The 106,630-nt window shown below is 74.2% G+C and carries 70 protein-coding genes and 3 pseudogenes; 42 read left to right on the top strand and 31 right to left on the bottom strand.

What is annotated here, in order from left to right:
* Window positions 1–358 precede the first annotated feature (358 nt).
* Both ABT263_RS18075 and ABT263_RS18070 read right to left on the bottom strand, forming a co-directional pair.
* Window positions 359–757: pseudogene (locus ABT263_RS18075) on the bottom strand (DUF2267 domain-containing protein); the annotation flags it as partial.
* A gap of 322 nt (window positions 758–1,079) precedes the next feature.
* Window positions 1,080–1,517: an Hsp20/alpha crystallin family protein gene (locus ABT263_RS18070; protein WP_352291365.1), complete on the bottom strand. Its 438-nt coding sequence runs from the start codon at window positions 1,515–1,517 to the stop codon at window positions 1,080–1,082.
* A 1,067-nt stretch (window positions 1,518–2,584) separates the two neighbouring features.
* On the opposite strand from ABT263_RS18070, the gene ABT263_RS18065 reads away from it, so the two are divergent.
* A complete protein-coding gene (locus tag ABT263_RS18065) occupies window positions 2,585–2,866 on the top strand; it encodes a helix-turn-helix domain-containing protein (protein WP_329492399.1) in 282 nt (93 codons plus the stop codon).
* 485 nt (window positions 2,867–3,351) lie between these two features.
* A complete protein-coding gene (locus ABT263_RS18060) occupies window positions 3,352–3,741 on the top strand; it encodes an STAS domain-containing protein (RefSeq protein ID WP_352291364.1) in 390 nt (129 codons plus the stop codon).
* 170 nt (window positions 3,742–3,911) lie between these two features.
* Here ABT263_RS18060 and ABT263_RS18055 read toward each other — a convergent pair whose 3' ends face one another.
* Together ABT263_RS18055 and ABT263_RS18050 are read right to left on the bottom strand one after the other, a co-directional pair.
* Window positions 3,912–5,450: a DEAD/DEAH box helicase gene (locus tag ABT263_RS18055; RefSeq protein WP_352291363.1), complete on the bottom strand. Its 1,539-nt coding sequence runs from the start codon at window positions 5,448–5,450 to the stop codon at window positions 3,912–3,914.
* A 374-nt stretch (window positions 5,451–5,824) separates the two neighbouring features.
* Entirely contained in the window at window positions 5,825–6,028 is a 204-nt protein-coding gene (locus tag ABT263_RS18050) for a cold-shock protein (RefSeq protein WP_030918248.1), read from the bottom strand.
* An 836-nt stretch (window positions 6,029–6,864) separates the two neighbouring features.
* Between ABT263_RS18050 and ABT263_RS18045 the strand changes: the two genes are divergently transcribed.
* Both ABT263_RS18045 and ABT263_RS18040 read left to right on the top strand, forming a co-directional pair.
* Window positions 6,865–7,530, top strand: coding sequence for a hypothetical protein (locus ABT263_RS18045; RefSeq protein ID WP_352291362.1), 666 nt, complete (start codon window positions 6,865–6,867; stop codon window positions 7,528–7,530).
* Between the two features lie 409 nt (window positions 7,531–7,939).
* Window positions 7,940–8,359 carry a hypothetical protein gene (locus ABT263_RS18040; RefSeq protein WP_352291361.1) on the top strand — a complete coding sequence of 140 codons (420 nt, stop codon included), beginning with the start codon at window positions 7,940–7,942 and terminating at the stop codon, window positions 8,357–8,359.
* A gap of 163 nt (window positions 8,360–8,522) precedes the next feature.
* On the opposite strand, the gene ABT263_RS18035 is transcribed toward ABT263_RS18040, so the two are convergent.
* Both ABT263_RS18035 and ABT263_RS18030 read right to left on the bottom strand, forming a co-directional pair.
* Window positions 8,523–9,062: a CinA family protein gene (locus tag ABT263_RS18035; RefSeq protein WP_352291360.1), complete on the bottom strand. Its 540-nt coding sequence runs from the start codon at window positions 9,060–9,062 to the stop codon at window positions 8,523–8,525.
* Between the two features lie 20 nt (window positions 9,063–9,082).
* Window positions 9,083–10,549, bottom strand: a complete 1,467-nt coding sequence (locus tag ABT263_RS18030) for an aminotransferase class I/II-fold pyridoxal phosphate-dependent enzyme (protein WP_352291359.1) — start codon at window positions 10,547–10,549, stop codon at window positions 9,083–9,085.
* A gap of 204 nt (window positions 10,550–10,753) precedes the next feature.
* On the opposite strand from ABT263_RS18030, the gene ABT263_RS18025 reads away from it, so the two are divergent.
* Window positions 10,754–11,086: a hypothetical protein gene (locus ABT263_RS18025; protein WP_352291358.1), complete on the top strand. Its 333-nt coding sequence runs from the start codon at window positions 10,754–10,756 to the stop codon at window positions 11,084–11,086.
* Between the two features lie 73 nt (window positions 11,087–11,159).
* On the opposite strand, the gene ABT263_RS18020 is transcribed toward ABT263_RS18025, so the two are convergent.
* Entirely contained in the window at window positions 11,160–11,330 is a 171-nt protein-coding gene (locus tag ABT263_RS18020; RefSeq protein WP_329485246.1) for a hydrophobic protein, read from the bottom strand.
* 209 nt (window positions 11,331–11,539) lie between these two features.
* Between ABT263_RS18020 and ABT263_RS18015 the strand changes: the two genes are divergently transcribed.
* The 3 genes and pseudogenes from ABT263_RS18015 (at window position 11,540) to ABT263_RS18005 (ending at window position 12,547) form a co-directional block, all read left to right on the top strand.
* The gene (locus ABT263_RS18015) at window positions 11,540–11,779 is read left to right on the top strand and encodes a hypothetical protein (protein ID WP_352291357.1); all 240 of its coding nucleotides are present in this window, start codon (window positions 11,540–11,542) and stop codon (window positions 11,777–11,779) included.
* A 58-nt stretch (window positions 11,780–11,837) separates the two neighbouring features.
* Window positions 11,838–11,972 (top strand): annotated as a pseudogene (locus ABT263_RS18010) (glutathione-dependent formaldehyde dehydrogenase); the annotation flags it as partial.
* 100 nt (window positions 11,973–12,072) lie between these two features.
* A pseudogene (locus ABT263_RS18005) lies at window positions 12,073–12,547 on the top strand (MSMEG_6728 family protein).
* Between the two features lie 175 nt (window positions 12,548–12,722).
* Here the strand turns inward: ABT263_RS18005 and ABT263_RS18000 are convergent.
* Window positions 12,723–13,283, bottom strand: coding sequence for a TetR/AcrR family transcriptional regulator (locus tag ABT263_RS18000; protein WP_352291356.1), 561 nt, complete (start codon window positions 13,281–13,283; stop codon window positions 12,723–12,725).
* 116 nt (window positions 13,284–13,399) lie between these two features.
* On the opposite strand from ABT263_RS18000, the gene ABT263_RS17995 reads away from it, so the two are divergent.
* From ABT263_RS17995 to ABT263_RS17980, 4 genes are all read left to right on the top strand, one after another.
* Window positions 13,400–14,086 (top strand): SDR family oxidoreductase, encoded by a 687-nt coding sequence (locus ABT263_RS17995; RefSeq protein ID WP_352291355.1) that lies wholly within the window; start codon window positions 13,400–13,402, stop codon window positions 14,084–14,086.
* 57 nt (window positions 14,087–14,143) lie between these two features.
* Window positions 14,144–14,365 (top strand): hypothetical protein, encoded by a 222-nt coding sequence (locus ABT263_RS17990; RefSeq protein WP_352291354.1) that lies wholly within the window; start codon window positions 14,144–14,146, stop codon window positions 14,363–14,365.
* A 197-nt stretch (window positions 14,366–14,562) separates the two neighbouring features.
* Window positions 14,563–15,567, top strand: coding sequence for an NADP-dependent oxidoreductase (locus ABT263_RS17985; RefSeq protein WP_352291353.1), 1,005 nt, complete (start codon window positions 14,563–14,565; stop codon window positions 15,565–15,567).
* Window positions 15,568–15,901: 334 nt separating this feature from the next.
* On the top strand, window positions 15,902–16,357 hold the full coding sequence (locus ABT263_RS17980) for an imine reductase family protein (protein WP_352291352.1): 456 nt from the start codon (window positions 15,902–15,904) through the stop codon (window positions 16,355–16,357).
* 147 nt (window positions 16,358–16,504) lie between these two features.
* Here ABT263_RS17980 and ABT263_RS17975 read toward each other — a convergent pair whose 3' ends face one another.
* Together ABT263_RS17975 and ABT263_RS17970 are read right to left on the bottom strand one after the other, a co-directional pair.
* Window positions 16,505–16,831: a nuclear transport factor 2 family protein gene (locus tag ABT263_RS17975; protein WP_352291351.1), complete on the bottom strand. Its 327-nt coding sequence runs from the start codon at window positions 16,829–16,831 to the stop codon at window positions 16,505–16,507.
* Between the two features lie 31 nt (window positions 16,832–16,862).
* Window positions 16,863–18,047, bottom strand: a complete 1,185-nt coding sequence (locus ABT263_RS17970; protein WP_352291350.1) for a M20 metallopeptidase family protein — start codon at window positions 18,045–18,047, stop codon at window positions 16,863–16,865.
* Window positions 18,048–18,197: 150 nt separating this feature from the next.
* On the opposite strand from ABT263_RS17970, the gene ABT263_RS17965 reads away from it, so the two are divergent.
* Window positions 18,198–19,244 (top strand): Lrp/AsnC family transcriptional regulator, encoded by a 1,047-nt coding sequence (locus ABT263_RS17965; protein WP_352291349.1) that lies wholly within the window; start codon window positions 18,198–18,200, stop codon window positions 19,242–19,244.
* A gap of 294 nt (window positions 19,245–19,538) precedes the next feature.
* Here the strand turns inward: ABT263_RS17965 and ABT263_RS17960 are convergent, their stop codons facing one another.
* Window positions 19,539–19,916, bottom strand: a complete 378-nt coding sequence (locus ABT263_RS17960; RefSeq protein WP_329491764.1) for a hypothetical protein — start codon at window positions 19,914–19,916, stop codon at window positions 19,539–19,541.
* A 290-nt stretch (window positions 19,917–20,206) separates the two neighbouring features.
* Between ABT263_RS17960 and ABT263_RS17955 the strand changes: the two genes are divergently transcribed.
* From ABT263_RS17955 to ABT263_RS17915, 9 genes are all read left to right on the top strand, one after another.
* On the top strand, window positions 20,207–21,211 hold the full coding sequence (locus ABT263_RS17955) for a helix-turn-helix domain-containing protein (RefSeq protein ID WP_352291348.1): 1,005 nt from the start codon (window positions 20,207–20,209) through the stop codon (window positions 21,209–21,211).
* Between the two features lie 402 nt (window positions 21,212–21,613).
* Window positions 21,614–22,327: an NPCBM/NEW2 domain-containing protein gene (locus ABT263_RS17950; protein ID WP_352291347.1), complete on the top strand. Its 714-nt coding sequence runs from the start codon at window positions 21,614–21,616 to the stop codon at window positions 22,325–22,327.
* Window positions 22,328–22,612: 285 nt separating this feature from the next.
* Window positions 22,613–22,963 carry a hypothetical protein gene (locus ABT263_RS17945; protein WP_352291346.1) on the top strand — a complete coding sequence of 117 codons (351 nt, stop codon included), beginning with the start codon at window positions 22,613–22,615 and terminating at the stop codon, window positions 22,961–22,963.
* Between the two features lie 253 nt (window positions 22,964–23,216).
* Window positions 23,217–24,071: a methyltransferase domain-containing protein gene (locus ABT263_RS17940; RefSeq protein WP_352291367.1), complete on the top strand. Its 855-nt coding sequence runs from the start codon at window positions 23,217–23,219 to the stop codon at window positions 24,069–24,071.
* Window positions 24,072–24,382: 311 nt separating this feature from the next.
* Window positions 24,383–24,958, top strand: coding sequence for a hypothetical protein (locus ABT263_RS17935; RefSeq protein WP_352291345.1), 576 nt, complete (start codon window positions 24,383–24,385; stop codon window positions 24,956–24,958).
* A 191-nt stretch (window positions 24,959–25,149) separates the two neighbouring features.
* Window positions 25,150–25,443, top strand: a complete 294-nt coding sequence (locus ABT263_RS17930; RefSeq protein WP_352291344.1) for a DUF1330 domain-containing protein — start codon at window positions 25,150–25,152, stop codon at window positions 25,441–25,443.
* 1,186 nt (window positions 25,444–26,629) lie between these two features.
* Complete coding sequence (locus ABT263_RS17925; protein WP_352291343.1) at window positions 26,630–26,779, top strand: hypothetical protein; 150 nt, start codon at window positions 26,630–26,632, stop codon at window positions 26,777–26,779.
* Between the two features lie 26 nt (window positions 26,780–26,805).
* The gene (locus tag ABT263_RS17920) at window positions 26,806–27,054 is read left to right on the top strand and encodes a hypothetical protein (RefSeq protein ID WP_352291342.1); all 249 of its coding nucleotides are present in this window, start codon (window positions 26,806–26,808) and stop codon (window positions 27,052–27,054) included.
* A gap of 187 nt (window positions 27,055–27,241) precedes the next feature.
* Entirely contained in the window at window positions 27,242–27,799 is a 558-nt protein-coding gene (locus tag ABT263_RS17915; RefSeq protein ID WP_352291341.1) for a hemerythrin domain-containing protein, read from the top strand.
* Window positions 27,800–28,012: 213 nt separating this feature from the next.
* On the opposite strand, the gene ABT263_RS17910 is transcribed toward ABT263_RS17915, so the two are convergent.
* The 7 genes from ABT263_RS17910 to ABT263_RS17880 all read right to left on the bottom strand — a co-directional run bounded on the left by ABT263_RS17910 (window position 28,013) and on the right by ABT263_RS17880 (window position 33,751).
* Entirely contained in the window at window positions 28,013–28,702 is a 690-nt protein-coding gene (locus ABT263_RS17910) for a DUF6766 family protein (protein WP_352291340.1), read from the bottom strand.
* Window positions 28,703–29,201: 499 nt separating this feature from the next.
* The gene (locus tag ABT263_RS17905) at window positions 29,202–29,666 is read right to left on the bottom strand and encodes a DUF5709 domain-containing protein (protein WP_352291366.1); all 465 of its coding nucleotides are present in this window, start codon (window positions 29,664–29,666) and stop codon (window positions 29,202–29,204) included.
* Between the two features lie 286 nt (window positions 29,667–29,952).
* Window positions 29,953–30,156, bottom strand: a complete 204-nt coding sequence (locus tag ABT263_RS17900) for a hypothetical protein (RefSeq protein ID WP_352291339.1) — start codon at window positions 30,154–30,156, stop codon at window positions 29,953–29,955.
* A gap of 47 nt (window positions 30,157–30,203) precedes the next feature.
* Window positions 30,204–30,428, bottom strand: a complete 225-nt coding sequence (locus tag ABT263_RS17895) for a hypothetical protein (RefSeq protein ID WP_352291338.1) — start codon at window positions 30,426–30,428, stop codon at window positions 30,204–30,206.
* A 717-nt stretch (window positions 30,429–31,145) separates the two neighbouring features.
* Entirely contained in the window at window positions 31,146–32,159 is a 1,014-nt protein-coding gene (locus ABT263_RS17890; protein ID WP_352291337.1) for an NAD(P)/FAD-dependent oxidoreductase, read from the bottom strand.
* On the bottom strand, window positions 32,156–32,677 hold the full coding sequence (locus ABT263_RS17885; protein WP_352291336.1) for an isoprenylcysteine carboxyl methyltransferase family protein: 522 nt from the start codon (window positions 32,675–32,677) through the stop codon (window positions 32,156–32,158). Before ABT263_RS17885 ends, ABT263_RS17890 begins: the two co-directional genes overlap by 4 nt.
* Window positions 32,678–32,683: 6 nt before the next feature.
* On the bottom strand, window positions 32,684–33,751 hold the full coding sequence (locus ABT263_RS17880; protein ID WP_352291335.1) for a type III polyketide synthase: 1,068 nt from the start codon (window positions 33,749–33,751) through the stop codon (window positions 32,684–32,686).
* Between the two features lie 79 nt (window positions 33,752–33,830).
* Here ABT263_RS17880 and ABT263_RS17875 point away from each other — a divergent pair, with 79 nt between their 5' ends.
* On the top strand, window positions 33,831–34,715 hold the full coding sequence (locus tag ABT263_RS17875) for a UbiA family prenyltransferase (protein WP_352291334.1): 885 nt from the start codon (window positions 33,831–33,833) through the stop codon (window positions 34,713–34,715).
* Between the two features lie 1,285 nt (window positions 34,716–36,000).
* Here ABT263_RS17875 and ABT263_RS17870 read toward each other — a convergent pair.
* Window positions 36,001–36,714 carry a hypothetical protein gene (locus ABT263_RS17870; protein ID WP_352291333.1) on the bottom strand — a complete coding sequence of 238 codons (714 nt, stop codon included), beginning with the start codon at window positions 36,712–36,714 and terminating at the stop codon, window positions 36,001–36,003.
* 395 nt (window positions 36,715–37,109) lie between these two features.
* Here ABT263_RS17870 and ABT263_RS17865 point away from each other — a divergent pair, with 395 nt between their 5' ends.
* Entirely contained in the window at window positions 37,110–37,499 is a 390-nt protein-coding gene (locus ABT263_RS17865; RefSeq protein ID WP_352291332.1) for a hypothetical protein, read from the top strand.
* A 491-nt stretch (window positions 37,500–37,990) separates the two neighbouring features.
* Here ABT263_RS17865 and ABT263_RS17860 read toward each other — a convergent pair whose 3' ends face one another.
* Complete coding sequence (locus tag ABT263_RS17860) at window positions 37,991–39,976, bottom strand: APC family permease (RefSeq protein ID WP_352291331.1); 1,986 nt, start codon at window positions 39,974–39,976, stop codon at window positions 37,991–37,993.
* Between the two features lie 418 nt (window positions 39,977–40,394).
* Between ABT263_RS17860 and ABT263_RS17855 the strand changes: the two genes are divergently transcribed.
* On the top strand, window positions 40,395–40,655 hold the full coding sequence (locus tag ABT263_RS17855; RefSeq protein ID WP_329491812.1) for a GlsB/YeaQ/YmgE family stress response membrane protein: 261 nt from the start codon (window positions 40,395–40,397) through the stop codon (window positions 40,653–40,655).
* A gap of 228 nt (window positions 40,656–40,883) precedes the next feature.
* On the opposite strand, the gene ABT263_RS17850 is transcribed toward ABT263_RS17855, so the two are convergent.
* From ABT263_RS17850 to ABT263_RS17840, 3 genes are all read right to left on the bottom strand, one after another.
* On the bottom strand, window positions 40,884–41,105 hold the full coding sequence (locus ABT263_RS17850) for a hypothetical protein (RefSeq protein WP_352291330.1): 222 nt from the start codon (window positions 41,103–41,105) through the stop codon (window positions 40,884–40,886).
* Between the two features lie 147 nt (window positions 41,106–41,252).
* A complete protein-coding gene (locus tag ABT263_RS17845) occupies window positions 41,253–41,432 on the bottom strand; it encodes a hypothetical protein (protein ID WP_352291329.1) in 180 nt (59 codons plus the stop codon).
* Window positions 41,429–41,905, bottom strand: a complete 477-nt coding sequence (locus tag ABT263_RS17840) for a hypothetical protein (protein WP_352291328.1) — start codon at window positions 41,903–41,905, stop codon at window positions 41,429–41,431. Before ABT263_RS17840 ends, ABT263_RS17845 begins: the two co-directional genes overlap by 4 nt.
* Before the next feature lie 56 nt (window positions 41,906–41,961).
* On the opposite strand from ABT263_RS17840, the gene ABT263_RS17835 reads away from it, so the two are divergent.
* Entirely contained in the window at window positions 41,962–42,891 is a 930-nt protein-coding gene (locus ABT263_RS17835; protein ID WP_352291327.1) for a helix-turn-helix transcriptional regulator, read from the top strand.
* 125 nt (window positions 42,892–43,016) lie between these two features.
* On the opposite strand, the gene ABT263_RS17830 is transcribed toward ABT263_RS17835, so the two are convergent.
* Entirely contained in the window at window positions 43,017–43,982 is a 966-nt protein-coding gene (locus ABT263_RS17830; protein WP_352291326.1) for a hypothetical protein, read from the bottom strand.
* A gap of 1,151 nt (window positions 43,983–45,133) precedes the next feature.
* Here ABT263_RS17830 and ABT263_RS17825 point away from each other — a divergent pair.
* From ABT263_RS17825 to ABT263_RS17800, 6 genes are all read left to right on the top strand, one after another.
* Complete coding sequence (locus ABT263_RS17825; protein ID WP_352291325.1) at window positions 45,134–46,342, top strand: cytochrome P450; 1,209 nt, start codon at window positions 45,134–45,136, stop codon at window positions 46,340–46,342.
* 104 nt (window positions 46,343–46,446) lie between these two features.
* The gene (locus ABT263_RS17820) at window positions 46,447–47,793 is read left to right on the top strand and encodes a serine hydrolase domain-containing protein (protein ID WP_352291324.1); all 1,347 of its coding nucleotides are present in this window, start codon (window positions 46,447–46,449) and stop codon (window positions 47,791–47,793) included.
* Between the two features lie 147 nt (window positions 47,794–47,940).
* Window positions 47,941–65,142 carry a non-ribosomal peptide synthetase gene (locus ABT263_RS17815; protein ID WP_352291323.1) on the top strand — a complete coding sequence of 5,734 codons (17,202 nt, stop codon included), beginning with the start codon at window positions 47,941–47,943 and terminating at the stop codon, window positions 65,140–65,142.
* Between the two features lie 13 nt (window positions 65,143–65,155).
* Complete coding sequence (locus ABT263_RS17810; protein ID WP_352291322.1) at window positions 65,156–85,201, top strand: non-ribosomal peptide synthase/polyketide synthase; 20,046 nt, start codon at window positions 65,156–65,158, stop codon at window positions 85,199–85,201.
* Window positions 85,202–85,293: 92 nt separating this feature from the next.
* The gene (locus tag ABT263_RS17805; RefSeq protein ID WP_352291321.1) at window positions 85,294–85,497 is read left to right on the top strand and encodes an MbtH family protein; all 204 of its coding nucleotides are present in this window, start codon (window positions 85,294–85,296) and stop codon (window positions 85,495–85,497) included.
* A 112-nt stretch (window positions 85,498–85,609) separates the two neighbouring features.
* Window positions 85,610–86,122 (top strand): GNAT family N-acetyltransferase, encoded by a 513-nt coding sequence (locus tag ABT263_RS17800; protein ID WP_352291320.1) that lies wholly within the window; start codon window positions 85,610–85,612, stop codon window positions 86,120–86,122.
* Window positions 86,123–86,247: 125 nt separating this feature from the next.
* Here the strand turns inward: ABT263_RS17800 and ABT263_RS17795 are convergent, their stop codons facing one another.
* Genes ABT263_RS17795 through ABT263_RS17780 form a run of 4 tightly spaced genes read right to left on the bottom strand, consistent with a single transcriptional unit; the run spans window position 86,248 to window position 88,343 of the window.
* On the bottom strand, window positions 86,248–86,748 hold the full coding sequence (locus ABT263_RS17795; RefSeq protein WP_352291319.1) for a GNAT family N-acetyltransferase: 501 nt from the start codon (window positions 86,746–86,748) through the stop codon (window positions 86,248–86,250).
* Window positions 86,745–87,164, bottom strand: a complete 420-nt coding sequence (locus tag ABT263_RS17790; RefSeq protein WP_352291318.1) for an arsenate reductase ArsC — start codon at window positions 87,162–87,164, stop codon at window positions 86,745–86,747. Before ABT263_RS17790 ends, ABT263_RS17795 begins: the two co-directional genes overlap by 4 nt.
* A 37-nt stretch (window positions 87,165–87,201) precedes the next feature.
* A complete protein-coding gene (locus ABT263_RS17785) occupies window positions 87,202–87,954 on the bottom strand; it encodes an aquaporin (protein WP_352291317.1) in 753 nt (250 codons plus the stop codon).
* Window positions 87,951–88,343: an ArsR/SmtB family transcription factor gene (locus tag ABT263_RS17780; protein ID WP_352291316.1), complete on the bottom strand. Its 393-nt coding sequence runs from the start codon at window positions 88,341–88,343 to the stop codon at window positions 87,951–87,953. Before ABT263_RS17780 ends, ABT263_RS17785 begins: the two co-directional genes overlap by 4 nt.
* 87 nt (window positions 88,344–88,430) lie before the next feature.
* On the opposite strand from ABT263_RS17780, the gene ABT263_RS17775 reads away from it, so the two are divergent.
* The 8 genes from ABT263_RS17775 (at window position 88,431) to ABT263_RS17740 (ending at window position 100,585) form a co-directional block, all read left to right on the top strand.
* The gene (locus ABT263_RS17775; RefSeq protein ID WP_352291315.1) at window positions 88,431–88,940 is read left to right on the top strand and encodes an ArsI/CadI family heavy metal resistance metalloenzyme; all 510 of its coding nucleotides are present in this window, start codon (window positions 88,431–88,433) and stop codon (window positions 88,938–88,940) included.
* A gap of 1,524 nt (window positions 88,941–90,464) precedes the next feature.
* Window positions 90,465–91,421 (top strand): TauD/TfdA dioxygenase family protein, encoded by a 957-nt coding sequence (locus ABT263_RS17770; protein WP_352291314.1) that lies wholly within the window; start codon window positions 90,465–90,467, stop codon window positions 91,419–91,421.
* 100 nt (window positions 91,422–91,521) lie between these two features.
* The gene (locus tag ABT263_RS17765; protein WP_352291313.1) at window positions 91,522–92,796 is read left to right on the top strand and encodes an ROK family transcriptional regulator; all 1,275 of its coding nucleotides are present in this window, start codon (window positions 91,522–91,524) and stop codon (window positions 92,794–92,796) included.
* A gap of 155 nt (window positions 92,797–92,951) precedes the next feature.
* Window positions 92,952–94,538 (top strand): ABC transporter substrate-binding protein, encoded by a 1,587-nt coding sequence (locus ABT263_RS17760; protein WP_352291312.1) that lies wholly within the window; start codon window positions 92,952–92,954, stop codon window positions 94,536–94,538.
* A gap of 3 nt (window positions 94,539–94,541) precedes the next feature.
* A complete protein-coding gene (locus ABT263_RS17755) occupies window positions 94,542–95,486 on the top strand; it encodes an ABC transporter permease (protein ID WP_352291311.1) in 945 nt (314 codons plus the stop codon).
* A gap of 4 nt (window positions 95,487–95,490) precedes the next feature.
* The gene (locus ABT263_RS17750; protein ID WP_352291310.1) at window positions 95,491–96,348 is read left to right on the top strand and encodes an ABC transporter permease; all 858 of its coding nucleotides are present in this window, start codon (window positions 95,491–95,493) and stop codon (window positions 96,346–96,348) included.
* Window positions 96,345–98,165 carry a dipeptide ABC transporter ATP-binding protein gene (locus ABT263_RS17745; protein ID WP_352291309.1) on the top strand — a complete coding sequence of 607 codons (1,821 nt, stop codon included), beginning with the start codon at window positions 96,345–96,347 and terminating at the stop codon, window positions 98,163–98,165. Before ABT263_RS17750 ends, ABT263_RS17745 begins: the two co-directional genes overlap by 4 nt.
* Window positions 98,162–100,585: an arylsulfatase gene (locus ABT263_RS17740; RefSeq protein WP_352291308.1), complete on the top strand. Its 2,424-nt coding sequence runs from the start codon at window positions 98,162–98,164 to the stop codon at window positions 100,583–100,585. The genes ABT263_RS17745 and ABT263_RS17740 overlap by 4 nt, the downstream gene beginning before the upstream one ends.
* Window positions 100,586–100,748: 163 nt before the next feature.
* Here the strand turns inward: ABT263_RS17740 and ABT263_RS17735 are convergent, their stop codons facing one another.
* The 3 genes from ABT263_RS17735 to ABT263_RS17725 are packed head-to-tail and all read right to left on the bottom strand — an operon-like array spanning window position 100,749 to window position 103,980.
* Complete coding sequence (locus ABT263_RS17735) at window positions 100,749–101,360, bottom strand: hypothetical protein (RefSeq protein WP_352291307.1); 612 nt, start codon at window positions 101,358–101,360, stop codon at window positions 100,749–100,751.
* A 35-nt stretch (window positions 101,361–101,395) separates the two neighbouring features.
* A complete protein-coding gene (locus ABT263_RS17730) occupies window positions 101,396–103,315 on the bottom strand; it encodes a hypothetical protein (protein ID WP_352291306.1) in 1,920 nt (639 codons plus the stop codon).
* Complete coding sequence (locus ABT263_RS17725) at window positions 103,312–103,980, bottom strand: sensor domain-containing protein (RefSeq protein WP_352291305.1); 669 nt, start codon at window positions 103,978–103,980, stop codon at window positions 103,312–103,314. The genes ABT263_RS17730 and ABT263_RS17725 overlap by 4 nt, the downstream gene beginning before the upstream one ends.
* Window positions 103,981–105,759: 1,779 nt before the next feature.
* On the opposite strand from ABT263_RS17725, the gene ABT263_RS17720 reads away from it, so the two are divergent.
* Both ABT263_RS17720 and ABT263_RS17715 read left to right on the top strand, forming a co-directional pair.
* Entirely contained in the window at window positions 105,760–106,197 is a 438-nt protein-coding gene (locus ABT263_RS17720) for a transposase (RefSeq protein ID WP_352291304.1), read from the top strand.
* A 56-nt stretch (window positions 106,198–106,253) separates the two neighbouring features.
* The gene (locus tag ABT263_RS17715; protein ID WP_352291303.1) at window positions 106,254–106,583 is read left to right on the top strand and encodes a hypothetical protein; all 330 of its coding nucleotides are present in this window, start codon (window positions 106,254–106,256) and stop codon (window positions 106,581–106,583) included.
* Window positions 106,584–106,630: the final 47 nt, after the last annotated feature.

Below are 106,630 nucleotides of genomic sequence, written 5' to 3'. Positions count from 1 at the left end.
CGTGCCCCGGGCCCGCGGGCCCGGGGCACGGCCATGGCCGGTGTTGGACGGTCGGCTTCAGCGCGGCGCGGTGATGGTGCGGGGTGTCGGGCCGCGGTGGCCGGTCGCGCGTTGCCGAACAGGAGCGCTGACGACGACAGGGGCCACCAGTGGCCGGGGAGGGGGAGCTCGCCGGTCGTCGCGTTGCAGGCCTCGACGGGGAAGGCGTCGGCGAGGCGTGCACCGCTCCTCGCCGGCGAGTCGTGCGCCGAGGACGCCCTGGCCGTGGTCAGGGCGCGTTCGGCCCTCGGGCTGTTCTGGTGGCGGCCGTGGATGCGGTCGCGGTCGAGGCGGGTGTGCCGGGTCGTGGCCGGGGCGGCCCTGCTGCGGGGTCGGGGCGGCCGAAGAGGAGGTCGTAACCCGGGGGGAGTTGGAGCAGGAGGCGGTGGGTGAGGTCGTCGCCCGCGGCGTCGGCGACGACGCTGAGGACGGCGCTGACGTCCCAGGCGGCGGTCGCCTCGCTCGCGCCGGGGATCCAGGCGGCGGTGGCCCGTACGAACCGTTCCGCGTCCAGGGGCTGGGCGGCCTGTAGGGGGTTGAGGAGGACCAGGGCGAAGGTCTCCGGGAGCCGGGCCGCCAGCTCGGCCCGGTCGCGGCCGGCGACGTGGGCACCGAGCAGGGCCAGGACCACGCGGGCGGCCTGATCGGCCTCGCGGGGTGTGGGGTACTCGCCGCGTTCTCGGACCTGGGCCAGGAACGCCTCGGGTCGAAGAGTCATCGTGGTTGCCTCTCCGGATGCGTGGGTGGGCGGTTGGGCCTGGGCGCGGGTTGCTGCCGTTCGCGGGCCCGGCGGCGGTGGGGTCGGGGTCCGCCGGTCAGGCGCCGTCCCAGGCCGGTGGGCCGCAGGATCCGGGTGACCGGGTACTGGGGCCGCGTAGCGCCGGGTGGTGGCCGGTGCTGTCGGCACGGTTGCGGGCGGCGCCGTGGGTCGGCGACCACCCGGGGCCGGCCCTTCCCCGCTGACGCCCGGGCGGGCGCCGGAGGGGGTGCCGCCCTGCGCGGCCCGGGGGTGCAGGGCGCAGGGCGGCAGGCTCAGGAGGTCAGGCGCGGATCTGCCTGGGGGCCGGACCCTGGGCGGTGACGGAGATCTTGCGGGGCTTGGCCTTCTCCGCGACCGGGATGCGCAGGGTCAGCACGCCCGCGTCGTAGTCGGCGCTGATGCCCTCCGGGTCCAGGGTGTCGGAGAGCATCAGCTGGCGGGAGAACACGCCCAGCGGCCGCTCCGAGAGCTCCATGCGCGCGCCCTCGGCCTCCGGGCGCGGGCGCCGCTCCGCCTTGACGGTCAGCATGTTCCGCTCCACGTCGATGTCGATCGCCGCCGGGTCCACCCCGGGAAGGTCGAACGCGATCACGTACTCGTCGTCGGCCCGGTAGGCGTCCAGCGGCATCGGGGCGGGCCTGCTCCAGGTCCCGCTCTGGGTGACGAGCTGCTGGGTCAGACGGTCCAGCTCGCGGAAGGGGTCGGTGCGCATCAACATCGCGAAACACCTCCAGTGGTCCAGGCAACCAAGTGCCAATGCGCTTCACCTGACACCGTTGTAGCATGTCATCCATTCGATGACAACCGCTGATGTCTCCGAAAGGGTGACGCCAGGAGGGAGCGGTCGCGCCGGATGCGGGCCGCCGCCGGTCCCGGCCGGTGTGGGCTCCGGGTGCGGACCGCCGGCCCCGGCCCTCGCGCGGGGAGAAGACTGCCTCCTCGGTACGCACCGGAAAATCTATGCCCGCTGAAGTAGACATTGCCTGGCGTCGTGGTTACTGTTTCTCCCGTAGACGCGGTCAAGCAGTACCCGCCAGACACGAACTGGCGGGCAGCAGTACGCAAGTTCGCAGGTCGGCGCGGTTGCAGGGTCCTGAAGCCAGGGATGTGCGGTAAGGCAACAGGACCGGCGGCCGCTCCGGGCGGCCCGCAGGTATCAGGGGCCGCCACCCAGCGTTACCGCAGTTCAGCAAGTGCATGACCCGAAGGTGAAGTTGAGTTGGGCAGTACCAGCAGTCGCAGGACGCGGTATCCCAGCAAAGGCGCCAGGACTGCGGGCGCGCGTGCTGGGAGGTCCGGGCAGTGGGGTTCCAAGCCGAGCAGGTGAGCACGACGGGCGACGGGGCTGGCTGCCGGACCGGGCGGACCATCAGGACCGCCGCGGCAGTAGTTGGCAGTACAGCAGTAACCGCAGTTCGCAGGGACAGAACCCGGGTAGTGCAGAGGATGAACGGAGGGACGTAGCGCCATCAGGATCGCCCGGCCCGTGAGGCAATGCACCGGGCGGAATCCGAGGACCCCGAGGCAAGGACGGTGGTTTCCGGTCACGCATACGCGATCCCCGCACGCCCCCTCAGCCGGGGCGAGGCGGACTCAAGGAACCCGGCCATAGGGCCGGAAGATGGTGTAAAACCCTTCGGGGCCCCGGGAGCCTCAACGGCCCCGGGGCCCCTCAGCGCGTCCCCGGACACAACAAGAAGAGGTGCAGTGACCACGGCAACCATCCGACCGCATACCCCCGACACCCCCGACCGTCTCGACGACGACGACTACCCCGCCTACACGATGGGCCGCGCCGCCGAGATGACCGGCACTACACCCGGCTTCCTACGCTCCCTCGGCGACCAGGGCCTCATCACCCCCCTGCGCTCCGAAGGCGGCCACCGACGCTACTCCCGCTACCAGCTGCGCATCGCGATGCGCGCGCGTGACCTCGTAGACCAGGGCACCGCCATCGACGCAGCCTGCCGCATCGTCATCCTGGAAGACCAGCTCGAAGAAGCCCTGCGTATCAACGACGAGCTCCGCCGCTCCCAGCAGGGCCAGGCCCCCGACGCCGATACCTGACCGTCTGCCCCGCCCGGCCGACGAGACCGGCCCGCGGTGGGCGACAAGCGCTCACCGCAGGCCGCCCGGCCGCCCGTCTGAGACTAACGCCGCCGGCCGTCGATCCTGGATCGCGGAGCGTGCTCTCCTGCGCGGGCCGGCCGCAGACCCCGCCTCACCCGTGCGAGCTGTCCGTGACCACCGGGTACGACGGTTTCGTCGTCATTCCCGAGCCCACGCCCCGACAGGCCCATCCACCCCCGTCGCGCCAGGGTCAGGACGCCTGCCCGGCGGCGATGACCGGCCCACTTCCGCCGACCGGACCGCGCCTGTCTCCCGGCCGGCTCTGCCCGGGACCCGCCCGTAGGCGGTTCGCCCACGCGGGTGGTCCGCCGGGCCCCCGGCCACTACGGTGTGATGTGCCCCCGCACGCGGGCCGTCAGGTCAGATTCCCGCTTCGCGGGCGCACCCCGGGCCGCCGAGAGCGGGGCCGCAAGGAGTGAACGGTGACCGTCTCCGAGGAGAGTCGACCTCCTGCCCTCGATGTCCGCCTGAGGCCGGACGCGGGCGACGTGGTGCTCGACGCAGCGGGCGACCTCGACCAGACCACCGGTCCACTGCTGAGCGCCGCCGTGGAGAGCGTCCTGGACGCGCCGGCCGTTCCCGGGAAGCTGGTGGTCGACATGTCCCGGGTCGCGTTCTGCGACTCCGGGGGCCTCAACGCCCTCATCCGCGCCCACCTGCGCGCCCGCGAAGCGGGGTCGGAGCTTCACCTGCTGCGTCCGACCGCACCCGTCGCGGCTCTGCTGCGTCGTACCGGCGTGGACCAGGTCCTGCTCGTGGGCGCGGACCCTGCGGCGGCCTTCACCCAGGAGAGCATGCCCGGGTTCGCGTGAGGTCGCACCGCCGCGGAGCAGCGCCCCGCGGGGAGAAGGCCGCCGGTGGCCGGGGCAGCGGGGACGCGGGTAGCCCGAGGCTGCTGAGCCCGGTGGGACTTCGTGTCGGCGGGCATGCCCGGCGTGGCGAACGGGGCCCGGTGCGCTGTGAGCACCGGGCCCGGCGGGAGCTACGCGGCGAGGGCCACGCGCCCGGGCGCGCGGCGGCGGCCGGAGGTGCCCCGGTTGTCGCGGCCCGCGGCAGACCGGGTGTCGCCGGAGCCGCCTGCGGGGCGGCCGCGGCGGCCACGGCTGGTGGACGCGCTGCGGCGGGGGCGTTCGGCGACGGGGTCGGCGATCACGGTGGGGATGCCGGTGGGCACGCGGGCGCCGGTGATGCGGGACAGTTCCTCGTCGCCGGCGGCGACCCGGGTGGTGACGGGGGTGATGGCGGCCGTGGTCATCATCCGGGCCATCTCGCGGCGCTGGTTGGGGAGCACCAGCGTCACGACGGTGCCGGACTCGCCGGCCCGGGCGGTGCGCCCGCCCCGGTGGAGGTAGTCCTTGTGGTCGTTCGGCGGGTCCAGGTTGACGACGAGGTCCAGGCCGTCGACGTGGATGCCCCGGGCGGCGACGTTGGTCGCGATCAGGGCGGTGACCTGGCCGGTGCGGAACTGCTCCAGGGTGCGGGTGCGCTGGGGCTGGGACTTGCCGCCGTGCAGGGCCGCGGCCTTCACGCCGTTGGCGAGCAGCTCGTCGACCAGGCGGTCCGCGCCGTGCTTGGTGTCGATGAACATGATCACCCCGCCGTCACGCGAGGCGATGTGGGCGATCGTGGCGTTCTTGTCGAAGCTCTGGACGTGCAGCACGTGGTGCTCCATGGTGCTGACCGCTCCGGCGGACGGGTCCACCGAGTGGGTGACCGGGTCCTTGAGGAAGCGGCGTACCAGGCGGTCGACGTTGCGGTCCAGGGTGGCGGAGAAGAGCATCGTCTGGCAGCCCTCGGCGACCTGCTCAAGGAGCTCGGTGACCTGCGGCAGGAAGCCCATGTCGGCCATCTGGTCGGCCTCGTCGAGCACGGTGATGCCGACGCCGTCGAGCTGGCAGTCGCCGCGCTGGATCAGGTCCTTGAGCCGCCCGGGGGTGGCTACCACGACCTCGGCGCCGCGGTTCAGTGTCTGGGCCTGGCGGCCGATCGACATCCCGCCGACCACGGTCGCCATCCGCAGGCGCACCGCGTGGGCGTAGGGGGTGAGGGCGTCGGTGACCTGCTGGGCGAGTTCGCGGGTGGGGACCAGGACCAGGGCCAGCGGGCGGCGCGGCTCGGCTTTGCGCCCGGCGGTGCGGGCCAGGACGGCGAGGCCGAAGGCGATGGTCTTGCCGGAGCCGGTGCGGCCTCGTCCGAGGACGTCGCGGCCGGCCAGCGAGTTCGGGAGCGTCGCGGCCTGGATCGGGAACGGCGCGGTGACGCCCTGGCGGGTGAGGACCGACAGCAGCGCCTTCGGCATGTCCAGCGCGTCGAACGCTTCGACGGCCGGCAGCGCCGGGGTGGTGCTGACCGGCATCGCGAACTCGCCCTGCGGGGACGAGCCCTGACGGGAGCCCCGGCCGCCGGAGGAGTACCGGCCGCCGGCGGGCCGGTCGCCGTAGAAGGAGCTGCCGCCGGAGCGGGAGCCCGTGGAGGAGCGGGAGTTGGCGTTCTGGTACGAGGAGCGACTGGAGCGGTTCATGTGGGAGACCTTCCTCAGGGCGGCACGTCACGAGGAAGGCTCCGTGGCGCGGAGGCGCCGGCGGAGACCGCAAGGGAACGGGCCGAAAGTGTGACGGGCGGAGCGTGGACGGTAGAACCGTGCGGCACGTCACCTACGGTCGGCGCTCACCGCGAAGGGGGCGGGAGCGAAGAACCTCGAACCGTGAGATCTCACGGCAGGGCGCCGATCCGGACGCGGCGCTGGGCGTCTCGCGCGGGGATGGCCGCCGGTGGCGGAGCCAGGGGCCTGAACGGCCTTGGGATGCGCGTCGTGGCGCAATGCCGAGGGGCCCGCACCGGGCATCAAGTACGCGGTGCGGGCCCCTCGCTACCAGGCGGGTGCCGTGGCAGAAACTACAGCGGACGAATGTTCTCGGCCTGCGGGCCCTTCTGGCCCTGCGTGACGTCGAACTCGACCTTCTGGCCCTCGAGCAGCTCGCGGAAGCCGTTGGCGTTGATGTTCGAGTAGTGGGCGAAGACGTCGGGGCCGCCACCCTCCTGCTCGATGAAGCCGAAGCCCTTTTCCGCGTTGAACCACTTCACAGTGCCATTAGCCATAAAGAAATCTCCTTCAAGGGGCTGTCCGAAGCACGCACCGTGCGTGCTTCGAGTCGCCGCGATGAGCACCCACCCGGGGAAGAACCGGGAAACAAAAATGCGCCTGCGATACATCAGCAGGCGCACACAAAGTTCATGGGAACCACTACTGCAACTAAGAGCGACTCTAGCAGGTCACGGCCTCCCGTGGTGGATTTCTTCACCTCCGGTTGTGCGACAGCCTTCCTCGGGGCCCGCCGGACCCGAGCTCGCCGGATCACCAACGCCCTTCTATGGAAGGCCAGTTGACAAAGCATCGGCACCCCCGTCGGCACCGGTGTCCCCCGGGAGAATGTGTCCCGCTACTGGCGGGCACCCTGGTTCCTCCGGCAGCGCCGTAAACGTGACGTACCCCGCCCACCTTGCAATCCAAGGCGCCGGGCGGCGTACACGGCATTCCGTCCCCCGAAATCGAATGCGCCGGAATAGCCTCGTGCCCGCGCTTTCCGGTGCGTACCGCGGAACGCGGACCAGACACCGGTGCGCTCGCCACCGGAGGGGCGGCTGGCTGACGTGCCGCACGGCGGCCACGGCTTCGACTGCGACGAGCCGACGGAGGAGTCCCTGCGGGGCCGTTGAGCGGGCGGGGGCGTGACCGGGCATCGGGGGGCTGAGGTCGGCAGGGCCTCTCCCGGAGCGTTGCGCCGTGCCGATTGGCAGGGTTCAACGCCCCGGGAGGGCGGCCCCGTTCATGCCGATCGGCACATGTGCGGGAGGGGGTGGCGAGGCGAGGGTTAGGGGCATCAGGACGGCGGCCGACGGGGCCGCCTGGAGGAGGGAAGCCCACCATGTTCCGTATGCGTAGCCGTGCCCGCGTCAGCGCCCGTGTCGTCCGGGGTGCCGCCGCTGCCGGGCTGGCCCTTGCCGGGCTCGCGGGGATCGCTCCGGCGTCGGCCACCGGTACCACCGGCCCCGCTGCGGGCCCGTCCGTGCCGCAGGACGGGCGGCCCGGTCGTCCTGCGAGCGTCAGTGGTACGGCCCGTATCTGGTACGCGATCACTCCGGACGACGAGATCCGGTTCACCCTCGATGCCTGGGCGGAGCCGTACACCCGCCCCTTGCCGGGTACCCAGGCGTCCGAGGGGCTGCCCACCGACGCCCGGGGCACCATCCGCTACTCCCACCGGAGGGCTGCCACCGGGGAGGTCTACAGCGCCGAGGCGGAGGTGGACTGCCTGAGCACCGGCGGCCCGGTCGCCACGCTGACGGCTGTCGTCACCAGGTCGGACGTGGGCAACACCGGCGAGCGGATAGGCCTGAGCGTCTACCAGGGCACCGGGCACGGCGACGGTCGGCTCGGGTTCTCCTGGGGCGTGGCGAACATGGACACGGGGGCCGACGGGAAGCCGTACCAGCCGGTGGTCGGCACCTGTATGGCGCCGGCGCCGTTCGCCCCGGTCCTGCGGGGTGGCTTCACCGTCCACCACACCGAGTTGGAGGCACCGAAGCCGGCCGGACGGTAGCCGGGCGGCCCGCCCCGGAGATGGTCAGGCGGACCAGACGAGGAGGCCGTGCCGGTAGCGGGCGGCGGCGGTGATCGGGACACGGGATCCAGGCCGACCCGAACAGGGCGTAGCGGGCGCCGCGTGTCCCGTGGTCGAGTGCGTCGGCGGGAGACGCGCCAGGGCCACCGTGACCTCGCGGGCGGTAGGGGTGCCGAGCGGCTCCTCGGGTGGGCAAGGAGGCCTGCTCGGGCGAAACGGCGCCGCGGCCCCTCCGACGTCCGGGGCGCGGCTCACCTGGACGGGTGCGCTGGGCTGGCCACGGCGTGTGACTCGGCAGCAGCCTGCGGTTATGGAGCAAGCAACGGCACAGCGAACCGATGCCCCCGGCCGCCCAGACGGCGGGGAGCCCGGGAGTGGGCGGCGGCGAGTGGCCCTACGGGTCGACGAAGGCCTCCTGGTCCTGGCGGCGGCCGTCCTCGACGACGGGGTGCCGCTCTTCGACCGGCGGTCCGGCGATGCGGCCGCGGAGGTGGCGCGTCGTCTGCGGTCCGCAGTCGGCCGGCCGTCGCAGACGCCGGACCGCCAGCACCTGGCCGTGGCTGTCGAGAACGCGCTGCGCGACCGTTCCGGCAGGCCGCGGAGTGTCGTGGAGGCGGCGACGGTGGAGGAAGCGGTCGCGTGTCTGCGGAGTGTGGAATCGGCGCTGGCGGGCGAGGCGCTCGGTCGGGCCTGCCGACGTCTGTGGGAGGCCCTGTACCTGTGCATCCCCTTGACGACGATCCTCTCCCGGCCCGCGTGGCCGCCCGCCGCGGGCTTCGAGCTGGCTGACGCGCCTCCGCTCGGGTGAGACGCGCCCGCCGGTCCGGGCACGGTCCGGGCACGGCGGGAAGCGCTCCACGGGTAGAGGGGGAGCGGCCCGTCCACGGCCCAGGGGGAAGACAGCCCTCGCCGACGCGGAGACTCTTCCCCGACTGCGCCACGCCTGTGCGCCCGAACTGTGTCCGTGCTGATCAGTCGGGTCGCAGCAGGTCGTGGAGGAGCTGCAGGGCGGCGAGGACCGCGTCGTTCTGGATGTCGTTGCGGTGCCCGGAGCGCGGCTCGGGCTGGGTGGTGATCGTGGCGTGCGGGGCGGCGACGGCCACGAAGACCGTGCCCACCGGTTGGCCGTCCTGCGGGGCGGGGCCGGCGACGCCGGTGGTGGCCAGGCCGTAGGTGGCCCGGGTGAGGGCGCGCACGCCCTGTGCCATCTGGGCGGCCACCTCGGGATGGACGGCTCCGACCTCGCCGACCAGGGCGGCATCGACGTGCAGCAGCCCGGTCTTGAGGTCGGTGGCGTAGGCGACGACTCCGCCGAGGAACGTCGAGCCGGAGCCGGGCGCGTCCGACAGCGCCATGGCGAGGCGGCCGCCGGTGAGGGATTCGGCCGCCGCGACGCTGTGGTCGGCGGCGGCCAGCGCGGAGGTGATCTGTCGGACCAGGACGCCGGCCGGGTCGAGCCCGCGGGAGCCGTCCTGGCCGCCGTGTCCGGTGCGGCCTGTGTCGGGGGGCATGGGGATCTCTCAGGCAAGGATCAGGTCTCGACCACGACGCGCAGGGACGCGAGTTCGGGGTCGGCGCTGTCGGGGACGAGCATGCCCGCGTCGACGCCGCTGCGCAGGTAGTCGATCACGTCGTCGTTGAGGCGTTCGCCCGGGAGGGCGGCGGGGATGCCCGGCGGGTAGGGGGTGAGCATCTCGGCGGTGATTCGGCCGGACGCCTTCTCGATGGGTACTTGTTCGGTGGGGCCGAAGAACGCGTCGCGAGGCAGCATGACCTGCTCCAGGCGCAGGTCCCCGGGGGCGGGAATGTGGATTCGGGGCGCCGGCCGCAGATCCGGGGCGCTCTCGGCCAGTTCGGTCAGTGCGCGGATGAGGGTGTCGGCGGTCGTGGTGTCGTCGGCGTGGGTGAGTTGGGCGCTGACGCGGCGGTGGTCGCAGACGTGCAGGGTGATCTGGTGGTGGGAGCGCAGCCAGTCGGCGGCGCGGTAGCCGGTGGTGCCGAGTGCGGAGATGTCGACGATGACCTGGAGCGGGTCGAGGTCGGCGGCGAGGCCCGGTGCGCAGAAGTCGTCGCGGCCGTGGACGTGCAGACCCTCCAGGGCTTCGATCCGGGCGCGGGTCGTGTCGGCCAGGTCGAGGGTGCGGTCGTAGAGGGCGCGGCCGTGCTGGACCATCTGGCGGCGCCAGCCGTCGAGAGCGGCGTAGATCAGGGTGGAGGGGCTGGTGGTGCCGAGCAGGTCCTCGCGCTGCTTGAGGACGGCCGGGTCGATCAGGTCGCCCTGCAGGTGGAAGACGGAACTCTGCTCCAGGGCCGATCCCATCTTGTGGACGGAGGTGACGCACACGTCCGCCCCCGCGTCCATCGCCCAGCGCGGCAGCCGGGGGTGGAAGGGCAGGTGCGCGCCCCAGGCCTCGTCGACGATCAGCGGTTTGCCGCGGTCATGGCACACCCTGGCGACCGCCTCCAGGTCGGCGCATGTCCCGTAGGGGGTGGGCGAGGTCACCAGGGCGCCGCGGGCGTCCGGGTGTTCGTCGAACACCGCCTTGAAGGACCCGGCGGTCGGGGGGTGCGCGAGGTGCAGGTCCGCGTCCCACTGGGGATCGACCCACAGCGGCCGGATCCCGGCGACGATGAGTCCGGCGACGACGGACTTGTGCACGTCCCGGCCCACCAGCAGCGTCTCGTGGGGACCGGCGACGGCGAGCATCGCGGCCTTCACCGACAAGGAGCTGCCGCAGGTGGAGAAGAACGTGTGGTCGGCACCGACGGCCTCCGCCATCAGTTCCTGGGCGTGCTGGAGGATGCCTCGCGTATCGAGGCGGTCGTCCAGGCCGCCCGTGGCCAGGACGTCCGCGCGGAAGACGCCCGTGCCCAGGGTCTCCAGTACGCGGGGGTCGGCGCCGCGGCCCTGCTTGTGGCCGGGCGGGGTGAAGGCGGTCAGCGGGTTGGCGTGGAATGCCGCGAGGCCTTCGAGTACCGGTGCCTGGGACTGGTCCATGCCGCGCGTCTTCCCACCGGTCGGGGCAGGAAACGGGGTGGCGCCGGAGCCGGCGCAGGTCCACGGGACGGACGCGGGCCGGGCGGCGTCCGCACCCGGGTGCCGGGGGTGCGCGCACCCTCCGCTCCCCCCACCGGGCGACGGGGCTGGTCCGGATGCCACCGTGGGGGTGCGACGGACCGTCCCTGCGGCCAGGTTGAGGAGATGGACATCGTCACCGTGCTGGAGCCGGACACCCCGACCAACATTCGGCTCCTGGAAGCGGACTTCGCCCCGGCCGATCCGCAGGGCCCGGTGCGCCGCGCACACGCCGCCCCGGCGGAGGCCTCGGGCGTCTGCGGCCCCCTCACCCTGTGCGGCCTGGACACCGGCGAGATGACCCTCGCCCCGCACCGACCCACCGACCCCGACCAGCCCTGGCGCCAGGCGCGCTGGAACACCTGCTACACGTGCCGGACAGCCGAGCAGAGCGCCGGGCCGGCCGCTCAGGACCGTCGTGACGACGGCTCCCGTCCGGCGGGAACGACGGCCGGCTGACGGGGCCGCACGCACGGCGGCGGGGCGCCCGCTTCACGCGTGCGCCCCGCCGAGCCTGATCTGCGGATGTGACCTACCAGCGGTACCAGCGGTGGCGCCGGCCCGAGGAGTGCGTGCCACGGGCCACGAAACCCACCAGCCACAGCACGAGTACGGCAATCGCCACCCACCAGAGAATCTTGAGTGCGAACCCGGCGCCGAAGAGCAGCAGGGCCAGCAGGAGAACGAGAAGAAGGGGAACCATCGGAACCTCCGCAGTCGGTGTCGAGCAACCGGTTGCCCCGGGGTCGCACGCATATTCACCCGAATCCTTCCGGCAAGCCGGGGTAGAGGGGCCCGTTTGGCGCAGGGGGCCCCACCGTTTCGGCGCCTCCCGGGCCCGGCGGGCTGCCGCGGTGCCCGTTTGGCGCAGGACCGCCCGGGCAGGCGCGCGGTACCCGAAGAGGAGGAGCCATGGACGACATCCCCCAGGGCGGCTCCGGCGGAGTGCCCGGTCACCACCACGACGACCCCGGCCACCCCGGGACTCCCGACAGCCCCGCGACCCCGGACGGTCCGTCGGACGGCCGCGGCCGGGAGGCGAAGACCGTCCGCGCCGGCCAGCCGGTCGCCGAACAGCGGATCGACCGGAAGGCCGATCGGCAGGAGAGCGGCGATCGGGAGCAGTCCACGAGCGACCGACCCGACGAGTGATTGCACCCCTGGCCAGGGGCACAGTGAAAGCTGTCAGCCGGCGCACGGCCAGCGGGACATGAGGACCGAAGAGGGACCCGACCCGATCCCGTGAGCAAGGACCGACCGACGTCATCGTCAGGGCACCACCAGCGGACTGTGCGGATCCGACCTGCACCTGTACGAGGTGCTCCGGCCGTTTCCGGCGACCGGGCCGCCGGCGCTTCGGTGGGCCCCAACCGGGCCACTGACCCGGCCGGCCGGGGCGCCCGCGTTGCCGCGCGCGCCCCGGAGGGGCCCGGCACGATGGAGGGGTGCAGACCTTCCTGCCCTACCCGGACTTCGCTGAGTCCGCCGCGGTGCTGGACCCGAGGCGGCTCGGCAAGCAGCGGGTGGAGGCCCCTCCAGGTGCTTCGCGGGCTGACCGTCCCCGGGTACGGCTGGCGCCACCATCCGGCCGTCGGGATGTGGGCCGGGTACGAGGAGGCGCTCGTCCGGTACGGGTTGGAGATGTGCCGGGCCTGGACCGCCGAGGGGCGCCGGGACACCTGTGCGGACAGCCTCCGGGACGGCCTGCCGGAGCGCGCCGGGTCGCCCGCCGTGCGCTCGCAGGCGGAGCTGGCGGGTGCGGGAGAACTCCCTCCGTGGCTGGGAGCCGCGGAGTTCCACGCCAGCCACCGGTCCGCGCTGCTCCGCAAGGACCCGGCCTTCTACCGGGCCCGCTTCCCGGACGAACCGGACGACCTGTCCTACGTATGGCCCGCATCCGACCGTGCGCGCCGGGTGTGAGGCGGGCCACCGCCCGCCGCGCAGCGGCCGGCCTGGGGTTGCGCGCCGAGACATGGCCGCTTCGGCGTCGCGGCACGAGCTGGTGTCGTCCGATCGGGGCGGTTCTCGGTCGCGTCGCCTGGGCCCGCGAGCGCTGGGTTGTCGAGCACCGCGCCGACCAGCCCGGCTGTGCGGATCAGCTGGTTGCCGTCAGGGCTGCGCGCGCGGTGGTGAGGATCTGCTCGGAGAGCGGGGAGCCCTTGGTGGCGCGGGCCAGGACGAGTGCGCCGACCATCGTGCAGAGCTGGGCGATGCCGTCCTGGTCCTCGGTGGCGAGCCACTCGGCGAAGTCGCTCACTCCTTCGGTGTAGGCGCGGTGGGCGTCGCGGGCGCCGGGTTCGCGCGCCATGTCGGCGGCCAGTGCGGCGGTGGGGCAGCCCTCTGCCACGTCGTCGCGGTGCTCCGTGGAGAGGTAAATGTCGACGAGGGCTCGCCGGGCGGCCTCACGCTGCCCAGCGTGCTGCTCGAGTCCGGCACCGCGGCGCTGGGTGAGCTCCTCGAACGCGTGGGTGGTGGCTTCGTCGATGAGGGCCTCCTTGGAGGCGAACTGCTTGTAGAAGGCGCCGTGGGTCAATCCGGCCGCCTTCATGAGGTCGGCGACGCTGACGTGCGTGCCCTGCTCGCGGAAGAGCCGTGAGGCGGTCTCCACGACCCGCTTGCGGTTCTCCTGCGCCTGCGCCTGCGATACGCGGCCCATCGGGCACCTCCATTTGGATGTCGACTGGCATCTATCCTAGCCGCAGGTTAGATTGGATGCGTAATCTAATTGGGGGCGGCCCGAACGGTCGGGCCGCCGCGACGCTGGGAGCGCACATGGAACTGAAGGACGCGGTCGCCGTGGTCACCGGAGCCAATCGGGGACTGGGCCGCCATCTTGCCGCGCAGCTCGTGGAGCGCGGAGCGAAGGTGTACGCGGCGGCCCGCCGCCCCGAGACGGTGGACCTGCCGGGTGTCGTCCCGCTGCGGCTGGACGTGACGGACGAGGAGTCGATCCGGGCCGCTGCCCGCGTCGCGTCCGACGCGACGCTGCTGGTGAACAACGCGGGCATCTCCACCGCCACGCCGCTGATCGCGGGCGGCCTGGACGCGGTGCGTCTGGAGATGGAGACGAACTACTTCGGCCCGCTCGCGGTGACACGGGCTTTCGCCCCGGTCATCGAGGCCAACGGCGGCGGCGCCGTGCTCAACGTCCTGTCCGTGCTGTCGTGGCTGCATCCGGCGGCCCTGGGGTCCTACGCGGCGGCGAAGGCCGCGGCGTGGGCACTGACCGGCGCGGCCCGGGAGGAACTGGCCCCGCGCGGCATCACCGTCTCCGCGCTGCACGTCGGATACATGGACACCGACATGGCCGCAGGGATTCCCGCCGACCAGAAGGCCGAGCCCGCCGAGGTCGCCGCCCAGGCCCTGCACGGCATCGAGACGGGCCTGCCCGAGATCCTCGCCGACGAGAGCACCCGGTACGTCAAGCAGGGCCTGGCCGCCTCGCCGAACGCGGCGTGAAGCGCACCCGTCGCACCCTCCCTTCCTCCCCTGTTGATCCTTGAGCAAGGACACCTGATGCGTTACACGACTTCTGGACGCCGGACGGGTCTGCGCGTGTCCGAGTACGCGCTCGGCACGGCGAACTTCGGCCACCGGCTGGAGCGCCGGCGCGCCCGCCTGTCCAAGGTCAGCGCGGTGCCGCTCGGCGTTCCCCACGAGGCGATCGCCGCCTCCCCGGGCGGCATCCAGGGCGGCGACCCCAACCGCGTCATCGCCCCCCTCGCACTGGTGGCCTGACACCCGAGGGCGGCGGCGACCGGAGCGTCGCCGCCGCCCCGGGCCCGGGGCGGACGCCGAGCCGGTGAGCGCAGAGCGCCGCATCGGCGACGGGCCCCGGAAGACCGAAACAAGCACCACAGAGTGTCCCGTTACTGGGAGAAGCCCAGCATGGACCAGAGATCCCGTCCCCTCCCGGACGAGAAGCGGAGACGACGATGAAGGCCTTCCTGATCGAGCGGTACGGCGACAAGGCCGGCCCCCACGCCGGTGAGATGCCCGACCCCCGGGTGGGCGCCGACGACGTCCTGGTCCGGATCCACGCGGCGAGCGTCAACCCGCTCGACGTCAAGCTCCGCGACGGGGCCTTCAAGGCGATCCTGCCCTACCGTCTCCCTCTCGTCCTGGGCAACGACCTCGCGGGGGTGGTGGTCCAGGTGGGATCGTCCGTCACCCGGTTCACGGTGGGCGACGAGGTCTACGCGCGGCCCGACAAGGACCGCATCGGCACGTTCGCCGAACTCATCGCCGTCCACCAGGACGACCTCGCCCCCAAACCGGCCGCACTCACCATGGTGGAGGCCGCCTCCCTTCCCCTGGTCGCCCTGACCGCCTGGCAGGCACTGGTGGAACGGGCACACGTGCGGCCGGGCCAGAAGGTCCTCGTCCACGCCGGCTCCGGCGGGGTGGGCACCATCGCCGTCCAGCTGGCCAAACACCTGGGCGCGCAGGTGGCCTCCACCGCGAGCACCGCCAAGGCCGACCTGGTGAAGGAGCTGGGCGCCGACATCGTCGTCGACTACAGGAAGCAGGACTTCGCGTCCGTCCTCGACGGCTACGACGTCGTCCTGGACACCCTCGGCGGTGAGACGCTGGAGAAGTCGCTGCGGGTGCTCAAGCCCGGCGGGACGGTCATCAGCGTCGCAGGCCCTCCGGACGCCGCGTTCGCCCGCGAGCTGGGCGCGAACGCGGCCCTGCGGCTCGTGATGAGCGCGCTGAGCTTCAGGACCCGGCGCCGCGCCCGGCGCCGCGGCGTGACGTACTCGTTCCTGTTCATGAAGGCCGGCGGCGACCAGCTGCGCGAACTCACCGCGCTCATCGACGCCGGAAAGATCCGCCCGGTGGTCGACCGTGTCTTCCCCTTCGACCGGACCGGGGAGGCGATGGAGTACGTCGAGAAGGGCCGCGCGAAGGCCGGCAAGGTCGTCGTCACGATGACCTGACCGAAACAGTCCTCCCGCCGGCAGACCGGCGGAGCCCCCCTCGGCTGCCGGGAGACGAGTGTCGTCCTGGCGCGGACAGCGGGGCTTCGGGGCCGGCGACGCGGCAGTGTGGGCAACGCAGATGGGAGCGAGTGGCCTTGAGCCGCCCGTCGAGCGTGCGGTTGTCGGTCGTGAGCCGGCGGACCCGCTGCTTGAGCGTGGTGTTCTCGGAGGTGATCCGCTGGATGGCCTCTCAGGGCCCGACCGCTTGGGGCACCTTCGTCGACGGCCGCCTCGTCAAAGTCAGTTGATGACGCCGGCGTCGCGGGCGAGGAGAACGGCTTGGACGCGCTTGGTGACGCGGCGGTGGGAGTCGACACTGGGCACGCTCGGCACCGTCACCTACCTGGGGGCGGACCATGGGCTCGCGGCTCTGTACGACGTGGCCGGCCTGGCCATGATGTGGAGCGTCCTGAACGCGTGGCTCCAGGGCACGGCCATGCTCAGGACGGCCGGCGTCGACGCCGCGCCGTACGCGCCGTTCGCACAGCAGATCGCCGCCGGGGTGGCCGAATGGCTGCCCGGATACGCGGAGCAGATCGACGCCGGCTCGTTCCCGGCCGAGGTGTCCGCCCTGGAGACCGACGCACGGGCGATGGAGCACCTGATCGAGGAGAGCGAGGCGGTGGGGGTGAACGCCGAACTGCCGAAGTTGCTCAAGGAGATGGCCGACCGCGCGATCGCCGCCGGACACGGCGCGGAGCAGTATCCCGTACTGATCGAGGAGTTCGGCAAACGCCGCAACGGCTGACCGGCCCGGCACCGGGATCGGGCCGACCTGCCGTCGCTGCTCCTCCGGCGGCGATGCCGGGCTCCTGGGCCGTTCGGCCGACCCGGCCGCTCAGCGGGGCTCAGGGGAAGTCAAGCGCCGTCGCACATCACCGCACGCCCAGGCGGCTCAGCTGAGGAACTCGACGCGGTCGATGAGGCCTTCGCGGACCCGGTAGGCCACCAGGACGCGGACCGGCTCGTCGGACAGGCCGTGGGCGACTTCGTGGTCGACCACCCAGTCGCCCTCGGTGAGCCGTCCCACGATCTCCGCCCGGCAGCGGCCCGCGGCGAACTGCCGGGTGTAGGTGTCGCGCAGGGCCCGGCGGCCCTCCAACCGGCTGCCGTCCCGCCGGAGAACGAGGACGTCCTCGGCGTAGGTGGCGACGAAGGCGTCGATGTCGTGGTCGTTGTAGGCGGTGAGCTGCTGCTCGACCACGTCGCGCGGTTCGTTCATGTGCTTGATCTCTTCTTCCTCGGGCAGGGGTTCAGGCCGCCAGACGGCGGGTGGCGAGTTCGGCGTAGAGCGCCGCTCCGTCGGGGAGCACCGCGTCGTCGAACTCGGCGTAGGGAGAGTGGTTGAGCGGCAGGGTGTCGGGATCGCTCCCCTTCGGGGCGGCGCCGAGCCACGCGAACGATCCCGGAACGGCGTCGAGTACCCGGGAGAAGTCTTCCGACCCGGTCATCGGGTTGGCCATCGTCCGGAAGCGTTCCTCGCCGAAGACCTCCCGGACGGTGTCCCCGAGGAAATCGGTCTCGGCCCCGTCGTTCACCGTCACCGGGTACCCGGGAAGGTACTCGATCTCGGCCCGCAGGCCGTGGGCGGCCGCGACGGCCCGCACCAGCTCCACCACGGTGTCGGTGACCTTGGCCCGCGTCTCGGCGGAGAAGGTGCGCACGGTCGCCTCGAAGTAGGCGGTCTCGGGGATGATGTTGCGCTGGGTACCGGCCCGGAGGAGTCCGACGGTGAGCACCACCGGATCGAACACGTCGAAGCGGCGGGTCACCATGGTCTGCAGGGCGGTGACCGTCTCGCAGGCCGCCGGGACGGGGTCCTTGGCCCGGTGAGGTACCGAGCCGTGCCCGCCCGCACCGTGGAGGGTGACGTTCAGCGCATCGGAGGCGGCAAGGATCGGCCCGCGCCGGGAGCTGAACTCCCCGTGCGGCATGGTCGACGCCACGTGCAGGGCGTATGCGGCGACCGGGCGCGTGCCCGCCGCGTCCAGAACGCCCTCGGCCAGCATGGCTCCGGCGCCGTCCCAGCCCTCCTCGCCGGGCTGGAACATGAAGACCACGTCGCCGTGGAGCCGCTCCCGCCGTGCGGCGAGCAGGTGTGCGGCGCCCGTGAGCATGGCGGTGTGCAGATCGTGTCCGCAGGCGTGCATGGCACCGTTGTCGGACGCGAACGGCAGCGGGGCCTTCTCGATGACCGGCAGTCCGTCCATGTCGGCGCGCAGGAGCACCGCCGGCCCCGGTAGCCCGCCGCGCAGCACCGCGGTGACCGAACTCAGCGCGGAGCCCTGACGTACTTCCAGCGGCAGTCCCTCGAGAGCCCGCAGCACCCGCTCCTGGGTGCGCGGGAGGTCAAGGCCCAGCTCGGGGAACCGGTGGAGGTCGTGGCGGAGCCGGACCAGGTCGGGAGCCAGAGCCAGGGCGTCGTCGTGTAGGGACACAGGTACCTCCATCGGGCCCGCGCGGGGCGGGAACTTGTGCGGAGCGATCTTGTTCCGCGATTCTGGAGCCCGCAGCGGGGGATTCCCGCGATTTCGCAGGATCACGCCACGAAGAGGCCCTTCGATGAACGAACCAACCGGCAGTCGACGGTGACCGGCTCCGAGGTGACGGTGGACGAGTTGGATCTCGCCCTGGTGAACGCGATGCAGCTGCGGCCCCGGGCACCCTGGTCGCTGCTCGGCCAGACCCTCGGGATCAGCCCGGTCACCGCCGCGCGCCGCTGGCGACGGCTCTCGGAGGCCGGGATCGCCTGGGTGACCGCCTACGGCCTGCCCCACCCCGAGGACCCTGGCTGCGTCGCGTACCTCGACATCGACTGCGCTCCCGACCGGATCCGGCAGATCGCCGACGAGCTGGCCGAGGACCCGCACGTGATGAGCGTCGAACACCTCTCCCAGGGCTGCGACCTCGTCATCGCCGCGGCCTTCACCGACCTGGCGACGGTCTCCCGGTACACCGCCGAACGGTTGGGCAGGCTCCCGGGGATCACCGCCGTCCGCACCCACCTGGCGACCGGCTTCTACGCCGAGGGGATCCGCTGGCGACTGGACTCACTGGACCCCGCCCAGCGCCTGGAACTCCACGACGACCACTCGACGGGCTACGGGATGTCCTCCCCAGTACGGGCCGAAATCCGCCACGAAGACCGGGAGTTGCTCATCAGGCTGGGCGCCGACGGCCGCCTCGGCCAAGCCGAGCTGGCCGCCGCCACCGGGCTCAGCCCGTCCACGCTGCGCCGCCGCCTCGACCGGCTGGCCGCCTCCGACGCGATCCGCTTCCGCTGCGAGATCGCCGCCGGAGACGCCGGCCGACCGGTCCTGGCGACCTTCCGGGCCGACATCCCTCCGGACCGGCTCGACGAGGTCGGTCCCCAACTCGCCAGGCTCCCCGAGATCCGGCTGTGCGTAGCCGTCACCGGCCGGCACAACCTCATCCTCTCCGTCTGGCAGCGCTCCCTCGCCGACGTCCAGCGACTGGAAGCCGCACTCGCCCGCAGGTTCCCCGACCTGCGAGTGGCCGAGCGCCGCGTGTCACTGCGCACCGTGAAGAGGATGGGACGGATCCTGGGCCCGGACGGCCGCGCCGTTCGCGCCGTTCCGATGGACATCTGGCGAGACCCGATCCCGGTCTACTAGCGGTGGTCCACCCGGAGGTGCCGACCCCGCGAGACGGTCGCGGAGGCCTCGCCGCCACCGGCCGGCCGACCCGCCTGCGGGTCCCGCGGTACGCAGTCGGGCGGGAAACCAACAGAAGTGTTCGCCCGACATACCCGCCGGACGGAAGGATTCCACTGCGGCCAAGCAGGGGCCCGGCTGGCGCGGGCGGCCGACCGGCAGCCGATCCACGCCCGGGGGGGGCGCCCGCGGGCGCGTGACCGGCCCCGCACCCCCGGTGCCCCCGCCCGGGCCGGCCGCTGCGTCCGGTCTGGGTCAGCAGCGAACGGTGGAGCCGCCGTTGCTCAGGTTGGCGTCGTAGATCCAGCCGCTACCGGCCGGGCCCCGGACGTAGGTCCAGGTGTTTCCGTAGTCGTTGACGGAGTAGCAGTCGTAGTCCACCCGGACGCCCTGGGAGTACGAGCCGACCAGGGTGCACGCTCCGTACGGGCCGGTCCGCACCGGAGCACTGCTCGCCGAGATCGTGCCCGAACCCGGGTCCAGGTTGCTGTGCGGCCAGTTCGCGTTGCCGCAGGTGACGGCAGCGAGGTCGGACGACGACGGCGCCGCGGCCGCCGACACGGCCGGGAACGAGAGCGAGGCCACGGCCGTCAGCCCGACGGCGAGTGCGGTCTTTCGGAGACGGGATGTCATGAAACGAACTCCTCGTGAGCGGGTCGCCGAGCCGGCCGGCCCGGCGAGCCCTCACCCTTGCCGCCGCGGTCACGGCCGGGCAAGGTTCCCGAGGTGTCCGGGACTGTCCGGGACTGTCCTGGACGGTCCGGGACTGTCCGGGGAACGGTCGGACATGCCGGACTCGGTCTGACCAGCCGAACCTCCCGGACCGCAGGACAACGGCGCCGGCCGCACCGCCGCCCTCGTCCTGGCCAACAACGTCTTGAATCAACGTGGTTGGCCGCGGACCGCTCCGCCAGGATCGGGGCATGAGTTCCCAACCCTTGCCACCGAATCCCTCCCTGGCGCGGGATACGGCCGAGTTCGTCGCGTGCCTTCGACAGCTTCGGCAACGGTCCGGGCTGACCTACAGGGCGCTGGAACGCCGCGCTGCCGAGGTCGGGGCCGTGCTCCCGCGCAGCACGATCGCCGAGGCGCTCCGCCACGACCTGCTGCCGCGACCGGAACTGCTCGACGCCTTCGTCCGGGCGTGCGGACTCGGTGAGGACCCAGCCGTGTGGCTCGAGGCACGCGAGCGGCTGGCACACGAGGCCACCCACCCGGGGCCCGGCGTCCCCGCCGAGGCCGGCCCACCCGCCCCGCAGACGCTGCCCGGCGCCCCGCGGACCGCACCGCCCGCGCCCTCCCGCCGGCGGCTGCCGCGCAGCGCTACTCCGATCGTGGTGGTCCTGGCGCTGGCGGCCGCCGTGGCGGGCGGGGCGGCCTTCCTCCACGACCGTGCGCACCGCCCGGCCTCGCCCGCTCCCTCCTCCGGCGCCCAGGAACGGGCACCGGTCGCGGCGGGCGCGTATCTGATCCGGCCGGTGGGCTCCGGACTCTGCCTGGGGGAGTCGACCACGCACGAAAGCGGTGGGGAGGTAGGGCAGTTCGCGTGCCCGGGCAACGTGCCCACCTACGTCTTCGAGCCGGCCGGCGGCGGCCAGTACACGATCCGCTCCCTCCATCCGGTGATGGGTCACGGCTGCCTGGGAGTGGAGGCCGCACTCCTCGCCGACGGCGCCCGTCTGATGAACGACTACTGCGGCCGGCGGGGGACCGCGGAACGGTTCCGGCTGCGCGCGTCGCCGGGAGGCGCCGGCAGCTACCTCATCCAGCTGGTCCACAGCAACGCCTGCGTGACCATCCCGGGCGATATCGGCACCCCGGGCGTCCTCGCACGCCAGCTCCCCTGCGCAGACCCTCCCGCCGGGCAGAGCTTCACCCTGGAGCCCGTGCCGGCCCCGACCGCCATTCCGGACATCAGAACCAACTGATCACTCGCGTCGGCCGGTGCAGCCGGCCTGGTCCGCCGCCTTCGGTGATCGCGGCCGGCCCCGTGCCCACCACGGACGGGGCGAGGCACTCGACGCCCTCCGCAGCGCCCGGAGAGCGCGGCGAGCCGATCGCCGACCCGGTGACGGCGCGGCCGGCCTTCGGGTCGAGCCCGCCGGGCCGGGGCCGGGGAGAAGGCAGAGGTGGTGCCGCTGGTTCTCACCCCCGGATCGACTACGCCCTGGCCTCGCGTGTTACGCGGCACTCCGGACAGCGCGGCCCCCTGCTTCCCGCAGGCCCTCTGTTGTGCGGGCTCGGGATCGGCGAATATCGTTCCTGATATTCCGTCAGTCGGCGCAGGGGAGCGAACGCCCGTGCGGTGACGCCGTTTGAAGGAGCCGGCAGTGACTGCTGAACCGTCGCCGGGCGGTGTCCCGCCGGTGCCCCCGGGCCCGCCGCCGGGTGCCGGAGGCGGACCCGCGCCCGCGTCCGGCCGCCGCCTCGGCGAGATCGCGGCGCTCGTCTCGGCCGGCACCGCCCTCGCCGGTCTCCTCCTCGGCTTCCTCGGACTTCCCGCCGTGGTGAACTCACCCACCGCCAGCACCGTCACCGAGACCGTACGCGCCACGGTGACCGTGACCGTGACCGCGACCCCGGCAGGCCCCTCCACGCCCATCACCGCTCCGGCCCCGAGCGGCAGCGGCCAGCCGCCGCCCACCACACCCGGGCGGGTCTCCCTCGTGGACGACCTGCTGCCCGTCGACCATGAACAGGGCAACTACGACCGCGGACCGCAGAACGTCAACGGCACGCTGTACCCCACCGTGCTCTCCAGCACCTGCGCCACCGCCACCTGGCAACTGGACCGCCAGTACACCACCCTGACCACGTCATACGGCCTGGCCGACAGCTCGTCCTCCGGCAAGACCGTGAGGATGTACATCGAGCTGGACGGCGCCCGGAAACTGGAACGAGATGTGCCGGTCGGCTCGACGACGCCCGTGACTTTGAACGTCCAGGGCGTCTTCCGCGTCACCCTTGGCTCCACCTACTGCTACACCTTCGGTTCGAACAACGTGGGCGCGTGGATCGAACCCGTCGTCACCAAGGCCCCCTGAGTCCGCCCTTGGTCTGTGGCCGGTCTGGGGGTTCACGCCTGCGGCGTTCCGGCCTGTCTCGGTACGCGTCTGTCCGGCGAAGCCGTCCGCGGACCGCCGGACGGCGGCCCGGTGTGCCTCTGCCCGACGGCCCGGACGGCGGCCGGCTGGTACGGGCCCTGGCAGGCCGGCCTCGGGGTGTCGTCCGACGGCGGGAGTTCCGGTATCAGGTCGTCCCGGGGGCTCGGGCAGCCACATTGGGTTGCCCGCATGGTGACTTGCTCTCCGGCCCCTGGCCCGGTTCCCGTGGGCGTGCTCGCGCTCGTCGCGGTGCTTGGTGCGCAGCAGTCGGCCGGGGCCGGGGAGGACCGGACGGTGAGCGCGGCGCCGGACGCCGGTCGGCGCGCGGAGCTGCGGCGGGCGGTGAGCCGCGGCGGACGGCGGAGCGCGGCGAACGAGATCAGGTTCGGGGGCGGGGTGATGACGGTGCTGCCGCTTCCGGGCGAGGAGCAGGCGCCTGCCTGGAGCGGGGCGCGGGGGCGCGGTCGGCGACGGCGCGCTGAAAAGCGTGCCTGTCCGGGACATCCCCTTTGCCGCTTCTATGCCGACATCACCTGGGGCGAGCGGCGGCTGCGGGTCTCGGCGCGATCATCGTGAACGGCTACGGCGGTGGCGGGCAGTGGAGTCCGCTGTGGACGGAGCCACCCGCCTCGATGTCGGCGAGCCTGCGGTGCGGGGACACGGCACGGCGGTCCTTGGCACACGGTGGACCATCGGACGGAAGCCGAGCGCGTGTGTCCCCCTGCTCGGACTGCGGCATCACGGGATGTCCAGGAAATCGGAGGCGGCGCTGCCCACGGGTCCCATAGCATCGGCCCGCACCGACCCGTCGAGTATCACCAAGGACTTTGTGAATCACTCCGATCTCCACGCCAAGGCCCCCTCGCTCGCGGCCGGCATGGCCGCTGCCGATCACAGCCCGGACATCCAGCTGTCCCAGACTCGCCACCGCGCCGCGCTCGTGGCGAGCTGGCAGATCGCGCCCGGCTCAACGGTCCTCGAACTGGGCTGCGGCCAGGGCGACATGACCGTCGTGCTCGCGGAGGCGGTGGGGCCCGAAGGGCGCGTGACGGCCGTCGACGTGGCCGACCCCTCCTACGGGGCGCCGGTCACGCTCGGAGAATCGGCGGCCCGGATCGCGGCGGGCCCTCTCGGGCCGCGCATCGAATTCGGCTTCGGCACGGACGTCCTCGACCCGTCGGTCGACTTCCCCGGAAGTACCTTCGACCACGTTGTGTTCGCGCATTGCTCCTGGTACTTCGCATCGCTCGGACAGTTGCGGAACACACTGGCCCGGGTACGGCCGTGGGCGCGGCGACTGTGTTTCGCCGAGTGGGACTTGACGCCTGCGTCCGGCGACCAGCTGGCGCACCTCCTCGCCGTGCTGATCCAGGGGCAGACCGAGGCCGCGGGGTCTCATGGCCAGGGCAACGTTTGCACGCCCTTCTCCCGTGAGGCGCTGCTGAGGCTCCTGCACGAGGCCGGCTGGACGGCCGACGGCAGCGGCCCGGTCGACACCGGAGAGCTTCAGGACGGCGACTGGGAGATAGCCGCCTGCCTCGACCTCGCCGCGACGGAGGAGCGTCTGGCCGCGCTGCCCGAGCCGGTGCGCCAGCTCGTCCTGAGCCAGGCCGACGTTCTCCGGGCCATCGCCAAGCCGCGCGGCAACCGCGCGCTCGCCGCGTACTCGGTCACCGCGCGCTGACCTACGACCCCGGCAACCGGCCGGTCAGCGGTCGGTGAGATCGGTCAACTGCCGCCCTTCTTCTTCCAGGCCCGGGGGTGCGGGCGGTGTGTGCCGAGCCCTCGGAGGGGCCGAGTTGTCCTGGACCCTCGCCGCATTGGCCGCCGTCTCGCCCGCCACGGTCCGCCAGGACGTCGCGGCACAGGTCAACGAAGTCGCGCAGGCGCTCCACGCGAACCTCCACCCGGTGAAGGAACGCGGCGTGCGAGCCGTGCGGCCATGCCCCTACCCTCGGGCGGGTGACGGCTACGAGACATGGCATGCTGCCTCCCGTGATCGACACCGCCGATAGCGCCGCCTCGGGCGGGACCTGGTCGTTCGCCACCGCGCGAGAGCCGGCCGAGTTCCCCGCGGCCGGAGTCGAAGGAGTGCCCGGCGTGGAGCACGCCGCCGACGGCCGCCGCACCCTGTGCGGGATCCGCGGCCGATACCTGACGTTCTTCCTCCGCCACTTCCAGCCACAGGGCCTGGCCTCGTGCCGCAAGTGCCGGACGCTGGCCGAGGCAGCGCCCACCCAGCCGTGCGGGCAGGAACGCCTGCACGACCTGCTCCTCCGACAGGCCGACGACGCACCGCTTCGCTCGGACCTGCTCGCCGCGCTGCGCGAAGGCGCGCGGATCGCGATGTGGATCACCGGCCCGGCGAAGGACCTCACCCGATTCCACTCACGGATCGACCGGATGACGCAGGAGGCCGGCCCGGCCGCCGAGGCACTCGCGGCGGCGGCGGGCACCTCCATCACCCTGGCCCGTGTCGAGGACGCCGACCACCAGTATCTCGTCGTCCTGCCGCCCGGTGGCCGCGCTCGCATCGCGCGCGGGAAGGCGGCTGCCTCTCCTGACGCCTGACCCAACCCTCCCCGGCCCCACCGGCTCCTCGCCACACCGCTTCGCCGCGCAGATCGCGCGCGCCGTCCGCCTTCCCGGGCTCGACTGAGACGAAAGCGACTCGCGGTGGCCGGCAGGCCGGCAGGCCGGCCGGCCGCTCGTCCAAGACCAACCCGTCCATCGAATGCACTCATCCCCGCACTGGAGGTTCCATGCCCAAGGGCTACTGGGTCAGCGTCTACCGCACCATTTCGGACCCTGCGAAGCTGGCTGCCTACAACGAGCTGGCCGGTCCGGCCGTCCGGGCCGGGGGCGGACGGCTCCTCGCCCGTGACGGTCGGGTCGTGGCACACGAGGCCGGAATCGCTGCGCGCACCATCCTGATCGAGTTCGACAGCTTCGAGCAGGCCGTCGCGGCCCGCGAGAGCGTGGCCTACCAGGAGGCGCTGGCCGCCCTCGGCGACGGCGTCGAGCGCGACTTCCGCATCGTCGAAGGCATCGACTGACCGACCGTGGTCCGGTCGGATCCTCACCGACACAGCGGGGTCCCGGGGTATACCGGCCCGCTCCCGTGAACGGTGTCACCAGCTGGTTCCGACACGGCTTCGGGCCGCCTGGCCGGGACCGGCGGCAAGGGCGTGGCGGCGCGGGATGTCGCGGTCGGCGGTGTGGACGGCGGCCCGGCCCGCGGTGAGGACTCGGCCTGGGCCGGGGTGATGCCCCGGAGAGGACCGCCATCGCCAGCTCCAGGTCGAAGGCCGCCGATCCACACCCTGCACCGTGGCATCCGACCGGTCCCCTGAGGGATGGGCGCCCAGCATCTCTGACAGACCCTGAGAGGGTCTTCCCCCCGTGGCGGCCGGGGGGCGGCTCCATGTCCTGGCGCAGCGGCCAAGCGGCAGGATCCCTTCATGACTTCACGGCGAACAAGTACTCGGATCCTGGCGGGCGCGGCTGTCCTCGGCAGCGTGTCCGCGCTCGCGGTACCGGTCTCGGCGGCGGCCGACTTCCCCAGGGAGGAGCCGTCGTCGAGGTCGGGCAAGCGGCAGACCTCACGGCGGAGGAAGTGGCCGGAGAACTCCGGGGCGAGATCGATTCCACCCAGGTCCGCTACGGCGTGACCGCCTACCGGGTTACCTACCGCACCACCGACGGCGCGGGTTCCCCCACGACCGCGAGCCAGCTCGTCGTCCTGCCCGGGAGTGGGGCGCGTGACCTGCCCGTCGTCTCCTGGCTGCACGGCACCACCGTCTACCGCAAGGACGTCGCCTCGGAGAATCCCGAGTCGAACGACCGGCTCGTCGCCCTGCTGTTGGCCTCGACCGGACGAGCCGTTTCGGCGCCCGACTACGTCGGCCTCGGCTCGGGTGAGGGCTTACACCCCCACGGCGACCCCCGGGCCACCGTCGCGGCCTCGGTGGACGGCCTGCGTGCGGCCCACACCGTCGCCCACCGCAACGGCCGGGAACTGCAGCGCAACGTCCAGGTCAGCGGCTTCTCGCAAGGCGGCCCCGCGACCATGCTGGTGGGCCGCGCGCTCCAACAGAAGGACACGGACCGCTACTTCCGGCTGGGGCCCTCGCCCCGGTCAGCGGCCCCTACAACCTCTCCGCCTTCGAGGCCGCCGCAGCCGACGACAGGATCAGGAACGCCGGCCTCTACCTGGCCTACTTCGCCACCGCCTGGAACAGGATGTACGGCCTCTACCCCACACCCGGCGATGCCTTCAAGCCCCCCTACGCCGGTGACGTGGAGGACCTCTTCGACGGCGACCACACCACCGAGGACATCGCCCACGCCCTCCCGGCGACCTCCGAGGCCCTGTTCCCGAGGCCTTCCTGAACAGGATCCGCAAGCCCGACGGTGTCGTGAGCGAGAAGCTGCGCCCGATGGACAACACCTGCGACTGGCGACCGAACGTGGCGGTGGAGATCTTCTACAGCCGGGGCGACCGAGACGTCGACCCCAGTCACTCGACCTACTGCGCGGACCAGTTGAGGAAGCACGGCGCCGCCCCCCGGCTGACCGATGTCGGCGGCGTCGACCACAACGGATCGGTGCTGCAAGCCCTGCCCCGGCTCATCAGGTTCTTTGACGAGACGGCCAAGACAAGCTGAAATCCGCCACCCACCACGACACCGGCCCGTCGCCCGCTCGGACCGGACCGGACCGGACCGGACCGGGGGAGTTTGCGGCCGCCCGATCCGGTGAGGAGCGGGCCACCGGCGAAGGCCCGCGAGGGAGCGGGAACGCCCTCCGGCTGGGCGCGGACCGACTCGCCCGCGGACGACGAGAGGCAGGACAATGGGACACGGCGGAAACGTGATCGAGGAACTGATGGCGGACCACCGCGAGGTGGAGGACATGTTCGGCCGCATCCGGGCCATGAGCGGCGGCGGCCAGGCACTGCGGGACGTGATCGACCAGGTCACCGTCGAGCTGGTGCGGCACTCGGTCGCGGAGGAGCAGTACCTCTACCCCGCGGTCCGCGAGCACCTCGACGGCGGCGACGCCCTCGCGGACAGGGAGATCGAGGACCACCGCCAGGTCGAGGACCTCCTCAAGCAGCTGGAGGACCTGCGCACCGACGATCCCACGGTGGGCTCGGTGCTCCGGCAGCTGATGGACGAGGTGTCCGCCCACGTCGAGGACGAGGAGACCAACCTCTTCCCGATGCTGCGCACGGCCTGTACCCCGGAGCAGCTGGACGACCTCGGTGACAAGGTCCGCCGGGCGAAGGCCATGGCTCCGACCCGCCCGCATCCGGCGGCCCCGGACAGCCCGATGGCCGGCAAGCTCCTCGGCCCCGGTGTCGGCCTCGTGGACCGGGCCCGGGACTTCGTGACCGGCCGCGGCAAGTAGGCCCTGACCGCGCCGACCGAACCCCGGCGGTTCCCTGTCGCGCCTTGCCCGACCGGGCACACGCCCCGCTCGGTCGGGCAGGGCGTGACGGGGTCATGCCCCCGCCCGCACTCGTGTACCTCCGCGCGCCCGGCGGATCCCACCGGCTGGAGCGTCTCCGTGGCGTCCTCCGCCCGGCCCGGACCGGAGCCGCCGGTGGGCCGCCGGTGGGCATCAGCCTTCGACGCCGGTGGAGGTGTGGGCCGCGCCGACCGGCTTCGACTCGGGTGATCCGCGGCGCAGGTAGACGGAGAGGATCGCCATGGAGGCGACCGCGAGGAGTTCGGACTGCCAGTTCTGCAGGGTGCGGTTCCAGAAGTCCGCGGACAGCACGTAGTCCCACCAGGTGAACGGCGCCTGGAGGTCGCGCAGCCGCCCGGCGTTGAACGAGGCCGTACCGGTGATCGACTGGGCGAACCAGGAGCCGACGAAGAACAGCGCCATCACCGTGCCGAGGGAGCGCGAGTACAGGGTGCGGCGCAGTCCGGCCGCGCGGGCCCAGGAGGGCGAGTCGGCGGTGGCGTGAGCGCCGACCTTCTGTTCGCGGTCGGACTCGGTACCGGGCCGGTCCAGGCTCTTGGACTCCGGGGACCCCCGTTGCAGCAGCCAGACGGTGCCGAAGATGTACAGGAAGAACTGCAGGTACTCCGACTGCCAGTTCTCGGTGACGTCCACCGCGAAGTCGGAGCCGGTCAGATAGCCGGCGACACCGACGGGCTGGAGATCGGCCGCGACGAGCTCGTTGTTCACCTCCGCCAGCCCCGCGGCGGCCTGCCCGACCAGGGTGAGCAGGAAGGCGGCACCGAGGGCCAGGGTGAGGCTGTTGTCGCGCAGGAATCGCCCCGCGCGGTCCGTGCGGCTCATCGGTGCAGCGCCCCGATCGTCGTGAAGTAGACCAGACCGCCGACGACGATCAGCACGCACAGGGCGAACAGGCTGCGCACCGGTCTCACGCTCCCTTGACCGCGCACTTGTAGGGCTTGCGGGGCTGCGGGTCGCACCCCGCGGCGGTGATCTTCCATCCGTCCGGGAAGGCGGACAGGAAGAGGGTGTCGCTGTCCAGCACGGCGCGGGCCTGCCGGCCGTAGACGTCGACTCATCGAGAAGCGCGGCACCGCCTCCGGCGGCTACCGCGACACCCTCTGACCCGGACCACGCCTCCAGCCGCCCCCGCCGCACCCACGGATGTGGCGGGGGCGGTCGGCTGGTCGAGGTCATGTGCGAGCGGGGGCGAACCCGGAGGGACCGGGCAGCAGGTGCTGCTCGGTCCCTCACCGCTGACCGTCCCCATGGCCAGCCCCCAGTCGCCGGGATCCAGGGCCCGGAACTGAGGGTGTCCGCCTGGGGCGGGCTCAAGCGATGGTCAGGGCTCCTCGTCCGGGACGATGTGGACGGCGGCTTCCTCGGCAGACGCGGCGCCTCCGTCGACACCGACATCCGTCGCGAAGGTACTCGGTCCGGTGGCCCGGGGGCGCAGCCGGCCCGCGCGGGCGGCACCTACCTCCTCGTCGCGAGGCTCTTCGCTCGTGTCGGCGGTCTCGTCGGTGCCGTCTGCGGGGTCCTGGGCGGGGACGGCCAGCGTTGGGTCCGGGACCTCCTCGGCCAGCCGCTGGTCCAGGCTCTCGCCTTCGTTCTGCTCCGCCGCCGTGGTGCCCTGGTGTTCGACGGCGAGCGGCCGTTCCGGCGGGGACCAGCCCTCCTCGTAGGGACCGGCGGCCCGGTCGAGCAGGGTGTCCTCCGGGTCCAGGAGGCCTGCGTCGTCGCCGACCTCGGTTGTGGCATCGGGCTGGTAGACGTCGTCACCCCTGGCGTCGTCCGTTGCGGTCATCATGTCCGTCCTTTCGTGGGGCTCGGGCTGTGCTTGCCGGGCGCCTGTCCCGGGGGCCCGGATCGGTCCCCGGTTCCCGGCGGGTCCCGCTGCCGCTTCCCGACCCGCCGCTCCTGGCCGCTTCCTACTGCCGGGCCGTCGGTGCGGGTGCCGGCGGTGGACCGTGGTCCTTCCGGCGGTGTCCGGGTGCCAGCCCGGCGGGCTGGCACCTTCGCACACTTGGTGGCGCCAACCCTCACCGCTCAGGTGGGGCCACCGGACTTCCCTTCCGGTCAGGACCGGAAGGTCAGCGGCTCGACTCCTCCGGGGCCGGTTTGTCGTCGGGGCCCAGGTGGCGGGTGGGCGTCGGGTCGGCCGTGGTGGCGTCTCCCTGCCGCTCGTCCAGGTCCTGTGCTTCGTCCTGTGTGCTTTCGTCGCCCTGCGCGGCAGTCGGGCCGTCCGGTTCGCGCTCCGGGTCGTGCTCCTGCTTCGCGTCGCGCTCGGTGCTCATCGGATTCCGGTCCTTTCGTAGGATGGTCGGCGCCTTCTGCGGCCCGCTCAGGGCGCCACCGCGTCCGCGGCCGGCGCGGCGGGCGGCTCGTCCTCGGACCCCTGCCCTTCGGGGCGGCCCTGCGGGCGGTCGTTCGTCTTGGCGCCCGGCCCCGCCACCCGGCCCGCGTCCTCACTCTCCAGCGCGCGCCGGATGCGCTCGGCGGCGGAGCCGACCGCCTCGTCGACGTCGCCCTCGCCGCTCACCGAGGTGTTCTTCGCCTGCTCGCCCATGTCGCCGTTCCCTCTCCGCTGTGTCCGCGCCCCGGTCCGTCCCGGGGCGGTGATCGTCTACGGGTGCGGCTGCCCAGGCCGCACCGCCTCACACCTGCGGACATCGGCGCGTAGGCCCGTCCGGCGGCTCACCGGAGGCCGAGGGGGCCGGTGATCATGCGGCCACGGCTCGGCCCGCTGCCCGTACTCCTCCAGCGCGGCGTCGACGCGGCCGGTGACCACGGACGCGGGGCGCGCGGCGCGCGGACGGTGTCGGTCAGCACCCGCTCGACACCGCGTCCGAGCACCCGCCGGGCCTGGCCGAGCCGCTGTCCGGCGCCGGCGCGATGCACCGGCCGGGGCCGGCGGCGGCCCGGTCGGTGGCGAGCGCCTCATCCCCCCGGACCCGGCTCGCCCGGGCGTGCGCGGCGCGCGGATCCAGGACGCGAAAGTACGCCACCAGGGAGGAGTACGACCAGGGCGTCTGGTCGGCGAGGGTGGGCAGGACGGCTGTGACGTCCCACCGGGCGCTCTGGGTGGCTGCCTCCGTGATCCAGGCGGCCGCGGCCGGCTCCGACCGCCGGCGGACCCCGGCAGGGCCGGCCGACCCCGGCTGCCAGGGGGAGGATGCGGACAGACCCGGAACTGGCTGCCCGGGGGTGCTCGTGCGCAGCGCGTTCGGGGCCACGAGGTGAGGGAACCGACTCGCCGGCACCATCACCACGGACGTCATCACCGTCAGGTGAGGCGGTTGACCAGGGCGGTGAAGAGCGCGGGGGCGCGGGTGGCCAGGGGGACGATCCGTGGGGCCAGGAGCGGGTTGACGCGGGCGCGGACCAGTGCTCCGGTGAGCAGGCGGTGGTCGCGGGTGGCGCGGCGCCAGGCCCGCTCGTAGTCCAGCGGCCGGCCGGCGCGTACGCAGCGCACCAGGTGGGCCGCGCCGGTGAGGGCGAGCGAGATGCCCTCGCCGGTGAGCGCGTCGATGTAGCCGGCGGCGTCCCCGACCAGCAGGACGCGTCCCGCCACCCTGGCCCGTACCCGCCGGCGCATCGGTCCGGCGCCGCGCACGGCCGAGCCGCGGTGGGCGGTGAGGCGGTGAAGGAGTGCGGGGAACGCGGGCAGCAGTGCGTCGAACGGCAGTCGCTCGCCGGTCAGGACGGCGACGCCGATCCGGTCCGGGCCGAGCGGGGTGACGTAGGCCTCGCCGAGTGCGGACCAGTGGACCTCCACGCAGTCGGTCCAGGGCGCCACCGCGAAGTGCCGTCGCAGTCCGTAGCGCGGGGGTCGCGGGTCGGGGCGTTCCAGGCCCAACTGCCGGCGCAGGGGCGAGTGCAGGCCGTCCGCGGCGGCCAGGTAGCGGGCGGTGAGTCCGGCGGCGGTGATGCTGTCGCGGTCCTGGTGGACGGAGGTGACCTTACCCGCCAGCACCGGCACGCCGAGTTCGGCGGCCCGGCGGGACAGCGCGGCGTGCAGGACGGTGCGCCGCACGCCCATCCCCGCCTCGTGGCGGAACCTGCCCTCCGCGCGGTGGCGGTCGTCCAGGTAGCGGATGCCGCGGATCGGGTGGCCGACCACCGGCACGTCCAGGGCGGCCAGGGCGCGGACGGCCCCGGGCATCAGTCCCTCGCCGCACGCCTTGTCGATCGGGGCGGGACGTGGTTCGAGGACCACCACGTCGAGCCCGGCCAGGGCGGCGTGGATCGCGGTGGCGAGGCCGGCGGGGCCGCCGCCGGCGACGAGGAGGTCGATCACGTCGACGCCGTGGCGCAGCCGGCCAGGGCGGCGTTCTCGCAGCGCAGCCGGGTGGCGAGCAGGGGGAGGTTGAGCAGGGTGAAGGCGGTCGCGGTGAGCCAGGCGCCGTGGACGAGGGGCAGGGCGGCGCCTTCGGCGACGACGGCGAGGTAGTTCGGGTGGCTGAACAGCCGGTAGGGGCCGGTGCTGACCAGCGGTAGGTGGGGCACCACGATGACCCGGGTGTTCCAGCGCGGCCCCAGGGAGTGGATGCACCACCAGCGCAGCGCCTGGGCGGCGAGTACGAGGATCAGCATGGGCAGGCCCAGGGCCGGCAGGAAGGGACGGTGCGCGAGGTGGACCTCGGCCAGACAGCCGGCCAGCAGTGCGGTGTGGAGCAGGACCATGACGGGGTAGTGGCCGGAGCCGTGTTCGACACCGCCGCGTGCCCGGCTCCAGGCGGCGTTGCGGCGCGCGACGGCGAGTTCGGCCAGGCGCTCGACGGCGACCAGGAGGACCAGCAGCGTGTACAGGGGCATCCGGGCCTACCAGCGCAGGAGGACGAGTTCGGAGCAGAAGCCCGGTCCCATGGCGAGGAGCAGACCGGGGCCGCCGGGGGGTGGTGGCGGGTCGTGGGCGAGGGTGTCGCGCAGGATGTGCAGGACGGAGGCGGAGGACAGGTTGCCGGCCTCGGCCAGTGAACGCCGCGTCAGTTCCAGCGCGCGGGCGTCGAGCCCGAGGCTCTCCTGCAAGGCGTCCAGGACCTTGGGTCCGCCCGGGTGGGCGACCCAACCGGTGACGTCCGGCGGCTTCAGGTCGTGTTCGGCGAGGAAGGACCGGACGTCCTCGCCGACGTGCAGGCGCACCAGTTCGGGCAGTTCGGCGCCGAGGACGATGGTGAAGCCGCTGTCTCCGATGTCCCAGCCCAGCGCGCGCTCGGTGCCCGGGTACAGGCGGCTGCGGGTCGCCGCCACCCGCGGCCCCGCGAAGTCCCCGGACCGCGGGTGGTGGCGTCCGACGGCCACCAGGGCGGCAGCGCCGTCGCCGAACAGGGCACCGGCCACCATGTTCGGCACGGAGGTGTCGGCGCGCTGCAAGGTGAGCGAGCACAGCTCGACCGAGAGCAGGACCGCGACGTGCCCGGGATGGCCCTGGAGGTAGTCGTGCAACCGGGCCAGGCCCGCGGCGCCGCCCACGCAGCCCAGCCCGAAGATCGGCACCCGCTTCACGTCCGGCCGCAGGCCCACCCGCCCGGCCAGCCGGGCCTCCAGCGAGGGCGCGGCGATACCCGTCACCGAGGTGGAGACCACCAGGTCCACCTCCTCGGGCGCCAGACCGGCCGCCGCCAGGGCACCGCTCAGGGCTTCCTCCGCCAGCCGCAGCCCCACGTCGATGAACAGGTCGTTGGCCCGCCCGAAGCCGCCCAACTCGCGGTAACGCTCCAGCGGCAGAGCCAGGTGGCGGGTGCCGACCGCGGCGGTGGCGTGCAGCCGTTGAAGGACGCCGCGCTGGGCGTCGGACGCCGCGCACATCGCCGTCAGGGCCTCGGTGATCTCGCCCTGCTCGTACCGGTGCGGCGCGAGCACGCCGTGGACAGCCGCGATTGTGGTCACCGGCTCACCCTAGACGTGATCTGATACTTCATCATGAAATGACCGCCAGTCGGCGATTTGCCCGATCTAGCATGAGGACGTGCACACCACCGGAGTCCGGCCCGAGGCAACCCCGACCGTTCAACCGCAGTCCAGGAGGGGCGCAGCGGCCCGGGGGCTGCTGGCCGCCTCCCACGCCGCCCCCGCGCTGGCCGTCACCGCCGTCGTCACCGCTCTCGCCGTGGCCTGGGGGCGGGGCACCGGGGGAAGCGCGCTGGTGGCCTCGGCGGTCCTGACCGGGCAGCTGTCGGTGGGCTGGTGCAACGACCGGATCGATCTTCACCGCGATCTCGCCACCGGCCGCACCGACAAGCCGCTGGTGGCCGGCGTCGTTCGCCCGCGGAGCGTGGCCGCCGCCGCCGGGGGCGCACTCGCGCTGTGCGTCCCGCTCTCGCTGGCGAGCGGACTGGCGGCGGGCGCCGCCCACCTCGTCGGGGTCGCGGCGGCCTGGTCCTACAACCTGGGCGTCAAGCGCACGGCGCTGTCGTGGCTGCCCTACGCCGGGGCCTTCGCGCTGCTGCCCGCCTTCGTCACCCTCGCGCTGCCCGGCCACCCGTGGCCCCCGGCGTGGGTGACGGCGGCCGGCGCCCTGCTCGGCACGGGCGCTCACCTCACCAACGCGCTTCCCGACATCCCCGGCGACCTGGCCACCGGTGTGCGTGGTCTGCCCCACCGCCTCGGCCCGCACCTCACCCGCGCCCTGGCCGCGACCCTGCTGCTGGCCGGGGCGGCCGCCCTCGTCCTGGGACCGCCCGGGCCCCTCACCACCACCGACCGGGCCTGCCTCGCCGCCACCGGCACGCTCGCACTCACGGTCGCCCTCCCCACCCGCGACCCGCGCAGCCGCCTGCCCTTCCTCGCCAGCCTCGCGCTGGCCGCCCTGGACATCGCCCTGCTCCTGCTGCGCGGCACCCCTCTCACCTGACCGCGGCACGCGCGGCCTCGTCACACCGCACCGCCTCGCTCACCGGCCGATCCTCCGGGGGTACCGCGGCGCCGGGGCGGTGACCGGTGCGCGGGCCGGGAAGGACGGATCGGGCCATTCGGGCCGTGTCGGGGCCTGGGCCGTCGCGCAGGTCGCCACAGGTGGCCGGGAGCGGGACGGGCGAGCGGGCCGGGTACGCGAGTTGCCGCCGCCCACGGCCGCCTTCACGACGAGCGCAGGACACCGGCGCGGGTGGACCCGCTCTCCGCGATCGGCCGAGGAGGCGCTGTGGCCAGGTCACCAGGGACTCCGTGCCCGGGCGGACGGTCCGCAGTAGTCGTCTGCCGTCGTCGCCATCGATCTCACGGACCCGCGCGCGTTCGGCGGCGTGATCATTCTGACGGCCCCGTGCCGCTCAGCGGCTCCCAGGAGTTACCGGGTTCGGGCCACCTGAGCAGGGCCTACGGGGGCTGGATGGTGCGGCCCGGCGCATCGTCGGCGGTGATCGGCACTCATTTCACAGCGCTTGGCTCGCACGGCGGAGATGCTGAGTATGGCGCTGGGTGAGCCGACGTCGGGCGATGGCCGCTTGCGGCAGACAGCTCCTGCCGCGCGCGGGCCGCAACCCGGCGATGACGAAGATCACGGCGAGAAGCAAAGGCGCTGACAGAAGGACGAGGACGGGCATCATCGGACTCCTCACACAAGTGGTCGAGCACGTATCGGGTCTGTGCACGAGAGACAGCCACGGTCGCCGTGCGCTCGTACGGCGGCGGCAGGGTTCAGGCCTGCACTGTCCGCGCTCGATGGCGGCCAGGACGGCCCACTGCATCGGCTGATCCGGCAGCGACGCGGAGAGTGGCACAAGGAGCCGGCCTGGCCGGCGTCGAGCCCGGAAGGGGTGGCGCGATCAGCCGAGTCATGACAGTCATAGCCGCCTCCGCGCGCTGGTCCGGTGTGGTGTGGAGATCACTTGCCCGCTGAGAGGGCGCCCAATCCCGGTCGTGAGACGCGGCGTTCGGTGCGCCGTGGCCGGCTCCCGCAGCAGACGCACCCCGCGCACGCACACCCGGGCCGGGCGCGACTCGGCACGACGAGGCCGGTGGGCCGCTCCCACAGACGTCCGCTCGCTCCGCGCGGCCGTACGAAGGGCGGGGCAGTAGGCGACCTTCGCACCACTGCGGCCGGACGCGCGGGGCGCGTTCGGGGCCGGTCGGAACGAATCCGACCGGCCCCGGAAGATCCACCACCCCAGCGGCGTTCGCCACCCGGCAGGTGCGCGGGGTCAGCCCGTCGGCAGCGCCTGGAACAGGCCGCGGCCCGCACGCTGTGCCCGGCCGGCCTTGACGAGCCGTTCCAGGGTCGTGCGGACGTTGTCGTCCGTGCTGCCGGGGCTGAGGGTCGCGGAGACCTCGCCCGCCCGCACCGGCTTGCCGGCCGCGGCGAGGGCGTTCAGGACATCGTCGGCGATCCCGCGGGATCGCTTCGGCGCCGTCGGGGCTGCCGGAGCCGGCGAGGCCGACTTCTTCGCCGGGGTCTTCTTCGCGATCCGTGCCTTGGGCTTGCTCTCGGCCGGGCCGGCGCCGGCTTCGGCGGCCGCAGGGGTGGTCCCGCGGGGCTTGCGTGCGGCTCGCTTGGCGGGCGCTGCCTGGGTGGCGGGCGCCCGGCGTCGGGTTGCCTTCTTCGGTTCCGGTTCGTCGGCTGCGGGGAGCGGCCCCGCGGCGGCCCCGGCCGGCTCCGGCTCCGCTGCCGCCGGAGCGTCTTCGGCGGACACGGGTGGGGGAGTGGCAGGCTCGGCTGTCGTGCCGACGGAGGGCCGCAGGGCCGCGTCGGCTGCGAGCAGGCCGTCGAGGGCGACCCGCAGCGAGGTGACGTACGCGGCGACTCGCTCCAACTCGCTTTCGAGCGCGGCTTTCTGCTCCTCGAGCTGGGAGAGCTGGCCTTCGACGAGCGTGATGGCGGCTGCGACGCCGGAGTTCGTTTCGACGGAAGGTGCCAAGGGGTGACCTCACTCACATGTGGGAACGGCGACCGCCGTACGGATGATCGCCTTCATGACGCGCCTGCCCGCTCTGCACCCGGGCAACCCTGCAGGGAGCCGGGGACAGCAGCGAACCTCACGGGCTGTTCGAACATCCGTCGAAGGTGGCACTCACGTGCCCGATCGGATCCCGAAGGGTCCTCGAAGAGTTCGGCCTTCACGACACCGCGCTCCCCGAACCACCGCGGCTGCGCCATGCCCGGGACCAGCTCACCACCCGGCCCCACCGTCCGGGTGTCCTCCACCCTCCACCTGGACGGTGATCGTGCCCGGCCCGGCTCCCGCCTCGGATAGCGTTCTCCTACACGGGGTGCCCTAACGGATGTGGCGCCCCCTACGGAGGTAGCCAGCGTATGAGTTCCAAGCGCAGCCAGAATCCAGCCCTGCCCACTCTCGACGACGCCTACCGGCTCGCGTCGGTCAAGGACACCGAGGAGTCCGAGCGCGACGTGGCCGCACGGCTGGCCACCACCGAGCTGCGCCGCGTCTCCCACCCCGGCCGGGTCACCTGGGATCCCACCGATCAGGCCGAGCCCGTACCGGCTCCGCCGACGGTGGTCGACGGCGACGGGGACCTGTGGCTGAGGGACCGGGGAACTGGCACCTGGACCATGCCCGAATTCGACCCGAAGACATTCCCGGCCCGCTGTGGCGAGGTCCTGACGTGGAGCGAGCTCTCCTGTGAGTACGGCCCACTGACCGCACTGGCCGACGACCGCCACGTCGGCGGCCGCCGCCGCTGACCGTGCGGCCCTCCGGGTCGACCGCGCCCCGGAAGGACACCGACCCGGCCCCGACCGTGGCCCTTCTCCCCGATCCGGAGCGGATCTGGCCACACCGTCCGGCGGGTTGTCCAGGCGGTGTGCCCGCGCTTCGAGGTGCCGCATGAGCCTGTGGGCAGGCGAACCACCGCCCCGGGACGCCTGACCGGTGATGCCCTGGGAGCAGCCCCGCAGCAGTGGTCGAGGCGGAGCGCACCTGCTGGTGTCTCCGCCCGCGCTTGCGCGGAATACGACACGTCGGGAACACCCCTCTGCCGTCGGCAGAGCGGACAGCGAAGGGCCGCCACCGATTCGGTGGCGGCCCTTCGCCGGTGTGACGGTGAGGGCTTGTTCGGGCGAAGGGAGAGCCCGTGCGGACTCGGCACTCCGGCTGGGCCGGTGGCCGCCGCCGCCGGAGCAGCCGGGGAGCGCCTGGGAGGTGCCGGCTCGGGGCGGGTGCCCGGGCTTCGGGGTCAGCCGCCGACGTGGATGCCGGGTCGACGGGCGGGGTCGGGTTCGTGTTTGCGGATGATCTCCCGGGTGACGGGGGCCGTGTCGCCGCGGCCGAGGAGGAAGTAGCGGAACATGTGCTTGAGGGGGCTGCCTTCGGCCCAGGCGAAGTAGCAGTGCGGTCGGACGCCGGTGGAATCGCGCAGAGCGAGCAGGATCGCGGCGATGGCGTTGGGCGCGGCGGGGGCTTCGGTGCGCAGGACGCGGTAGCCGTCGACCTCCACGCCGTGGACGGTGAGGGTTTCGCTGAAGTCGGAGGGGTCGACGACGTCGATCTCCAGGAACAGCACGTCGGCGGGGCCGGGCACCGGGTTGATGCCGCGCTGCTCGCGCTCCTTGTCCTCGTACTCCGCGCGGTCGCCGGCCTGGCGGCGGTTGGCGATGATGTTGATGGCCTGGTCGTGGGCGAGGGTGTCGGTGACGAACCGGCGGGCCGCCGGGTCGAGGACGATGCGGTCCGCCCGCAGCTCGGTGGTCCGCGAGACGCGGGAGATCAGCGAGACGGTGATGATGCCGAGGATGAACAGGCCGGAGATGGCGATGCCGTCGGGCTTGTCGACGATGTTGGACACCAGGGCGTAGAACAGCACCGCGGTGAGGAGGGCGAAGCCCGCGGTGGCGGCACGGCGGCGCCGGCGCAGGGCGGAGACGGTGACGGCGAACGCGCCGGAGACCATCATGGCGAGGATGCCGGTGGCGTAGGCGCCGGCCTGCGCGTTGACGTCCGCGTCGAAGGCGATCGTGATGAGGATGCACAGCGCCGTGTAGACGAGGACGACCGGGCGTACCGCGCGTCCCCACTCGGGAGCCATCCCGTAGTCGGGCAGGTAACGGGGGACGATGTTGACCAGGCCCGCCATGGCGGAGGCACCGGCGAACCACAGGATCAGGATGGTGCTGACGTCGTAGACGGTGCCGAACGCCTCGCCGACCTTCTCGTGGGCCAGCCACGCCAGCGCGCGTCCGCCGGCCGCGCCGCCGGGCTCGAACTCCTTGTGGGGGATGAGGACCGTGGTGACGAAACTCGCGGCCAGCAGGTAGACGCTCATGACGACCGCGGCGGTGGTCAGCAACTTGCGGGCGTTGCGGATGCGTGCCTCAAGCCGCTCGGCTGCGTTCGCGCCCTCGGCGGCCACCAGGGGCATCATGCTCACGCCCGTCTCGAAACCGGACAGGCCCAGCACCAGCAGCGGAAACGCCAGCAGCGCCGGTTCGGCCAGGCCGCTGAAACCGCCGCCGCCTTCGGCCAGCGCGTCCGTCCACGCCGACCAGGCCCCCGGCGTGGTGAACACGTCCACCAGGCCGACGGTGACGGTCACCGCGTTGAGGACGAGGAAGACCGCGACGAGGGGAATGGCGACGGTGACCGCCTCACTGAACCCGAGCAGGAAGACCCCGCCCAGCAGGAGCAGCAACCCGATGGTGAGGGCGACCTCGTGGCCGTGCAGGGCATCGGACAGGTAGGGGTTCTCCACCAAGTGCACGGAGGCATCCGCCGACGACAGCGTGATGGTGATGATCCACGACGTGGCGACGAAACCGAGCAGCACCAGAACGAACAGTTTGCCCCGCCAGAACGGCAGCAGGTCCTCCAGCATCGCCACCGACCCCGCGCCGTTGGGGCTCTCCCGCGCGACCCGCCGGTACATCGGTAGCATCCCCACCAGCGTCAGCAGCACGATCAGCAACGTCGCCAACGGCGAGACCGCTCCAGCGGCCAGCGCGGCGATGGCCGGCACGTAGGCGAGGCTGGAGAAGTAGTCCACCCCGGTCAGGCACATCACCTTCCACCACGCCTGCGGCTCGGTGTGCCCCTCGGCGGCCGCCGGACCCACCGGCTGCACCCGGTGGCGCAGCAGCCACCGCCCGACGCCTCCGGTCGGCTGCGCCCGCGGAGCAGCGCTCTCCACCACTTCCGGAACGGCCAGATCGGCCGGACCCTCCTTCATTCCCCCATCACCCTTCGATGCTCAGCACACCGCGGCAGTCGCCGTGGCCAGGTGAGTATGCGCTACCCGGCAACCGTCCCGAACGGGGGGGCAGGCCGGGACGCGCCGCACCGGGAGCCTCCTTCCCCGCCGCTGCCGGCCCACCCCCGCGAGAAGCGAGCCTCCTGCCGACCCGCGCCGCCTGGACGGGGCCCCGGGTCGGCCACGGACCGGGCAGCGAGGGCCGCGATGGAGGAAGGGAAGGCCGGCGCCGGCCGCCGGCGGGTCGGCCGGCGACCCCGAGCGGTGGGACACCTCGGCCGCCCAGGCCGGGTGGACGGGGTGGGAGACCCGTCAGGAACGGGTGTGCGGCGGCCCTGACGGGGAAGGCGGGGCGCATCACCGGACGGTCATGCCGTACGCGCACAAGGAGAAGATCATGTCGTTCATCTGGGCCGTTGTCGCGGGTCTCATCATCGGCGTACTGGCCAAGCTGGTCATCCCCGGCCGCCAGCCGATTCCCCTGTGGCTCACCGTCATCCTGGGTGTCGTGGGCGGTCTCATCGGCAACGCGCTCGCCGGCGCCTTCGGTGTCGCGGACACCGGCGGCATCGACTGGATCCGTCACATCTTCCAGATCGCGGCCGCCGCCGTCCTCATCATGGTCGTCACACCCCTGTGGGGCCGCCGACACGCCTGACCGGCGCCCGCCGCTCGTGGTGCCCCGTCGCCTTGTTCGGTCGGCGGGGCACTCGCATGCGCCGGAGCCGGGTGGTCGGTCGGGCAGGCCCCCGACGCCGGTTGGCCGGTGCCGGCGGCTGCCGCTCCGGGACAGCAGCCGGTGGGCGTGACCCGGATCCTGCGGCCGGTGCTCAGGTCACCGCGGTAGTCCTGGCCGGGCGGCTCCCCGCCTCGTGGCAGCACGATGTCAACTCGTCACGGGCTCCAGTCGCAGCCGCCGGATCGGCCAAGGGGGTGGCTCGGCCGCGCCGAACCAGACCCGCACGTCCACCCCGGTGCGAACGGGCAGGAGGGGGAAGTCGTTCTCGGCGTGCTCGGTGCGGTGCAGCGCATGGCGCCGGTCCAGGTGCCGGGCGGCGTACGCGTCGAAGGCCGCCGCGTCCGACGGCCGGCAGAGCGTCGCGACCACCTCGCGGGTGGACGGCTCCGGGGCGAACCCCGGGCCGCGCAGCAGCGAGGACGTCGTCGCTGTCGACCATGGTGGCGTTGGCCGCGTCGCGGTGCTCGCGCCAGATCGTGCCGGTGTAGAACGCCTCCAGCGCGTGCCGGCGGTGCGTCATGTCGGGGAACGCGCGAAACCAGACGAAGCGGTCCGGGTCGTCGAGGTCGCGGAACCGGCCCCCATCGTGATGCCGGCCGCCTGCTGGCCGGTCACGAACTCGCGCTCGAACAGTTCGATCAGCGTCTCCCGGGCGCCGGGACGCAGGGTGTACTGCCGGAGTTCGACGATGCTCATACGCCGGCCGGCCCGGTGCGGGTGAAGTCCATGATCCAGTTGAGCTCGCGGGTGAGCCCGCCGTCGCCGGAGAACTGCTGCTCCCAGCGGGCGGCGTCCGGGCCGAGGCGGTACCAGGTGAAGTGCACCCGGATCGGGCGGCCGTCGTGGGTGTCGTCGCCGTGGAAGTCACCGCGGTCGCCCGTGAACGCGCCGACCACCGGGGGATCCAGCCGGCCCGTCCGGCTGTCGGACCAGTAGATCAACCACAGTTTCGTCCCGTGGTCGAACAGCCGCAGGGTCACGCCCTGGCGGCCGAGGGTGGGGAAGGTGATCTCGTCGATGTTCCCGGCGCCCCCGAACAACGGCTGGATCACCGAGTGGCCCGGGAACTCCTCCCAGGTGCCGGCGCCCGCGCCCGCGCCGCCGAGCGGGGTGGTGAGGCGCCGGTTGGCCACGTGCCAGGAGCCGTGCAAGAAGTCGAAGTCGTTCATGCGCCGCAGGTTAGGGGCACTCCACTGACATCCGCTGTCAGTGGATAATGGGGAGCATGCGTGCGAGCCGGCTGGTCACCCTTCTCCTGCTGCTCCAGAACCGGGGCCGGATGACGGCCCAGCAGCTGGCCGAGGAACTGGAGGTCTCCGTCCGTACCGTCTACCGCGACGTCGAGGCGCTCGGGGCCGCCGGCATACCCCTGTACGGCGACGCCGGGCACGCGGGCGGCTACCGGCTGGTCGAGGGCTACCGAACCCGCCTCACCGGGCTGACCGCGGACGAGGCGCAGGCCGCCTTCCTCGCCGCACTCCCCGGCACCGCCGCCGAGCTCGGCCTCGGCGAGGCACTCACCAGCGCCCAGCTCAAGCTGCGGGCCGCCCTTCCCGCCGAGTTGCGCGAGCACGCCGGGCGGATCCAGGAACGCTTCCTGCTCGACGCCCCGGGCTGGTACGGCGACGCCGACCGCACGCCCCACCTGGCCGCGATCGCCGCCGCGGTGTGGGCCCGGCGGGCGGTGATCCTGCGGTACCGGCGCTGGCGGGCACCGCAGGAGATCGAGCGGCGAGTGCGGCCGTACGGACTCGTGCTCAAGGCCGGCCGCTGGTACCTGGTCGCAAGCGGGCCGGCCGGAATCCGCACCTACCGGGTCGACCAGATCGTTCGGCTCCGCCCCCTGGAGGAGGAGTTCGTCGTCCCGGACGGGTTCGACCTGGCCGTGCACTGGAACACCTACCTCGCCGACTTCCGAGCGCGGCTGCACACCGGGGAGGCTCTGGTTCGGCTCACCCCGGAGGGAGCCCGCCGGCTCGGCGTGACACCAGCAGGTGAGGGATGGACGGAAGCCCGGGTGCCCATCGAGTCCATCGACCACGCCCACGGAGAGTTCCTCCGGCTGGGCACCGACGTCGAGGTCTTGGCACCGGCCGAACTCCGCGACCGCATCGCCGAGACGGTACGGACCCTGGCCACCCGCTACGGGGGATGACTCCGGACGGAGGAATCCCCCGGGGGTACTGCTGTCGGCGGTGTCGTGCGAGCTGCTGGGTGAGGCGTACGAGGAGGGCGGACCGGGCCCGGCCGATCGCTTCGGCCGGGCCCTCCCCCTGTGTGTCAGGCCTTTCTGCGCGCCGTCCTGTAGAGCTCGGCGGTCAAGGCGGCCACCTCCTCCTGCGAGACGCCCTTGCCACCCTTCATCGCCTGCGCCAACTCGACGACGTTGGCGCCTCCCAGCGTGGAGTAGTCGGACCAGGCGCAGACCGGGAACTGGAACTCCGCGGGACCGCCCTTCGGGGCGTCGGCGTTCTTGTCAGGGGTGACTTTCACGTCCTGGCACTTCATGAGCGCGCCCTCGAAACCGTCGGGCTTCACGGCCCTGGGTTCTCCGAGGCGCTCCAGCTTGAGACCACGCGCTTTGCCGTCACCCTTCAAGCCCTTCTTGGTGACGTTGGCGAAATAGTTGTCCAGCGCCGTGGCGGGGTCGGGGATGTCGCCGTAGAGGCCATCGAAGATCAGGCGCTTGCCCCCCACCCTCGCCGGATCGCCGGGGTCAGTGCTTGCCGCGTTGTAGATCCCGGACACCGCCTGCGCGTTGTTCACACCGACGCCGGCCGCCTCCTTCTTCTGCTCGGCGTTCAACTCTCCGGGCGCACTGGCCGGGCCCGATTTCTTATAGGCATCGACCGACTCCGGAGCCACGAGCGTGTAGCCCTTGCTGTCCGCGGTGACGTCACCGTGGCCCGCGCCCGCGCCCGCGCCCCCGCCGTCGTCGCCGACCACGACGTACGCGCCTCCCGCGATCACCGCGAGGGCGACGACCACTCCGGCGATGATCAGGCCCGTCCTCTTCCCCGCGGCCGGCTTCGGCGGCGGGTAGCCACCCGGTGCGCCGCCGTACGGGAACTGCTGTACGAAGGGGTGCGGTTGCTGGGGCGGGCCCCAGCCCTGCTGGCCGAGCGGCTGCGGCCCGGAGGCCGCCGCCGGTCCGAACCCTCCGGGTTGGCCGGGTGGCTGGGGGCCGTAGGGGCCGGGCTGGTGGTGTGGCGGGGGGCCGTAGGGGCCGGGCTGGTCGTCACTCATGTGCACCGTCCCCGGTGGTAGGGGTCCACGGCCGCCGAGCAACCTGCCGAGCGGCGGTTTTCGACCCGGAGGCGGCGCAGAAGCTGTTCCAGGCGCGTGCGGCGTGGGCCGTGCCGGCCGGATTTCCCTTGCCGGACGCCAGTCCCCGGACCTTGGACCAGGGGAGTTCTTGGTGGCCCCCCTTCGCCTTCTGTGCGGATCCGTCGATGGCGAGGCGGAGACCGATATCGGACGTCACGCTGAACTCACCCTCCTTCTTCGATATGTCCACCATGTGGTGCAACCGCTTTTGCGCGATTGCTCACTGGGCCTGCTGCAGAGATCCTGATGTCCGGATGCCCTCCGCCGAGCCGGGACGGAGAGGTGAACGCTGCCGCGAGCCGGACGCCCTGATGGTGGTGGGCCGAACCGCCCGGGCAACAGGCCAAGCCACCGGCCATTGGTGACCGGCGGTCGAACGGCCCCCTGACCGTGCCGTTCCGGCGGCCGCCCGCTCCCGTCCGGCGGGGCCCCTCAGTGAGGTTCCGTTCTCCCGCTCGTGCGGCTGGGTGCTACGCCAAGGGCGCGAGTCCGATCGACGACTGCCCGCACCGCCGGTCGAGCCGTCCGCGCGGGAGGCGGAGCCGAAGACGGCGCAGACCTGGTTGAGGGCGCGCTGACGGGGCAGACGGGGGCGACGAAGGGCGGATCGGTGTCCTGCCCGAGACGCACCTGAGAATTCCTTCCGGTTCGACCTCGGGGGGTTGCCATGGTGTGACTCACCGTGAAGACTATGGCGGGTTCGCCGTGGGGGGCCGATCGGCTCGGGGCGTGCTGGTGCTGTGCAGCCGTTGCACAGAGGAGAAGGGTGAGGGGAATGCGATGTCAGGCTGGTTCGCCGTGCGGGTCGGGGCGTGCGATGACAGCCGACCGCTGAGGCGCGCCGGGCTGCGACGGGCGTCTCGGTCGCCCCGCTTCGCCCGGACGCCGGAACCCCGGTAGGGGGTCGGCCAGATCCCGCCGTCCGGGCCGTTCCCAGCGGCGTGCCCGGGGGGAGCTGTGCCCCGCCGGGCGCCGCGGTGCGGCCCGATGGCGCATGTCCGCTGGGCCCGACCCGGCGTATCCCGTTCCAGACCCTGTGATGCTCGCGAGTCCCGACCCAAGGAGAACTGGTGATTGCTCGTCAGTTAGGCAGCCCGGAATTACTGTTGGAGGAGATATCCAACCGCTGGTCGGACGATCGCGAGGCCGGAGCGGTTCGGTACGAGGAGAGTCAGGGCCTGTGGCAGGTCCTGGACTACGCGACGGTCGCCGCTGTGCTCGCCGATCCGCTGACCTACTCCTCGGATCTCTCCTCCCTCGCCCCCACTCAGGAGGACTTCGAGGTCTTCCGGCAGGGCAACTTCGTTGGCATGGACCCGCCGCACCACCGAAGACTGCGCGCGCTGGTGAGCCAGGCGTTCACCCCGCGGGTCGTCCTGGGGCTGGCGCCGCGGATCGAGGCGCTGTGCGCGCGACTGCTGGACGCCGTCGCGGACCAGGACCGGTTCGACCTGGTCGAGGCGTTGGCGTATCCGCTGCCCATCATCGTCATCGCGGAACTGCTCGGTGTGCCGGCCGACGAGCACCGGCTCTTCCAGGACTGGGCGAGCGTCCTGTTCAGCGGAGACCAGCTCGGCGAAGCACCCGACATGGCGGACCTGTCACGGGCGTTGGAGGCCATCGCCCCCACCGTCCGTGAGATGAACGGGTACATGCTGGAGCACATCCGTGCCCGCCGTGCGCACCCGGGGGACGACCTCACCAGCAGGCTGATCGCCGCCGAGGTGGACGGCGTCCGCCTGGAGGACCAGCAGATGGTCGGGTTCGTCGCCCTGCTGCTGGTCGCCGGGCACGTCACCACGACCGCGCTGCTGGGCAACGCCGTGCTGACCTTCGACCGGCATCCCGGCACGGACGCCGCGCTGCGCGCCGACCCCGGGCTGCTCCCGTCGGCCATCGAGGAGGTGCTGCGCTGGCTGCCCCCGTTCGCCGAGTTGGGTCGCCGCGTGGCCCGGCCCGTGGTGCTCGGCGGTCACGAGCTTCCGGCCGACTCCATGCTGATCGCCCATCTCGGTGCCGCCAACCGCGACCCGGCCCGCTTCCACGCCCCCGACGTCTTCGATGTGACCCGCCACCCCAATCCTCACCTGACCTTCGGCCACGGCATCCACTTCTGTTTCGGTGCGCCGCTGGCCCGGTTGGAGGCGGTGATCGCTCTGCGCCTGCTGCAGGAACGATTCCGCTCCGTGGCGGTCCCCTCCTACGAGGACATCGTGTACCAGAACCCGGCCGTGATCCTCGGCGTGCGGCACCTGCCCGTCGAGGTCGTCAGGCCGTAGGCCGGACCCGCCCGCACCCCCGCCCGTACCCCGGTCGGCCCGCGCTCACCCGCGGCCGACTGTTCGGACCTGCACATGAGAGCCATCAACGGGAGTCCCTTCTCATGGTGTACAACACTGCCCCGGCCCGCAGACGCGCGCCGTTCCCGGAGCGACGGGAGCTGCAGCACCGACTCGACACCCTCGCCCGCCTGCACCGGGTGCCCGGTGCCCAACTGGTGCTGGACACCGGCTCGGAGGCCGTCTCCGTGCACACCGGTACGGCCGACGCCGGCACCGGCGCCCCCTTCGCCGAGGACACCGCCGTCCCGCTGGGGTCCCTCACCAAGCCCTACACGGCCGCGCTCGTGCTGCTCCTCGCCGAGGACGGCGACCTCGACCCGGACGACCCGGTCGCCGAGTACCTCCCCGAGCTCCGCGAGCTGCCGCACGTGACGGTCCGTCACTTACTGAGCCACACCGGCGGTCTGTCCACCGGGCCCGACTCCGACGCGGCGGCGCGGACCACCGCGGCGCACTACCTGTCGTCGGTGTGCACCGCCCAGGGCGCGCTGTTCCCGCCCGGGACCGACTTCTCCTACTCCAACGCCGGGTACGTCGCCGCCGGGCGGCTGGTGGAGACGGTGACCGGCATGCCGTGGAACGAGGCGGTGGACGCCCTGCTCCTCGAACCCCTGGGCACCGTGCCCGCGTTCCTGGGTCCGTCCGCCCCCGCCCGCCCCGTCGCGGCCGGTCACGCCCTCAACACCGCGACGGGCCAGGTCCGCCCCGTCCGGCAGAACCTGGCTCCGCTGGAGGCGCCGGCCGGCGCCCTGCTGGCCAGCGCCGAGGACCTCGCCGCGCTCGGCGGCGCCCTGGTCGGCCGGACCGCGGCGCTGCCGCCCGTGGTCGCCAAGGAGTTGCGCCACGCGGAACTCGCCGCCGACCCGGGGGCGCTCGCCGACGGCTGGGGGCTGGGACTGGCCCTGTTCCGGCAGGGCGAGAAGCTGTGGTGCGGCCACGACGGCAACGCCCAGGGCACCTCGTGCCACCTGCGGGTCGAACCGGACACCGGCACGGTGGTCGCCTTCACGGGCAACGCCGGTGCGGCGACGGCGCTCTGGCGGGACCTCGCCGAGGACCTGGAGCGGATCGCGGGGGTGCGGGTGCCCACCGTGGTCGAGCCCCTCGCAGCGGGCGAGCCGGTGGCGCTGCCCGAGTGCGCGGGCGCCTACGCCAACGGCGGCACCCGGTACCGCGTCGCGCCGGGGCCCGGTGGCTCGCCGGTGCTGTCGGTGGACGGCGACGTGCCGATACCGCTGCGTTGCTACCCCGACCTGTCGTTCGACCTGGTCGACCCGGGGACCGGCCGTCGGGAGGCCGGGGGGCGGTTCCACCGCGACCCGCGCACCGGCGCGATCGACCGCGTGCAGATAGCGGGGCGCACCGCGCGTCGCACCGGCCACGCCTGAGCCCTCAGCTCCTCAGCTCGTCCGCCTGTCAGCTCGTCAGTCCGTTCAGCCCTTGGTGCCGGAGTACGCGTCGGGCGTGCCCGGTCGTACTCCGCTGCCCGCAACCGCTCGCGCCGCCTCCTCCCCGCCCGGAAGGACCTCATCTCCATGGCCGACCAGCCCGACCACCTCGTCCCCGCGCCCACCTCGCAGCAGGCCGGTGAAACCTTCGGGGTGCCCGAGCACGAGGCGTCCCCGGTGGACGGGGGCGCGACGCTCGGCGAGCTGTTCGCCACCTGGGCGGCCCGCACGCCCGACGCGCCCGCGGTGACCGACGGCCGGCGCACCTGGAGCTACCGGGAGCTGGCGGCCCGGGTCGACCTGCTGGCCGGATACCTCGTGCGGCGCGGGGCCGGGCCGGAGCGGACGGTGGCACTGGTCCTGCCGCGCTCGATGGAGCTGATCGCGGCGGAGCTGGCCACCGCGAGGGCGGGCGCCGCCTTCCTGCCGGTCGATCCCGACTACCCCGCCGAGCGGCGCGCTCTCATGCTCGCCGACGCGGCGCCCGCGGTGACCCTCGACGACCCGGGCTTCGTGCGCGCCGTGCTGGACGCGGCGGACGGGGGAGGGGGCGGCCTTCCCCGGCCGGCGGTCGGCGCCGACCACGTCGCGTACGTGATCTACACGTCGGGCTCCACCGGGACGCCGAAGGGCGTGGCGGTCACCCATCGCGGCATCGGCGGGTTCACCGCGGCCGCCGTCGAGCGGTACGCGGTGCGGGCCGGTGACCGGGTGCTGCAGTTCTCCTCGCCCAGCTTCGACGCCTCCGTCCTGGAGCTCTTCATCTCGGTGCTGTCCGGAGCCACGCTCGTGGTGCCCCCGGGCGGCCCCTGGCTGGCCGACGAACTCGCCGCCGTCCTGGACGAGCACGGCATCACGCACGCGCTGATCCCGCCGGCCGCGCTGGCGACGCTGCCCGCCCCCGCGGCGGGCACCGCCCACCGGCTGCGCACACTGATCGTCGGGGCCGAGGCCTGCCCGCCCGCGCTCGTCGACCGCTGGGCGCCGGGCCGGCGCATGATCAACTCCTATGGTCCGACCGAGGCCACCATCGTGGCCACCTGGACCGGGCCGCTCTCCGCCGGTGCCGGTACACCGACGATCGGCGGGGCCCTTCCGCACACCCGGGTGTATGTGCTGGACGCGGCGATGCGTCCGCAACCGGGTTCCACGGAAGGCGAGTTGTACATCGGTGGCGAAGCGGTGGCGCGCGGCTACCTGAACCGCGCCGGGCTCACCGCCGCCCGCTTCGTCGCCGACCCGTTCGGAGAGCCGGGCGCCCGGCTCTACCGCACCGGCGACCGGGCGCGCTGGAACGCCGGGGGAGAACTGGAGTTCCTCGGCCGGCTCGACCGCCAGGTGAAGCTCCGAGGCTTCCGGATCGAACCGGGCGAGATCGAGGCCGCCCTGCGGCGGGACACCGCCGTCGGCGAGGCCGTCGTCATGGTCCGTGAGGACGAGCCGGGCCGCGAACGCCTGGTCGGCTACGTCACCCCGGCCGACCCGGAGCGGGCGCCCGACCCGGCGGAGCTGCGCACGAACCTGGCCGCCGCGCTGCCGGCCCAGCTGGTGCCGTCCGTCGTCGTCGTGCTGGCGGCGATGCCGCTCACCTCGCAGAACAAGATCGACCGGCGAGCGCTGCCCGCGCCCGTCCGCCCGGCGTCCGCCGGCCGGGCGGCACCGCTCACCGCTCCGGAGCGCACCCTGGCCGCCATCTGGGCGGACGTGCTGGGCGCCGACACGGTCGGGGCGACGGACGACTTCTTCGAGCTGGGCGGCGACTCGATCCTCGCCGCCCGCACCCTGGCCCGGATCAGGGACGAACTGGGCGTCCGGCTCACCCTGCGGGACGTCTTCACCGCGCGCTCCGTCGCGGCCCTGGCCCCGCTGCTGGGCGGGCACCGCGCCGCCGCGCCGCCCGAGCCGATCCCGGCCGCCCCGCGCGGGGTGCCGCTGCCGCTGTCCAACGCCCAGCGACGGCTCTGGTTCCTCGACGACCTCACGGCCGGCGGGACGGAGTACAACACCGGCGTGGCCCTGCGGCTGCACGGCGCACCGGACCCCGAGGCGCTGAGCCGGGCCCTGCGGCGCCTGGTGGCCCGGCACGCCTCGCTGCGCACCACGTTCGACACGGTCGACGGGCAGGGCGTGCAGCGGATCGCGGAGCAGGCCGCCCTGCCGCTGCGCACGGCCGACCTCGGCGAGCTGCCCGCGGTGCGGCGCGCCGAGGCCGCCGAGCGGTTGCTGACCGACGAGCTGAGCCGCCCCTACGACCTGACGGGCGGCCCGCTGGCCCGGGCGCTGCTGGTGCGCCTGGCCCCCGACGAGCACCTGCTGCTGCTGGGGCAGCACCACGTCATCACCGACGGGTGGTCGGTGGGCGTCCTGGTCCGCGAACTGGCCGCGCTCTACCACGCGGAGGTCTCCGGCGAACCGGACGCGCTGCCCGTGCCCGCCCTCCAGTACCCCGACTTCGCCGTCTGGGAGCAGCGGCGTCAAGCCTCGAACGCGCAGGTCGCGGAGGACGCCGGGAGCCTCGGGTACTGGAAGCGCCACCTGTCCGGGCTGCAGCACCTGCACCTGCCCACCGACCGGCCGCGGCCCGCGGTGCGCACCACCTCCGGCGCCGCACACCGCCACCACCTGCCCGCGGACCTGGTGGCGCGGCTGCGGCACCTCGCCACCGGACGCGGCACCACGGTGTTCACCCTCTTCGCGGGGGCGTCCGCGCTGCTGTTCTCCCGCTACTCGGGCCAGCGGGACGTCGCCTTCGGCACCGTCACCAACGGGCGGGAGCGCCGCGAGCTGGAGGAGGTGACGGGCTTCTTCGCGAACACGGTCGTGCTGCGCGGTGACGTGGACGAGACGGTCACCGTCGACCGGTTCGTCGAGAACATGCGCACGACCGTGCTGGACGCCTTCGTCCACGCCGGGGTGCCCTTCGACCGGGTGGTCGAGGAGCTGGCCCCGCCCCGGGACCCCAGCCGCACCCCGCTGGTGCAGGTGCTCGTCGTCCAGCAGGCCCCCCTCGACCTGCCGAGCGCCGGCGGCCTGCGCCTCGAAGAACACCCGCTGCCGCGGCCCGCCGCACGCTTCGACCTGGTCCTGGAGTTCTCCCCGGACGCCGGGGGCGGCTGCGTCCTGACCGTCGAGTACAACACGGACCTCTTCGAGGCCACGACCGTGGCCCGGATGTCCCGTCACCTGCACCGGCTGCTGGCGGCGATGGCGGACGGCCCGCAGCTGCGGCTGGCCGAACTGCCGATGCTCTCGGAGCAGGAGCGGCGCACCCTGATCGACTCGTGGAACCCGCCCGCGCGCACCGGGCCCACCGCCGCGGAGGTCGCCCTGCCCGAGCTGTTCGAGGCGCAGGCGGCCCGCACCCCCGAGCGGACCGCCGTGGTCTGCGACGCGGTGCGACTGGACTACGCCCAGGTGAACCGGCGTGCCAACCGCCTCGCCCGGCTGCTGGTCTCCCGGGGCGCGGGCCCGGAGAAGCTGGTCGCGCTCTGCCTGCCCCGCTCCGCCGAGCTGCCCTCGGCGCTCTGGGCGGTGCTGAAGTCGGGCGCGGGGTACCTCCCGCTGGACCCGGGCTATCCGGCCGAGCGCATCCGGCTGATGCTCGACGACGCCGAGCCGGTGCTCGTCGTCGCCACCCGGCAGACGGCCGCCGCGCTGCCGGAGGGCTGCGAGCCCCTGATCCTCGACGAGTTCGCCGACGCCCCGGGCACGGACGAAGCCGATCTGACGGATGCCGACCGGCTCGGGCCGCTGGCGCCGGACCACCCGGCCTACGTCATCTACACCTCCGGGTCCACCGGCCGCCCCAAGGGTGTGGTGGTCACCCACCGCACGGTCGTCGCGCTCGCCGGCTGGGCGGGGGAGCGCTTCGGTCCGGGCGGCCTGGACCACGTGATCGCCGCCACCTCGCTCAACTTCGACGTGTCGGTCTTCGAACTGCTCTGCCCCCTGCTGGTGGGCGGGAGCGTCGAGGTGGTCGCCGATCTGCCCGCCCTCGCCGACACGCCCGGCCGCCGGCAGGTCGGGCTGGTCAGCGGCGTGCCCTCGGTGATCTCCCGCCTGCTCGCCGGCGGCGGGGCCCCGGTGGAGGCGCGGACCGTCGTGCTGGCCGGCGAGGCCCTCCCGGCCCAGGTGGTGCGCGACCTGCGGGAGGTCATGCCCGGGTGCGGGATCGCCAACCTCTACGGCCCCACCGAGGCCACCGTGTACGCCACCGCCTGGTTCGCGGGCGACGGGCTGCCGGAGCAGGCACCGCCGATCGGCAGGCCGCTCGCGCTGACCCGCGGCTACGTCCTCGACGACGCGCTGCGCCCGCAGCCTCCGGGCGTGGTCGGCGAGTTGTACCTCGGTGGCGGCGGCCTGGCGCGCGGCTACCTCGGCCGCCCGGGCCTGACCGCCGCCCGGTTCGTGGCCGACCCGTACGGCGCGCCGGGGCAGCGGATGTACCGCACGGGGGACCTGGCCCGCTGGAGGCCCGAGGGTGAGCTGGAGTACGTCGGCCGGATCGACCAGCAGGTCAAGGTCCGCGGCTTCCGGATCGAACTGGGGGAGGTGGAGGAGGCGCTGCGCGGCTGCGAGGGCGTGGCGCAGGCAGCCGCCACCGTCCGCGAGAGCGAGGGCACCCGGCGCCTGGTCGGCTACGTCGTCCCCGTCCCGGGAGGCCGCACGGAGCCGGAAGCCGTACGCCGGGAGCTCGCTCGCACGCTGCCCGACTACCTCGTCCCCTCGGCGGTCCTGGTGCTGCCGGCCCTCCCGCTCAACCCCAACGGCAAGCTCGACCGCGGCCGGCTGCCCGCTCCGGGACCGGCCCCGCGCGCCGTGGGCCACGTCGAGCCCCGCTCTCCCAGCGAGCGGGCCTTCGCCGCCATCTGGGCGGACGTCCTCCAGGTGGAGCGGGTCGGCGCGGAGGACAACTTCTTCCAGCTCGGCGGCGACTCCATCCTGAGCATCCAGGTGGTCGCCCGCGCCCGGCAGTCGGGCCTGCCGGTGACCTCCCGGGACGTCTACCAGCACCAGACGGTCGCCGCGCTCGCCCGCTGCGCGGACGCCGCCGACCGGTCGCGGCCGACCGCCGCCGCCGTGGTCGCCGCCACCGGCGAGAGCCCCCTGACGCCCATCCAGCACTGGTGGTTCGACGCGGGCGCCGAACGCGTCGGCCACTTCGCCCAGGCGCTGTCCGTCCGGCTGCCCGAGGACCTGGACCCGGCGGCGCTGGAGGACGCGCTGAACGACCTGGTCGCCCACCACGACGCCCTGCGCTCATCGTTCGGGGCCGCCGACGGCGCGGACCCGCGCTGGCGGATCGACGAGCGGACCCGCCGGGTCGCCCTGGCCCGCCACAGCGGCCCGGACACCGACACCCCGCACTTCGGCCCCTTCGACCTGCGCCACGGGCCGCAGCTGCGCGCCGTGCTGCACGAGCGCGGGGCCGGCCGCCCGCCCGTCCTGCACCTGGCCGTGCACCACCTGGTGGTGGACGGCGTCTCCTGGCGGGTGCTGCTGGAGGACCTCGACCGGGCCTACCGGGCCCGCCGCGACGGCGGCGACGGAGCGGCGGCGCTGCCCGCCAAGTCCTCGCCGCTGCGGCAGTGGGCCCAGCGGCTGCACGCGCACGCCGCCGACGGCGGCTTCGACGACGAGCGGGGCTACTGGGCGCGGGCCCTCCCGGACCGCGCGGACCCGCTCCCGGCCGACCTGGCGGGCGCCGACACCTACGCCTCGGCCCGCTCGGTGACCGTGCGCCTGAGCGCCGCCGACACCGCCGTCCTGCTGCGCACCCTGCCCGAGACCTACCGCACCCAGGTCAACGACGTGCTGCTGAGCGCTCTCGGCCGGGTCCTGTGCGGGTGGAGCGGGCAGGACCGGGTGGTGGTCGACGTCGAGGGGCACGGGCGGGAGGAACTCTTCCCCGACCTCGACATCACCCGTACCGTCGGCTGGTTCACCACCCGGCACCCCGTCGCCCTCGCCGTCCCGGCGCAGGCGGACTGGGACGCGGTCCTCAAGCAGGTCAAGGAGCAGCTGCGGGCCGTTCCCCGGCACGGCCTGGGCCACGACGTGCTTGACCGGCTGGGCCGGATCGGGACGGCGCAGGGTAGGACGGCGCAGGGCAGGACGGCGCAGGTCAGCTTCAACTACCTGGGGCGCATCGCGTTCCCGGACGGCCCGGACGGCCTGTACCGGGGCACCTTCCGCCCGCTGGAGCTGGACGCCGACCCCCTGGTCGAGCGCCCGCACGCCCTGGAGGTCGTCGGACGCCTCGACGGTGACGCGCTGGAGTTCAGCTGGTCCTACTCCGACCAGCGGTACCTGCCCGCCACCGTCGAGGCGCTGGCCGGACGGTTCGCCGACACGCTGGCCGACCTCGCCCGGCACGCGGCCCGGCCGGGCGCGGGCGGCCGCACGCCGTCCGACTTCCCGCTCGTCCGGCTCGACCAGGCCGCCGTGGACCGCGTCGTGGGAGCCGAGCCGGGCGCCGTGGAGGACGTCCTGCCGCTGACGCCGACCCAGACCGGCATGCTCTTCCACGCCCTCTCCCAGGCCGACAGCGCCGCCTACTTCCAGCAGCTGACCTTCGTCCTGGAGGGCGTACCCGACCCGGACCGGCTGGCCGCGGCCTGGCAGCGGGTGACCGGGCGGAGCGCGGTGCTGCGCGGCCGCGTCCGGTGGCAGGACGTGCCCGAGCCGTTGCTGGTGGTGGAACGCCGCGCCCCCGTCCCGGTCACCGGCCTGGACTGGCGCGAGCTGACCGAGGAGGAGCGCCGCGAGCGGCTGGCCGACCTGCTGGACCGCGACCGCGCGACGGGCATCGACCTTGCCCAGGCGCCGCTTCAGCGCCTGGTGCTCGCACGGGTCTCGGAGACCGGTGTGCGCGTGGTCTGGTCCTTTCACCACCTGATCCTGGACGGCTGGAGCCTGTTCCAGGTGCTGTCGGACGTCTTCGCCTGCCACGCGGCGCTCTGCGCGGCGGGGCCGGACGCTCCGGACGGCCTCGACGTCCTCGACATCCCGGACGGGACGGCGCAGCGCCCTCCCTACCGCGACTACCTGGCCTGGCTGCGCGAGCGTGACTGGGACCAGGCCGAGCAGCACTGGCGGGAGCGCCTCGGCGGCCTGACCGAGTCGACGCCGCTGCCCTGGGACCGCGAGCCGCGCGAGAGCCACCACGCGGAGTCCGGCCAGGCCGTGCGGGTGAGCGTGCCCGCGTCCGCCACCCGGGCCCTGGAGGACTTCGCGAAGACCACCGGCCTCACCCTGAACACCCTGGTCCAGGGCGCCTGGGCGCTGCTGCTGGGGCGTCAGTCAGGCCGTGACGAGGTGGTGTTCGGCACCACGGTGTCCGGCCGGCCGGCCGAGCTGCCCGGCGCCGAGGCGATGACCGGCCTCTTCATCGCGACGCTGCCCACCCGCGCTGCGGTGCCGGCCGTCGGCACGCTGGTCGACTGGCTGCGCCGGCTCCAGTGGGAGCAGAACGAGGACCGGCGCTTCGACTTCGTGCCACTGACCCGGATGCGGACGTTCACCGGCCTTCCCGAGCGGACCGCCCTGTTCGACAGCATCGTCGTCTTCGAGAACTACCCGGTGGACGACGAACTCGCCGCCGCCCACGGCCTGCGCCTGAGCGGCCTGGAGGGTGTCGAGACCACCAACTACCCCTTGAGCCTGGTGGCCTACCCGGGCCCTGAGCTGGCGCTGCGGCTCTGCTACGACCCGGAGCTGTTCGACGCCGCCACGGCTGGGCGGATGGTCGAGTACCTCACCGTCCTGCTGGCGGGCATGCCCGACGGCGCCCAGCGCCCGCCCGCCCGGCTGCCGCTGCTGAGCGCGGAGCGCCGCGCCCAGGTGCTCCACGCCTGGAACGACACCGCCACCGAGCTGCCCGAGCGCAGCGTCGCCGAGCTGTTCGCCGAACAGGTGCGCCGCACGCCCGACGCCGTCGCGCTGGAAGCCGGCGACGAGCGGCTCAGCTACCGGGAGCTCGACGCCCGCGCCGCCGCCCTGGCGCGCCGGCTGACCGCGCTCGGCGTCCGGGTCGAGCGCCCGGTCGGCGTGCTGATGAACCGCTCGGTGTGGCTGATCGTCGCCCAACTGGCGCTCGTCCGCACCGGCGGGGTGTACGTGCCGCTGGACGGGCGGGCGCCGCGCGAGCGGCTGCGCCGGACGCTGGCCGAGGCCGGCGCCGGGCTGGTGCTCACCGACGCCGACTGGGAGCCGACGGCGCGCGACCTGTGCCCCGGCGACGGCGTACTGCGCCCGGACGAGCCGCCGCACGACGCGGCCGCCGAGGCCCGGCCCGAGCAGGACGGTCCCGCGGTCCACCCCGACAACCTCCAGTACCTGATGTTCACCTCCGGCTCGACGGGCACGCCCAAGGGCGTCGCGGTGCGCCAGCGCGATGTCGCCGCGCTCGCCCTGGGCCGTGCCTTCACCGGCCACGACCGGGTGCTCGTGCACTCCCCGCACGCGTTCGACGCCTCCACCTACGAGGTGTGGGTGCCCCTGCTGCGCGGCGGCACGGCCGTGCTGGCCCCTCCGGTGGAACTGGACGCGGCCGTGGTCCGGCGCGCCGTCACCGAGCAGGGCGTGCGCCACCTCTGGCTGACCGCCGGCCTCTTCCGCCTCCTCGCCCAGGAGGACCCCGGCTGCCTGCGCGGCGCCCGGGAAGTGTGGACCGGTGGCGAGGCCGTGCCTGGCGCGGTGGTCCGCCGGGTCCTGGAGGCGTGCCCCGACCTCACCGTGGTCGACGGCTACGGTCCGACCGAGACGACCACCTTCGCCACCCGCCGGGTCTTCCGCGCCGGCGAGCCGCTGTCCGCGGTGCTGCCCATCGGACGCCCGCTCGACAACACCCGCGTCTACCTGCTCGACGACGCGCTCCAGCCGCAACCGCCCGGCATCGTGGGAGAGCTGTACATCGCCGGCGCCGGGCTCGCCCGGGGCTACGCCGGCCGGCCCGGCGAGACCGCCACCCGTTACCTGGCCGACCCGTTCGGGCCGCCGGGGGAGCGGATGTACCGCACCGGTGACACCGCGCGCTGGAGCGACGACGGCGAACTGCACTTCGTGGGCCGGGCGGACGACCAGATCAAGATCCGCGGGTTCCGCATCGAACCCGCCGAGATCGAGGCGCGACTCACCGACCACCCGGACGTCGCCGAGGCGGTCGTCTCGCTCCACCAGGACGGCGGCCGCAAGCGGCTGGCCGCCCACCTGGTGCCGGCCGACGGCGCCGCGGCGCCGTCCGCGACCACCCTGCGCGGCCACCTGGCGGCCGACCTGCCCGACTACATGCTGCCCGCCGCGTTCGTCACGGTGCCCGAGCTGCCCCTGACGGCCAACGGCAAGGTCGACCGGCGCCGACTGCCCGCCCCCGACTGGACGTCGTCCGGAGACAGCGCCTACCGGGCACCGGCCACCGGGACCGAACAGGTGCTCGCCGCGATCTGGGCGGAGCTGCTCGGCGTGGACCGGGTCGGCGTCGACGACGACTTCTTCATGCTGGGCGGCGACTCGATCCTGAGCATCCAGGTCGTCTCGCGGGCCCGGGCGGCGGGGCTCGCGCTGACCCCCCGCGACCTGTTCCGGTACCCCACCGTCGCCGCACTGGCCGTCATCACCGGCACGGCGGGCTCCGTCGCCGGCACCGAGCCGGTGAGCGGTGAGGTCGCCCTCGCGCCGATCCAGCACTGGTACCTCGACCCCCGCCCGCCGCAGGCCGGCTTCTTCAACCAGAGCGTGGTCGTGGAGACCCCCGGCGAGGTCGACCCGGACGTGCTGCGCCGCGCCCTGACGGCCCTGTGGGCGCACCACGACGCGCTGCGGTCACGCTTCACCGCCGAGCCGGACGGCGGCGTCCGCCAGCACTGCGCCCCGGCGGACGCCCCCGCGCCCGAGCTGCTCGAAGTCTGCGACCTGGCTGGCCTGGAGCCGGGCGCGGCCGAGCGGGCCGAGGCCCTGGCCACCGCGGCGGCGCACGAGGGGTTCCGGCTGGAGACCGGCCCGCTGCTCACCGCCCGCCTGTTCACCACCGGTGGCACCGGGCCCGCCCGGCTGCTGCTGGCCGTGCACCACCTGGTGGTCGACGGGGTCTCCTGGCGGGTGCTGCTGGAGGACCTGGAGACCGCCTACCGGCAGGCCGCGGCCGGTCGGCCGCTGCGCCTGCCCGCCCGGACGAGCTCGTTCCAGGAATGGACGCGCCGGTTGCGCGAGCACACGGCGAGCGGCGGGTTCGCCGGCCGGCGCGCCCACTGGACGGCGGTCGCCCGGCACAGCGCGGCGCCGCTGCCGGTGGACGGCGAGGGCGGCAACACCGCGGCCGACGTGCGCGCGGTGACGGTCCGGCTGGACCGGGAACGCACCGACGAACTGTTGCGCAAGGTCCCCGGGGTCTACCGGACCCGGATCGACGACGTCCTGCTCACCGCGCTCGGCCGGGTCGTCGCCCGATGGACCGGGCGGGACACCGTCGCCGTCGGGCTGGAGGGGCACGGGCGCGAGGACCAGTTCTTCGAGGACATCGATCTGTCCCGCACGGTCGGCTGGTTCACCACGCTCTTCCCCGTCGCCCTCCGGGTGCCCGAGGGGGACTGGGGCACCGCGCTCAAGTCCGTGAAGGAGCAGCTGCGCGCGGTGCCCGACCGGGGCCTGGGCTACGGCGCGCTGCGCCACCTCGCCCAGGACGCCCAGCTCGTCGGTGCGGCGACTCCTGGCATCAGCTTCAACTACCTGGGCCGGTTCGACTGGTCGGACGAGGGCGCCGCCCTGGTGCGCGCGGTCCCGGGCGGGCTCGACGGCGCGCAGGCGCCCGGCGCGGCGCGCCCGCACCTGCTCGACGTGGTGGCCCGCGTCCAGGACGACCAGCTGGAGATCAGCTGGTACTACAGCGCCGGCCGCCACCACGAGCGGACCGTGGCCGCGCTGGCGGACGGCATGGTGAGCGCGCTGGAAGGCATCGTCGCCCACTGCGCCGACCCGGACGCCGGCGGCCGCACCCCCGCGGACTTCCCACTGGCCCGCCTGGACCAGGCGGCCGTCGACCGGATCGTGGGGGACGGACGCGACGTAGCGGACGTCTACCCGCTGACGCCGATGCAGGCCGGCATGCTCTTCCACAGCCTGCTCGAACCGGACGGCCGCACCTACCTCAACCAGGTGCAGCTGGTGCTGTCCGGGGTCACCGACCCGCACGCCCTGGCCGAGGCGTGGCAGCGGACCGCGGACGCCAACCCGGTCCTGCGCACCCGGCTGACCTGGGAGGAGAGCGCCGAGCCGCACCAGGTCGTCCAGCAGCGGGCCGCCGTGCCGGTGGCCCACCACGACTGGACGCAGTGGCCGGCCGACCGGATCGAGCGCGAGACGGCCCGGCTGGTCGCCGAGGACCGGCAGGCCGGCCTCGACCTGCGCACGGCGCCGCTGACGCGGCTCGCCCTGATCCGGCTGTCACCGACCCGGGTGCGGATGGTGTGGACCTTCCACCACGTCCTGCTGGACGGGTGGAGCGCGGCCCAGGTCTTCGACGAGGTGTGCGAGCGGTACGACGCCCTCACCACCGGGCGCCCGCCGGCGGCGCCCGAGCGGGCTCCCTTCGGCCACTACCTGGGCTGGCTGGCCGGGCAGGACCCCGCCCGGGCCGAGCGGCACTGGCGCGAGGTCCTCGCCGGATTCCCGGCCGCCACCCCACTGCCCCGGGACCGGTGGCCCGTCGGGGCCCACCGCGCCTCCTCCGGCGCGTCGGTGCGCGTGGCGCTCGACAACGACCTGTCGCCGCGGCTGCGCGAGACGGCGCAACAGGCGGGGCTGACCGTCAACACCGTGCTGCAGGGCGCCTGGGCGCTGCTGCTCGCGCGCTGCTGCGGCGGCGACGACGTGGTGTTCGGGACCATCGTCTCCGGTCGGCCTGCCGAACTGCCCGGCGTGACCTCGATGGTGGGGCTGTTCATCAACACGCTGCCCACCCGGGTGCGGATCGAGGGACAGCGCCCGCTGCGGGAGTGGCTGCGTGCTCTGCAGGCCGCCCAGTCGGAGGACCGGCGCCACGGCTTCGTCTCGCTGGCGCAGCTGCAGACCTGGAGCGAGGTGCCCGGCGGGACCAGCCTGTTCGACAGCATCGTGGTCTTCGAGAACTACCCGTTCGACGAGGACGCGGTGAACCGGTACGGCCTGGCCGTCGAGGCCGAACGCGACGTGGAGCCCACCAACTACCCGCTGTGCGTGGTGGTGGTGCCCGGCGAGGCGCTGTCGGTCAGCCTCGAGTACGACCCGGCCGCCTTCGACGCGACGACCGTCGAGGCGCTCGGGGCGGGCCTGGCGACGCTGCTCGCGGCGATCGCGGCGGACCTCGAACAGGCGCCCGCCGACGTGCCGTTGCCGGACCCGCCGCGCGGACGCGCGGCCCTCGAACGGCGCGCGGCGGCGGTGGCCCCGGCGGCGGGGGGCACCCTGTCCGAGCCGCCGCGGGCCACCCCGGCCGCGGCCGGCGACCGGCCCTCGCGCACCGGCACCGAGCGGCTGCTCGCCGCGATCTGGTCCGAGGTCCTCGGTGTGCCCGACGTGGGCCCGGACGACAACTACTTCGCGCTCGGCGGCGACTCGATCCTGGGGATCCAGATCGTCTCGGCCGCCCGCCGGGCCGGGCTCGCGCTGACCCCCCGGCACCTGTTCTCGCACCAGACACTGGCCGAACTCGCCCTGGCCGCCGAGGAGGCCCCGGCCGCGGCGGTCGTCGCCGAGCAGGGCGCGGTGGTGGGCGAGGTCCCGCTCACCCCCGTCCAACACTGGCTGTTCGACACGCTGGGCGGTGACGCCCGCTTCACCCAGGGGGTCTCCTACCAGCTCGCGGCGGACGCCGACGAGACCCTGCTGCGCGCGGCCCTGACCGCGGTGCTGGCCCACCACGACGCCCTGAGCCTCCGGTTCGAGCCGACCGGCCCCGGTCAGTGGCGCCAGTGCGGAGCCGCCCCCGGCGGCGCGCCGGCCAGCCTGCGGGTGCACGACCTGCCCGGCGGTGAGCCGCGGGTCCTCGCGGCGGCGCTGCGCGAGGCCGCCGCCGATCTGGCGGACGGCTTCGACCTGGGCAGCGGGCCACTGCTGCGCGCCGCGCTGTGCCGCTTCGACGGCGCGGCGCACCCGGTCCTGCTGCTGGCCGCGCACCACCTGGTGGTGGACGCGGTCTCCTGGCGGCTGATCCTGGAGGATCTGGAGCGCGCCTATCGCGCCCTGGGCGAAGGTCGGACGCCCGACCTCGGGGCCAAGAGCACCTCGTTCCAGGCCTGGGCCCGCCGGCTCGCCGCGCACACCGCGGCCGGCGGCTTCGACGACGAACTCGTCCACTGGCAGGGCCTCGACGACGGGGACGGCGCGACCGTGCTGCCGAGGGACCTCGACGGCGCCAACACGGCGGCCGTCGAGGAGGCGCTGACCGTCGGCCTGGACGCCGAGGAGACCCGCCGGCTGCTCCAGGACGTGCCGGAGGTCTACCGGACCCGGGTCAACGACGTCCTGCTCTGCGCCCTGGGCCGCGTGCTGTCCCGCTGGACGGGCCGGGACCGGGTGGCGGTGACCCTGGAGGGCCACGGCCGGGAGGAGCTGTTCGACGACGTCGACCTCGCCCGGACCGTCGGCTGGTTCACCACGATGTACCCCGTCGCCCTGGAGGTGCCCCGGGACGCGGACACCGGCGGCGCGCTGAAGGCGGTCAAGGAGAGCCTGCGCGCGGTGCCGCGCGGCGGACTCGGCTACGGCGCGCTTCGCCACCTGCGGCCCGCCGGGGGACCGCCGCTGCCGGAGCTGCCGCGGATCGGCTTCAACTACCTGGGGCGCCAGGACCGGAACCACCCGCCGGGCGGTCTGCTGCACGCGCCGTCCGGCCCGCTCGGCGGCGGTATGGACCCCTCGGCCGAGCGGCCGCACCTCCTCGACGTCCTCGGGCAGGTGAGCGAGGGGCGGCTGGGGTTCACCTGGTCGTACTCCCGGGAGGTGCACCGGCGGGAGACCGTCGCCCGGCTGGCCGCCGAACTCGCCGACGAGCTGCGGGCGATCATCCGCCACTGCGCCGAGCCCGGCGCCGGGGGCCGCACGCCCTCCGACTTCCCGCTCGCTCCGCTGGACCAGCCGGCCGTCGACCGGCTGGCGGGCACCGGGCGGGAGGTGGTGGAGATCTACCCGCTCACGCCGACCCAGACCGGCATGGTCGTGCACGGCCTCGACGAGGCGGGGAGCGGCCTCTACGTCGAGCAGCTCACCTTCGTGCTGGACGGCGCCCGCGACCCGCGCCTGCTGGCCGCCGCCTGGCAGCACGTGGTCGACCGCACACCGGTGCTGCGCACCTCCGTGGTGCTGCACGACGTGCCCGTACCCCTTCAGGTGGTGCACCGGCAGGCGACCCTGCCCGTCACCGAGCACGACTGGAGCGCCGTGGCGCCCGAGCGGCTCGGGACGGAGCTGGAACTGTTCCTCGCCGAGCGGCGGGGCCGCCCGCTGGGCCTGGACCGGGCCCCGCTGCTACGGCTCGACCTGGTCCGGCTCGGCCCGGACGCGGTGCGCGTGGTGTGGACCTTCCACCACGTCCTGCTGGACGGGTGGAGCGTCTTCCAGGTCCTGTCGGACGTGCTGGCCGCCCACGCGGCGCTCGCCCGCGGCGAGCGGCCGAGCCTGCCCGAGCGCCGGCCCTTCGCGGACTACGCGGGCTGGCTGGCCGGCCGCGACACCGGCCGGGCGGCGGACCACTGGCGGGGCGCCCTGGCGGACCTCGCCACGCCCACCGCGCTGCCCTACGACCGCAGGCCCGGTCAGGACGCCACGGCCTGCTCCGGGGTCTGGCTGTCGCAGCGGCTCGGCGCGGCCGAGACCCACCGCCTCCAGGAGTTCGCCCGTCGCCACCGCCTCACCCTGAACACCCTGGTCCAGGGGGCCTGGGCGTTGCTGCTCTCGCGCTGGAGCGGCCAGTCGCAGGTGTGCTTCGGCACCACCGTCTCCGGGCGGCCGGCCGACCTGGTCGGCGCGGACACCATCATCGGCCTCTTCATCACCACGCTGCCGGCCCGCGTCACCGTCGACGGCGGCGCGAGCTGCGACGGGTGGCTGCGCGCGGTGCAGGAGGCCCGGGCCGAGGACCGCCGGTTCGACCACCTGCCGCTGAGCGAGATCCAGGCCCTGAGCGAACTGCCGCCCGGCACGGCGATGTTCGACAGTCTGATCGTCTTCGAGAACTACCCGGTGGGCGAGGCGACGGCCGGCGCGCACGGCCTGCTGATCCGCGACCTGGAGGCCCGGGAGGCCACCAACTACCCGCTCACCGTGGTGGTTTCACCCGGTGACCGGCTCAGCGTGGAACTCGGCTACGACCCGCGGTACTTCGATCCCGGCACGGCCGGCTCGCTGGCCGCCCAGCTGCTGCACACGCTGTCCGCGCTGGCCGCCTCGGACGGCACCGGCCGGCTGGACGACATCGACGTGCTGCCGCCCGGGGAGCGGACCCGGCTGCTGCACGGGCCGGTGCGACCACCGCTCGACCCGGCGCCCCGGGCCACGCTGCCCGCCCTGGTGGAGGCCGCCGTGGACCGCCGGCCGGACGCACCGGCGCTGGCCGCCCCGGGCCTGGAGCTGTCCTTCGCCGACGTCGAGGCGCACGCCAACCGGCTGGCGCACCGGCTCATCGCGCGCGGCGCCGGTCCCGGCGAGCTGGTGGCGCTGCTGCTGCCGCGCTCGGCGGACATGGTGCTGGCCCAGCTGGCGGTGGCGAAGACCGGCGCCGCGTTCCTGCCGGTCGACCCCACCTATCCGGACGAACGGGTCGAGCTGATGCTGCGCGACGCGGCTCCCGCGCTCACCCTCGATGCCAAGGAGGTGGCCGGCCTGCTGGCCGCGCCGGCGGACGGCACGCCCGACCGGCGGCCCACCGACGCCGACCGCAGCCGCCCGCTGGACCTGGACGACCCGGCCTACGTGATCTACACCTCCGGCTCCACCGGTACCCCCAAGGGCGTCGTCCTCACCCACCGCGGACTCGCGGTGTTCGCCGCGGCCGAGGCCGAGCACTACCAAGTGGCCCCGGGCGACCGGGTGCTGGCCTTCGCCACCCCCAGCTTCGACGCCTCCGTGCTCGAACTGTGCATGTCCCTCCCGCACGGAGCCCGGCTGGTGGTCCCCGCTCCCGGTCCGCTGCTCGGCGCCCCGCTGGCCCAGGTGCTGCGGGAGGAGCGGATCACCCACACCCTGCTGCCCCCGGCCGCCCTGGCCACCCTGCCGCCCGGCACCCCCGGCACGCTGCCGGACCTCAAGACGCTGGTGGTCGGCGCCGACGCGTGCAGCGCCGACCTGGTGGCCCGGTGGGCCCCGCGGCACCGCATGGTCAACTCCTACGGGCCCACCGAGGCCACCGTCGTCGCCACCTGGTCCGCGCCGCTGGAGCCGGACGGCGCCGCGCCGCCCATCGGCCGCCCGCTGCCCGCCACCGGGGCCTACGTCCTGGACGCCCGGCTGCGGCCGGTGGCCGACGGCGTGCCGGGCGAACTGTGGCTGAGCGGACCGGCCCTGGCCCGCGGCTACCTGGGCCGGCCGGGGCTGACCGCGGCGCGGTTCACGGCCGACCCGTTCGGTCCGCCCGGCACCCGGATGTACCGCACCGGCGACCGGGTGCGCCGCGACTCCCGAGGCGAGCTGCACTACCTGGGCCGCACGGACCACCAGCTCAAGTTGCGCGGACACCGGATCGAGGCGGGCGAGGTCGAGGCGGTCCTGGTGCGCCACCCGTCCGTCCTGGACGCCGTGGTGAGCGTGCGGGAGGACGAGCCGGGGCAGCCTCGCCTGGTCGCCCACCTGCTCGCGGGCCCCGGCGGCGACACGCCGTCCGGCGCAGAGCTGCGCGCCCTGGCCGCCCGCTCCCTGCCGGGCCACATGGTCCCCTCGGCGTTCGCGGTCCTGGACGCCTTCCCGCTCACCGAGAGCGGCAAGACCGACCGGACGGCCCTGCCCGTGCCCGCCCCCGTCGAGCGGGGGCAGGCCGGCCACGTGGCGCCCCGCACGCCCACCGAGGAGGCGGTGGCGGCCATCTGGGAGGAGAGCCTGCGGACGGCCGTGGGCGTGGAGGACGACTACTTCCTGCTGGGCGGCGACTCGATGCGCGCCCTGCTGATCGCCTCCCGCGCCAACGACGCCTTCGGCGTCACGCTCACCCCCCGCGACATCCTGGTCTCCCGCACCGTGGCCGCCCTGGCGGAGCTGGTGGAGGAGCAGGTGCTGAGCGAGCTCGAAGACGCCGCGTACGGCGGCCCCGACGATGACGAACGGTGAGGACCCGACGACCATGACGCCTTCGAAGCGAGACCGCGCCGCCGCCCTGCCCGCGGACCTGCGGGAAGCGCTGCGCCGCAGGCTGGCCGGACAGGCCGGCGGCGAGGGGCCCGGCGCCGGGCGGACCGTCCCGCGGGCCGACCGCAGCCGCCCGCTGCCCCTCTCCTTCGTCCAGCAGCGACTGTGGTTCCTGGACCGGCTGCGGCCCGGCGACCACCGCTACAACAGCGCCCTCGCCGTGCGCTTCACCGGGCCGCTGGAGCGCGAGGCGCTGGCCCGGGCGCTGACCGCCGTGGTGGCACGCCACGAGGGACTGCGGACCACCTTCGAGGAGACCGACGGCCACCTGGCGCAGACCGTGCGGCCGGCCGAGCCGGTGCCGCTGCCGGTCCGCGAGCCGACCCCGGCGGAAACCCTCGACGCGATCCTGCTGGCGGAGTACTCCCGCCCGTTCGACCTGCGCCAGGGCCCACCGCTGCGGGCCCTGCTGGTGCGCGAGTCGGATGCCGCGCACGTCCTGCTGCTGACCGCGCACCACATCGTCACCGACGGCTGGTCCATGGGCGTGGTCCTGGACGAGCTGTGCACCGCCTACGCCGCCCTGGTCCGGGGCGCGGCCCCCCAGCTGCCCCCGGTGGCCACGCAGTACCCCGACTTCGCGGTGTGGCAGCGCGAGCAGCTCTCCGGCGCCCGACTCGAGAAGCACCTCGCCTACTGGAAGGGGCAGCTGGCCGGCGCGGTCGCCCCCGAGCTGCCGCTGGACCGGCCCCGGCGCGGCGAGGAGGCCGGCGTGGGCGCGATCCACACCTTCACCGTCCCCGCGCGGCTGACGGCCCGGCTGCGCGACCTGGTGACCGAGCAGCACAGCACGCTCTACACCGCCCTGGTCGCCGCCACCCAGGCGCTGCTGGCCCGCTGGTCCGGCCAGGACGACATCACCGTGGGCTCCCTGACCTCCGGGCGCTCCCGCACCGACCTGGAACGGGCCGTCGGCTGCTTCGTCAACACGGTGGTGCTGCGCACCCCGGTGGAGCGGTCCTGGTCCTTCCGCGACCTGCTGTCGGCCGCCACCACCACCGTCAACGACTCCTTCGTGCACGGCGACACGCCCTTCGAGCGCCTGGTGGAGACGGTCGGCGCCCCCCGCGAGGCGGGCCGCAACCCGCTCTTCGACGTGATGGTCCTGCTGCACCCCGCCCCGCCCGCGCCCGCCGCCGCGCACGGGCTAGACGTCTCCCTGGTCGACGTGCCCCGGCAGGCGGCGACCTTCGACCTCAGCGTGGAGTTCGTCCCGGACGGGGAGGGTCTGACCGGCCTGCTGGAGTACCGCAGCGACCTGTTCGACGAGTCCACCGCGCGGCGGATGGCCGACCAACTGCTGCGGCTCCTGGAGGGCGTCGCCGCCGAACCGGACCGGCCACTGGGCACCGTGGCGCTGCTCTCCGCCGAGGAGGTCCGCCGGGTGACCCGGGAGTGGAACGGCGCCCGGCTGCCCGTCGACGACGCCTGCTACCCCGAACTCCTGGAGCGCCGGGCCGCCCTGACCCCGGCGGCCCCCGCCCTGGTCGCCGGCGGCGAGCGGCTGGACTACGCGACGCTCAACCGCCGGGCCAACCGGCTCGCCCACCACCTGATATCCCTCGGAGCGGGCCCCGAACGGCTGGTCGCGCTGACGCTGCCGCGCACCGCCGACATGATCGTGGCGATCCTCGCCGTCTGGAAGTCCGGCGCCGGCTACCTGCCGATCGACCCCGCCCTGCCTGCGGAGCGCGTGCGCTACCTGCTGCAGGACGCCCGGCCCGCGCTGGTCCTGGACGAGGACGCGTTGCGGGCCGCCCCGGCCACCGGCCGGGACACCGACCCCGTCGACGCCGACCGGCTCGCCCCGCTGCGCCCGGCGAACACCGCCTACGTCATCTACACCTCGGGCTCCACCGGCCGCCCCAAGGGCGTCGTGGTGGCGCACCGCGCGGTGACGCACCTGCTGGCCGCCCACCGGGCGGGCTTCGTCGCCGACGCGGGCGGCGGCCCGCTGCGGGTGGCGCTCACCGCCTCGTTCTCCTTCGACACCTCCTTGGAGGGCGTGCTGCTGATGGCCGACGGCCACCCGCTGCACGTGGTCGACGAGGTCACCCGGATGGATCCGGCCGCCCTGGTCGAGTACGTGGTCCAGCACCGCGTCGACTTCCTCGACGTGACCCCCTCCTACCTCGGTCAGCTGCTGCCCGCCGGGCTGCTCACCGATCCGCGGCACCGCCCGCGGGTGCTGATGCTCGGCGGCGAGGCGGTCGGCGCCGCCCTCTGGCGCGAGCTGGCCGCGCACCCCGGGGTGGCCGCCTACAACTTCTACGGCCCGACGGAGTGCACGGTCGACGCACTGGCCTGCCGGATCGCGGACGGCGACCGGGCGCTGGTGGGCCGCCCGCTGCCGAACGTGCGGGCCTACGTGCTGGACGACCGGCGCCGGCCGGTGCCGCCCGGCGTCGGCGGCGAGCTGTACCTGGCGGGCGAGCAGCTCGCCCGCGGCTACGCCGACCGTCCCGGGCTGACCGCGGCGCGGTTCACGGCCGACCCGTTCGGGCCGCCCGGTGCCCGGATGTACCGCACCGGAGACCTGGCCCGCTGGACCGCCGACGGGCGCCTGGACTACCTCGGGCGGGCCGACGACCAGGTCAAGGTGCGCGGCCACCGCGTCGAACCGGGCGAGGTCGAGGCGGCGCTGCTGGAGCTGCCCGCCGTCGGCGCGGCCGCGGTGGTGGCCGCGCCCGACGCACACGGCCGCGCCCGGCTGGCGGCCTACCTGGTGCCCGCCACCGGATACGCCGTGCCGCCCGCCGCCGACCTGCGGGCGGCGCTGCGGCAGGTGCTGCCCGACCACCTGGTGCCGTCCTCCTTCACCGCGCTCGACGCGCTGCCGCTCACCACCAGCGGCAAGCTCGACCGCCGCGCCCTGCCCGCCCCCGACCTCGAAGTGGACCGGCAGCAGAAGGAGTTCGTCGCCCCGCGGACCCCGGACGAGGAGGTGCTGGCGGGCATCTGGGCCGAGGTGCTCGGCGTCGCCAGGGTGGGCGTCACGGACAACTTCTTCGAGCTGGGCGGCGATTCGATCCTCAGCATCCAGGCCGTCTCCCGGGCCCGCGCCGCAGGCCTGCGGCTCGGTTCGAGCGACGTCTTCCGCCACCAGAGCGTCGCCGACCTCGCCGCCGCGGCGGCCCGCCGCCGGCTCGCCCCGGCGGCGACGGCGCGGCGAGCGCGGGGCGACGGACCCGCGCCGCTGACCCCGGTGCAGGAGTGGTTCTTCGCCACCCACGGCCCGCTGCGCCACTTCAGCATGTCGATGCTGCTCGACCTGCCGCGCGACCTGGACGAACGGGCGCTGGAGCTGGCGCTCGAAGCGGTGGCGGCCGCGCACCCGGCGCTGCGCACCCGGTTCACCCGCACCGGCGACGGCTGGCACCAGAGCCCCGGAGCCGGTCCGGTCGGCGGGTTGCTGACCTGCCACGACCCGGCCGCCCCCGCCGCCGACGCCGAGGCCGAGGACGCCGCCCGGCGCCGCGCGGCCGACGCGGCCCGCGCGGCCCTCGACCCGGCCAGCGGCGCGCTGCTGCGCGCGGCCCTGCTGCGGGCCGCCGACGGCGCCCGGCCCCAGCTGTTCGTGACGGCCCACCACCTGGCCGTGGACAGCGTCTCCTGGCGGGTGCTCCTGGCCGACCTCGCCCTGGCCTATCGGCAGGCGGCCGCCGGCGAGCCGGTCCGGCTGGACCCCGAGCAGACCCCGTTCACCGACTGGGCGCACCACGTCGCCGAGCGCGTTCGGGCCGGGGACCTCGACGGTGACCTGCCGTACTGGCTGGACGAGGTCTCGGCCGCGCCGGCCCCGCTGCCCGTCGACCTTCCCGGCAGCCCGCTGGCCGGCTCCGTCCGCACCGTTCGGACCAGGGTGGACCGGGCCACCACCGAGGCGCTGCTGCGCCAGGTCCCCGCGGTCTACCGCACCCAGGTCAACGACGTGCTGCTCAGCGCGCTGGGCCGGGTGCTCGCCGACTGGACGGGCGCCGGGCGGGTGGCCGTCGCCCTGGAGGGGCACGGCCGCGAGGAACTCGGCGGGCCGGCCGGCCACGAGCCCGACCTCTCCCGCACGGTCGGCTGGTTCACCACCCAGTACCCCGTCACCCTCACCCCGGTCGGAACGGCCGGCGCCCCGGACTGGGCCGCCACCCTGAAGGCGGTCAAGGAGCGGCTGCGGGCCGTCCCCCGGCGGGGCCTGAGCTACGAGGCGCTGGCCCGCCTCGGCTCGCCCGACCCGGCCGCGGCCGCCCTGCGGGCGGTGCCGCTGCCCCAGGTGTCCTTCAACTACCACGGCCAGTGGGCGGGCGCCGAAGGCGGCGACTTCGCCCCGGCCGGCGAGGCACCCGGCCGGGACATCGCCCCCGACGCGCCGCTGGACCACCTGCTCGACATCTCCGCCGTGGTGGCCGACGGCGAGCTGGAGATCACCTGGCACTACAGCGACCAGGTGCACGAGGCGGCCACCGTCCAGCACCTGGCGGCCGCGCTGACCGCCGCGCTGGCCGCCGTCGCCGCGCACTGCGCCCGCCCCGGCGCCGGCGGCCGCACCCCGTCCGACTTCCCGTTCGCCCGGCTGGACCAGGCCGGCGTGGACCGGCTGGTCGGCGACGGCCGGGCGGTGGAGGACCTGCTGCCCCTCACCCCGCTCCAGGAGGGCATGCTCTTCCACCGCCTGGTCGGCGGGCCCGACGACGTGTACGTCGACCAGGCCGCGCTGCTCCTGGACGGCGTGAGCGACCCCGACACCTTCGCCGCCGCCTGGCAGCGGGTGGCCGACCGCACGCCCGCCCTGCGCACGTCGGTGGTGTGGGAGGGCGTCCCCGTCCCGCTCCAGGTCGTGCACCGCGGCGCCCGGATCCCGGTCACCCAGCTGGACCTGCGCGCGGCGGGCCCGCAGGAGCGGGCCGAGCGGGTGGCCGCCGTGCGCGCGGAGGACCTCGCGCGCGGCGTGGACATCGCCGCGGCGCCGCTGATGCGGCTCACCCTGATCCGGCTGCCCGACGCGCGCTTGCACCTGCTCTGGACCTCCCACCACCTGATCCTGGACGGCTGGAGCCTGGCCCAGGTGCTCACCGACGTGTTCGAGGAGTACGCGGCGCTCAGCACCGGCGCCGAACCGCGACCGGCCGCACGCCGGCCCTTCGGCGACTACGTGCGCTGGCTGGCCGGGCAGGACGCCGCGGCCGCCAGGGCCCACTGGCGGGGCGTCCTGGAGGGGCTCGCCACCCCGACCCCGCTGCCCGTCGACCGGATCCGGCGCGGGCTCCACCAGGCCCGGTCGGCGGGCGTGCACCCGGCCGGGCTGTCGGAGGAGGTGTCGCAGCGGCTGGCCCGGACCGCCCGGCAGGCCGGGCTGACCATGGGCACCGTGGTCCAGGGCGCCTGGGCGCTGCTGCTGTCGCGCTACAGCGCCGAGCGGGACGTGCTGTTCGGGACCACCGTCTCCGGACGCCCCGACGACCTGCCCGGTGTCGAGTCGATGATCGGGATGTTCATCAACACCCTGCCCACCCGGGTCCGGGTGGACGGCGGGCGCACCGCCGCGGAGTGGCTCCGGGACCTCCAGGAGGCGCAGGCCGAGGCCCGGCGCTTCGCCGCGGTCTCGCTGGCCGAGCTGACCGGCATGAGTGAGGTGCCCTCCGGCAGCCCGCTCTTCGACAGCATGGTCGCCTTCGAGAACTATCCCTTCGACGAGGCCCGCTCGGCGGGCTCCGGCGTGCGACTGGCCGGCGTCTCCTCCCGGGACGCCACCAACCCGCTGGTGCTGCGGGCCTACCAGGGCGAGCGGTTCGGATTCGACCTCGCCTACGACCCGGAGCTGTTCGACGCCGGGACCGCGCGCACCCTGGCCGACCGCCTCTGCCTGCTGCTCACCGAGCTGGCCGGCGGCCTGGACCGCCCGCTGCGCGCCCTGGCCTGGACCACCGCCGAGGAACGGCGGCGGATGCTGGTCGACTGGAACGGCGCCGCGCAGGGCCGGCCGGACCGGACCCTGGTGGACCTCTTCGAGGCGCAGGCCGCCCGGACCCCGCACGCCGAAGCCGTGAGCTACGGCGACGAGCGCCTCGACTACGCCACGCTGGACGCGCGGGCCGACCGGCTCGCCCACCGACTGGCCGAACTCCACGCCTCGACCGAGCGGTTCGTGGCCCTCGCGCTGCCCCGCTCGACCGACCTGGTGGTGGCGGTCCTCGCCGTCCTCAAGACCGGCGCGGCCTACCTGCCGCTCGACCCGGCGCTGCCGCCCGAGCGCCTGGCCCAGCTGCTGCGCGACGTCCGGCCGGTGGCGCTGGTGACGCTCACCGGGGACGCCGCCGCGCCCGGGCCCACCGACGTGCCCGTGCTGGCGCTGGGCGACGCCGACGTGCGCGCCGACCTCGCGCGGCGCCCGGCCGGCAGGCTCGCCCCGCGCCGCCGCCCGCTGCCCGAGAGCCCGGCCTACGCCATCTTCACCTCGGGATCCACCGGGCGCCCGAAGGGAGTCGTGATCCCGCACGCCAACGTGGTGCGGCTGTTCGACCGCACCGCCGAGTGGTTCGGCTTCGGCGCCGAGGACGTCTGGACGCTCTTCCACTCCTACACCTTCGACTTCTCGGTGTGGGAGTTCTGGGGCCCGCTGCTGCACGGCGGCCGGCTCGTCGTGGTTCCCGAGGACACCGCCCGCTCCCCGGAGGACTTCCTGCGCCTGCTGGCCGACGAGCGGGTCACCGTCCTCAACCAGACCCCGTCCGCGTTCTACCCGTTGATCCGCGCCGACGCCGAGAACCCGGCCCTGGCGGACCGGTTGGCGCTGCGCACGGTGGTCTTCGGCGGCGAGGCGCTGGACGTGACGAGGCTGGCCGACTGGTACGACCGCCACCCGGACGGCGCGCCGCGCCTGGTCAACATGTACGGCATCACCGAGACGACCGTGCACGTCACCCATGCCCCGCTGGACCGCGCCACGGCCCGCGCCGGCGGCCCCGGACCGATCGGCACCGGCATCCCCGACCTGCGGGTGTACGTGCTGGACGCCGACCTGGCGCCGGTCCCCCCCGGTGCGGTGGGCGAGCTGTTCGTCGCGGGGGAGGGCCTCGCCCGCGGCTACCTGAACCGGCCGGGCCTGACCGCCGCCCGCTTCGTCGCCGACCCGTTCGGGCGTCCCGGCGCCCGGATGTACCGCACCGGCGACCGGGCCCGCCGTCGGGCCGACGCCACCCTGGAGTACCTGGGCCGCGCCGACCAGCAGGTGAAGATCCGCGGCTACCGGATCGAGCCCGGCGAGATCGAGGCCGCCCTGCACGCCCATCCGGGTGTGGGCGCCGCCGCCGTGGGCGTGTACGAGGACACCGCCGGCACCCGCCGCCTGGTGGCCCACGTGGTCGGCGGCGGTGCGCGCGCCGAAGCCCCGCCGTCCGCCGCCGAGCTGCGCGCGCACCTGGAGCGGCTGCTGCCCCCCTACATGGTGCCCGCCGCCTACGTCCCGATGGCGGCCCTGCCGCTCACCGTCAACGGCAAGCTCGACCGGCGGGCGCTGCCCGCGCCGGGCCCGGACGGTTTCGCGGCCGGCCACGACCGCACCGCCCCCCGCACCCGGGCCGAACGGCTGGTCGCCGAGGCCTGGGCGGACGTCCTGGACACCGACGAGGTCGGCGTGGACGACGACTTCTTCGCCCTCGGCGGCGACTCCATCCTCGCGATCCGGGTCACCTCCCGGCTGCGCGCGGCGTTCGGCACGGACGTCTCGCCCCGGCTGCTGTTCAGCCACGGCAGACTGGCCGACCTGGCCGCCGCCCTCGGCGAGCCGGCCGCCGGGGGGAGCCCGTCGGCCGACGCGATCCCCGCCGCCGACCCGGCCGTCGAGCCGCCGCTGTCCTACGCCCAGCAGCGGCTCTGGTTCCTCGACCGCTTCGAGCCGGACGGCACCGAGTACACCACCCTGTCCGTGCTGCGCCTGCGCGGAGCGCTCGACGAGAGCGCCCTGCGCACCGCGCTGGACGCGCTGGTGGCCCGGCACGAGGCGCTGCGCACCACGTTCACCGAACAGGACGGGCGCGCCCGGCAGAGCGTGCGGCCGGCGCAGCCGGTCGAGCTGCCGGTGGACGACCTCCGCGGGCAGCCCCCGGCGCTCCTGGAGGCACTGCTGGAACGCGTCGCCGCCACCCCGTTCGACCTGGCCGCCGGGCCGTTGCTGCGGGCCCGGCTGGTGCGGACGGCCGAGGACGAGCACGTGCTCGTGCTGGCCGTGCACCACATCGCCACCGACGGCTGGTCGGTGGCCGTCCTCGGCCGCGACCTGGGCGAGCTGTACGCGGCCGCCCTCGAACGGCGCCGCCCCGAGCTGCCCGAGCTGCCCGTGCGGTACACCGACTACGCCGTCTGGCAGCGCGCCCGCACCGACCGCGCCGAGGCGGACCTCGCCCACTGGCGCCAGGCCCTGGACGGCCTGGAGCCGCTGGACCTGCCCACCGACCGTCCGCGCCCCGCCGTCCGCACCCGGGACGGCGCCCTGCTGACCTTCACCCTGCCCGCCGCGCTGACCGGACGGCTGCGCGAGCGCGGGCGGGAGGCCGACGCCACCCTCTACATGACCCTGCTGACGGCGTGCCAGGTGCTGCTCGCCCGCTGGGCCGGCCAGCAGGACGTCGCCGTGGGCACCGTCGCCTCGGGCCGGGAGCGGCCCGAACTCCACGACGTGGTGGGCATCTTCGTCAACACCCTGGTGCTGCGCGCCCAGGTGCGCCCGGAGATGTCGTTCCACGAGCTGCTGGGCCGGTCCCGGGACACCGTCCTGGCGGCGTTCGCCCACCAGGAGGTGCCGTTCGAGCGGCTGGTGGACACCCTCCAGCCGGAGCGCGACACCAGCCGCACGCCGCTGTTCCAGGTGATGGTGGCCCTGCACAACCTGGGCACCGAGGCACCCCGTCTGCCGGGCCTGGAGGTGGCACCGCTGGCACCGCCGGTCCGCAGCGCCACCTTCGACCTCGCCTTCGACTTCGTCGAGCGCGACGGCGGCCTGACCGGCTACCTGGAGTACAGCACCGGCCTGTTCGACGAGGCCACCGCCGAGCGGCTGGCCGGCTGGCTGCGGACCCTGCTGGAGGCGGTGGCCGAGGACCCGGGCAGCGCCGTCGCCACCCTGCCGCTGATGACCGCCGACGAACGCCGCCGGGTGCTCCGGACGGGGCAGGGCGAGCCGATGGCAGTGCCGGACACCACCTTTCCCGCCCTGTTCGAGGCGCAGGCCGCCCGTACCCCGCACGCCACCGCCCTGGTGGCCGGGGACGCCACCCTCGACTACGCCGCCCTCAACGGGCGGGCCAACCGGCTCGCCCGCCACCTCGTCTCCCGTGGCGCCGGACCGGAACAGGTGGTCGCGGTCCGGCTGCCGCGCACCTCGGACCTGCTGGTGGCCCTGCTCGCGGTGCTCAAGGCGGGTGCCACCCTCCTCTGCCTGGACCCCGAACTCCCCGAGGAGCGGGCCGCCTTCCTGCTCGCCGACGCCCGTCCGCGGACGCTGCTGACGGAGCGGGAGCTGCACGAGGTGCCGTGGGACCGGCTGCCCGCCCACGACCTCACCGACGCCGACCGCCGCCATCCGCTGCTGCCGCGGCACACGGCCTACCTCATCTACACCTCCGGCTCCACCGGCCGACCCAAGGGCGTCGCCGTGGAGCACCGCCAGCTGGTCAACCTGTGCCAGGACCACCGCGCGGGGCTGTTCGCGCCGCACCTGACGGAGGGGCGTCCCCTGCGGATGGCGCTCAGCGCCTCGTTCTCCTTCGACACCAGCTGGGAGGGCCCGCTGCTGCTCACGTTCGGCCAGGAGGTGCACCTCATCGACGAGGACGTCCGGCTCGACCCGGAGGCCTTCTGCGCCCAGATCGCCGAACGCCGCTTGGACGTGGTCAACGTCACCCCCTCCTACCTGCGTGAACTCTCGGCCGCCGGGCTGTTCGCGGCGGGCCGCCACCACCCGGGCCTGCTGCTGGTCGGCGGCGAGGCGGTCCCGCCCGCCGCCTGGCAGGAGCTGTGCGCGGCGCAGCACGACCTCGGCGTCACCGCCTACAACGTCTACGGGCCCACCGAGTGCACCGTCGACGCGCTCTACGGCCGGTGCGCGGACCGCCCCGAGCGCCCGGTCGTCGGCCGCCCCGGCCGCAACCTGCGGGCCTACGTGCTCGACGAGGCCCTGCGGCCGGTGCCGCCGGGCATGGCGGGGGAGCTGTACCTGGCCGGGGCGCAGGTGGCCCGCGGCTACCTGAACCGCCCGGGCCTGACCGCCGCCCGCTTCGTGGCCGACCCGTTCGGCGCGCCGGGGGAGCGCATGTACCGCACCGGCGACCGGGCCCGCTGGGACGCCCAGGGCCTGCTGGAGTTCCTCGGCCGGGCCGACGAGCAGGTCAAGATCAGGGGGTTCCGGATCGAGCCCGGCGAGGTGGAGGCCGCCCTGCTCGACCACCCGGACGTCGCCGAGGCGGTGGTCACCGCCCGCGAGCACGCCGGCCGGCTGATGCTCGTCGGCTACCTGGTGCCTGCCGGGGACCGGATCCCGCCCACCGAGGAACTGCGGGTCCGGCTGCGGCGGACGCTGCCCGACCACATGGTGCCCGCCGCTTTCGTCCCGCTGGCTCGGATCCCGCGCAACTCCAGCGGCAAGACCGACCGCCGCGCCCTGCCCGCCCCGCCCGCCCAGCCCGACGGCGGCAACGCGTTCGTGGCGCCGCGGCCCGGCACCGAGGAGCGGCTCGCCGCGATCTGGGCCGAGGTGCTGGGTGTGGCCCGGGTGGGCGCGCACGACAACTTCTTCGCGCTCGGCGGGGACTCCATCCTCAGCATCCAGATCGTCTCCCGGGCCCGGGCCGGCGGGCTCGTGCTGACCACCAAGGACGTCTTCCGGCACCAGAGCGTCGCCGAACTCGCACTGGTGGTCGGTGCGGCGGGCTCGCGCCCGGACGCCGGGGGCGACCCCTCGCCCACCGAGGCGCCGCTCACCCCGATCCAGCACTGGTACCTGGACGGCCGCCGCCCCGGCGACCCGATGCGCTTCACGATGACCCAGCGGGTGGAACTGGCCCCGGGCGCGGACCCGTCGGCCCTGGACCAGGCAGCGGCGGCCCTGGTGCGCTGCCACGCGGCCCTGCGCACCCGGCTGCGCCACACCGGCACCGGCTGGCGCCAGGAGGTGCTCGCCGAGGCGCCCCGGAGCGTCTTCACCCGGTACGAGGCGGCCGGCCTCGACCCCGCGGCCCTGGAAGCGGCGGTGCAGGACACCACGGCCTCGGCCCAGGCCGAACTGGACCCGACCGAGGGCCGGATGGTCCGCGTGCTCTTCTTCGACCGCGGTGCCCGGCAGCCGGGCCAGCTCGTCGTCACCGTGCACCACCTGGCCGTGGACGGCGTCTCCTGGCGCATCCTGTTGGCCGACCTCGAAGCGGCCTACCAGGCGGTCGGTGCCGGCCGCGGCGCCGAACTGCCCCCGGCGGGCACCTCCTACGGCCACTGGGCGACCCGGCTGGAGCAGCACACCCGCTCCGGCGCGCTGGCCGCCGACGCCGCGTACTGGGCGCGGACCGCCACGGCCCCCGCCGACCTGCCCGCCGGCCGGCCCGGACCCAACACCCACGGCGGCGCCGCCACCCTCACCGTGACGCTGGACGCGGAGACGACCGAGGCCCTGCTGCGCCAGGTCCCCGAGGTCTACCGCACCCAGGTCAACGACGTGCTGCTCAGCGCCCTGGGGCGCACCCTGGCGCGCTGGTGCGGTCGCGAGAGCGTGCTGGTGGGCGTGGAGGGGCACGGCCGGGAGGACCTCTTCGACGACCTGGACCTGTCCCGGACGGTGGGCTGGTTCACCGCCGAGTTCCCGCTCGCCCTGAGCGTGGCCCCCGACGCCGGATGGCACGAGACGCTGCGCTCGGTCAAGGAGCAGCTGCGTGCCGTCCCGCTGCGCGGGCTGAGCCACGGTGCGCTGCGCCACCTGCTGCCGGGCGATGTGCCGGCGGGTGCGCCGGCTCCGCGGATCGGCTTCAACTACCACGGCCGGTGGGACGCCGAGAGCGCCGGCGCCGACGGTCTCTACCGCGCGTCGCTGCCCCCGGCCGGCCGCGACACCGACCCGGACGAAGCCCGCCCCTACCTCCTGGACGTCACGGGGGTGGTCCAGCACGGGCGCCTGGAACTGGGCTGGACCTACCCGGCGGCCGTCTACGACGAGGCCGAGGTCCGCGCACTGGCCGAGGAGATGCGCACCGCCCTGCGCGAGATCGCGGCGCACTGCGCCCGCCCCGGGGCCGGCGGCCGCACCCCCTCCGACTTCCCGCTCGCCGGCCTGACCCAGGACCAGCTGGACCGGCTCGTCGGCGACGGGCGCCAGGTCGCCGACGTGCTGCCGCTGACCCCGCTCCAGTCCGGGATGCTCTTCCACGGGCTGGTCGACACCGAGGGCGCCTACTTCGACCGGATCGTGGTGCGGCTGGCCGGCGTGGCCGACCCGCGCGTGTTCGCCGAGGCCTGGCAGCTGCTGGCCGACCGCACGCCCGCGCTGCGCACCGGCGTGCACTGGCGGGGCCTGCCGCATCCCGTTCAACTCGTGCTCCAGCGAGCCGAGGTGCCCGTCACCCTGCTGGACTGGCGGCAGCTGCCGGCGGACCGGCAGGAGGCCGAGACCGAGCGGCTGCTCGCCGTGGATCGCGCGGCGGGCATGGACCTCACCGCCGCGCCGCTCACCCGCCTCACGCTGGCCGCGCTCCCCGGTGACGAGGTACTGCTGCTCTGGTCCACCCACCACCTGATCCTGGACGGCTGGAGCAGCGGGCAGTTGCTGACCGAGGTCTGCGACCAGTACGCCGCGCTGACCGGCGGCGCCGCGCGGGGGTCCCGCCCGTCGAGGCGCCCTTTCGCGGACTTCCTCCGCTGGCTGGCCGAGCAGGACGGGCAGGCGGCCGAGCACTACTGGGCCGACGCCCTGGCCGGCTTCACCGCGCGCAACCCGCTGCCGTACGACCGGGTGCCCGGCCAGGCGCACCGCGCCCGCTCCGCCGCCACCGTCCACCACGAGCTGGACCAGGACCTCTCCCAGCGGCTGCGGGAGCGGGCCGCGCACGCCGGACTGACCGTCAACACCGTGGTCGAGGGGGCCTGGGCCCTGCTGCTGGCGCGCTACGGCGGCAGCGACGACGTGGTCTTCGGCACCACCGTCTCGGGCCGGCCGGCGGAGCTGCCCGGCGTCGAGTCGATGATCGGCATGTTCATCAACACCGTGCCGACCCGGGTCCGGATACCCGCCACCGGCGGCGTGCTGCCCTGGCTGCGCGGGCTCCAGGCGCGCCAGAGCGACGGGCGCCCCTTCGACCACCTGGCCCTGACCCGGATCCAGGCGCTGAGCGAGGTACCGGCCGGCGAGGCGCTCTTCGACAGCATGGTGGTGTTCGAGAACTACCCCGTCGACGAGTCCGTCGCGGCCAGGACCGGTGTGCGGGTGACGGAGGTACGGGCCGACGACGCCACCACCTTCCCGTGGTGCCTGCGTGCCTACCTGACCGAGCGGCTCGGCCTCGACCTGGCCTACGACCCCGCGCTGTTCGACCGGTCCACGGTGGAGCGCGCGGCCCAGCGCCTTGCGGTGCTGCTCACCGCCCTCGTCGACGGTCTGGACGGTGAGGTGGGCGAGCTGGAGCCGCTGACCGCGGCCGACCGGGAGCTGCTGGCGTCCTGGCAGAGCACCGCTCGCCCGGCGGCGGCGAAGAGCCCGGTGGCGCTCTTCGCCGAGCAGGCCCGCCGCACACCCGAGGCGGTCGCGGTGCGGCACGGCGAGGACGACCTGACCTACCGCCGGCTCGACCGGTGGTCGGACCGGCTGGCCGCCCGGCTGCTGGCCGACGGCCTGGCCGTCGAGGGGCGGGTGGCGCTGGCGATGGACCGCTCGGTCGAGCTCGTCGTCGCCCAGCTCGCCGTCCTCAAGGCGGGCGGTGCCTACGTCCCGGTGGACGTCCGGGCGTCCGAGGAACGCCGCCGCGCGCTGCTCGCCCGGGCCGGCGCCACCGTCCGGCTCACCACCGACCAGGTCGCCGCCGTCCGTACCGAGGCGGCCGGGCAGCCCGTGCTGTCCGCGCCGCCGGCCGACCCCGACCGGCTGGCCTACGTGATGTTCACCTCCGGATCCACCGGCGAGCCCAAGGCGGTGGCGGTCCGGCACCGCGACGTGGCCTCGCTGGCCACCGACAGCCGCTTCACCGACGGCAGTTGCGAACAGGTGCTGTTGCACTCCCCGGTGGCCTTCGACGCGAGCACCTTCGAGGTCTGGGCACCGCTGCTCAACGGCGGCCGGGTGGTCGTCGCCCCCGACGGGCCGGTGGACGCGGCGCTGCTGCGGCGGCTGACGTCCGGCGGGCTGACGGCGCTGTGGCTCACCGCCGGGCTCTTCCGCCTGCTGGCCCAGGACGCGCCGGACTGCTTCACGGGCCTGCGCCGGCTGTGGACCGGCGGCGACGTGGTGCCCGCCGCCGCCGTGCGCCGGGTCCTCGCCGCCTGCCCCGGCCTGTGCGTGGTGGACGGCTACGGACCCACCGAGACCACCGTCTTCGCGACGTCCTTCGCCCTCACGGACCCGGCGGCGGTGCCCGACACCGTGCCCGTCGGCCACCCCCTGGACGACAAGCGGGTGTACGTCCTCGACCGCCGCCTGCGGCCCGTGCCGCCCGGCTGCGCGGGCGAGCTGTTCATCGCCGGTGAGGGCCTGGCGCGCGGCTACCTGGGCCGGCCCGGCGAGAGCGCGGCACGCTTCCCGGCCGACCCGTACGGCGCGCCGGGGGAGCGGATGTACCGCACCGGTGACCTGGCCAGGCGGCGGCCGGACGGCGCCGTGGAGTTCCTGGGCCGCACCGACGACCAGGTGAAGATCCGCGGCTTCCGGGTCGAGCCCGGCGAGGTGGCGGCCGCGCTGGCCGCGCACCCGGGGGTCGCCGACACCGCCGTGGTCGTCCGCGAGGACCGCCCCGGCGCCCGACAGCTGGTGGCGTACGTCGTCGGCCCCGCGGGCGCCGACCCGGCGCAGCTGCGGGACTTCGCCGCCCGCCTGCTGCCCGACTACCTCGTCCCCACCGCCTTCGTCCCGCTCGCCGCCCTTCCGCTGAGCCGCAACGGCAAGCTCGACCGCGCGGAACTTCCGGCGCCGGACGCCGACCGCGACGCCGGGCCCCGCGAGCGCCTCGCGCCGCGCACCGAGGCCGAACGCCGCACGGCCGAGGTCTTCGGAGAGGTGCTGGGCACAGCCCCGCCCGGAGTGGAAGACGGCTTCTTCGAGCTGGGCGGGGACTCCATCCTCAGCATCCGGCTCGCCGCCCGGCTGGCCGAGGCGTTCGGCACCGACCTGACGCCCCGCGCGGTCTTCCTCCACCCCACCCCGGCCGCACTGGCCCGGCTGCTCACGCAGGAGCGGCGACCCTGCGGCGCGGACCCCGCCGTCGTCCCGGTCGCCCGCGAAGCGGCGCCGCCGATGTCCTACGCCCAGCAACGCCTCTGGTTCCTGGAGGAGTTCGCGCCCGGCGGCACCGAGTACGTCACCGCGCTCGCGCTTCGCCTGCACGGCGCCCTGGACCTCGGCGCCCTCGGCGCGGCCCTGAACGCGCTGGTGGCCCGCCACGAGTCGCTGCGCACCACCTTCGACAGCGTCGACGGGCGCGGCGTCCAGCTCGTCCATCAGCCGGGGGAGGTGCCGCTCGCGCTCCACGACCTCTCCGAACTGCCCGATCAGGAAAGGCAGTCCGCGCTGCGCGGGCTGCTCGCCGACGAGCAGGGCCGACCCTTCGACCTGCGTCGGGGCCCGCTGCTGCGGGTCACCCTGGTCCGGCTGGCCGACGGTGACCACGTGCTGGCCCTCACCCTGCACCACATCGTCACCGACGGCTGGTCGACCGCCGTCCTGCTCACCGACCTGGCCCACCTCTACCGCGCCGAACTGGGCTCCGACGAAGCCCAGTTGCCGCCCCTGCCGGTGCAGTACGCCGACTACGCGCACTGGCAGCGCACGGCCGGCGCCGCCGCCGCCGACGATCAGCTCGACTACTGGAGGAAGCAGCTGGCGGGCGCCGAGCCGCTCCACCTGCCCACCGACCGGCCGCGGCCCGCGGTGCGCACCAGCAACGGAGCCACCGCCCGCCTGGAGGTGCCCGCCCCGACCGCCCGCCGGCTGGCCCGGGTCGGCCGGGAGCAGGGCGCCACCCTGTTCACCACGCTGGTCGCCGCCACCCAGGCCTACCTCGCCCGGCTCAGCGGGGACGCGGACATCGCGGTCGGCACCGTCACCTCCGGCCGCGACCGGGCCGAGACGCGGAACCTCGTCGGGTTCTTCGTCAACACCCTGGTCCTGCGCTCCCGGGTCGAGGCGGGGCAGCCCTTCACCGAGTTCCTCGGCGGCGTGCGGCACACGGTGCTGGACGCCTTCGCGCACCAGGAGGTGCCGTTCGAACGGGTGGTCGACGAGGTGCAGCCGGTCCGCGACACCAGCCGCAGCCCGCTCTTCCAGGTCATGGTCGTCCTGCAGAACACCCCGGCCGCCGACCTGGAACTTCCCGGCCTCGCCGTCACCGACGTCGAGACCGAGCTGGAACAGGCGCCGTTCGACCTCACCCTGGAGTTCGCCGAGACGGATTCCGGAGCGCTGCGCGCCCTGATCAGCTACAACACCGACCTGTTCGACGCGGTCACCGCCGAGCGCATCGCCGACCAGCTCGCCACCCTGCTCGCCGCCGTCGCCGAAGGCCCCGAACGCCCCATCGGCGCCCTCCCACTGGCCTCCGACGACGAGCTGAAGGCCCTGCTCGACCAGGCCCGGGGGACGTTCCGGCCGGTGCCCGAGGCGACCCTGCCCGAGCTGTTCGAACAGCAGGCGGCCCGCACTCCCCACGCGGTGGCGCTGCTGGACGGCGAACGCGAACTGACCTACGCGCAGCTGGAACGGGCGGCCAACCGGCTGGCCCACCGGCTGATCCGCCAGGGCGTGGGGCCGGAGCGGGTGGTGGCCCTGGCGCTGCCGCGCGCGGCCGAGACGGTGGTGGCGCAGCTCGCCGTGAGCAAGGCCGGCGGCGCCTTCCTCCCGGTCGACCCCGGCTACCCGGCCCGGCGAAGGGAGTTCATGGCGCGCGACGCGGGCGCCTTCCTGGTGCTCGACGACCCGGCCGAGGTGTGGACGGCCGACGGAGCGCCGACACCGCCCACCGACGCCGACCGCGCCACCGCGCTCAGCACCGGCCACCCCGCCTACGTCATCTACACCTCGGGATCGACCGGGACCCCCAAGGGCGTGCTCGTCACCCACCGCGGACTGGCCGGCTTCGCCGCGGCCGCCGCCGAGCAGTACGCGGCCGGCCCCGGCGACCGGGTACTCCAGTTCGCCTCGCCCAGCTTCGACGCCTCGGTGCTGGAGCTGTGCGTCTCGCTGCTCAGCGGGGCCACCCTGGTCACCGGCGAACAGGGCCCGCTGGTCGGCGAGCGGCTGGCCGAGGTGCTCGCCGACCGGCGGATCAGCCACACGCTGATCCCGCCGGCGGCCCTGGCCACCGTGGACCCGGCCGCGGCCGCCGCGCTGCCCGCGCTGCGCACCCTCATCGTCGGTGCCGAGGCCTGCCCGGCCGACCTGGTCGACACCTGGGCCCCCGGACGGCGGATGGTCAACTCCTACGGCCCCACCGAGGCCACCGTGGTCGCCAGCTGGACCGGCCCGCTGGCGGCGGGCGCGGGCACCCCACCGATCGGCCGGCCCGCCGGACCCACCAGCGTCTACCTGCTGGACGCCGCCCTGCGGCCGGTCCCGCCCGGCGTGACCGGGGAGCTGTACGTCGCCGGGCCCGCCCTGGCCCGCGGCTACCTGAACCGCCCGGGCCTGACCGCCGCCCGCTTCGTGGCCGACCCGTTCGGCGCGCCGGGGGAGCGGATGTACCGCACCGGCGACCTCGCGCGCCGCCACGGCGACGGAGAACTGCGTTTCGTGGGCCGGATGGACGACCAGGTCAAGCTGCGCGGCTTCCGGATCGAGCCCGGCGAGGTGGAGAGTGCGCTGCGCCGCAGCGCCCTGGTGCGGGACGCGGTCGTGACCGTGCGCACCGGCGCAGCCGGGGACGGCCCGGGAGCCGGGCCCGCCAGGCTGGTGGCCTACCTCGTCCTCGCCGAGACCTACGCCGGTCCGGCCGGTCCGGCCGGTCCCGCCGGTCCCGCCGGTCCCCTGGCGGACCGGGTGCCCGTCGCCGAGCTGCGCGCGCACCTGGCCGAGCTGCTGCCCCCGCACATGGTCCCCTCCCTCTTCGTGCCACTGGAGCGGCTGCCGCTCACCCCGAGCGGCAAGACCGACCGCCGGGCGCTGCCCGACCCCGGACCCGCCCAGGCCGCCGCCGGGCCACGGGTCGCCCCGCGCACCGACACCGAACGCCGGATCGCCCGGATCTGGTCCGATGTGCTGGGCATCGAGGAGATCGGCGCCGACGACAACTTCTTCGTCCTCGGCGGCGACTCCATCCTGAGCATGCAGGTGGTCTCGCGGCTGCGCCGGGACGGCCTGCACCTGGCGACCCGGGACCTGTTCAGCCACCAGACCGTCGCACAGCTGGCCACCGTCGTGCGCGACGCCCCGCAGCGCGCCGACGACGCACCGGTGACCGGCGAGGTGCCGCTCACGCCCATCCAGGAATGGTTCCTCGGCACCCCGCGCGCCGCCCACCACCACTTCAACCAGTCGACGCTCCTCGAACTCGGCGCCGCCCCCGACCCGCGGGCGCTGCGCACGGCCCTGCACGCCCTGCTGGAGCACCACGACGCGCTGCGCATGCGCTTCACCCGGGACGAGGCGGGCTGGCACCAGTTCAACCCGCCGCCGGCCCCCGCCGACGACGTTCTGGAGCACCACGACCTGACCGGGCAGACCTCCGAACAGGCCGCCGCCGTCGCACGGGCCGCCGACGCCGTGCACGCCGGATTCGACCTGGCCCGCGGCCCGCTCCTGCGGGCGGCGCTGTTCACCGGCGACCCCGGCCAACCGGTCCTGCTGCTCCTGGTCGCCCACCACCTGGTCGTCGACGCCGTCTCCTGGCGCATCCTGCGCGACGACCTGGAGAGCGCCTACCGACAGGCCGAGCAGGGCGAACCGGTCACCCTCGGCGAACGCGGCACGTCCTTCCGGGACTGGGCGCTCGGACTCGCCGCCCACGTCGCCGCGGGCGCCCTGGACGACGAACTGCCCCACTGGGAGCAGGCGGTGTCCGCCGGGCCCGCCCGGGCAGCCCGCCCCGCCGACCCGGACGCCGACGCCGACGCCGGGGCGGGTGAGCGGGCGACGGTGAGCGTGGAACTGGACGAGGCGGACACCACGGCCTTGCTGCGGGCCGCGCCGACCGCCTACCGCACCCGTGTCAACGACGTCCTGCTGGCCGCGCTCGCCCTGGCGCTGGCCCGCTGGACCGAAAGCGAACAGGTCCGGCTGGACCTGGAGGGACACGGCCGCGAGGACGTGCTCGACGGCGTCGACCTCTCCCGGACGGTCGGCTGGTTCACCACCGTCTACCCGGTCGCCTTCCAGGTGCCCGCACCCGGCGAGTTCGGACCCGACCGCGACTGGCGGTCCCTGGTGAAGTCGGTGCGCCGCCAACTGCGCGCGGTGCCGGGCAACGGGCTCGGCTTCGGCGCGCTGCGCACCTTCGGCCCGCCCGAGGTCCGCGAGCGGCTCGCCGCCGGCGCCCGGGGCGAGGTGGTCTTCAACTACCTCGGCCAGTGGGACTCCCGCCCCGAGAACACCGGCCGCGGCCTGGTGCGCGTCGAGCGCGGCTCGTTCGGGCAGGACCACGACCCCCGCGACGGCGGCTCCCACCCGCTGGAAGTGGTGGGCGCGGTCCAGGACGGCCGCCTCGCCTTCACCTGGCACCACCGCCCCGCCGTCCACGACACGGCCAGTGTGCGCGGCGTGGCCGAGGAGTTCGGCGAGGCCCTGCGCCACATCGCCCGGCACGCCCGAGGAAGCCGATGACCGCGCCGTACCCGCCGGCGGGCCGCGGCCCCCCGCGCGCCCGCCCGACCACCACCGCCGACCGCACCCCAGCTACCACCGAGGAACGTGACATGGACGAGAACACCCGCTACCAGGTGCTGCGCAACGACGAGGAGCAGTACTCGCTCTGGCCGGCCGACATCGAGGTACCCGCGGGCTGGCAGAGCGTCGGCAAGGAGGGCACCGAGGCCGAGTGCATGGCCTACGTCGACGAGGTCTGGACCGACATGCGCCCGCGCAGCCTTCGCGAGCGCATGGCCGACAGCGAGTCCTGACCGGCCACCCGACCGGGGGCGCCGGCCGCACAACGCCGGCCCGGCGCCCCCGCCCCCTCCTACGTTCCGCTCCCTGCCACCGCCACGGCGCCCACCCCGATCGGAGCCCGCCATGACCCCCGCCCTGCGCACCGAGCGCCTCGACTTCATCCCCTACCGGCCCGAGGACGAGGACGCCTTCGTCGCACTGCTGCGCATCGAGGAGGTGTGCCACTGGATGGGCCAGGAACGCGCCCCCGAGTCGGAGCTGCGCGTGCTGTTCCGCGCGATCCAGACGGACGTGTACCCCAAGGACCTGTTCGACGTGTGGGGCCTGTGGCACGACGGGAGATACGCGGGCCACGCGGAGTTGAAGAAGACCGGCAACGTCGACGGCCACGAACTGATCACCGCCCTCGCCCCCGATTTCTGGGGCCGGGGACTGGGCAGCGAGGCCGTCCGCGGCCTGCTGCGCCACGCCGCGGACCACCTCGGGCTCAAGGAGGCCTACGGGATGGTGGGCGCGGAGAACACCGCGAGTCTGGAGATGTGCCGCCGTCTGGGCTTCCGGCACCTGCGCGACGTCGTCGGCGAGGACGGCTCGGTGACGAAGCTCCTGGCCGTCTCCACGGAGGAACCGACGTGACGCCACCGGTCACCCGGGACACCGTCCACCCACGTGAGCCCACCCGGCCGCCGAGCCCGCGACGCCACCGCGCCGCCGAGCCGCTGCGGACACGGGGCGGCCCGGCGGAGCCGGGCGCAGGTCGATCAGGAGACGGCCGGGCTTCGGCGCTCAAGCAGGATGACGTCGCGCCAGCGTCCGTGGTGTCGGCCCAGCCGTTCGCGGGTGCCGATCACGCGGAAGCCGGCCTTGGTGTGCAGGGCGAGGCTGGCGGTGTTCTCCGGGAAGATGCCGCACTGGACGGTCCAGATGCCGGCGGCGTCGGTGGACGCGAGCAGGGCCCGGAGCAGGGCGAGGCCGAGGCCTTGGCCGCGGGCGGCAGAGTGGACGTAGACGGAGTGCTCGACCACGCCGGCGTAGGCGCATCGGTCGGAGACCGGCACGGCGGCTGCCCAGCCGAGCACCTGGCCGGTGGCATCGAGGGCGACCAGGCGGTGTTCGGTGAGCCGGGAGGCGTCGAACGCCTCCCAGCCGGGGGCGGTGGTCTCGAAGGTGGCGTCGCCGCCGTCGATCCCGTGCTGGTAGATCGTCAGCACCTGACCGGCGTGCTCGGGCAGCATCGCCGTGATGGTCACGGCGGCGTTCATGCGGCGGCCTCGATGCCGAGCTCGGCGAGCAGGCCGCGGATGCGCCGCTCGATCTGATCGCGGATCGGGCGCACGGCGTCGACGCCCTGGCCGGCCGGGTCATCCAGCTTCCAGTCCAGGTACCGCGTGCCGGGGAAGTACGGGCAGGCGTCGCCGCAGCCCATGGTGATCACCACGTCGGAGGCCTGCACCGCCTCGGCGGTCAGCACCTTCGGCACCTCGGCGGAGATGTCGATGCCGACCTCCGCCAGCGCCTCGACCACGGCCGGGTTCACCGTGTCGGCAGGGGCGGATCCGGCGGAGCGGACCTCGACGCGGTCGCCGCCGAGGCGGGTGAGGAACGCGGCGGCCATCTGCGAGCGGCCGGCGTTGTGGACGCAGACGAACAGCACGGACGGGACGGCAGGAGAGCTCACGGGTTCATCCTTCGGGCAGGAGCGGCGGGGCGGGGGTTCAGCGGCCGGCGGCCGCCGGGTGGTGCACGTCGTACGGGACCACGACGTCGTCGGCGGCAGCCGCGACGGGGCGGCCGAACAGCACGGCGACCAGGGCGACGCCGACCACCAGGCCGACGAGCTGGGCGGCGACGAACGGCAGCACCGAGGCCGGGGCGATCCCGGCGAAGGTCTCGGTGAACGCCCGGCCGACCGTGACGGCCGGGTTGGCGAACGACGTGCTGGAGGTGAACCAGTACGCGGCGCCGATGTAGGAGGCGACCGCGACCGGGGCGAAGTGCGCCCGGCCGGCCCGGGCCAGACCGAAGATCAGCAGGATGAGGCCGGCGGTCGCCACGACCTCGCCCAGCCACAGATGCGGGGCCCAGCGGTCGTGGGTGGACCAGCGCACCAGCGGCTGCGCGAACATCGCGTCCGCCAGCACCGCCCCGCCGATCGCCCCGGCGATCTGCGCGGGCAGGTAGGCGGCGACCTCGCGCAGGCCCGGGCCCTCCCCGCCGCGGCGGCGTCCGGTCCACCAGGCGGCCAGGGTGACAGCAGGGTTGAAGTGGGCCCCGGAGACGGGGCCGAGCAGGGCGATCAGCACGCCGAGACCGAACACGGTGGCCAGCGAGTTGGCCAGCAGCCGCACGCCCACGTCCTGGGACAGCTGGGTGGCCTGGATGCCGGAGCCGACCACGACCGCGACCAGGGCGCCGGTGCCGACGAACTCGACCGCGGCCCGGCGCCCGAGCGGAGCTACCTCGGTCATCTCGCGCCTCCTGCCGTCTGGGCGGCCGTGCCTGCCGGAGTCTGGAGCAGGGCGGACAGCTTGGCCAGCGCGGCGGGCAGCACCCAGTAGTAGACCCAGGTCCCACGCCGCTCGGAGCCGACCAGCCCGGCCTCGCGCAGCACCTTCAGGTGGTGGGAGATGGTGGGCTGGGAGACCTCGAAGGGGCCGGTCAGGTCGCAGACGCAGGCCTCTCCGCCCTCGTGCGAGGCGATCAGGGACAGCAGCCGCAGCCGCACCGGGTCCGACAGGGCCTTGAACATCTTCGCCAGGTCCATGGCGGCTTCCTCGCCCAAGGGCTCGCGGACCATCGGCGAGCAGCACGCCGCCGCGTCGTCCTGGCCGAGCACCGGCAGTTCCAGATTCGACATACGTCTATGTTGACAGCCATCTATCCGGAGAGGCAAGCTCACTGTATCGACAGATGTCGAAACAAGACCTCGGATCGGGGAACCGCCATGTCCCGTGTTCAGCTCGCCCTGCGCGTCGCCGACCTCGAAGGCTCCATCGCCTTCTACGCCAGACTCTTCGGCACCGAGCCGGCCAAGCGCCGCCCCGGCTACGCGAACTTCGCCATCACCGAGCCCCCGCTCAAGCTCGTCCTCATCGAGGGTGAGGCCGGCGAGGACACCCGCCTGGACCACCTCGGCGTCGAGGTCGAGTCCACCGAGCAGGTGGCCGCGGCGACCAGCCGGCTCAAGGACGCGGGCCTGGCCACCTTCGAGGAGAACGACACCTCCTGCTGCTACGCGCTCCAGGACAAGACGTGGGTGCACGGCCCCGGCAAGGAGCCGTGGGAGGTCTACGTCGTGAAGGCCGACGCGGACACCCTTGGCAAGAGTGCCGACAGTGCGCCGGAGGCTTGCTGCGGCACCACCGCCTGCTGCACTCCCGACGAACAGGCCGTCGACGCCACCCAGAGCCCGGCCGAGGCGAAGACCGCCGCAGGCTGCGCGTGCGGCGGCTGACCCGCCCCGCCCCAGCTGTTCGGTGATTGATCTGCTGCGGTCATTGGGTCCGCCGACCAGGGGTCGGCGGACCCGCCGACACGCTCGCCAACCTTCCCCAGATCCTTGGACAGTGCGCAGGCCGCCTGCGGGCGGGGGCGGCCCACCGGCACTCCGACCGGACCAACGCCACCCGCGCACTGGCGGGTTCCGACATCGCCTGCCCCCCGATCGACCGAGCCGTCATCGACCGCTACCTCGCCTACTCCGCCGAGAAGCGCGGACAGAACGCAGTCGGCGGGGCGCCGTCGGTGCTCGGCGATCTGGTCGGTGATCTGACGCAGGCAGGTCAGGGCGCGTGGGAAGCGGCGGTCGGCCGTCGTGGGGATGCGCTCCAAGAGGCGGTCTCCATCGACCTATCCGCCGACGCCCTCCACGAGATCCGGACGGTCTCTCAGCCCCCTCCTCGCCGCCGACATCGCCGCCGTCCCAGGATCCCGCCTCGCCGTCCGCGCCGAGAACCTTGAGGCCTGCGTCTACCCGCTGTGCGCCGGCGACTGCTCCTGGGCCGTCCGGGCCCTGCCCCGGTGGCCCGCGGCGATCTACGTCGCCCTCGACAGCCGCCGACGCTGCCTCTGACGCGCCAGGGTCAGGAGAGCCGCGCCACCCCTCACGTGCCAGGTCGAGCACCGGGCTTCTCCCCTCGGGAACGGGACCAGGGACAGGGACAGGGACAGGGACGGAATCACGAGCACCACGACGAAGACGAAGGCGCATGCGGACACGAACCCGATCGGGCCGACGCCGCCGCGCCCGCAGGCCTGCGCGGCGGCACCGAACAGCGCCCGCGAGCGGCCGCAGCGGGCCTGCGGAGACCGTCGGAGTTTCTTCCGCTCCGAGAGCTAATAACTCCGCCAGGCCCCCCGACAAGGCCGAATGCCCTCGTGACGCACGCCCGCCATCGCTCGGACACCGGCCGCAACGGGACGCAACACCGCCGCAACTCCGCTGACCAGCAGGCAGAACGGCGATTGACAGCAGGCCTCGGCGTTCAGCACGATGAGCGCCGAGCCCACTCGCAGCACGCCGGAAGGAGGGCCGATGACCGACGTACTCGGGGTCCCGTGCCCTGCCTGTCCCCGCCCCTGCCGTGGCCACGGCCACAGCCGCTGTTGTCGCTGAACGCCCGCTCCCGCCCGGGGCCGTGCTGAGCCCGTACCGCTGATCCGGTAGAGCCCGGCGCCCGCCCCCGGGCAAGGCGCCCACCGACCGTGCGGCCGTCGGACACCCGTCCGCCACGGCCGCCCACCCGGCGCCGCCCGCACTCCCTGCACGGCATCGCACGGCACCGCGCTGCACCTGCGTGCGCCGCGCCGCCCTGTGCCGCCCCTCCCTGCGCCGCGTTCCGTATCCGGTCCGCGCCACGCCGGCAGGTCCTGCCGCCCGCCCGCCCTGCCCCACACCGGCGCGGCCGGCCGGCATCTCCTTGCCGGTTCGTTCCTTCGCCGTCCCGTCCCCCCTCCCCGCGAAAGCCGAGGTTCCGCCATGACCACCGCCCTCACCGAGCTCCGCATCACCCCGGCCGCCGGCCGGATCGGCGCGATCGTGCACGACGTCCGGCTCGGCGGCGACCTGCCCGCCGAAACCGTCGCTGCCGTCGAGGCCGCGCTGTACGAGCACAAGGTGCTGTTCTTCCGCGGCCAGAACCACCTGGACGACGCCGAACACGAGGCGTTCGCCCGCCTGTTGGGCCAGCCGGTCGGCCACCCGACGGTGCCCAGCGCGGACGGCCGGTACATCTTCGAGCTGGACGCCACCAAGGGGGTGCGCGCCAACAACTGGCACACCGACGTCACCTTCGTCCCGTCCTACCCGAAGGCCTCGATCCTCCGCTCGCTGGAACTCCCGCCGGCCGGCGGCTCCACCGTCTGGGCCAACACCGTCGCCGCCTACCAGGACCTGCCGGAGCCGCTGAAGGTGCTTGCGGAGAGCCTGCGGGCGGTTCACACCAACGACTACGACTACGCGGCGAGCCTGGCCCTGCGGCCCGAGCTGGCCGACAACGCGGAGATCGCCAAGCTGTTCCGCCAGGTGTTCGTCTCGACCGCGTTCAAGACCGAGCACCCGCTGGTCCGCGTCCACCCGGTGACCGGCGAGAAGACGCTGCTGCTCGGCGCGTTCGCGCAGCGCATCGTGGGCGTGTCGGGGGCCGACAGCCGCGCCCTGATCGACCTCTTCCAGCGGTACGTCGAGCGGCTGGAGAACACCGTGCGCTGGGAGTGGCAGGTCGGCGACGTGGCGGTCTGGGACAACCGCGCCACCCAGCACTACGCCGTCAACGACTACGGCGACGAGCCGCGCCTGGTCCGCCGGATCACCCTGGACGGCGACCTGCCGGTGGGCGTGGACGGCACCCCGAGCCGTCTGCTGGAGCCGACCGAGCCGCCCAAGGTGGCCGGTCTCGTCCCCGCCGAGGAGCTGGAGGCCTCCCTCCCGGCGTGAGCCGACCGGCCCGGGCCCGGGCCGTCCCCCGGGCCCGGGCCGTTCCCCGCAGGCCGGCGCCCCGCAACCCCGTAGCCCCGCAGCCCGAAAGGCACCCGCGATGTCCGACACGCTCCCGCACCCCGCCCTCCGCCCCGCGGACGACCGGCGGGCCGGCGACGACCGCCGCATCGGGGACGACCGGCGGGATGTCAACGCCGCCACCGTGCTGCGGACCGTGCTCGACCGCGGGCCGATCGCCCGCAGCCGGGTCGCCGCACTCACCGGGCTGAGCGCCTCCGCGGTGTCCCGGCAGGTGGTGGACCTCACCCGGATCGGACTGCTCTGCGAGCGGCCCGAGTTGACCGGCGGCGGGGCGGGCACGGTCGGGCGGCCGCAGCTGCCGGTGGACGTCGACACCGGCCGACTGGCGGTGGCGGGGCTGCACATCGGGGTGCCGTACACCACCTTCTCCCTGCTGGACCTACGCGGAAACGTGCTTTACCGGCAGGAGTTGAGCAACCGCGGCCGTACCGGGCACGCCGTGCTGGGGCCACTGCTGGAGCGGCTGCCCCGGCTGCTCGCCCAGGTGCCGGGCGGCCGGACGGTGGTCGGGCTGGGCGCCGTCACCGGTGGCACGGTCGATCCGGACCGCGGCATGACGGTCCGTCATGATCCGCTCCAATGGAAGGACATGCCGCTCGGCGAGCTGCTCTCCCGGGCCTCCGGACTGCCGGTGCGGGTGGACAACCACGCCCGGGCGCTCACCCAGGCGGAGATCCTCTTCGGGCACCCGGCCGCCCGCCGCTCCATGGTGCACCTCTTCGTCGGGCACGTGGTGGACGCGGCGCTCGCGGTGGCCGGCGTGGTGCACCTGGGCCCCGCCTCGGCCACCGGCGACGTCGCCCACCTGCCGGTGCCGGGCGACGACACGCTCTGCCACTGCGGCCGGACCGGCTGTCTGGCGGCCGCCGCTTCGGACACCACGCTCTTCGAGGCGGCGGCCGCGGACGGGATCACCTCCCGGCCCGACCGGGCCGAGCTGATCGCGGCCGTGCAGGCCGGGGACCGGCGGGCCGACCTCCTGGTCCGCCGCCGGGCCGCGATCGTCGGCCGGGCCCTCGCCCTGCTGGCGGACGTGGTCAACCCCGACCTGCTGGTGCTCACCGAGACCTTCGCGGTACTCGATCCGGTCTACCTGGACGTGGTCCGGGCCGAGTTCGCGCTCCGCTCGCACCTGCACCGGGACGCGGACCTGCTGATCGCCCAGCGGCGCGGGGCCGACGTGCTCGCCGTGGCGGCCGGCGCCGCCGTCCTGGGCGTGCTGTACGCCCGGCCGCTCCAGGCGACGGCGTCCGCCCCGGCGCCGCCCGCCGGCCCCGGCCGGCTGCTCTGACCGGACGACCCCGCCACCCCACGACCCGACACCCCCCGCCCCGCACCCCAGCCCCACCCCCTCCCACTCGCCCGCCGCCCAGCGCCCCCGCACCCCAGCACCCAGCCCCACCCCCTCCCACTCGCCCGCCCGACCACCCCGTCGAAGGACCCGTTATGACCGCGTTCACCACTTCCTCCGCCCCCGGCGTCTCCCGCCGGGCCCTGCTCCGCGGAGGCCTCGCCGGCGCCGGCCTGCTGACGCTGGCGGCCTGCCGTTCGGCCGCGGACACCGCCACCTCCGCCGCGAGCGGATCGGCGGCCCCGCGCCGGGGCGGCGTCCTCACGGTGGGCGCCGGTGTCGACTTCACCCCGAGCCTGCTCTTCGCCCAGAGCGCCAACACCCTCGTCCAGCGCCTGGTCTTCAACACCCTGACCAGGTACGACGACCGGCTCCAGCCGCAGCCCGAGCTGGCCACCTCCTGGCAGGTGGCGGCGGACGGCACCGGGGTCACGCTGAAGTTGCGCGAGGACGTGCTCTTCCACAGCGGCCGCAAGTTCACCGCGGACGACGTGGTGTTCGCCGTCAAGAACCTCCAGAACCCGGCCCGGTCGGCCCAGTTGCGGTCCACCGCCGCGGCCGTCACGGACTTCCGGAAGAACGGCGACTTCGAGCTGACCCTCGTCCTGGCCCACCCGGTGAGCAACCTCTTCGACCTCTTCGAGTTCATGATCATCCCGGATTCGGCCAGCGTCGAGGAGGCCGTCGCCGGCACCAAACTGATCGGCACCGGCCCGTTCACGCTCACCGACCGCAAGCCCGGCAGCTCCATCACCTTCGCCCGCAACGAGAAGTACTGGAACCCCGGCCGCCCCTACCTGGACGGCGTCGAGATCCGGATCGTCCCGCAGGCGGAGTCCCTGCTGTCCTCGCTCAGGACCGGCCAGACCCAGCTGTCCTACTCCGTGCGCGGCAAGGACGTGGCCACCCTCAAGGACGACCCGCAGTTCCACATCAAGCAGTACGACACCGGCGCCGGCGCCTACTACATCGGCGCCAACCTCACCGGCGAGCACGTGGGCGACAAGCGCGTCCGGCAGGCCATCGCCTGGGCGGTGGACCGCGAGCGGCTCGTCCAGCAGGCCCTCGGCGGGTACGGCACCGTCTCCTCCGCCCCCTGGCCCAAGTCCTCGCCCGCTTACAGCGAGGCCAACGCCACCCGCTACAGCCACAACCCGGACAAGGCGCGGGCGCTGCTCAAGGAGGCGGGCCTCGACAGCATCACCCTGCCGTTCGCGCACTCCAACGAGCCCGGCTCCACCGCCGTCGCCCAGATCCTGCAGTACGACCTCAAGCAGGTCGGCATCGAGACGGTGCTCCAGCCCACCGATTCCCCCACCATGCAGAAGCAGCTCATCTCCCAGACCATGCCCGCCCTCTGGACGCTCAGCCACGGCTTCGCCCAGCTGCACCCGGCCACCCTGGCGGTCAGCGCCTACCCGTTCAACGAGGCGAAGAACAGCTCGCGCTTCAGCTCGCCCGCCTACACGGACGTCGTCCAGAAGGCCTGGAACCGGCCGGACAGCGACGGCGCCGAGGCCAAGGCGCTCTACCAGCAGATCACCGACGTGCTGCTGGACGAGGAGTTCGTCATCGACCTCGCCATCGCCGGCCTGGTCGAGGTCGCCGGCGGCAAGGCCCGCGGCGCCGACCTCAACAAGTTCGGCTACCTCAACCTCGACGACGCCTACCTGACGGCCTGACCGATGCGCACCTTCCTCGTCAAACGGCTGCCCTCGGGGCTGCTCGTCCTCGTCCTCGCCTCCTTCCTGGTCTTCCTCATCCTCCGGCTGATCCCCGGCGACCCGGCCACCTCGCTGGCCGGGCCCGACGCCGGCCCGGAGGCCGTCGCCGCCGTCCGCGGCCGGCTCGGCCTCGACCGACCGCTGCTCACCCAGTACGTCAGCTGGCTCGGCCACCTCGCCACCGGGGATCTCGGGCCCAGCTACGCGATCGGCGGGCAGGTCGCCGACCTGATCGGCAACGGCCTCGGCGCCACCGTCCAACTCACCCTCGGCGCCCTGCTGCTGGTGATCCTGATCGCCCTCCCGCTGGGGGTGCTCGGCGCGACCACCCGGCGCCGGCCGGTCGCCGCCGCCGTCCGCGCCTTCACCACCGCCGTCCTCGCCGTGCCCCCGTTCGTCACCGGCGTCCTGCTGGTACTGCTCTTCGCGGTCACCCTCGGGCTGCTGCCGGCCGGCGGCCACGAGTCGCTGCTCGACCAGCCCGACCTCGCCGTCCAGTACCTGCTGATGCCGGCCGTCTGCCTGGCCCTGCCGAGCACCGCCGTGCTCGCCCGCTACCTCAAGGACGGCATGGAGCGCGCACTCGCCGAGGACTACGTCCGCACCGCCACCGCGCTCGGCGTCTCCCGCCGGCGGATCGTCTGGCAGCACGCCCTGCCCAACGCGCTGCCGCCCGCGATCACCGTGCTCGGCCTGCAGATCGGCCAACTCATCGCCGGCGCCGTCCTGGTGGAGCGGATCTTCGCCTGGCCCGGCCTCGGCCAGCTGATCGAACAGGGCGTGATCCGCCGCGACTACCCCGTCGTGCAGGACCTCCTGCTGCTGATCGTCGCCGTCTACGTCACCGTCCAGCTGCTCACCGACCTGGTGTACGCGTGGCTGGACCCCCGGATCCGGTGGGAGTGAACCGATGACCGTCCTCACGGCCGACCGGCCGAAGTCCCCCGGCGCCCGCCGCCACAACCGCTACCTGGCCGGGCTGCTGACCGGCCGCGGCCTCACCGGCCTGGCCCTGGTCGGCGTGATCGCCCTGGCCGCCCTCGCCGCGCCGCTGCTCACCGACCTCGACCCGAACGCCCAGAGCGCGCTGGCCCTGGCCGGGCCGAGCGCCGCCCACCCCTTCGGCACCGACGACCTGGGCCGCGACCTCTTCAGCCGGGTGCTGCACGGCACCGGCACCGACCTCGCGATCACCTTCGCCGCGGTGCCGGTCGGCGCCCTGCTGGGCTGCTCCTTCGCCCTGCTCGCGGCCTCGTCCCGGGTGGCCGACCTCGCCGTCCAGCGCGTCTTCGACCTGCTGCTCGCCTTCCCCGGGATCATCCTGGCCCTGGCCGTCACGGCCGTCCTCGGCCCCGGCCGCTGGCCGGTCCTGATCGTCATCGCGCTCGCCGAGATCCCGGGCTTCGGCCGCCAGTTGCGGGCCGGCATCCTCGTCCAGCGGGAGCGCGAGTACGCCCTGGCCGCCCGGGTCGGCGGAGCCTCCCGGCTCCGGGTGCTGCTGCGCCACGTCGTCCCCAACGCGGCCGACCCGCTGATCGTGCAGACCGCCGTCGCGCTCTCCATCGGCGTCTTCATCGAGGGCGCGATGAGCTTCCTCGGCCTCGGCGTCCGGCCGCCGGAGCCCACCCTCGGCTCGATCCTCAGCCAGTCCGTCGCCTACCTCTCCACCCAGCCCACGTTCGCGGCCGCCCCGCTGGCCGCCACCACCGCCCTGGTCCTCGGCTTCACCCTGATCGCCGAGGCGCTGAACAAGGGAGTGCGCCGATGAGCCGCCCGGCGAGCCGCCCGGAGCACGGCCCCGACAGCCGCCCGGAGCACGGCCCCGACAGCCGCCCGGAGCACGGCCCCGACAGCCGCCCGGAGCACGGCCCCGACAGCCGCCCGGGGAGCAGTCCCGAGAGGGGCCCGGTGCTCCGGGTCCGCGACCTCACCGTCGCGTTCGGCGGCGCGGGGGAGGGAGCCGGAGCCGCCACCGGCCGGGGGGTCGGCGCCGTCCCCGAGGTCGGCGCCGACCCCGAGGTCCGCGCCGTCGACGGGGTCGGCTTCGAGCTGGCGGCCGGCGACACGCTCGGGCTGGTCGGCGAGTCCGGCTCCGGCAAGTCGACCACCGCGCTGGCCCTGCTGCGGATGCTGCCGCCGGGCGGCCGGATCACCGTTGGTTCGGTCGAGCTCGACGGCCAGGACCTCGCCGCGCTGCCCGAGCCGGCCCTGCGCCAGCTGCGCGGACGGCGGATCGCGATGATCTTCCAGGATCCGATGTCCTCGCTGAACCCGGTGCTCACCGTGGGCAAGCAACTGGACGAGGCCCTGCGGGCGCACGGCACGGCGGACCGCCCCGCGCGGGCCGCCCGTGCGGTCGAGCTGCTCGGCCTGGTCGGCATCCCCGACGCCGCCGGCCGGCTGCGCGACCACCCGCACCAGTTCTCCGGCGGCCAGCGCCAGCGGATCATGATCGCGCTCGCCCTCGCCCACGACGCCGAGGTGCTCGTCGCCGACGAACCGACCACCGCACTCGACCCGACCGTCCAGCAGCAGATCCTCCGGCTGCTGGCCCGGATCAACCGGGAGACCGGCACCGCCCTCGTGGTGATCAGCCACGACCTCGGCGTGATCGCCCGGACGTGCCGCCGGATCCTGGTGATGCGGGAAGGCCGGGTGGTCGAGCAGGGCCGGACGGCCGAGGTGCTCGCGGCGCCCCGGCACCCGTACACCAAGGAGCTGCTGGCCGCCGTGCCACGGCTGGACGCCCCCTCCGAGGCCGCCGCCAACAGCACCCCGGGCCCCGAACCGCTGCTCACCGTCAGCGGGGTGGGCAAGACGTACGGGCCGCGCCGACGGGCCGTCACCGCGCTGGACGGCGTCGACCTCGTCCTGCACCCCGGCGAGACGCTCGGGCTGGTCGGCGAGTCCGGCTCCGGCAAGTCGACGCTGGCCCGCGCGCTGGTCCAGGTGCACGCCCCCTCGGCCGGCACCATCCGGTTCCGCGGCGAGGAGTTCGGCCGCGGCGGCGGTACCGCCGCCCGCCGCGAGGTGCAGATGGTCTTCCAGGACCCGTACGCCTCGCTCAACCCCCGGATGACGGCCGGGCAGATCATCGCCGAACCGCTGATCGCCCACGGGCTCGGCGACCGGGCGACCCGGGAGAAGCGGGTCGCCGAACTGCTCCGGCAGGTCGGGCTGGATCCGGCCACGGCCGACCGGCACCCGCGCGCCTTCTCCGGCGGCCAGCGCCAGCGGATCGGCATCGCCCGGGCGCTGGCGCCCGAGCCGAGCGTGCTGATCTGCGACGAGCCGGTCTCCGCGTTGGACGTCTCGGTGCAGGCGCAGGTGATCGAGCTGCTCGCCCGGCTCCAGCGCGACCTCGGGCTCGCCATCCTCTTCATCGCCCACGACCTCGCGGTCGTCCGGCAGGTCAGCCACCGGATCGCGGTGATGCACCGCGGCCGGATCGTCGAGACCGGCCCGGCCGACCGCGTCGTCACCGCCCCCGAACACCCGTACACCGCCGAACTCCTGGCCGCCGTCCCCCGGCTGGAGTCCGCCCCGCAGCTCGCCCCGCACCTCACCACCCGGAGCCCCGTATGACCAGCACCCCGGACCCGCACCGCCCCGCCGAGGACGCCCGCCCCGCCGCGGACGCCCGCCTCGCCGAGGACGGCGCCGGCACCGCCCCCGGCACCGCCGCCGACCCGCACCGCCGCGACCCCTACGCCGGGTTCCCCGGCACCGTCGGCCGCACCTTCGGCGCCTCCACCCCCGCCTGGCCGGAGCCGGTCCGCCCGCGCGAGGGCGCGCCCAACATCGTCGTCGTCCTGATCGACGACATGGGGTACAGCGACATCGGCCCGTTCGGCTCCGAGATCCCCACGCCCACCCTGGACCGGCTCGCGGCGACCGGCGTCAAGCTGGCCAACTACCACACCATGCCGCTCTGCTCTCCCGCCCGCGCCGCCCTCCTCACCGGCCTCAACCCGCACCGGGTCGGCTACTCCTTCGTCGCCAACGCCGATCCCGGGTTCCCCGGCTACGGCATGGAGGTCGCCGGGGACATCCCCACCCTCGCCGAGCTGCTGCACGACCGGGGCTACGCCACCTACGCCGTCGGCAAGTGGCACCTCACCCGGGACTCCGCCTCCAACGCGGCCGACAACCGCGCCAACTGGCCGCTGCAGAAAGGCTTCGACCAGTACTACGGCGTGCTGGAGGGCCTCACCAGCCTGTTCCACCCGCACCAACTCGTCCGCGACAACACCCCGCTGGACATCGACGAGTTCCCCGAGGGCTACTACTACACCGACGACATCACCGACCAGGCGATCGCCATGGTGAAGTCGCTGCGGGCGCACGACGCCGAGAAGCCGTTCCTGCTCTACCTGGCGCACAACGCGGTGCACGGCCCGCTCCAGGCCAAGCCGGCCGACCTCGCCCGGCACAAGGGCCGGTACGACGGCGGCTGGGACGAGCTGCGCGCCGCCCGGTTCGCCCGCCAGCTCGCCGCCGGTCACTTCCCGCCCGGCACCGAGCTGCCCGAGCGCAACGGCGAAGCCGGTCACGACGTCGGCCCGTGGGACGAACTCACCGACGTCCAGAAGAAGGTGTACGCCCGCTACATGGAGGTGTACGCCGCCATGGTCGACAACGTCGACCAGAACCTCGGCCGGCTCACCGACACCCTCGCCGCGCTCGGCGAACTCGACAACACCATCATCGTTTTCACCTCCGACAACGGCGGCACCGGCGAGGGCGGCGCGGAGGGCACCCGCAGCTACTTCAGCCGCTTCGTCCACCACCCGAACCTGCCCGAGGACTGGAACCCCGACGTGGAGCGGGAGATCGAGCTGATCGGCGGCCCGCAGTCCCTCGTCCACTACCCGCGCGGCTGGGGCATGGCCTCCAACACGCCGTTCCGCTTCTACAAGGGCCAGACCTACGCGGGCGGCGTCCGGGTGCCGTTCGTGCTCTCCTGGCCGGCCGGGCTGCCCCGCGCCGAAGCCGACGGCGGGGTCCGCGCGCAGTACCAGTACGTCACCGACATCCTGCCCACCCTGCTCGAACTCGCCGGTGTCGAAAGGCCGTCGGAGCGCGGCGGGCAACCGGTGCAGTCGCTCGACGGCATCAGCTTCGCCCCCGTGCTGCGCACGCCCGGCGCGCCGTCCACCCACCCCGAGCAGTACTGCGAGATGACCGGCAACCGCAGCTACTACCGCGACGGCTGGAAGCTGGTCACCCTGCACCGGTTCGGCGCGCCGTACGACGACAGCGAGTGGGCCCTGTACGACCTGCGCACCGACCCGACCGAGATCCACGACGTCGCCGCCGACCACCCGGAACTGGTCGAGGAGTTGGCCGCCGCCTGGGAGGCCGCCGCCTGGCGCAACGGCGTGTTCCCGCTGGCCGACGGCAGCGGCGCCCTCGCCCTGCGCGGACCCGAGGCCGACCGCCTCCGCCGGCCGGTCACCCTGCTGGCCGGGACCCCCGAGCTGGAGCGCTACCGCTCCTCCCGCCTGATCTCCTTCCGCTCCTTCGCCGTCGAGGTCGAGCTGACCGCCCACGGCGCGGACGACCGGGGCGTCCTGGTCTCGCACGGCGACCAGGGCGGCGGCTACAGCCTCTACGTCGAGGACGGCCGGCTGCACTTCGCCTACAACCAGTACGGCGAGCTCTTCGAGGCCGACGGCGGCCCGCTCGCGCCGGGCGCCCGCCGGATCACCCTGGAGGCCACGGCCGTGGCCGACCTCAAGTGGGAGTTCCGCATCCTGGTGGACGGCGCGGAGGGCGGCCGGCTCGGCCCGGTGCACCAACTGATCGGCATGGCACCGTTCCAGGGCATCAGCGTCGGGATCGACCGCAAGTCCCCGGTCTCCTGGCCGGTGCACGAACGGCACCGCTCCTTCCGCTACACCGGCGGGCTGCACGCCGTCACCTACCTGCCCGGTGAGCCGGCGCCGTACGACCCCGAGACGGTCGTCCGGGCGCTGCGGGAGGCGGCGGCCGCGTTCGAGTAGACCGGCCGGGCCGGGCGGTAGGGGCGGGCCCGCCCCCACCGCCCGGCCCGGCCGGCCTCAGCGACTGAAGAACGGGCAACGCCTCCATCCCCGGGGCGGGCGCGCAGGGCCCTGAGGTCCCTGTGCGGACGCCGCCCCGAGCCGGTCCACCACCTGCGCGGGTTCACGCTCGAAGGTTCCTCGACCAGTCTCCCCGGGAGCGGTAGGCACGGCCGTCACCGATCTGCTTCATCCCACCGGGGAGGACGTCCCCGTGGTACGGGTACTGTTCCGTCACCGCCGCCAGCAGGAACTCGAGGAATCCGCCCTCGAAGAGATCCCACTCCCGCATCGAGTCGAACTTGGCGGCGACCGGCCACCGGTCCGGGTCGCGGCCCCGCATCAGCCAGAAGAAGTGGTCGGAGTTCCAGTTGTTCCCCCACTTCAAGAGACCGCCCTCGGCGGGGAACAACGGATACGGGCACTCGTCGTAGTCCCCGTCCCGGTAGGCCTGGGCCAGCCAGGCACAGTATCCGTAGGGGTTCGTCGTGCCGTACCGGAATCCGGCGAAGCCGGGCGGCTCCCCGATCTTGGGACTGGGCGCTGCCGATGGTGTGTAGATGTGGAGTTCGTCGCTGATGCTGACCATCCCGTACCGGTCGGCGAACGCCCGGTAGTCCGCCGGCAGCTGGAACCCGAGCACCTCCGGCCCCAACTCCCACGGGACGGGGACCACCCCGTCCAGAGGCGGCCCGATCACCGAGCCGAGCCGCTCCAGCATCTTCTCGATGCTCACGTCCACTCCCATCAGTCGTCCGTTCTCGCCCGGGGCTAGTTGCCCAGGGATACCAGGCCGTTCAGGCCGTACGTGCGGTTGTCCACGAATGTCCGGGCGGAGTCCGTGGTCGCCCCGGTGGTGGCGTCCCAGGCGTGGAGCGACATCGCCCACCCGTTCGGAACGGTGCTGCTGAGGCTGTTGTACTGCGGAAACACGTTGTACAGCACAGGGCCGCGGCCCATGACCTTCTCGGCTCTGGTCTCGAAGGTCCGCATGCTGTTGGTGATCGTGCCGCCGGTTCGCTGGTTGGTGTTGGCCCCCCGCTGGAAGCACGGCGTCAGGTTCCGCTCGTCCGCTGTTCCGCCGGCCATGCGCGGTACGGAGTGGCAGCGAGCGATGTCGGAATCCGAAGTGAACCCCAGGGTGGCCGCCCGCGCCTTGGCATCGGTCCAGCCCCGGATGTCGCCGGCCGCGGCCTGCCCCCTGCTGGAGCCGGGCGTGCCTTCGAGACAGGCATTGACGCCCTGGTTGCGGTTCTGACCGTCCGACGGCAGGTAGCTGACCCACCCGCCGCCGTTCAGGGGTACCGCCCCCGTCGGCTCCAGATCCTTGCAGGTGGGGACAGGCCGGTCGGCGTTCTCCTCGGAGCCGGGGTTGCTGGGCACCGGAGCGGGCTCCGGGGAGGCGGGTACTTCCTGAACCGTCGTGATCCCGTCGAGGGGGAGCGTTTCACCGTCGCGGTACGCGACGACCCCGCCGGATTCGAAGACCTCCGGGGCCAGCACGGGAGCCGGGGCGGGAGCTGGAGCCGGGGCCGGGGCCGGGGCGGGAGCTGGAGCCGGGGGTGCGGTAGCGGTGGGGGCCGGGCCCGGGGATGCGGTGGTGGCCGGTGCCGGTGCCGGTGCCGGTGCCGGTGCTGGAGCCGGGGATGCGGTAGTGGTGGGCGCCTGGACCCGTAGTGCCGTGTAGTGCCCGTTGGGCTTGCGGGCCAACCCGTCGTAGGGGACGGCAGGGCTCGTGAGCATGGCCGCCTGCGCGGCCGGCAGCCGCCGGACGGCTTCGGGCGTCAGGTACGCCGTCCCCGGCCGCGTGTCGACGGTCGTGCCGCTCTGCTGCCCGTACTGCTTCATGGCGGAGGTCTGCGGCTGCCGGTAGGGGCTGTCCGCCGTGTCGGCTTCCCGGCCCCGGGCCTCGTGGTCGCGCTCGGGCGGCGCGGGAGCGTCGCCGCCCTGATCCATCGTCACCGCCGGATCGGGCGGGGTCCGGGCCAGACTCTGGAGGACCTCGGCCATCTCCTGGAGCAGCTGCTGGGTCTGGACCTGGAGCTGCTGGGACCTGGCCCTTGCCGTGGAGGACTTCTCCGCATTGGTCCTGGAAGCGGCGTTGAGCTGGGACTTCCGCGAGTTGAGCTGCGCCTCCTGCTGCCTGACCGCGCCCTCCTCGCCCTGGAGCTTGGCCTCCTCGGCCTTGACCTGGCTCTGTTCGGTCTGCAGCTGGGCCGCTTCGGCGTTGTAGCGGCCGACCGCGGCAGCCTGATCCGCGGGAGGCTTGGCCGCGTTGTGGGCGTCGATCTTGCCGCTCAGCGCCCTCGCGCGCGTGTTGTGGGCGTCGATCTCGCTGTTCACCGCGGCGGCCCTGGCGGACAGCGCGGTGTCGGCGCTCTCCACCTCCGCGGCTTCTTTGGTGATCCGTTCGGCCTCGGCGATCACCTCCCTGACCATCTGCTCGATTTCGGCCTCCGTCCGCTTCTGCGCCTCGACCTTCTGGGCGAGCGCCGGGGCGACGGCCGCGACGTCCCTGGGCTGGGCCAGGGCGGCCACGGTGTCGGGCGGGGCCATGACCGGCGTGTCGGCCGCAGCCCTCGTCACTGCCGCCGTGCCGACGAGCGGCAGCAGGAGCGCCAGCACCAGGGCGACGGCACGCCCCACAGCCCGCCGGGGGCGGCCGGCCGGCCCGAGCGGGGTCGCGGTCATCCGGTCACCTGCTTGGTGAGCTCGTCGGCCACCTTCCAACTGGTCGCCTCGCCGTCACCCGCCTGGCACACGGAGACCTGCACCAGGCTCGTGCCCTTCACCCACGCCTGGTGATAGCAGGCCCAGCCCGCGCTACCCTCCTGCGCCGCGGTCCACGCCACCGCGACCTCAGTGCTGGGGCGCGCCGTGTAGACCCACTTCGAGCTGCGGCCGGCCTGACCGGCGACCGTGGCCGACGGGCACTTCGCCAGGCCCTCGGTGAGCGTCCGGAAAGCGGCGCCGGCCTTCTCGGCCTCCGGGAAGACGCCGAACACCTGGTTCACCGTGTAGCCGCCGGTGCCCGCGGCGTCCTGGTAGGTCGCCGACAGGAAGGCCTTCCACGCCTGCCCGTAGACCGCCTCTGTCGTCGGCCCCGCCGCGACGGCGCACTCCGGCGGCGCCACGTCGAGCGGCGCGTGGGGCCGGTCCGACTGCGGGCCGGCGACCACCGTCGTCCCAGCCAGCCGGCTGACGCTGTCAGCGCCGAGGAGCTGCGCCTGGACCGTCCCCGCGGCCACGTGCGGCGCACGTCCCGCGGGCTGCTGAGGCCACACCCACCACCCGATACCGGCCAGCACCAGGCAGGGGAGGAGAGCGGCCACGAGCAGCGGCCAGTGGCGCAGCACCTTGGCTCCCCGCCGCGTCGCCCGCACCCCGGGTGGTACCGCCGCCTCCGACGAAGGCTCCGCCCCCCGCCCCGGGACCGGTCGCGGGGCAGCCGACGCGGGTTGCGGTGTGCCTCGGCCCGGCGGTCGCGCCGGCGGCGCGGGGGCGGACGGTGCCGCGGCAGACGACGAGGCGGACGACGCGGCGGACGGTGCCGCGACCGGGGCTGATCGCGGGCGGCCGCTGTCGCCGGGCCGGGGCGCCACCGCGTGCGGCGTCTGCTGCCGGGCGGGCGGTGTCGGCGTGGCTGGGTCCTGGTTCCCGTAGTGGTCCGTCATGGCGTCCTTTTCGTCACGGGGTTCGGGTCGGTGCTGTTCATCGGTGGCACGGGACGGGGAGGAGGAACACCGCGACCATCACGGCGGTGGAGTCGGGCCGGATGCCCGGTACGGCCGGCCGGAGCTCGGCCGCGGTCATCGGCTCCGCCCGCGGTTGCTGGCACAGCGACGCCACCTTGTCCGCCCAGCTGTCGCCGGTACGGCGTGCGCCCGACTCGTCGGCCAGCACGCCGGCCGGCAGCCGGAGACCCCCTCGCCTCCGCCGTCGGATCCCCTCCCTCACGTACGCGCACGGGCGTCACGAACGGGGCAGCCCGGGTCGGCCGCGCGCGGGGAGGCCGGGCCCGCCGAACCTGCCATCCGCTGTCGATGCTGACGCGTCGCCGGACAACCGCACAGGTCAAAGCACCGGCCACGTATGGCCGGTGGTCAGGGGGAGGTCGCTACGGCCGCTTCCTCGCGGATGCGCGGGCCTGAACGGCGGACACACCCGGAGGATCGGTGCCGCGCCACCACCGGCACCCTTCTCGCGGGGCGGGGGAGCGCGACGGATCGTCCGGCCCTGCTGCTGGTGCCGGACGCCGGGGACGCCGGTCGGGTGCCGTTGCGCGGCGGGCTGTTGCGGACCCCCATCGGCGTCCCGCGATGACGCCGGCACGGATGCTGAGGTGCGCGCCGAAGGCACCAGCCGCGGTGCCGGGGGAGTTCGGAGGCGTTCGGAGGCGGCCCGGACGATCGAGCGTCCGCGCCGCTGCGTTCTGTCCGGGCTGCACGGCAGGGAGCACCTGATGGTGCCGGCAGCGGCGACCGCCCCTCGGGCCGCTGGACCCGGTATCAGGGTTGCCTCGACGACTCCGGCTGGCGGGTCGTGATCTTCACGCGGCCATAGATGACGAGTCCGATCGGGTCGACGTTCGCCGCGGTCAAGCTCCGCACCATGGTCCCCCTGGCGGGCCGGCAACCCGACCGCGGCCCTCCCGACGGTGTTCAAGCTCGTCGAGTCCGCACCGGTCGATGGCGCGCAATCGCCGGCGCTCACCTGATCCCCCCGGTTCGTACCGGCACCCGTTTCGACGATGGCGTCCGGGTCGAGTGGGAGGGGCTGGTGACCCGAGCCGCCGTGTCCTGGCGTGGTGCCGGCGGCATGGCGAGTCGAGGACGCCGCCGCTGAGCTTGCCGGGGCTGTTCAGAGCCCGACGTCGGCCGAGTGCGGCAGCCCGGGCCCCGTGCGGCCCGGGCCGACCAGCAACTCCCGGTCAGGGGCGGGGAAGCTGACGGGCCGCCGCCTCGACCGTCCGCGCATGCTCTCGTCCGAGGCAGGAGGACGCCTTGGACCTGAGCGGCCTGCCTGGGCGCAACGTCCACGGCACCGCACCGGTACCCGTCCGTCGCCCGTTCGGGAGGTCCCGCCCCTGCTCAAGGCTCTGCGCGCCCGGCGGCCCGGGGAGAAGCTGTACGTCGTTGCTGGACGACTTCTCCCTGCACCAGCACCCGAACGTGCGGGTCTGGGCGGCGGCCGACGACGTCGAGCTGGTCTTCCTGCCGACCTACGGGTCGTGGCTGAACTGGATCGAGTCCGAGTTCGCCGCTCTGCGCTACTTCGCCCTCAACGGCGCCGACCACCCCGGCCCCGGCGAGCAGGAAGCCGCCCTCACCGCCTATATCCACTGGCGCAGTGCACGAGCTGAGCCGAAGACCGGCTTCGCTTCGGACTCACCGATCCGCAGCTCGATCCACTACCCGGAAAGGGCCGGACGGCCGCTGGGCCGGGCGCGACGGCCTGCTCGCCATCGCGATCACCGTCCTCGCGTAGCGCGTCGCCGCGCTCGCGCCGACGCACCCCGGCCGGGGCGGGGCGACGCTTTCGCTCGCCGTGTTCGAGTGCGCCGCCGACCTTGATATGTCATGCTTTCGTCAAGGCATTTCGTCCCGACGAACAGGAGCACCCTGTGCGCATGCGGCAACGCCTCATCACGGCGGCCACCGCCTCGACCATCGTCGTCGGAGCCGTGATCACCCTCGCGCCTCCCGCCTCCGCCACCATCACCGGCTGCACCCAGAAGTACGTCACGGGCAGCGGCGGACACCGCGGTGCCGCCATCACCTGCAAGGGTGACGGCAGGTCGCGCTTCCAGGCCGCGATCACCTGCAAGCGCCTCGACAACGGCTACGAGTACCGCCACGACGGCCCGCCCGAGTGGGCCTGGCCGGGCGGTGGCACCTCCACCGTCTGGTGCGACCTCGGCGCCAACGTGATCCACGCCGCGTACGTCGCCCTTCCCTGACCTCGCGTCGCCGGCCGTGGGGGGGGGGGGGGGGCGGGGCGGCGGGC

Source organism: Kitasatospora sp. NPDC001603 (assembly GCF_040298365.1).
Classification (GTDB): Bacteria; Actinomycetota; Actinomycetes; order Streptomycetales; family Streptomycetaceae; genus Kitasatospora.
Note: the sequence above shows the minus strand (reverse complement) of the source record. Positions and strands in the feature narration are given on the sequence as shown.

Bases quoted from the DNA above. Each gene is read 5' to 3' on its own strand.
- ABT263_RS18070 (WP_352291365.1), bottom strand. From the start codon at position 1,517: ATGTTGATGCGCACCGACCCCTTCCGCGAGCTGGACCGTCTGACCCAG.
- ABT263_RS18065 (WP_329492399.1), top strand. From the start codon at position 2,585: ATGGGCCGCGCCGCCGAGATGACCGGCACTACACCCGGCTTCCTACGC.
- ABT263_RS18055 (WP_352291363.1), bottom strand. From the start codon at position 5,450: ATGAACCGCTCCAGTCGCTCCTCGTACCAGAACGCCAACTCCCGCTCC.
- ABT263_RS18050 (WP_030918248.1), bottom strand. From the start codon at position 6,028: ATGGCTAATGGCACTGTGAAGTGGTTCAACGCGGAAAAGGGCTTCGGC.
- ABT263_RS18045 (WP_352291362.1), top strand. From the start codon at position 6,865: ATGCGTAGCCGTGCCCGCGTCAGCGCCCGTGTCGTCCGGGGTGCCGCC.
- ABT263_RS18035 (WP_352291360.1), bottom strand. From the start codon at position 9,062: ATGCCCCCCGACACAGGCCGCACCGGACACGGCGGCCAGGACGGCTCC.
- ABT263_RS18030 (WP_352291359.1), bottom strand. From the start codon at position 10,549: ATGGACCAGTCCCAGGCACCGGTACTCGAAGGCCTCGCGGCATTCCAC.
- ABT263_RS18025 (WP_352291358.1), top strand. From the start codon at position 10,754: ATGGACATCGTCACCGTGCTGGAGCCGGACACCCCGACCAACATTCGG.
- ABT263_RS18020 (WP_329485246.1), bottom strand. From the start codon at position 11,330: ATGGTTCCCCTTCTTCTCGTTCTCCTGCTGGCCCTGCTGCTCTTCGGC.
- ABT263_RS18015 (WP_352291357.1), top strand. From the start codon at position 11,540: ATGGACGACATCCCCCAGGGCGGCTCCGGCGGAGTGCCCGGTCACCAC.
- ABT263_RS18000 (WP_352291356.1), bottom strand. From the start codon at position 13,283: ATGGGCCGCGTATCGCAGGCGCAGGCGCAGGAGAACCGCAAGCGGGTC.
- ABT263_RS17995 (WP_352291355.1), top strand. From the start codon at position 13,400: ATGGAACTGAAGGACGCGGTCGCCGTGGTCACCGGAGCCAATCGGGGA.
- ABT263_RS17990 (WP_352291354.1), top strand. From the start codon at position 14,144: ATGCGTTACACGACTTCTGGACGCCGGACGGGTCTGCGCGTGTCCGAG.
- ABT263_RS17985 (WP_352291353.1), top strand. From the start codon at position 14,563: ATGAAGGCCTTCCTGATCGAGCGGTACGGCGACAAGGCCGGCCCCCAC.
- ABT263_RS17975 (WP_352291351.1), bottom strand. From the start codon at position 16,831: ATGAACGAACCGCGCGACGTGGTCGAGCAGCAGCTCACCGCCTACAAC.
- ABT263_RS17960 (WP_329491764.1), bottom strand. From the start codon at position 19,916: ATGACATCCCGTCTCCGAAAGACCGCACTCGCCGTCGGGCTGACGGCC.
- ABT263_RS17955 (WP_352291348.1), top strand. From the start codon at position 20,207: ATGAGTTCCCAACCCTTGCCACCGAATCCCTCCCTGGCGCGGGATACG.
- ABT263_RS17930 (WP_352291344.1), top strand. From the start codon at position 25,150: ATGCCCAAGGGCTACTGGGTCAGCGTCTACCGCACCATTTCGGACCCT.
- ABT263_RS17925 (WP_352291343.1), top strand. From the start codon at position 26,630: ATGTACGGCCTCTACCCCACACCCGGCGATGCCTTCAAGCCCCCCTAC.
- ABT263_RS17915 (WP_352291341.1), top strand. From the start codon at position 27,242: ATGGGACACGGCGGAAACGTGATCGAGGAACTGATGGCGGACCACCGC.
- ABT263_RS17910 (WP_352291340.1), bottom strand. From the start codon at position 28,702: ATGAGCCGCACGGACCGCGCGGGGCGATTCCTGCGCGACAACAGCCTC.
- ABT263_RS17905 (WP_352291366.1), bottom strand. From the start codon at position 29,666: ATGACCGCAACGGACGACGCCAGGGGTGACGACGTCTACCAGCCCGAT.
- ABT263_RS17900 (WP_352291339.1), bottom strand. From the start codon at position 30,156: ATGAGCACCGAGCGCGACGCGAAGCAGGAGCACGACCCGGAGCGCGAA.
- ABT263_RS17895 (WP_352291338.1), bottom strand. From the start codon at position 30,428: ATGGGCGAGCAGGCGAAGAACACCTCGGTGAGCGGCGAGGGCGACGTC.
- ABT263_RS17885 (WP_352291336.1), bottom strand. From the start codon at position 32,677: ATGCCCCTGTACACGCTGCTGGTCCTCCTGGTCGCCGTCGAGCGCCTG.
- ABT263_RS17865 (WP_352291332.1), top strand. From the start codon at position 37,110: ATGAGTTCCAAGCGCAGCCAGAATCCAGCCCTGCCCACTCTCGACGAC.
- ABT263_RS17860 (WP_352291331.1), bottom strand. From the start codon at position 39,976: ATGAAGGAGGGTCCGGCCGATCTGGCCGTTCCGGAAGTGGTGGAGAGC.
- ABT263_RS17855 (WP_329491812.1), top strand. From the start codon at position 40,395: ATGTCGTTCATCTGGGCCGTTGTCGCGGGTCTCATCATCGGCGTACTG.
- ABT263_RS17845 (WP_352291329.1), bottom strand. From the start codon at position 41,432: ATGAGCATCGTCGAACTCCGGCAGTACACCCTGCGTCCCGGCGCCCGG.
- ABT263_RS17840 (WP_352291328.1), bottom strand. From the start codon at position 41,905: ATGAACGACTTCGACTTCTTGCACGGCTCCTGGCACGTGGCCAACCGG.
- ABT263_RS17835 (WP_352291327.1), top strand. From the start codon at position 41,962: ATGCGTGCGAGCCGGCTGGTCACCCTTCTCCTGCTGCTCCAGAACCGG.
- ABT263_RS17830 (WP_352291326.1), bottom strand. From the start codon at position 43,982: ATGAGTGACGACCAGCCCGGCCCCTACGGCCCCCCGCCACACCACCAG.
- ABT263_RS17820 (WP_352291324.1), top strand. From the start codon at position 46,447: ATGGTGTACAACACTGCCCCGGCCCGCAGACGCGCGCCGTTCCCGGAG.
- ABT263_RS17815 (WP_352291323.1), top strand. From the start codon at position 47,941: ATGGCCGACCAGCCCGACCACCTCGTCCCCGCGCCCACCTCGCAGCAG.
- ABT263_RS17810 (WP_352291322.1), top strand. From the start codon at position 65,156: ATGACGCCTTCGAAGCGAGACCGCGCCGCCGCCCTGCCCGCGGACCTG.
- ABT263_RS17805 (WP_352291321.1), top strand. From the start codon at position 85,294: ATGGACGAGAACACCCGCTACCAGGTGCTGCGCAACGACGAGGAGCAG.
- ABT263_RS17800 (WP_352291320.1), top strand. From the start codon at position 85,610: ATGACCCCCGCCCTGCGCACCGAGCGCCTCGACTTCATCCCCTACCGG.
- ABT263_RS17795 (WP_352291319.1), bottom strand. From the start codon at position 86,748: ATGAACGCCGCCGTGACCATCACGGCGATGCTGCCCGAGCACGCCGGT.
- ABT263_RS17785 (WP_352291317.1), bottom strand. From the start codon at position 87,954: ATGACCGAGGTAGCTCCGCTCGGGCGCCGGGCCGCGGTCGAGTTCGTC.
- ABT263_RS17780 (WP_352291316.1), bottom strand. From the start codon at position 88,343: ATGTCGAATCTGGAACTGCCGGTGCTCGGCCAGGACGACGCGGCGGCG.
- ABT263_RS17775 (WP_352291315.1), top strand. From the start codon at position 88,431: ATGTCCCGTGTTCAGCTCGCCCTGCGCGTCGCCGACCTCGAAGGCTCC.
- ABT263_RS17770 (WP_352291314.1), top strand. From the start codon at position 90,465: ATGACCACCGCCCTCACCGAGCTCCGCATCACCCCGGCCGCCGGCCGG.
- ABT263_RS17765 (WP_352291313.1), top strand. From the start codon at position 91,522: ATGTCCGACACGCTCCCGCACCCCGCCCTCCGCCCCGCGGACGACCGG.
- ABT263_RS17760 (WP_352291312.1), top strand. From the start codon at position 92,952: ATGACCGCGTTCACCACTTCCTCCGCCCCCGGCGTCTCCCGCCGGGCC.
- ABT263_RS17755 (WP_352291311.1), top strand. From the start codon at position 94,542: ATGCGCACCTTCCTCGTCAAACGGCTGCCCTCGGGGCTGCTCGTCCTC.
- ABT263_RS17750 (WP_352291310.1), top strand. From the start codon at position 95,491: ATGACCGTCCTCACGGCCGACCGGCCGAAGTCCCCCGGCGCCCGCCGC.
- ABT263_RS17745 (WP_352291309.1), top strand. From the start codon at position 96,345: ATGAGCCGCCCGGCGAGCCGCCCGGAGCACGGCCCCGACAGCCGCCCG.
- ABT263_RS17740 (WP_352291308.1), top strand. From the start codon at position 98,162: ATGACCAGCACCCCGGACCCGCACCGCCCCGCCGAGGACGCCCGCCCC.
- ABT263_RS17730 (WP_352291306.1), bottom strand. From the start codon at position 103,315: ATGACCGCGACCCCGCTCGGGCCGGCCGGCCGCCCCCGGCGGGCTGTG.
- ABT263_RS17715 (WP_352291303.1), top strand. From the start codon at position 106,254: ATGCGGCAACGCCTCATCACGGCGGCCACCGCCTCGACCATCGTCGTC.